Here is a 111,301-nt window from a genome sequence, read left to right as displayed (position 1 = left end):
TACCCAGCACATGATCGTCCTCGTCGACGCGGCCACCGGGAAAGACCACCGCCCCCGGCGCGAAACGCATTGCGGCCGAACGCTCGACGAACAGCAATTCGGGGTGGCCGCGATCATCGGGGCCGCCAAAGATGACAAGAGTCGCCGCGGGAATTCCGGACTTGCCCGAATCGACGGGGAACAGGCTTTCCGCCTCGGCAGGTACGCTGGGTTGCTTCATGGAGGCGTAATAGCGGGGATGCGGGTTGCTGTCATTTGTCGTGCGGGCAGCCTGCGCCCTGCTGTATTTCGATCCAGGTAACACCCTGCCTGTTGGGCTGGCTTGCCAGCTGAAGCCCCGAAGGGGCGAAGGCTGGTGGAGCCGAGGGGAATCGAACCCCTGACCTCGTCATTGCGAACGACGCGCTCTCCCAACTGAGCTACGGCCCCATTGCGCGTGGCTATAATCAGCGCCCGCACGGGTGGCAACGCTGTTTTCCCGGTCACTGCGGTTGATCGACAATGGCCTTTAGCTTTGGGCGAAGAGCGCCTAGGTTGCGTTTCGAAACTCACATTATGGAGACTTCTATGCCCCGCACCTGGCACCTCGCATCACGTCCCGACGGCATGCCGACCGCCGCCAATTTCGCGCTCAAGGACATCGCCGACCAGGCGCTCGGCGACAACCAGTTGCGCGTCGATAACCGCTGGCTGTCGGTCGATCCCTATATGCGCGGCCGGATGAACGACGTGAAAAGCTACGTCCCGCCGTTCCAGGTCGGCGAGCCGATGACGGGCGGCGCGATCGGCGAAGTCGTCGAGAGCAACCTGGCCGGATTCGAGGCCGGCGACCTCATCCTCCATATGGCGGGCTGGCGCGAAGGCGGCGTGATCGGTGCCGAATCGATGCCGCACAAGCTGCCCAAGCCGATGCTCGATGCCGGTATCAGCCCGCAGACCTTCCTCCACAATCTCGGCCTGACCGGCGCGACCGCGTGGTTCGGCCTGCTCAAGGTCGCCGAGGCCAAGGAAGGTGAAACGGTCTTCGTCTCGGCCGCTGGCGGCGCGGTGGGATCGGCGGTCGTCCAGATCGCCAAGGCCAAGGGCATGACCGTGATCGGTTCGGCCGGCGGCGCCGACAAATGCGCCTGGGTCAGGGAGATCGGTGCCGACGCCTGCGTCGATTACAAGGCCGGCAGCCTGCTCAAGCAACTGTCCGCCGCCGCGCCCAAGGGGATCGACGTCTATTTCGACAATGTCGGCGGCGACCATCTCGACGCGGCCTTCGCGCTCGCCCGCGATTATGCGCGTTTTGCGATCTGCGGCATGATCGACGTCTACAACAACGGCAAGCCGCAGGAGATGAAGTATCTCGTCCGGACGATCCCCGCGCGGATCCGCATGCAGGGCTTCATCTACACCGACTATCTGGCGCAGATGGACCAGTTCTACGCCGACATGGGCGAACTCATCGCGAGCGGCAAAGTCCAGGCCCGCGAAACCGTCCGCGAAGGGATCGAAGCAACGCCCGACGCGTTTCTCGGCCTATTTTCGGGCGAGAACACCGGCAAGATGCTGGTAAAGCTCTAAAGCACTGCCCGCCGTCGGGCCGCGATGAAGCGGCCTGGCGGCGGCATTGCCCGTTACCTATCGGTTGAGTTCGAAGCCGAGGAAGCTGGGCACCGGGCCGTTCCAGGCACCATCTTCGCTGGTACCGTCGGTCTGCGCGATCGGAGCGGGCTTGGCCGGACGATCATCGGACCGCATGCCAGCCTCGCGTGCAGGCTTGGCCGCGCGTTCGGGCTTCTCGGCAGGCTTATCGACCGCCTTTTCGTCACCCTTCTCGGTGCGCGGGGCTTCGGGTGCCTTGGGCTCGGCCTTTGCCTCGCGCCTGGCCTCGGGAGCCGACTTGGGCTGGCGCGCGGGCGCAGCAGCGCGAGCCTCGTCGCGTTTCGCGGGCGAATGCGGAGTCTTTTCAGGCTTTGCCTCGGCGGCTTGCGACTTCGCATCCTCAGCGCCTTCGACCGGCGCATTGCTGGTGCCGCCGTCGCCTTCGCCAAGATAGTCGACCTTGTAGCCGACCAGTTTCTGGATGTTGTCGATCGCCTCTTCGTCGGCGGGCGTCACGAAAGTGTAGGCAACGCCGCTCGCCCCTGCCCGGCCGGTCCGGCCGATGCGGTGGACGTAATCGTCGGGATGCCATGGCGCGTCATAGTTGAAGACGTGGCTGACACCCTTGATGTCGAGCCCGCGCGCGGCAACGTCGGAGGCGACAAGCAGGTTGATCGCGCCCGACTTGAACGCGTCGAGTTCGGCGACCCGCGTACTCTGGTCGATATCGCCGTGGATTTCGCCCGACTTGAAGCCCGACTGTTTCAGGCTCTTGTTGAGGTCACGGACGGTCGTCTTGCGATTGCAGAAGATGATCGCGGTCGAGACCTTTTCGGCCTTGAGCAATTTGATCAGCGTCTCGCGCTTGCCGCGCGCCGACGTCTTGATCAGCCGCTGGGTGATGTTGACGTTGGCCGTCGCAGGACGGGCGACCTCGATATATTTGGGATTGGTCAGGAACTTGTCGGCCAGCTTCTTGATCGGCGGCGGCATCGTTGCAGAGAACAACAGCGTCTGGCGATTGGCCGGCAACTTGGTGCAGATGCTTTCGATGTCGGGAATGAAGCCCATGTCGAGCATCCGGTCGGCCTCGTCGATGACGAGCAGGCTGCAGCCGTTGAGCATGATCTTGCCGCGCTCGAACAGGTCCATCAACCGGCCCGGCGTGGCGATCAGGACGTCGACGCCCTTTTCGAGCGCCTTGATCTGGTCGCCCATCGATACGCCGCCGATCAGCAGCGCCATCGAGAGCTTGTGATATTTGCCGTATTTCTCGAAATTCTCGGCGACCTGCGCGGCGAGTTCGCGCGTCGGCTCGAGGATCAGGCTGCGCGGCATGCGTGCGCGGCTGCGCCCTTCGGCGAGGATGTCGATCATCGGCAGAACGAACGAGGCGGTCTTACCCGTGCCCGTCTGGGCGATGCCGATAATGTCTTTCATCATCAGGACGGGAGAGATCGCCTGCTGCTGGATCGGGGTCGGCGTGTCGTAACCCGCCTCGGTTACGGCGCGGAGCGTCTCTGCAGACAGGCCAAGATCGGCGAATTTCATCGAGTTACATTGCTCTTTCGGAAATAGGAGGCGGGATCGCAGGCAAGGTTCAGCTATCTGACCGCCCGCCATACGGCGCGTATATTGGCCTTGTCGCCGCAGCGGCCGAATGTCAAGGAAAGCGGCCTTCGCGGCGGCGAGGCATCGCGTGCCGACCGGGCCGATTGGTCAGTCGCGCAGCGCCACCGGGACCATCAGGCGGAACTCGTCGATTTCGCAGCGCGCGCCTGATCGTGCCTGGATAACATCGCGATCGGCGCAGATCAGGCCGTCGGCGGTCCGCTCGACATAGAATCCCGAATAGAAATCGAGCGTCCGGCAATTCTCGTCGAGCCGTGCGCGCAGGCGTTGGCGTTCTTCGGTTAGCAGGTCGATCGAATCGTCGCGCGTGACCTGGACGCCCATCAGGCTGCTGATACGCAGGCATTTGGGCGCCTTGGCCTCGCGCCAGACGATCGTCGGCCCGGGCTGTGCTTGCTGTTCGTTGGGACTCGACGGCCGAAAGGTGCTGGCGCGCGACCGGGCGGGAATACGGATAATAACGCGTTGCTCGATAATGACCTGCTGCCATTCGGCGCGATCTTCGGGGAGCAACGCCTGCAATGCCGGCTGGGTTTCCACCGTTTCGGGAACCGGCCCTTCACTCCCTGCGGTCGCCGCCGCGGCAGGCGACAACAGCATCAGCGGCAAGGCAAGCAGGCTCGACAGAGACGATATCCCTTAGCTGAGGCTCCGGGACCGGAGCGATCGATCGGTGCCTAGGCAGAGGCTATTGAACCGCGCATGAACTCGCCAACGCCCGGCTTGGCGAACGGTCCATATGGCGCAGGCCTTGCGATCCGGTGCAAGCCCCAATAAAGCGGCTGGCTTTGGGGCCCCGCCTCGTTCCTTGCAATTATCCCAATACCGGAGTCAATGTCATGGCCGATGCGCCCAATTCCCAGCTGCCGATGCTTTATAACGACCTGCTGCCGCTTTCGAGCAAGGATCACGCGGACTGGAAGGTCCGTCCGGTCGAGGACGCAAAGTTCATCGTCAACCAGAACGCGATGCCGATCACGACCGACGAATTCATTCCCGCTTCGCGGTTCTACCCGATCGTCTTTTCGCAGGGCGACAACCCCGTGCCGCTGGCGCTGATGGGCCTCAACGAAGGCATCAACACCGCGGTCGACGATGACGGCAAGCTGCGCGCGCCGGTTTATGTCCCCGCCTATATCCGCCGCTACCCGTTCCTGTTCGCGCGCCTCAATCCCAATTCGGACGAGATGTCGTTGTGCTTCGATCCGACGTCAAAGGCGATCGGCAAGTTCAAGGACGGCGAAAAGCTGTTCGACAAGGGTGAGCAGTCCGAGGCGCTCAAGCAGATCATCACCTTCTGCCAGCAGTTCGAGGAATCGGGCGCGCGGACGCAGAACTTCATGAAGGAGCTGAAGGACCTCGACCTGCTGATGGAGGGCGAGGTTTCGATCCAGCAGCCGGGCAACGACCAGCCGTTCATCTATCGCGGCTTCCTGATGGTCGACGAAGAGAAATTGCGCGACATGCGCGGCGACGCGTTGCGCAAGATCTCGCAGAACGGCATCCTGCCGCTGCTTTACGCGCACCTCTTCTCGCTCCAGATGATGCGCGAGATCTTCGCACAGCAGGTTGCGCTGGGCAAAATGCCCCAGGTCTCCGAAGCTCCCATGCCAGCAGAAGGATAAGCATATATGGCGATCACCTATCGAAGCACTGAAACCGCCCGCTATGGCCGCGTTGCGATCTGGTTTCACTGGATCCTTGCAGCATTGGTGATCGCCAATATCGCCATCGTCGAACTGACCGAGGACGCGTCTCGCGCGGTGCGCGGCGAATGGATGGGCACGCACAAGTCGATCGGAATCGCCGTGCTCGCCGTGACGCTGGGACGTATCGCATGGCGGCTTGCGCACACGCCGCCACCGCAGCCGGCGACGATGAAGCGCTGGGAGGTCTTGTTCAGCAAGACGGTCCACGGCCTCTTCTATTTTCTCCTGCTGGCGCTTCCGCTGACCGGCTGGATCTTTGCCTCGACGAACGGCAAGCCGATCAACTTCTTCGGCCTGTTCGATATTTCCGCCTTGCCGGTCAGCAGCAGCAAGGATTTGCGCGAACAGTTCGAGAGCATTCACAAGTTGCTAGGCAACGCGATGCTTTACCTCGCGATCCTGCACATATTGGCGGCGCTCAAGCATCAGTTCATCGATCGCGACGGGTTGATCGGGCGGCTCAATCCGTTTGCGGCTCGCGGCTGAACGGCGCTTTTTTGGCGGCGCGGTAATCTCTTGAAGCGCAGGGGTTAATCCCTACATCGGAACGTGCGGCACCCGGTTCTCCCCCTTTTCCGGTCTGTCGCATGGATGCCCGTCGAAGCGGCTTGCCGCTGAGAGGGTTCTCCTCCCTGGACCCTGGCCACCTCGTACATGCAGTACGAGGTGGTTTTTTTGCGCTATTCGGCCGCCTCGAGCGATGCAGCGCCACCAGCTGCCGCGGCCAGCGCGCCGGCGATCTGCGCGATCAGGTCGGCGACCCGCTCGACCCCGGCGAGCACTGGGGCTCCATCACTGTCGAGATAGAGATCGCGCGCGACTTCGACCTGGATCGCGTGAACGTCTTTGGCGGGATTGCCATGGCGCAGCGTCGTGTATCCCCCGGCATAGGGCGTATTGCGGGCGCACGAGAGGCCCGCCGCCCCGATCAGGGCTTCGGCCTCGCGGACGAAGGCCTTGGCCGCGCTGGTCCCCGAGCGGTCACCGAGCACGATATCGGCCGAACGCGGCCAGCCCCGCCCCGCGCGACGGGGCATCGAATGCACGTCGAGCAACAGCGCAACACCATGGCGCGTGCGCGCGGCGCTCAGCGCGGCGGCGAGCGCAGCATGATAGGGTCGGTGGACCTGTGCGATGCGGGCATCGAGTTCGCCGGGATCGAACGGAGCACGCCAAAGATCGCCGACGCTCGGAACGCTGCGCGGAAAGACACCCATGCCCGCCGCGGCACGGCGTCCCGCCACGCGAGACGGTCCCCGGTCGTCGCGATCGTCGGGGTCGCGGTTGAGGTCGACCAGCGCGCGCGGCGCTGTCGCGACCAGCACCGGAAAGCCGTCCGCCACCGCGCGGGCGATAAGGCGATCGGCATAGCGATCCTCAAGCGCGCGCAAGGTCGCGACGGGTACGCGCGCCTGCGCGATCAGCGGCGCGGGATAGTCGCGCCCGGCATGCGGTACCGCCAGGACCACCGGCGAAAGCGCGGTCGGCCCGCCATGCCAGGCGAAATATCGCTGCTCCTCGATCATGTTACCCTTGTTAGCGAAATCGCCCCGAAATGGGAACGGCGCCCCGCAGCGCGATATCGCCACTGGCCCTCGAATCGCTAATCATGCATATCGACCCCGACACACGAAGGGACAGTCGCATGAACCGCATTCTGCTAGCCGAAGACGATGATGCCATGCGCGAGTATCTCGCGCGCGCGCTGACCAATGCGGGCTATCACGTCACCGACGTCGATCGCGGCAGCGCGGCAGCACCCTTGCTCGAATCGGGCACCTTCGACCTCCTGCTGACCGATATCGTCATGCCCGAGATGGACGGCATCGAACTCGCGCAGCATGCCGCCTCGGTCGCGCCGAACACGCGCATCATGTTCATTACCGGCTTTGCCGCCGTTTCCCTGAAGGCCGGCGAAGTGATGCCGCACGCAAAGCTCCTGTCGAAGCCGTTCCACCTCAAGGACCTGGTCGCCGAAGTGAACGCATTGTTCGGCCAGCAAAGCGCCAGCCGGACAAGCTAAACCACCGCATTTGACAGCGCCTGACGAATTGACCGTTTGGCGGTTGCATCGCCCGGACGATGCGACTAGTGACCCGCTCCAGAGTGGGCGTGTAGCTCAGTGGTAGAGCACTGTGTTGACATCGCAGGGGTCGCAAGTTCAATCCTTGCCACGCCCACCATAATTTCCCGCGATGTCAGCCCAATTTCCGAATTCTCGTAGAGCAGACTGAGCTCCGGGCGCGCGACGATCGCGCTTTGGTATCGGCCAGTCTGTCGCGCCCAGTCTGTTCGCGCCCGGTTTATTCCCGCCCAGTCTATCCCCTTCAGTCTAGTCCTGCGGACTTCCCGCTGCCGCCCTCGCGCCTGAACGCGCGCGCCTGGACTTCGGCACGCCCGGCCTCACTCCTCGCCGGACACAAAACACTTGCATCGCCGCGTTCCAGCGTTACAGCACGCTAATACATTACAACAACCGGTGCAAACATGGCCTCCCCATCCGAACCGCTATCCAGAGACCTTCTCCTCGAGCAACTGTCCGACGCGCTGCTCGTTCCGACCGACCACGCCGAGATGGCCGCGCTGCTCAGCGACCTGTGCACGCCCGCCGAGCTCCACAGCCTCGCCGAGCGCTGGCAGGTCGCCCGGTTGCTCGACACGACCGACAAATCGTATCGCGAAATCCACGACGATACCGGGGTCAGCACGACGACGATCGTGCGCGTCGCACGCTTTCTGAAACACGAGCCGCACCTCGGTTATCGCCGCACGCTCGATGCGGTGAAAAGCCGCCAGAACAAAGGAGCGCGCGATGTTCGCTGATACCGACCGGCTCCACATCGCGATCCAGAAGAACGGCCGCCTTGCCGATTACAGCCGCGACCTGCTGCGCGATGCAGGCATGCGCGTCGTCAAGGGCGTCAACGACCTCGCTGCACGCGTCGAGAACTTCCCGCTCGACCTGCTCTTCGTCCGCGATGACGACATCCCGACCTTCGTCGCCGACGGGGTGTGCGATTTCGGCATCGTCGGCGGCAATGTCCTGGAGGAGTTCGCGCTCGGCACGCCTGACGCGAAATTCGAGATCGTCAGCCGCCTCGGCTTCGGCCGCTGCACGCTCAAGATCGCGGGCAAGGACGGCGTGGAATACGCCTCACCCGCCAGTCTTTCGGGCAAGCGCATCGCAACATCGTATCCGTTGATCGTCAATCGCTTCCTCGCCGATGCGGGGGTCGAATCCTCGATCGTCACGATGAACGGCGCGGTCGAGCTCGCCCCGCGGCTCGGCATCGCCGATTTCATCTGCGACATTGTCTCGACCGGCGCGACGCTCGACGCCAACGGCCTTGTCGCGTTCGACACGGTGTATGAAAGCGAGGCGGTGCTGGTCCGCGCGCAACGTCCCGTCGATGCCGCCAAGGCCGCCGCGGCCGAGCAGATGCTCGGGCGTCTGGAAGGCGTGCTGGCAACCAAGGAGGCCAAGTACATCATGCTCAACGCCGGCAGCGAGAACCTGCCCGCGATCACCGCGCTGTTGCCCGGCGCGGGTGCGCCGACGGTCCTGCCACTGCACGGCCGCCCCGGCCAGTTCGCGGTCCACGCGGTGTGTCAGGAATCGGTTTTCTGGGAGACGTTGCAGAAGCTGAAAGCCGCAGGCGCTTCGGCGATCCTCGTCGTCCCGATTGAAAAGATGATGATGTGAAGACGCTGACCTGGTCCGAACTCGACGATAACGCGCGCGATGCGGCCCTCGCGCGTCCAGCGGCACGTGCCGACGCGGCACTGCGTGAGGGCGTGCGCACGATCATCGAGGACGTGCGCGATTCCGGCTGGGATGCGCTGTGCGCGCACGCCGAGCGGATCGACGGAACGCCCCCCAAACGCATCGCCGTCGCGCTCGCGGCCGAAGACGCGCGGCGCCGCCTGACAACCGAGCAGATGCGCGCCATGCAGCTGGCGCGTGCCAACATCGCGCGCTTCCACGACGCCGCACGACCCGCCGACCTCAGCATCGAAACGCTGCCGGGCCTCACTGTGCGCAAGCTGTGGCGACCGATCGACAGCGTCGGCATCTATGTGCCGGGGGGGACCGCGCCGCTGTTTTCGACGCTGATGATGCTCGCCATTCCAGCCAAGGCGGCGGGCGTGCCCAACATCGCCGTCGTCACCCCGCCGCGACCCGACGGCACGCTCGACCCCGCGATCGCGGTTGCCGCCGAGCTGGCCGGGATCGATGCGATCTGGAGCGTCGGCGGCGCGCAGGCGATCGCCGCGCTGGCCTTCGGTGCGGGCGATATTCCGCGCTGCGCCAAGATCTGCGGCCCCGGCAATGCCTGGGTGGCCGAAGCCAAGACGCAGGTCGCGGCGATGGCTGGCGGCCCCGCGATCGACCTGCCCGCCGGCCCGAGCGAGCTGATGGTCATCGCCGATGGCGATGCGTCACCCGAAATCGTCGCCGCCGACCTGCTTGGCCAGGCCGAACACGACGCCAGCGCGCAGGTCGTGCTGGTGACGACCGACGCCACTCTCGCCAAACGTGTCGCAGCCTTGCTCCCCGAGCTCGCCGCGTCGCTGCCACGCCGCGATATCGCGCTCGCCTCGCTCGACAATGCGCGGATCATCATCGCCGACAGCCTTGCGATCGCCGCCGATATCGCCAACCTCTATGCGCCCGAGCATCTCTCGCTCGCGATCTCCGATCCCGACGCGCTGCTGCCCGCGATCCGCAATGCCGGCGCGGTGTTCGCCGGCGCGCTCGCCGCCGAAACCTTCGGCGACTATCTCGCCGGGTCGAGCCATGTCCTGCCGACCGACGGCGGCGCCCGCGCCTGGGGCGGCGTCACCGTCCACACCTTCCTGAAGGCGATGACGGTGCAAAGCGTTACCCCCGCCGCGCTGCGCAAGATCGCAGCGCCTGCCGCGACGCTGGCGCGGATCGAAGGCCTCGAGGCGCACGCGCGCGCCGCCGAGGCCCGCCTCGTCACGCAAAACGCAGGAGCGACCGCATGACCAGCCTCGCCGAACGCCTCGCGCGCCCCGAAATCCTGGCGCTGCCGCACGTCGACATTGCTGCCAACCCGGCCAGCGCACGCGACATCGTCAAGCTCGATTCGAACGAGAACGGCTATCCGCCGCTCGTCACCGGGCCGCTTGCCGGCGACATCAACCGCTATCCCGATCCACAGGCGCTGCGGCTGACCGCGCGGATGGCAGCGCTTTATGGCGTTGCCCCCGACGAGATCGTCGTCACGCGCGGTGCCGATGATGCGATCGACGCGCTGGTGCGGGCCTTCTGCCGCGCGGGTGAGGACGCCGTCGCCTGCTGCCCGCCGACCTTCGGCCAATATGCGCAGGCCGCGCGGATCCAGGGCGCGCGCGTCGTCGAGGTGCCGCTAACCGCCGATTTCGCGCTCGACGAAGACGCGTTGATCGACGCAGTCCGGCGTGACGGTGCGGTCAAGCTCGTCTTCCTCTGCTCGCCCAACAACCCGACCGGCGATGTCATCGCGCCCGGGACGGTCCGCCGCGTGACTGCCGCGCTGCCCGACACGCTGATCGTTCTCGACGAAGCCTATATCGAGTTCGCCGATGTCGAGAGCATGGCGACCGAAGCGACGCGCGCCGACAATCTCGTCGTCCTGCGCACGCTGTCGAAAGCCTATGGCCTGGCCGGGGCGCGGATCGGTGCGCTGGTCGGCCCTTCTTCGCTGACCGCGATCGTCGGGCGCGTCCTGCCGCCCTATGCCCTGCCCTCGCCATCGCTTGCCGCCGCGCTCGACGCGCTCGCGCCGACGCTGATGCCGATCCACGCCGAGCGCATTGCCACGATTATCGCCGACCGCGCACGGCTTGCCGGACTGCTGCGCGATGCAGACGGCGTGACCTCGGTGCGCGAAGGCGGCGCCAATTTCCTCCTGCTCGACGTCGCCGATCCCGCCGCGCTCGCCCGGCGAGCCGAAGCGGCTGGCGTCCTGCTCCGTTTTCGCCCGCAGGTCGCGCCCGGCGCGGTCCGCGCGACAATCGGCACGCCTGCCGAAAACGCCGCCTTGCTCGCGCTGTTCGGCCAAACCGCCGGGCGCACCAACCGGACCGGCCAGGCGATCCGCCACACCAAGGAAACCCGTATCGCGGTCGCGATCGACCTCGACCGCGCCGAGCCGCGCAGCATCGCTACCGGTATTCCGTTTTACGACCACATGCTCGACCAGGTCGCGGCGCATGCGGGATTCTCGCTGATCCTGCAGTGCGAGGGCGACCTCGACATCGACGCGCACCACAGCATCGAGGATTGCGCGATCGCGTTCGGCAGCGCGCTGTCCGATGCGCTCGGCGCGCGGCGCGGCATCGGCCGCTTCGGATTTTCGCTGCCGATGGACGAAACGCAGGCCGAGGTGCTGATCGACCTGTCGGGCCGCCCGTTCGCCAGGTTCGACGGCGATTTCACCGCGAGCCATATCGGGGCCTATCCGACCGAGATGACACGCCATGTCTTTCGCAGCTTTGCCGACAGTCTCGGCGCCGCGCTCCATGTCCGCGTCACCGGCGACAACGACCATCACAAGACCGAGGCGTGCTACAAGGCATTCGGGCGCGCGCTGCGCCAAGCGGTGCGGACAGAGGGTGACAGCCTAAGCGTGCCGAGCACCAAGGGCGTGCTGTGAGCGTCAAGATGGGCGCATCCGCCCCCGACATGGCGATCCTCGACCTCGGCTATGGCAACATCGCCTCGATCGCGCTGGCGTTCGAGCGGCTCGGTTGCGATCCCGTGCGAACCGCCGATCCCGCCACGTTGCGCAGCGCGCGGCGCGTCGTCGTCCCCGGCGTCGGCGCGGCGGGCTTTGCGATGACGCGGATCGCCGCGCTCGGCCTGCGCGACGTGATTCCCGCGCTGACCCAGCCGGTGCTCGGCATCTGCCTCGGCATGCAGTTGCTGTTCGAGCACAGCGAAGAGGACGATGTCGCGATGCTCGGCATGATCCCCGGCCGTGTCCGCCGCATCGCCGCCGCGCCGGGGCGCCCGGTTCCGCACATGGGCTGGAGCCAGCTTACGCTGCGCACGCCATTCTCTGGGACTGGCGTCGCGGGCCTTGCCGATGGCGACTACGCCTATTTCGCGCACAGCTTTGCCTGCGACGACGGGCCCGCAAGCATCGCGGTCACTGATTATGGCAGTGCGATCCCGGCAGTCGTCGAACACGGCAATGTCATCGCCGCACAATTCCACCCCGAACGATCGGGCGCGGTTGGCGCGGCGTTCCTCACTTCGTTTCTCGCCCGCACATCGGAGCCCATGCCATGCTGATCTATCCCGCGATCGACCTGATGGACGGCGGCTGCGTGCGCCTGCGTCAGGGCGATTTCGACGCGCGCACCGATTATGCGCGCAATCCGCGCGACGCACTTAGCGACTATGCCGAAGCGGGCGCGCGCTGGAGCCATATCGTCGATCTCGACGGCGCACGCGCACGCGAACCGCGCCAGCACGCACTGATCGCTGAACTTGCGCGGGCATCATCGCTGCGGCTGCAGGTCGCGGGCGGTTTCCGCACCGCCGACCACGTCGCCGCGATGCTCCACGCCGGCGCGGCCCGCGTCGTAATCGGCAGCCTCGCGGTGACCGATCCCGACGCGGTATCGGCAATGATCGCCACGCACGGGCCCGATCGCATCGCGCTCGCGCTCGACATCAATTTGGAAGAAGGCGTGCCGATCTGCGCGCTGTCGGGCTGGCGAGAATCGTCGCGCGTGTCGCTGTGGGATGCCGCCGCGCGCATTCCCGCGGCGCGCCATATCCTCGTGACCGACATCGGCCGCGACGGGATGATGGCGGGGCCCAATAGCGCGCTCGTCCGCAGCCTCGTCGAACGCCTGCCCGAAATCGCGATCCAGGCATCGGGCGGCGTGTCGAACCTTGACGATGTCGCCGCGCTCGCCGCAACCGGCGCGGCATCGGCGATCGTCGGCAAAGCGCTGTGGGAAGAGCGGATCGATTTGCGAGAGGCGATTGCCCGTGCCCGCATTTAGGATCATTCCGTGTCTCGACGTGCGCGCCGGGCGCGTGGTCAAGGGTGTCCAGTTCGCCAACCATCGCGACGTCGGCGATATCGTCGAACACGCGCTCTATTATCGCGACCATGGCGCCGACGAGCTGGTCTTCTATGACATTACCGCGAGCGCAGAGCGGCGCGGGATCGACCTCGCCTGGGTCGAGCGCGTCGCGCGGGTGATCGATATCCCCTTCGCCGTCGCGGGCGGCATTGCGACACGCGATGCTGCTGCCGCCGTGCTCGACGCGGGGGCCGACAAGCTGTCGATCAATTCGCCCGCCCTCGCCGACCCCGACCTGATCGACGCACTCGCGCGCGATTTCGGCAGCCAGTGTGTCGTCCTGGGTCTCGACAGCTTCCGCGACGAGGACGGCACCTATCGCGTCAAACAATATACCGGCAGCGAAGCAACGAGCCGCGATGCCGGGCGTGAAAGCATCGCCTGGGCGCGCGAGGCGACCGAGCGCGGCGCGGGCGAGATTGTCCTCAACTGCATGAAACGCGACGGCATGCAGGGTGGCTATGACTGCGAGCATATTGCCGCCGTCGTCGCCGCGGTCGATGTCCCGGTCATCGCCTCTGGCGGCGCGGGCAAGGCCGGGCATTTCGCCGATGCGCACGCCGCGGGTGCGAGCGGCGGGCTGGCCGCCAGCATCTTCCACGATCGCCGCGTCGCGATTCCCGACCTCAAACAGGATCTCGCCGCGCGCGGGATAGAGATACGCCCCTATGACCGACCCTGAGCGCACCAATATCGCCCGATTCGACCCCGCCACGCTCGATTGGAACAAGACCGGCGGGTTGATCCCCGCGATCGTCCAGCACGCCGCGACGCGCCAGGTCCTGATGCTCGGCTATATGAACCGCGAAGCGCTCGACGCCAGCCTCGCCAGCGGCATGGCGACCTTCTTCAGTCGCTCGAGGCAGCGGCTATGGCAAAAGGGCGAGAGCAGCGGCAACAGCCTGACCATCGTCTCGATCGAGGCCGATTGCGACGGCGACACGCTGCTGGTGCTGGCAAACCCCGCGGGGCCGACCTGTCATCGCGGCACGATAAGCTGCTTCGGCACGGGCGATGCGCGATTCGCCTTTCCCGCCAGCCTGGAAAGCATCGTCGCCGAGCGCGCATTGGCCGATCCGGCGACGAGCTATACCGCCAGCCTGATGGCGCGCGGGATCAAGCGGATCGCGCAGAAGGTCGGCGAAGAGGGTGTCGAAACCGCGCTCGCCGCCGCGACCGGCGACACGCAAGAGTGCATCAGCGAAACCGCCGACCTCGCCTTTCACCTCACCGTCATGCTCAAGGCCATCGGGCGCGGCTGGGGCGACGTCGAGGCGGAACTCGCGACGCGTCATGCCGATGCCAAAAGGGATGATGGTGCTGCTGGAGAGGATTGAACTCTCGGCCTCACCCTTACCAAGGGTGTGCTCTACCACTGAGCTACAGCAGCACATATCCGAGGGGGTCCGCCTGAAGCGTTCGCCCCGCCCCATCGGGGCAGCGGCGCTCTTGCGGCAAGCCCCGTCAGGTGTCAACAGGCTGTCATGAGCCAGACCCCGCAAAAACCCGCACAAGCCGAAATAGAGGCCGAAAAGAAGCGCCGTCTCGCCGAGCAGCTGCGCGCCAACCTGCGCAAGCGCAAGAGCCAGGCGCGCGCGTTGAGCGACGAGGATTAGACGTTATTCTGTGGGCTTGACCCACGGATAAGCCTTCACCGGCACCGGAATGTTGCAGATATCGGCCCCGCCGGCTGGAACGATAAAGAACGGGTCGCGCCGGTTGGCGCGCGCGTCGGCATATTGGGCGAAGGCGTCGCTGTCGGTCGAGAGGTACGCGAAGCGCGGGCGCTCGGTGGCAGGAAGGTCGCTCGCCAGCCGGACCGAGACGATCGGCGTCGGGCTTTCGTCGTCATTATAGAAACCGAGCGTGCCGTGGCCGCGCGGCAGGCTGGAGAGATGCTCCATCCCGTCGATCACCCGCCCGACCAGCGCAATGTTGCGGTCGAGATGGCGCGGCGCATGGCCGATGACGGTGTAGAGCTCGGCGCCGGTGCCGGTGTTGGGCGACATATCGCGCCCGACGCCGACCATGCCGTAGCAATGGACGGGCCAGCCCCTCTCTTCCCGCGATCCGGCTAAAGGCCAGCCATTGGACCAAAAAGCCGTATAGGCATACGGATCGTTAGCTCCGATCGGGCGACCAAAAACCCGCTCGACGACGCCCGGTTTGGTAATCGGCGCGTAACGATTGGTGGAAAATGTATATTCGCTCTCTGGAACCACCGCCAAACCCTCGGGCAGCGGCTTCTTCTCGGTCGCGTCACCCCATTGCGCGACGTAATTGTCCTGGACGCGGTTTACGCTGGTGCCATCCCACCAGTGCGCCGCGGCGAGCTTGCGCATGTTGCCTATCCACCCCTGCGAGAAGGGCGGCGGCATCAGCTGGATGACGACGCGGCGTGGCTTGCCCTTGGCATCGGGCGCGAGCTCCATCACCATCAGGTCGCTCGCCGCGATCTCGACCCAGTCGCCGCCCGGCGCGGCATCGACGATGGCATTGGGTGACGGTGCCTCGGCGGGCGCGGCGGGCTTTGGCGGGTCGGCCTGGGCGAGCGCGGAGGTGACGGGAAGCGCGGCGCATCCGGCAAGCAGGACGGCGGCGATCGAGAGCGTGAAGGTGCGGGTCATGCGCGCACCCTGCCATATCGCGCGGCGAGGTCAATACACGCGCTTGCCCCGCCCCACGCATCACGATAGGAGCCGCGTTTCCAAGCATGCGGAGCGGTGGCCGAGTGGTCGAAGGCGCTCGCCTGGAAAGTGAGTATACGTCACAAGCGTATCGTGGGTTCGAATCCCACCCGCTCCGCCACATCATCGACTATCTCCGCCGTCGTCCTAACCGCCGCTTCATGTCTGCGCTCAATGGGTTTTGGCATTCGATGCGGTGCTCCCGCGCGCTTCGGAGAGCAGCGTGATCGACATGCGGCGGTTGCGCGGGTCGGCGGCATCGTCGGGACTGTAGGGCTGGCGATCGGCGACGCCCTCGATCTTGTCGAACTGCGCCTCGGTGAGCCCGCCCGAGATCAGCGCCTGCCGCGTGGCCTCGGCGCGCGCGGCCGACAACAGCCAGTTGTTCATCGTCTTGCCCGAGGCATAAGGCAGGCTGTCGGTGTGGCCGCGCACCGCGATGCCGTTGGTCAACGGCACGATCGATTCGGCCACTTCACGCAGCAAGAGCTGCGCGCGTGGCACCAGCTTGTCGCTCGACAGTTCGAACATCGCAAAATCGGCCGCGTCGACGACTTCGATCCGCAAGCCTTCGTCGCTGCGGAAAAAACGGATATTCTCGGCCAGGTTGCGGAGCTGTTCGCGCCTCTTGAGTCGCTCCCGAATCTTCTTTTCGATCTGCTTGAACGCCTCGTCTTCCTCTTCGGGTGTCGGCTTGTTGGCGCCGTCCTTGCTGCCCCAGGCGTCCTTCGGGACAGTGATGGCGCGCTCGCCGACCTGCGAGGCAGAATGGGCAAAATTGTCCTTCGAAATCATCGAATCGCCGCCGAACGGGCCGCTGTTCGACCCGGCGCTGCCGTCCTGCCGTATCTCGACAAGCGTCGGCGTGAAATAGTCGGCAATCGCCTTCTTGTCTTTTTCGTCGGTCGAACCGAGCAGCCACATCAGCAGGAAGAACGCCATCATCGCGGTCACGAAATCGGCATAGGCGACCTTCCACGCACCACCATGGTGCGCGCTATGGTCGTCGGCGATAATCTTCTTGATGATGATCGGTCGCTGGTTCGACCCCGAAGACTTGCTGGCCATGGGTCAGCGCGCCCTCAACCCGTCGAAGACGTCGGCAAAGCTGGGCTGGTTGGCATGGTCGAGCCCCGAACGCGCCGCCTCGATAACGAGCGGTTGCGGATGGCCGTGCAGGCTGGCGATGATGATCTGCTTGGCGACCTCGTAGATCTTGAGGTCTTCCTCGATGATCGCGCGGACGCGGTTGGCGATCGGCCCGACCATGCCGTACGCGAGGAGCACGCCGAGGAAGGTTCCGACCAGCGCCGAGCCGATCATTTCGCCGAGGATTTCGGGAGGCTGGTCGATCGCGCCCATCGTCTTGACGACGCCGAGCACGGCGGCGACGATGCCGAGTGCAGGAAGTGCGTCGGCGAGCCACTGGAGGTTGTCGGCAGGCCCGAGCGCGCTCTTGTGATGCGTCTTGAGATGCTGATCGACCACTTCCTCGACCGAATGCGGATCGAGGTCACCCGACGACACGACGACGAGGCGCAGGCTGTCGCAGATCAACGCGACGAGCGTCTTGTCCGCCATGAGGCGTGGAAATTCGGCGAAGATTGCGCTGTTCTGCGGATCCTCGACATGCGGTTCGAGTGCAACCGGCCCTTCGGCGCGGAGCATCTTCATCAACTTGCCGCACAGGAAGATGCAGTCGAGATAATCCTGGCGCTTGAATTTGGGGCCCTTGAAGACCTTCGCAAAACCGCCACCGAGCGCCTTGAGCTGGGTGCCGTTGTTGCCCGTCACGATCGCGGCCAACGCCGAACCGCCGATGATCATCATTTCCAACGGCAGCGCATGCAGGACCGCGCCCAGATCGCCGCCCGAAATTACGAAACCCCCGAATACCATGACCACCAGAATGACGAGACCGATAGCTGGCATCATGGGCGCAGTTCCTGTTCAATGGCCTTGGGCGGACGCCCGAAGGTGCAACCGGATACAAGACGTATCCACTTGAGATGTTTAACGGCTGCGCGGGCGCCAGCTTAAGGGCCCAAATCACCGCATTCGAATGCTAGCGAAGAAAATCGAGCAGCGACCGCTGGGTGATCCGGCCATAGACCGATTGCGCCGCCTGCAATGTGATATCGAGCTTCTTAAGGCGTGTGATTGCGTCGGTAACATCAACGCTTTCGATCTGCTGACGGCGTTCGGCAAGGACGATCTTGCTATCGATAAACTGGTTGCGAGCGCTTTCGAGACGTCCCCGCGCCACGCCCTGTTCGGTGAGCATGACCGAGACATGATTGGTCGCACTGTCGAGCGTGGTGAGCGCCGCGCTGCGCTGCGCACCGCTGCCGTTGCGGATCGCATCGATCGTGGTCAGCATCGCGTCCTTCAGCGTCGTCGTGCCTCCCGCGCCATCGTCAATCCCTCCGGACAGCTTGGCGAGTGACGGCGCCGCAATGACTGTCCGCGTTCCGCCGATCGGGACCTCGATCGCAGTATCGGCAAACAATTTTCCGCCATAGCTGTCGTCCTGGTTCAACAGGTCGGAGAAATTGGCGAGGATGCCCTCGAGCTCTTTCGCAATGCCTTCGCGATCGGCCGCGTTGAGCGTGCCGTTATTGGCTTGCACCGTCAGTTCCTTGGCGCGGGTAAGGCCCGTGGCAAGTTCGCTGATGCTCGATTCGGCCTGGACCGCGCGGGTTTCGGCGCGACCGATATTGGCCGTCCACGCCGCCTCGTTACCCTGTTGGCGCGCAACGAGCGACACTTCCAGCCAGCCTTGCGGATCATCCGACGGGACGTTGAGGCGCTTGCCGGTCGCGATCGCGTTCTGCTGCGCAGTGATCGCATGCGCCAGATCGATCTGGCTTTGGATAGCGTCTCTCGGGCGATTGCGATTGATTGATGACATCATGAGAAGGTCCTCACGCGGGGTTAAAAGATAGCCAGGATTGACTGGGTCAGTTCGCGCGCCACCTGGATGACGCGGCTGGCCGCCTCATAGGCTTGCTGCAGCCGGACCAGGTCGGCCGTTTCGTGGTCGAGATCGACGCGCGAGACCGCATCGCGACCGTTGCGCGCATTGCGATCGATCGCGCTGGCGGCCGCGCCCTCGTTCTTGGTGGCCAGCAGCAGGTTGGCGTGGGTCGAGACGAGCTGGGTCCAGTTCTTCTCGACACCGCCGCTGGTGCGCAGGCCGGCGAGTGCGAGCAGGTTGCCGTTCGGCTTTCCGCTGGCGTCGGCGACGGCAAGATCGCTCGCCGCGATCGCGATCATCGTCAGGCCGGCAGCACCGCCACCGCCGGTCACGAGCGGCGTGCCCGGATTGCCCGCATCGGTTCGCCCGGCGGCGTGCCAGTCGTTGACCTGCGTGGCGAATTTTTCTGCCATCTGGTCGAGCTGGGCGAGATCGCTCGTCGCGGCACTGCGCGACCGGCTGAGGCCGGCAAGCAAGCCATTGGCGGGCACCTTGCCCCCCTGCCCGTCGACCAGCACGCGAAAGCTGCCATCAGGATTGTCGGCCATGCTCAGCGTTGCGAAGGTGTCGACCCCGGCAATCGTTTCACCGCCATAGCGGATCGTCGCAACGCCATCGTTGCCAAGGCTGATATCGACATCGATGCGTTCGCTGACCACGGCGAGCGCAGCATCGCGCTGATCGAGCAATCCGGCAGCAGCCTGCGTACCGGCGGGCGTCTTGCGCAGCTCGACGTTGATCTTGGCGATGTTTTCGAGGACCTGGTTGAGCCCCAGCAGTTCGTTTCCGGCACGCTGTCCGATCTGATCGATCGACTGGCCGAGGTTGGCCGCCGTTCGCTGAAACGTGTCGGCGGTTGCGCCGATCTCGTTGATGAAGGTCGTGCGCAGCGAAGGATCGAACGGCGCCGCAGCCAGTTCGTCGGCGCGCGAATAGAAACTGGCGAGACGCGTTCCGACATCGTCGCCCGAATTGCTGAGACCGGTCTCGATCGTGCCGAGCCAGTTGGTCATCGTATCGGTGCGCACCAGCGAGGCACCGCTCAGGCGAACCGATGCTTCGAGGAATTCGTCGCCTGAACGCACGATCCCGTTGACCCGGACGCCGTTCAACCCGCTCTCAGCGGTGTAGAGCGGGTTCAGATAGCCGGTAACGGTCGAGTCGCCCAAATCGGTGCGGCGGCGCACGTAGTCGGCGTTTTCAACGTTGGCGATGTTCTGTGAAACGGTATCGAGCGCCGCGCTATAAGCGCGCAGGGCCGACCGTCCGATACTGAGCAGGCCCGTCATGATCCACCCTCGAACTGTTTGAGGAGAAGGTCGGCGATGCCGAACTTGCTGTTACCCGCCATGGCGTCGGCCATCTTGGCATCCTGCATGTCGCGAAACTGTTCGGTCGCCTGGTTGGAGAACATGTCTTCGGCGAGCGAGGCGCTGCGCATCGTCCCGATCATCTGGCGCAGGAAGATCGCCTCGAACGCCTTGGCCGCCGAGCGCAGGTCGTCCTTGCTCTGCGCCGGACCGGCCGAGCTGGCTGGCGCCGCGGCGCCGGCGTTTGCCGAGGCGATCGGCGTGCTCACAGGATCACCAGATCGGCAGTGAGCGCGCCGGCCTGTTTGAGGGCTTCGAGGATCGCCGCGAGGTCGCTGGGGCTCGCCCCGATCGCATTGATCGACTGGACGATTTCCGACAGCGATGCCCCGCGGGCGACGAACGCCGAAACGGGTTCCTGCTGGATCTCGATCGCGCTGCGTTCCTCGACCGCGGTCTGGCCCTTGCTGAATGGCGCAGGCTGAACGACAGTCGGCGCTTCCTGCACGCGCACCGTGAGCGATCCGTGACTGACCGCCGCAGGGCTGATACGGACCGCGCCGTTGATGACGACGGTGCCGGTGCGTGCATTGACGATGACCCGCGCTGGCGCTTCCGCCGGGGTGACCATCATATTCTCGATCGCGCCCATCAGGACGACGCGCTGGTTCACATCGCTTGGCGCGCGGATCAGGACCGACACGGCATCGCTCGCCGAGGCGATCTGCTGCCCGGTCTGCTGGTTGATCGCATCGGCGACGCGCAGCGCGGTGGTAAGATCGGCCTGTGCCAGGTTAAAGGTCAGATAGGGCGACTGCTCGAAGCCGGTGGCGACAAGCCGTTCGACCGAAGCGCCGCCGGCAATCCGGCCGACCGAAGGAATGTTGACCGTCGTCGTCGAGCCATCGCGGCCTTCGACACCGAGGCCGCCGACTGCGAGATTGCCCTGCGCCATCGCATAGATCTGACCATCGGCGCCGAGCAGCGGCATCATGATCAGCGTGCCGCCGCGCAGCGATTTGGCCTTGCCGATCGCCGAGACGGTGACGTCGATCCGCTGACCCGGCTTCGACATCGCGGGAAGGTCGGCGGTGACCAGCACCGCAGCGGCATTCTTGGTCGCCGGATTGATCCCCGGCGGCAAGGTCATGCCGAAGCGCGTGGCGACGCCCTTCATCGCGATTGTCGCATATTCGAGGCTGTCGTCGCCCGTGCCGGCAAGGCCAACGACGATGCCATAGCCCGTCAGCTGGTTGCTGCGCAGGCCCTGGAAGCCGCCGATATCCTTGATCCGTTCAGCCGAAGCCGCGCTCGGGAGCAACAGCGTCGCCGACAGGACGAGAACGAACTTGGCGAAGAAGGAAGCGATCCTGGTCATCAGAAGGGACTCACTATGTTGAAGAATCTCTGCAGCCAGCCCTGCTTGCTCGCCTGCGCGATCTCGCCGGCACCGCCGTAATCGATGTGCGCATCGGCGACGCGGCTCGACGCGACGATGTTTTCGGGGCCGATATCGGCGATCCGAACGAGACCGCTGAAGCGGACATATTCGTCGCCGCGATTGAGCCGGATCAGCTTTTCGCCGCGAACGAGCATCGTTCCGTTGGGAAAGACCTGCGCGACGGTCACGCTGATCTCGCCGCTCAGGGCGTTGCTCTGCTGAGCGCTGCCGCCGCCCTTGAAGTTGGTGCCGCCGCCGAACGAGACATCGCTCGGGTTGAACACCGACAACGGACCGGTGGTCGGCGGAGTGATGCCGAAACTGCCCGACTTGTCGACGTTCGCACTGTTCGATTTCACCGCCTGGGTGCGCTCGATCAAGGCGATCGTCAGCAGGTCGCCGACGCGCGCCGCGCGGGCGCCCGACGTCAGCGGGGCATAGCCCGCGCTGGCCTGGAAAATCGAACCGTCGGTCGCCGCGGGAGGCAGCTGCACCGGGGTGGGCGCCAGCGTGACCGCGTAAGCCGGGTCGGGTCGGGCCTGTTCGCTGGCCAGGCACCCGGCGAGAAGCGGGGTGACGGCGACGAGGAGAAAGGTTGTCTTCATGGTCAGGATCCTCATCACAATTGCTGGTTGGCGAACTGGAGCATTTCGTCGGTCGCCTTGATCATCTTCGAATTGACCTCGTAGGCCCGCTGGGTCTCGATCATGTCGACCAGCTCTTCGACGATATTGACGTTCGATCCTTCGAGCGCGCCCTGGCGCATGACGCCACGGCCTTCTTCGCCGCCGGCACCGATGATCGGTGCGCCGCTTGCGCCGGTTTCCTTGAGCAGGTTGTTGCCGATCGACTGGAGGCCGGCCGAATTGACGAAGTTCGCCAGCTCGATCTTGCCCAGCTCGCTTGGCTCGGACTGGCCGGGCAAGGTCGCCGAGACAGTGCCGTCGGCGCCGATCGTGACCGCAGTCGCACCCGACGGGATCTGGATCTGCGGCTGAAGCGGCAGGCCTTCGGAGGTCACCATGGAGCCGTCGGCGGTCATGTTGAAATTGCCCGAGCGGGTGTAGGCGTTGGTGCCATCGGGCATCGCGACCTGAAAATAGCCGGCGCCTTCGATCGCGAGGTCGAGCGCGTTGCCCGTCGTCTGCAGCGACCCTTGCGTATCAATCCGGGCGGTCCCCGATACGGCAACGCCGGTGCCAAGCGCGAGGCCGACGGCATATTTGTTCTGGCTGTCGGCAGCGGCGCCCTGCTGGACGACCTGCTGATAGGCCAGGGTTTCGAACTGCGCGCGGTCGCGCTTGAAACCGGTCGTGTTGACGTTCGCCAGGTTGTTGGCGATCACGCGCATCTTGGTGTTCTGTGCGTCGAGCCCGGTACGGGCGACTTGCAAGGCTGAATTGCTCATCTGTCAGTCTCCATTGGTGCCGCGGTCAGCGCGGCAGCTGCATGATGCTGGCGCCACCTTCGTCCAGCTCTTTGGCGGTTGTCAGAAGCTTGACCTGCGCCTCGTAGGCACGGCTGGTTTCGATCATGTCGACCAGTGATTGGGTCATGCTGACGTTCGATCCTTCCAGCGCACCGCTTTGCAGCCTTGCATCTGGGTCTGACGGCAAAGCGCCGCCGTTCTTAACTCGAAAGAGGGTATCCAAACCCTTCACCACGTCGCTGCCCTTGGGGCTGACGACGCGAAGCCGGTCGATCTGCTGCGGCTGGTTGGGATCGCCGCCCTTGGGGACGATCCACACACCGCCGTCCTCTGAGATGCGGATGCTGTCGGCAGCGGGGACCACGAGCGGGCCGCCTTCACCGAGGACGGGGTGTCCGTCACCAGTGGTCAGCAGCCCGCTCTGGCTCATCATCAAGTCGCCGCGACGGGTGTAACCCTCGTCGCCATCGGGGGCCTGGACAGCAAGCATGCTGTCACCGCCGAGCGCGATGTCGAGCGGTCGCCCGGTCTCCTTCACCGCGCCGGCGTCCATGTTCGCGCCCAGCACCGCTTCGGTGACATGGGCACGGCTTTGCAGCACCGGACCGCTGACGTATTTCGCCTGCGCGTTGACCACCTCGGCGCGAAAGCCGGTGGTGTCCGCGTTCGCCATGTTGTTGGCGATCGCGGTCTGGCGAGCCATGATGCCTTGCATCGCGCGCAGACTGATATGGGTCATCCGGTCCATGGGCTGTTCCTCGATGGTTTAGGTTAGGCCGAGGTCGATCAGACCTGCAGGTTGACGATCGTCTGCGTCATCTTGTTGGCCGTCTCGATCGCCTGGGCGTTGGCCTGGAAATTCCGTTGCGCCGCGATCAGCGAAACGAGTTCCTCGGTCATGTCGATATTGGCGGTTTCGAGCGAACCCGAGCGAACCGTGCCGAGCTGGCCGGTGCCCGCCTGGGCAAGTTCGGCCAGGCCCGATGCGCCGGTCGCCTGCCAATGCGCATCGCCGATCGGGCGAAGCCCCTCGACGGCGACGAAGCTGGCCATGGCGAGCGAACCGAGCGCCTGCTGGTTGCCGTTCGAATAGGTCGCGATGATGTTGCCGTTGTTCGCAACGCTGACGTTGGCGAGGACCGCATTGGGATCCGATGGATCGGTTTGCGGCAGGACCAGGTTGGTCATGTCGGCAGGATTGTTCGAGGACAGGTCGCCATTGGCATCGACCGGCAGCAGCTGGACGATGTTGCCGGTGCTATCGACGACTTCGCGGTTGTTGTTAACGCTGAACGCGCCGTTGCGGGTGTAGCTGATCGACCCCGTCGTGTTGGGGCTCTTGACGATGAAGAAGCCTTCGCCGGCGACCGCGAGGTCGAGCGTACGATCGGTCGATTCAAGCGTACCCTGGGTGAACTGCTGCTTGATTCCCTGCAGCTGGACGCCCTGGCCCGCGATCTTGGCTGTGTTCTGGGTCGGCGAGGCGGCGAACAGGTCGCCGAACTGTGCGCGGCTCTTCTTGAACCCGGTCGAGCTGCCGTTGGCGATGTTATTCGACACGACGGCAAGATCGGATTGTGCAGCCTTAAGTCCGCTGAGTGACGTTAGAAATGACATTTACTCTCTCCTTGGTAAAATCGGGGCACGAGATTCAGATTGGGTATGGCAGGCGATCAGCCGACGCCGCGGACGGCGGAAACCTCGATCGGACCTGCAGCGGTGGTGAGGACGGCGCCGGGCCCGGTGGCCGAGACGCCGACCGCGGTGACCGGGAGCCAGGTGGCGGTCGACGAGGCGACCCCGCCCGAGACACGGACCTTGAGCGGGCCGAAATCGAGCGGCTGGCCGTTGTCGTCGAGGCTCTGGAACGCAAACGGCACCTGGCCCGCTTCGACCGGGCCAGCGGTGGCCGAGCGGCGGACGTTGCCCGCCTGATCGACGAGTTCGATCGTCAGCGAATCGGTGGGACCAGCGAGCGTCAGCTCGCCGCGATAAAGGCCGTTGGCGTCCATCGCCGCGACATTGCCTTCAGCAAGCACTGACTTGCCGATGAACTGCGTCGCTTCGGACAGGCGGCTGCCGGCAAAGGCATCGGCGATGCCCTTGAGCGACTTGTTCATTTCGGTGATGCCGGCGACCGACGAGAACTGCGCCATCTGCGCAACCATCGCCTGGTTGTCGACCGGCTTGAACGGATCCTGGTATTTCAGCTGCGCTGTCATCAGGCGCAGGAAAGAATTCTGGTCGAGCGACCCACCGCCGGTGGCGTTGGTCGGCTGGGCCATTGTCAGTCCGGCCGGAAGGCTGTTTGGAATACTACTCATTTGCCCATCCTTACTGTGTCGAGGATCAGCGACTTGGCGGTCTGCAGAACCTGGACGTTGTTTTGATACTGGCGTGCGGTCTCGAGCATATCGATGAGCTCGGAGGCCTCATCGACGCCCGCGTCCCAGACATTGCCGTCGGCATCTGCGACGGGGTTGCTGGGATCGTGGCGCATCTTGGGTTCGACGTTCGACTGGACGATCTTCTGAACATCGACAGTCGCGATGCCGTCGCCGCCGCTAACCGACCGGAATACCGGTTTGAGCGCGCGATAGGCTTCCGCTGCGCTGCCATAGCTCGTTCGGGCGTTGGCGAGGTTCGATGCAGTGGTGTTCATGCGGGCGAGTTGCGCCGACATGGCACGGCCCGATATGTCGAAGATATTCATGGGTTATTCCCCTCTCAATGCGCGGGTGATCGTCATCACGCGCGCTTCCAGGAACGACAGCGTGGTCGAATAGCCGACAGCATTTTCGGCAAAGAGCGTCTGTTCGGTCGACATCTCGACGGTGTTGCCGTCGAGCGAGGACTGCAGCGGGACGCGGTAACCGGCGTTGCCCTTCATCGCGCTGGCCGCGTCGCCGCCGCCGCGCACTTCGCGCATCGCCTTGTCGAAATCGAGATCGCGGGCCTTGTATCCGGGCGTCGCGGCGTTCGCGATATTGGAGGCCAACATCGACAACCGCTGCGATCGCAGCTGCAGCGCGTCCCCGTGGATACCGAAAATTTTGTCTACCATAGTCGCTTCCTGCTTAATCCTGACCCGCCCTTGCCGTTGAAGACACTGAGCCGATGGGTCTGTCGAACGTAGATAAGCAAGGGGCGTGCCAAATCATGAATTCGCGAGCAAAAGCCGCACTTCCGGCGCGTCTGGAAGGCGAGGCCCCTTATGAACGGCAAGAATTTGCCGGGCGGCAAGATTTTGCCGCTGCTCCCGCCGTCGGCGCATGATGGCCATGGAAATCAGCCAATATTTCGATCCTGCGGCGCTTGCGCTGGTCGGCCTGGGCTGCCTCTTGATCGCGGCGATCCAGAACGGCGCAGGCGGGCTGGCGATCGGTTTTGCCAGCTTGCCGCGCCTGTTTCGTCGCCGCGGCGAGGGTGAGCAGGCCCGGCTCGCGACGCTGATCGTCGAAGATATCGTCAAGCGACGCGGCATCGGCTGCGCCGATCGCGGACCCCCGAGCTGCACCTTCACGCACGATGTCGGCGAGCTGATGTCGAACACCAAGGGATATGACGCGCTCGCCCGCGCGGTTGCACGGTTGCTCGACGCCCATGAGGCGAGGCGCGCACGCGCGATCCAGGTCTGGAACGACATCGCCGATGCCGCCCCTGCATTGGGGATGCTCGGCACCGTCGTCGGCCTCGTCCAGATTTTCGCGCGCATGGAAAGCGTTGCCGGAGTCGGCGCGGCGATGGCGCTGTGCCTGCTCACCAGTCTCTACGGCCTCGTCTTCGCGCACCTGATCGCCGGGCCGATCGCGCGGCGGCTCGCGCTGTTCGGCGCCCAGGACGCCGCATGGCAAAGCGACATCGGTGACCGCCTGCTCGAGGTGGCGCGCGACGAATATCGCGAAAGACCCGCCGATAACTCGACCAGCAATCCCGCCAGCAATCCCGATGACTCGGTCGTCTATGTGATGCCGCACGCGCACAGGGCGCACGCGCGATGAGCGCATCTCGCTCGATGTTCGGCTTTGTCGACCTGACACTGATCCTGCTCGGGTCGGTCGCGTTGATCGGCCAGCTCGATCAGCGCGAGGCCCGGGCCTCGGTGGCGATCAAGCCCAACGACCCCGAGGAATACCGCGAAGTCGTCTCGGTCGCGCTCGCCGAAATCTTCCCGCCCAACGAAGCGCGCGTCTCGACGCGCGGCAAGGTCTGGCTCAACGGTCTCGCCGAGCGGGCCAAAGAACGGCGCCTTGCGGTTGGCGTCGCGATCGACGCGCCGGGGCCAGGTGGACGAATGAACGGCTGGGAGCAGGCGGCCGCACGGACTGCGGCGATCATCTATGCGCTCGAAGCATCGGGCTACCCCGAGGACAAGATCGAGCCACAGCTGCCGCATGTGCGTGTCGGCGCCCCCGATATCGCGATTTCGATCGGAGAATGACGAGCTGGCACGACCTTTGCTTAGAATTGGACAGAACCATATCTGAATGAGGGTAGAAACCATGATCCGTTCCAGCATTTCCGGCAGTATTGCCGTGATCGCGCTGCTTGCTACCGGGCCCGCCTTCGCCGCCTCGTTCCAGGACCTGGCCGAACTCGACGTCGCAGTCGCAGCGAGCATGGGCGCCGAAATCGGCCAGCCCGGCGGTGCACGCGCGCCGATCGATCGCCGCCTCAAGTTAAAGCCATGTCCGACCGCCGCGACCGTATCGGGACCCGTCATGGGTGCCGCAGTCGTGCGCTGCGAAGCCGTCGGCTGGGCCATTCGCGTTCCGCTGCTGCTCGGCGCAAGCCAGCCAGGTTCTGGCGGGAACAATCAGACTGCCGCCGCCGACACTCCCGCGGTCACACGCGGCCAGGCCGTACGCCTGACCGTCGAGGGCGCGGGCTTTACCCTGTCGCGCACGATGATTGCCGACGCCACCGCCAAGGTCGGCGACATGGTCTCGGTGCGAGAGAACCGCTCGGCCAAGCCGATCCTGGCGAAAGTCACGGGCATCGGCGAAGTCACGGTGCCGGGCTTTTGACGACGGTCGGCAGCGCTTTAATGGCGTGCGAACAAAAAGATTTAAGATCGGTCGCGCCCTGCCGTTACCGGTAGCGACAAGATAAAAGAGGTAATCATGAAAATCGAGCGACCCAACAGCTATAGCCCGGCCTCCACCGCAGCTATTCGCAGCGGCAGCACCGGCGCCGTATCGGCCATCAGCCGAGTCCGCGCGAGCCATGACGAAACCGCGATCCGCCAGTCGGATGCGTCGGTCCTCGCAGGCGAAGGCGCGCCGATCGACCAAGCGAAGGTCGACAATATCCGCGCCGCCATCGCCGACGGGAGCTACCTCATCGATCCGCAGCAGCTGGCGCAGAAGATGATAGCCCTCGACCTCTTCGGCGAAGTCTGACGTGATGCGACTTGATCAGATCCATGCCGTCCAGGAACGTCTGATTTCGGCGCTCGACGACGGCGATGCCCAGGAAATCATGAGCGCGACGACCGCGCTCGCAGCGCTGCTTGAGGAGCTGCGCGACACGCCGGCGCTCTACGCCAGCCAGGAAAAGCGCGAAGCGCTCGAGCGGGTCGACAAATTGTCGCAAGCCGCCGCCTATCGCCTGCGCATCCTCACCGACAACACGCGTCGCAGGCTTGCCTTGCTCGGCTGCGAAAGCGAACAGCTCAGCTATGGCCCGCGCGTCGCGGTCGGCTGAACCAGCTCCCCAACTGCTCAAACTGGCACGAGTCTTGCTAATCTCCTGATGAAACCAGGAGACGGCACATGCCATCGCAACTCAATCCCTCCGCGAGCGGAGGCGTCGACCGAATTACCCGCGCCATCGCGCAGTCCGCCCAGCGGACGGGGATCGATTTCGATTATCTGATGGGTCAGGCACGCATTGAAAGCGGCCTCAACCCCAACGCCAAGGCGCCGACCAGCTCGGCGACCGGCCTTTACCAGTTCGTCAGCCAGAGCTGGCTCGCAGTTGTCGACCAGCATGGCGCCAACCACGGCATGGACTGGGCCGCAGGCGCGATCCAGCGCGATTCGCGCGGCCGCTACCAGGTTGCCGACCCCGAGATGCGCCGCGCGATCCTCGATCTGCGTCGCAATCCCGAGGCCGCCGCCGCGATGGCGGGCGAATTCGCCGCCGACAATCGCGACTATCTCGAACAGCGTCTCGATCGCCAGATGGCGCCGGTCGATCTCTACCTCGCCCATTTCCTAGGCGCCGGCGGCGCGCACAAGTTCCTCGCCGCTCACGCCGCCGACCCCGATGCGCCTGCCGCGCCGCTATTTGCCAAGGCGGCGCAGGCCAACCGCTCGATCTTCTATGCCCCCGGTGGCCGCGCACGCAGCTTCGACGAGATCCGCGATCGCTTCGCCGCCAAGCTTGGCGACGGCGCCGCATTGCCGTCGGGCGGCAAGGATCGGCCGGGCGGCAAGGACATGCCGTTCGTCCAGCCTGCCGATTACCTGCGGCTTGCCGCGCAGCGCAGCACGCCTGCCAACACCGACCTCAACAAGAACAACAACGCGCGGCTTGCCTACATGCTGCTCGCGTCGATGGGAGCCTGACCCTTATTATGACCACCCCCGCCGTCAAAGCGCCCAGCGCCATGTTCGATGTCCGTTCAGCGCTGTTGCCGCTCGCCACCCTGTTGCTCGTGGTGTTCCTCGTGCTGCCCGTCCCGGCGTTCATCCTCGATATCGGTTTCATCACCAATATCATGATCTCGCTCGCGGTGCTGATGGTCGCGTTGAACGCGTCCAAGCCGCTCGATTTTTCGAGCTTCCCGACGGTGTTGCTGTTCGCGACATTGTTGCGCCTCGGCCTCAACGTCGCCTCGACGCGCGTCGTGCTGGTCCAGGGCCATGAAGGCGGCGACGCGGCCGGCCACGTCATCGAAGCGTTCGGCAGCATGCTGATCGGCGGCGACTATGTCGTCGGCCTGTTCGTCTTTGCCATCCTGATGATCATCAACATGGTCGTCATCACCAAGGGCGCGGGGCGCGTGTCCGAAGTTTCGGCGCGCTTCACGCTCGACGCACTTCCCGGCAAGCAGATGGCGATCGACGCCGATCTCGGCGCCGGGCTGATCACCCCCGAAGAAGCCAAGCAGCGCCGCGTCGACGTCGCCACCGAAGCCGATTTCTACGGTTCGATGGACGGCGCCAGCAAGTTCGTCAAAGGCGACGCGATCGCCGGCGTTCTCATCCTCGTGATCAACATCTTCGGCGGTATCGTCCTCGGCGTCACCAGCCACGGCCTGTCAATCGGCGAAGCGGCATCGACCTATACGATGCTCGCCATCGGTGACGCGCTCGTCGCCCAGGTCCCTGCCCTGTTGCTCTCGATCGCCGCCGCGGCAATCGTCACCCGGGTCGCCTCGCCATTCGATCTGCCCGGCCAGATCGCATCGCAGTTCGGATCGGCCAAGGCCTGGATGCCCGTCGCGGTGATCCTCGCCATCCTCGGCGTGCTTCCGGGCATGCCGCACTTCATCATCCTGCCCGCCGCCGGCGTGGCGAGCTATTTCGCCTGGCGCTTCTCGCGCCCCGTCGCCGAAGTCGACGAGAGCGCCAACGAACCGCCAGTCAATCCCAGCGTCATCAACTGGCGCGACGTGTCCGACGAGGCCGTGCTCGGTGTCGAGGTCGGCTATGCGCTCACCCCGCTCGTCGACGAACGACGCGATGCGCCGCTGATGAAGCGCGTTACCGGCATTCGCAAACAGCTGTCGAAAGACCTCGGCTTTGTCATCCCGCTGGTCCGCATCAAGGACGACCTGGCGCTCGACCCCAATGCCTATCGCATCACGATCGGCGGTACGGTGATCGCCGAGGGGATCATCTGGCCCGAAGACATGCTTGCGATCGACAGTGGCGACATCGACGAACAGATTCCCGGTCGCGCCTGCAAGGATCCAACCTTTGGCATGGATGCGATCTGGATATCGCCCGACAAGCGGCCCGAAGCGATCGTATCGGGCTATACCGTGGTCGATGCCTCGACCGTACTGGCGACGCACCTCAACCACATGATCCGCCTCAATGCCGCGCAGCTGTTCGGCATGGACGAGACCAAGATGCTGCTCGATGCGCTCAAGGACCGTGCGCCCGAGCTGGTCGACGGCCTCACTCCCAAGCCGTTGTCGCTGTTCGCGGTCTCGGCAATCTGCCGCGCGCTGCTAATCGAAGGCGTGCCGCTGCGAGACTTCCGCCGACTTTGTTCGGCGATGGTCGAAGCCACCGGCGACGGCACCGGCGATATCCCGACGATTGTCGAACGCGTCCGCCAGCGGATCGGGTCGATCATCATCCAGGCGCTCGTCCCGGTCAGCATGCCGCTTCCCGTCGTCACGCTCGACCCCGAACTCGAAAGTCTGATCGGCCAGTCGATCAAGGTCGCGGGCGATGCAAGCTTCCCGATCGAGCCCGGCCTCGGCCAGCGCATCCTGACCGCGATTGAGGAATCGAGCCAGCGGCTGATGCTGCGCCAGCAGAACTTCGCGCTCGTCACCTCGCCAGCGGCTCGCAAGGCACTGTCCGACCTGCTGCGACCACGCTTCCCCGATACTCCGGTGCTGTCGTTCCGCGAACTGCCCGACGACAAGCCGGTCGAGGTCATCGCGACCGTAGGCGGCAAGGATACGCCGCCACCGGTGGCGCAGGCCCAGCACAACTTCACCCAGCTATGAAAGGAGCGCGGTCATGAACTTCCAAACCAGCCACGCCCTCACCTATGATCGCGTCCCGGCACGTCAGCGTCCGCAGCAGCTGATCGAGGATCATATCCCGCTGGTCCGCAAGATCGCCTGGCACGTCGCCGGCCGGTCGCCCGCGACGATCGAGGTCGAGGACTTGATCCAGATCGGCATGGTCGCCCTCATCGAGGCCGCGCGCCGCTACGAGGACCAGGGGCACCAGTTTTCGACCTATGCCGGCACGCGCATCCGCGGGGCGATGATCGACCAGCTGCGCGCGCACAGCAACATGTGCCGGTCGGCGCTCGATTTTCGCAAACAGCTGCGCAAGGCGCAGGACACGCTGATGAAACGTATCGGCCGCAACCCCACGCAGGCCGAACTCGCCGAAGAACTGGGCATGGAACAGGGCGACTTCCTCCACCGGCTCGACCAGGCCGCCGACGTCCAGATGGAATCGATGGACGAGGTTTATTCGGAACACAGCATCTGGTTCGCATCCGAAGTCGAAGGCGCCGACGTCGCGCTCGAACGGGAACAGCTCGCCGAGCTGGTTCAGGCCGGGATCGGCACGCTGAGCGAGCGCGAGCAGCTGGTACTGCAACTGTTCTTCGTCGAGGAGCTCAACCTCGAGGAGATCGGCGCGGTGCTGGGCGTGTCATCGGCACGCGTCTGCCAGATCAAGAAGGGCGCGCTCGATTCCATGCGCAAGAAGCTCGGCGGTCAGCACCACTAAACGCGGCCCGGCCGCTACGCCTGCTTTTCCCTGTCCATCAACGCAAAAACGCCCGCCGGAATTTTCCGGACGGGCGCTTCTGGTCGTTGGCACGATGGACACCGCCCATCGCGCCGGGGGGATTAACGCAGCAGGCTGAGAACGCCCTGCTGGCTCTGGTTGGCCTGCGCCAGCATCGCGGTCGATGCCTGGTTGAGGATCTGGAACTTCGCGAGCTGCGTCGATTCGGCCGAGAAGTCGGCGTCCTGGATGCGCGAACGTGATTCCGAGATGTTCGTGACGCGGTCGGTCAGGCTGCTGACGGTCGCCTGCAGACGGTTCTGCGAGGCACCGAGGTTGGCCTGCGCCGTCGTCACCGTGTTGAGCGCGGCATCGAGCGAAGACAGCGCGAGATCGGCGCCTGCCTTGGTGCTGATGTCGATTGCCGACACTGCAGTCGTCCCGTCGGTCAGTGCACTGGCCTGAACGTTAGCAAGCGTGATCGTCACGCTCTCGCCAGCCTTCGAACCGGTCTGGATCGCGACCGAAGCATTGGTGCCGTTGAGCAGCTTGACGCCGTTGAAATCGGTCCGGCCCGAAATATCGCCGATCTGACCGATCAGCTGCGTGACTTCGGCCTGCAGGTTGGTGCGATCACCAGACGAGAGCGTGCCGTTGGCCGACTGGACCGACAGTTCACGCATACGCTGAAGCATGTTGGTGATTTCGTTCATGCCGCCTTCGGCGGTCTGAGCGAGCGAGATGCCGTCATTGGCATTGCGCATCGCCATGTTGAGACCGCGGACTTCCGAGGTCATCCGGGTCGCGATGGCGAGGCCGGCGGCATCGTCGCTGGCCGAGTTGATGCGCTGACCGGTCGACAGGCGTTCGATCGCCTTCGACAGGCCCATTTCGGCGCGTGACGAAGCGGTCGACGCGCGCATGGCGGAGATGTTGGTTCCAATTACAGTCATGGCTAGGTCCTTCTTACTGTTGCGGCAGCTCAACTTTTCAGCCGCCTCGAAGGGATTAACGGCGGTACGATCGTTCGCTTAAGCGATTTGCATGCCACGCTTTAACATGTGTTAACCGATCCGCGTGTGCGCCGGACCGAACGCAAAAACGCCCGCCGGAGATATCCGGACGGGCGCTTCTGGTCGTTGGCACGATGGACACCGCCCATCGCGCCAGGGGGATTAACGCAGCAGGCTGAGAACGCCCTGCTGGCTCTGGTTGGCCTGCGCCAGCATCGCGGTCGATGCCTGGTTGAGGATCTGGAACTTCGCGAGCTGCGTCGATTCGGCCGAGAAGTCGGCGTCCTGGATGCGCGAACGCGATTCCGAGATGTTCGTGACGCGGTCGGTCAGGCTGCTGACGGTTGCCTGCAGACGGTTCTGCGAAGCACCGAGGTTGGCCTGGGCCGTCGTCACCGTGTTGAGTGCGGCGTCGAGAATGCCCAGGGCGGCCTGAGCGCCGACACCATAAGAGATGTTGATGTTGGAGACCTTGGCATCAACGTCGGTCGTAGTATCGGCAGCCTTGAAGGTCTCCTGGGTGACGCCGTCAACCTTGAACTGCTTCAGATCGGCAGCCGCAACGCTCGTCAGGGAAACGCTAACGCTCTCGCCAGCTTTCGAACCGGTCTGGATTGCGACCGAAGCATTGCTGCCGTTGAGCAGCTTGACGCCGTTGAAATCAGTCCGGCTCGAGATGTCGCCGATCTGACCGATCAGCTGCGTAACTTCGGCCTGCAGGTTGGTGCGATCGCCATCCGACAACGTGCCGTTGGCCGACTGAACAGCCAGTTCACGCATACGCTGAAGCATGTTGGTGACTTCGTTCATACCACCTTCTGCGGTCTGAGCGAGCGAGATGCCGTCATTGGCATTGCGCATCGCCATATTGAGGCCGCGGACTTCCGAAGTCATCCGGGTCGCGATGGCAAGGCCGGCAGCATCGTCGCTGGCCGAGTTGATGCGCTGACCGGTCGACAGGCGTTCGATCGCTTTCGATAGGCCCATTTCCGCGCGTGACGAAGCGGTCGACGCGCGCATGGCGGAAACATTGGTTCCAATTACAGTCATGAGTAGGTCCTTCTTACTGTTGCGGCGGCTCAGTATTCTAGCAGCCTCGAACCCGCTAACGGTTGCAACGGGAAACACTTAAGAACGAAATCGCAACTATTTCTGTAGCTTACAAAGGTCGCAGGACGCAAAAGGGCGCCCGTCGGACGAGGTCCGACGGGCGCCAGTCATACCCGGGAGAACGAAGCTGGTCCGTCCTGGTCCGGGGATCAGCGCAGCAGGCTGAGAACGCCCTGCTGGCTCTGATTGGCCTGGGCTAGCATCGCGGTCGATGCCTGGTTGAGGATCTGGAACTTCGCCAGCTGGCTCGATTCCGCCGAGAAATCGGCGTCCTGGATACGTGAACGTGATTCAGACAGGTTGGTCACGCGATCAGTAAGGCTGCTGATCGACGCCTGCAGACGGTTCTGCGATGCACCGAGGTTGGCCTGGGCCGTGGTCACCGTGTTGAGCGCAGAGTCGAGCGAAGACAAAGCGAGATCGGCGCCTGCCTTGGTGCTGATGTCGATCGCCGACACTGCAGTCGTACCGTCGGTCAGTGCACTGGCCTGAACGTTAGCAAGCGTGATCGTAACCTGGTCACCGGCCTGTGAACCGGTCTGGATCGAGATCGAGGCGTTGCTGCCGTCGAGCAGCTTGACGCCGTTGAAATCGGTCCGGCCCGAAATATCGCCGATCTGTCCGATCAGCTGCGTGACTTCGGCCTGAAGGTTGGTGCGATCGCCAGACGAGAGCGTGCCGTTGGCCGACTGGACCGACAGTTCACGCAGACGCTGGAGCATGTTGGTGATCTCGTTAAGGCCGCCCTCGGCGGTCTGAGCGAGCGAGATGCCGTCGTTGGCATTGCGGACGGCCATGTTGAGGCCGCGGACTTCCGAAGTCATGCGGGTCGAGATGGCAAGGCCCGCAGCGTCGTCGCTGGCAGAATTGATACGGCGGCCCGTCGACAGGCGCTCGATAGCTTTTGAAAGTCCCATTTCTGCGCGGTTGGAAGCAGCCGACGAGCGCATCGCGGAGATGTTGGTTCCGATAACAGTCATGTTGAATTCCTTTAGCAGTGATCCCAGTCCGGCTTGTTTGTTCGCCGGTACAGCCACAGTGACGGCAGGTCGGCGGATTGGTTAAATCAAAAAAACCATCTCGGCCCGGCGAGCGGCGCGATGGCTCCTTTATAGGGGAGCGCCAATTTCTTGACGCTCCCCCGTTGGTAAGTTGACGCTTCTCCCCCAGCCGACGATGTACCGACACCCGCACCCCGCAAAACGCGCCACTCCAGAAATTGGCACGGTCCTTGCTTATTCGTAGCTGAGGACATCGGTGGATCGACCACCACGTCATCGGGGGATACGGGAATGAAGATCACCAAGAGCGCAATCAGCGACGACGCCGCAGCCATGCTGCCGACCCTGGCGGCGTATCTCAATGCTATCTTGATCGAGACCACGCGGCTCGACGGCGACGAAGGTTCGCCGCGGACGCGCCCCGTACGTATTCTTACCGAACGCGAAATGGCTCAGGCCTGTCACCGCGACATCATCGTCGATTTCCGCGACGGACCGCCGAGCCTGACGCAGGCTACCAAGGGTCAGCCGCTCCACATCGCCTTCGGCCCCGCCGACATGAAACTGGGCCACGCGTTGATCGGCGAAGCCGTTCGTGGTGCCGGCCCCGCGATCGGCGAACCCGCCAGCGCCAAACTGATGCGGTATGCCGCCAAGATCGCCGCCAGCGAAGCCGCCGTCCTGATCCAGGGCGATACCGGCGTTGGCAAGGAAGGCATGGCGCGCTTCGTTCACAACCAGAGCTCACGTGCCGAAGGCCCGTTCATTGCGGTCAATTGCGCCGCGCTTCCCGCGACGATGATCGAAGCCATGCTGTTCGGTCACAAGCGTGGTGCCTTCACCGGCGCCAGCGGCGAGAGCGAAGGCCTGTTCCGCGCTGCCGACGGCGGCACGCTGTTCCTCGACGAGATCACCGAGCTGCCGCTCGAGCTGCAGGCCAAGCTCCTGCGCGCGCTGCAGGAAGGCGAAGTTCTTCCGGTCGGCGAGACCAACGCGATCAAGGTCGACATTCGCATCGTCGCCGCCGCCAACCGCAACTTCACCGCCGAGGTTGCTGCCGGACGTTTCCGCGAGGACCTCTACTGGCGTCTCAACGTCATGCCGATCGAGATCGCGCCGCTGCACGAACGTCGCCAGGACGTCTGCGCGATCGCTGCGACGATGCTGCTTGCCTTGCAGGCCGACCAGGACACTTTCGCCTGGATCGAAGCCGATGCGCTGCAGGCGCTCATGGCGCACGACTTTCCCGGCAATGTCCGCGAGCTGTGCAACATGCTCCAGCGCGCGCTGGTCCTGCATGATGGCGAAGCAATCACCGTTGCCGATTTCGATCTGCGCAGCGCGCCTGTCGCACCAGCTGCGGCGCCGATCGCACCAGCCGCGAAGACCGTCGCTGCCCCGCGTCCCGATCCGATCGGCAACGCCAGCCGCGTCCTGTCGGGTCGCGACCTGCAGACCCGCGCGCGGATGGCCGAGTTCGAGGCGATCCACAGCACTCTCGAAGAAACCGACGGCAATCGCCGCCGGGCCGCCGAATTGCTCGGCATTTCCGAACGCACGCTCCGTTACCGGCTCGCCGACATGCGCGACCTGGCCGAAGCGGCCTGAAGGAGGACTGAAACATGCAACCGATGGCCAACAGTCTGCTCGCGGCGCGCAATGCGATCCTGCAGCAAAACAAGGTTTTCCAGAACGTCGTCGACGCTCCGAAGGGCGGCAGCGCCCCGATCGGCGGCGATACCGCCAGCACCGAGATGCCGTTCGCGACGACGATGCGCGACGCTCTCCAGCAGGTGAACGAAAGCCAGACCGTGGCGGCAAATGCGGCCTCGGCCTACGACGCCGGTGAAACCACCGACATCGCCGCGGTCATGCTCGCCAAACAAAGGGCTTCGGTTGGATTTGAGGCCACGTTGCAAGTCCGCAACAAGCTGCTCTCGGCTTACGAGAACATCATGAACATGCCGGTGTAATATGAACCAGATGACCATTTCCCAGCCGGGTGATGCCGGCAACACGGCGACCAACCTCACCCCGCAACGGCTGAAACCGATCGGTGGCGGTGCCAATATGGCAGCCGGCCTGATCGATCGCGCGCGCGAATTCATCGCCCAGCCCGCGGTTGCCAAGTCGCTTCCGCTGCTTGGCTTCATTGCCGTAGTCGCCATGGCTGCGCTCGCCTGGATGGCGTTGCAGTCGCCGCCACAGCGCGACCTGTTCCGCGGCCTGCCTGAAAATGACAAGGCCGCCGTCGCCTCCGCGCTCGGCACCTCGAACATCGCCTACCAGATCGACGATGTAACCGGCGCCCTTACCGTCAACGAAGACGATTACCACGCCGCCAAGATGATGCTCGCCGCCGAAGGCCTGCCCAAAAGCGCCCCCGACGGCGACAGCATGATTTCCAACATGCCGATGGGTGCCAGCCGTGCGGTCGAGACCGAAAAACTCCGCGGGGCCCGCGAAGCCGACCTGGCACGCTCGATCGAGGCGCTCGACAGCGTCATTTCGGCGCGCGTCCACCTTGCCGTCGATCCGCCCAGCGTGTTCATCCGCGAACGTAACGAGCCCGCCGCCTCGGTTATCCTGAACCTCGGCTCGGGCTCCACCCTGGGCAGCGAGCAGGTCCAGGCCATCACTCACCTCGTCGCCAGCTCGGTTTCGGGTCTCAACGCCGAGCGCGTTTCGGTGGTCGACCAGAACGGTCACTTGCTGTCGCAAAGCGCTGGCGCAGGTCCGATGGGCGAAGCCGGCCAGCAGCTGCTTGTCCGCGAACAGATCGAGGACCGTTATCGGCGTTCGCTGACTGCGCTTCTGACCCCGATCCTTGGCGCTAACAATTTTGCCGCCGAAGTCTCGGCCGACCTGGATTTCTCGCAGCGCCAGGCGACCAGCGAAACCTACCCCAAGGACGAAGCCATGATCCGCAGCGAACAGCGCAGCTGGACGTCCGAAGGCGACGGCGCTGGCGGTTCGGTCGGCGGAATTCCCGGCGCGGTATCCGACCAGCCCCCCGCCAATGCGACGGTCCAGGACCAGATGGGCGATCCAGCGACCTCGGCCACCGACATGAAAACCCGGCAGGAACAGGTCAACCGCAGCTTCGAGCTCGGCCGTTCGGTATCGGTCGTCCGTGAAGCAACCGGCGACGTCAGCCGCCTCTCGGTCGCCGTGGCAGTTGCCAATGCGCCCGGCGGGAAACCGCGCAGCGCCGCCGAAATCGCTTCGATCGAAAAGCTCGTCAAAGGCGCCATCGGCTTCAACGAGGCGCGCGGCGACCAGGTCGCAGTATCATCGCGCTCGTTCCAGCCGATCGTCGAAACCTCGGAAGCCTGGTACGAAGCAAGCTGGCTCGCGATGCTGATCCGCAACCTGTCGGCGACGCTCGTCGCGCTGGCGATCATCTTCTTCATCGGTCGTCCGCTGCTCAAGCGGCGCAAGGAAATGAAGGCGATCACCGGGAGCTCTGGCACGCCGTCCTATGGGAGCCAGCGCGCGCCCGAAGCGAACAGCCTGCCCGTAACGCTCGACATGATCACCGCCGCGCACAGCTATCAGGAACGCGCGCTGCTGATCCAGAATTTCGTAAAACAGAATCCGGAGCACGCGACGCTGGTCGTTCGCGATCTCCTGCAATCGGCGAAGAGCCCTAAGGAGGCCGTCAATGGCTGAGGTCCTGGAACAAGAAGACACCGCCGTCGAAGCGGTCACAACGCCGGTCGTCGAGACCCCTGCCCCGCCGGTCATTGACGACCAGCAGGCCGCGGCGATCCTTCTCCTGCTCTTCTCCGAAGAGGAAGCCGCCGGCATCCTGTCGCGCCTCGAGCCCGACGAAGTCCAGCAGCTGAGCAGCGTGATGTATTCGGTCGCCAATGTCGGCGCCGACGAGATCAATCGCGTACTCGACCGGTTCGTCGATCGCGCCCGCCACCGGACGACGGTCGGCTATCGCGCCGATGTCCAGATCCAGGCGATGCTGACCACCGCACTGGGTGAACAGCGCGCCGAGGCGATGATCAGCCGCACGGCTCCCAAGAAAGCCGCGCCAAGCCTCGATGCCCTCAAGTGGATGGCACCAAAGGAAATTGTCGCGATGATCGAGGAGGAACATCCTCAGATCGTGGCGTTGGTATTGTCCTTCCTGTCGCCCGACAATGCTGCCGCGGTGCTCAAGCTGCTGCCGGCGGAGAACCAGGAAGACATCATCTACCGCCTCGCCACGCTCGGCCAGGTCAGCCCCGATGCGATCGAAACGATCGAACAATTGCTGTCGGCGCATCATTCCCCCAAGGGATCGGCCCCGGTCGATACCGGCGGCGGAACCGCATCCGATGTCGCGGCGATCATGAACCTGGTCGGCAAGCGCAACAGCAACCGCATGATCAAGGCGCTGGCCAAGCGCGACAAGACGCTGGCGGGCGAGATTCAGGACCAGATGTTCACCTTTGCCGACCTCATCACGATCGACGCCAAGGATCTCGGCACCGTCATGCGCAGCGTCGACAACGAACTGCTCATTCCCGCCCTCAAGGGTGCCGACGCGAAGCTCAAGGCGAAAATCCTGGGCGCCATGTCGACCCGCGCGGCGCAGACGCTCGAAGACGAGATGGGCGAACGCGGACCGATGCCGATGAGCGAAGTGGTCGAAGCGCAGAAGGCGGTCGTCGCCCAGGCCCGCAAGCTGGCCGATGCCGGCGATATCACGATCGGGGGCCAGAGCGATGATTACGTCTGAATCCTTTGCTGCCCACAAGATGGGCAATGCCGCCGCGATTTTCCGTCCCGTCTGGCAAGCGACGCCCAGCCCATTCAGCACGTCGGGCGGTCGCGACGACCAGGGCGACCGGTCGATCGATCGCGACGAGGATGCGGCAACGCTGTTCCGCCAGCAGCTCGACGACACCTATCGCAAGGGATATGAAGACGGCCAGGTCGCAATGGCCGAACTGAATGCCGAGTTGATCGCGGCCTCGGACCGCCTTGCGGAATCGGTCGAAACGCTCAAGCCCCAGCCCAGCGATGCCCTGTGCGAGACGCTGCTCCGCACGATCCGCACGCTGCTGCAGAACACCGCGGGTTTCGCCGCCCCCGATGCCGATACGCTGAAACAGCATTGTGCATCGCTCGCGGCGCTTGCCGAAAAGGACTGTTCGAACGCGGTCCTCCATATCCATCCGCAGGACCGGATGCTGCTCGGCGACGCCACTTATGGCCTCACGCTCGAAGACGATCTCACGCTGACACGCGGCACGCTGTCGCTGGCACATGCCGACGGCTGGATCGAACAGGGCACCGACCCCGTCCTCAACGAACTGGAATCGATGATCGAAGCGATCAAGGCGGCACGATGATCGCCGCCCAGGAACGCGCTGTTGCCGGGCTCGCCGAGAGGATCGGCGCGATCGGCTGCGGCCCGCGCCGGATCGGTCGGCTCGTCGCGCACGATGCCGGCATGATGGAAGTCACCGGCTTCGACTATCCGATCGGCTTTGGCGGTACGATCCGCACTGCCGACGGCCGCTCGATGAAGGCCGAGATCGCCGGTTTCCGCGGTTCGCGCGCACTGATGATCCCGCTCGACAGCGATGGCGCGGTGCGCAACGGCGCGCGCGTCGAACCCGATATGCAATCGAGCCAGGCGCAGGTCGGCGACGGCCTGCTCGGCCGCGTCATCGGCCCGATGGGCGAACCGCTCGACGGCGGCGGCCCGATTATCTCCGACGCTTACTGGCCGCTGGCGGGCAAGCGTTCGAACGTGCTCAACCGTGGCCGCGTGACCCAGCCGATCGACCTCGGCGTGCGCGCGATCAACGGCCTGCTGACCGCTGGATACGGCCAGCGAATCGCGATCGCGGCAGGTTCGGGCGTCGGCAAGTCGGTCCTCATCGGACAGATCATCGCCAATGCCGATGTCGACATCGCGGTCATCGGCCTGATCGGCGAACGCGGCCGCGAGGTCAGCGATTTCGTCGAAACCAAGCTTGCCGGCCCGATGAAGGGTCGCACCGTGACCGTCGCGGTCCCGGCCGACTATTCCCCCGTCCTGCGGCTCCGCGCCGCCGCGCGCGCGACCGCCATCGCCGAATATTTCCGCAGCCTGGGTAAGCGCGTCCTGTTGATCATCGACAGCCTGACCCGCATCGCCCACGCGCAGCGCGAAATCGGCCTGTCGCTCGGCGAGCCGCCGACGATGAAGGGCTATCCGCCGTCATCGCTCGCGCTGATTCCGCGCCTGATCGAACGCGCCGGCAACGACCGCGCCAGCGGCGGATCGATAACCGCCATCTATACCGTGCTCGCCGATGGCGGCGACATGGAGGATCCCGTCGTCGATACCGCACGCGCGATCGTCGATGGCCATATCATCCTGTCGCGCCTGCTGTCCGAACAGGGCGTGTTTCCAGCGATCGACGTCGGCAAATCGCTCAGCCGCGTGGCGACCGACATCATTCCCGACGCACATCGCGCGGCCCAGGCCAATTTCCGCCGACTCTGGTCGGCCTATGAGGAAAACCGCGACCTCCTCTTGATGGGGGCCTATCGCGAGGGCAGCGACCCGATCATCGACGAAGCCGTCGAACGGCGCGAAGAGCTGCTCGACTATATCCGTCAGGATGCCGACACATCGGTGTCGCTCGATGACAGCGTCGCGACGCTCGAAATGGGCTTCACCACATGAAGAAGCTGCTCGCCAGTCGTCGTCGCATCCTCGGTATGCGCGACACCCAGCTGCGCATCGCGACGGGCGACAGCGCGCTCGCCCGTGGTGCCGAAGACACGCTCCATCAGCGCCGCCGGCAATTGAAATCGATCGCCGCCCACATGCACGAAGCGGGCAATGCGTGTCGCGAAGGCCGCGCGCTCCACGCCCAGCTCGAGCTGGTCGATCGCCTGCGCCACGCAGATGACGGCATGGCGCAGACGATCGACGAGGCACGGCAAAGAACTGCCGAAATGGAGCGGCAACGCGTTGCCGCCTTCCAGAAACGCGAGATTGCCGACCGGCTTGCCGGTCGCGCCGCCGCCAATGTCGAACTCGAGATCGATCGCAAGATCGCCAACCAACCGCGCGCAATGCCGCGCAGATCGATGGAATCGCGCCCATGATGAACCTTTCAACCAGCTTCGGTAAAGGCGGCACGGCTAACGCCAACCCAACTGGCACGCTTTCTGCAAGGTCGGAAACGATGACCGGTAACACCCTTCCTTTCCGCCGCCAGCTCGAGGCCAAGACGGCGCCGCACCTGGCGCCCACGACCGCTTCGTCGCTTCCGGGACACGCGAAATTTGCGGTCGCTTCGCCGGTCGGCGAAGACACCAATCCGCTCGCGGTCGAAACCGGCGCAGCGGACAAGGCCGATGCGGCCAAGTCCGATGACAAGCGCGATACCGATGCCAATCCCAATGTGATGGCGCCGATGATCGTGCTTCCCGGTGTCGCCACCCCGCAAGTCCTTGCCGCAGTCCCCGCCACCGGCGCTGCGCTTACGCAGACCACCGGCGCCGCAGGCGATAGCCTGCAAAGCGGATCGCATGGCGCAGCTCGCACCGCGCCCGGCGTCGTCGCGCGCGGAACGATTGACCTGCCCGCACCCGCCTCGGACGTGGCAAAAGCCGCTACCGCTGCTGCAGCGTCGGCAAATTCAACTCCCGCTACGCCCGCTGGTCCCGCGACTGTGGCCAGCACCGCCGCCCCTGTTACCCCCGCTCCTACGCCGTCGGCGATCCAATCGTCGGCGGCGGCCCGGAGCGAGCAGGCAACGTCGGCCCAATTGCAAAACGACCAGGCAGCGCGGACCGCGGTCACTCAAACCCTCCCGACGGCCGCATCGGCAGTCGGCGCCGCACAGTTCATCCAGGCCGGCGGCATTGCTGGCCGGGCCGGCGCGACACCAACGCGTGAGGCGCAGGGCTCCAAGGCCAGCGCCGCCAAGATCGGCGACTCAGAGACGTCGGCGACCAGTCGTGCACCCGCAACGAACCTCGCGGCGGCACTGCAGCGGTCGATCGGCGACAAGCCCGCCCCGGCGCATTCAAACGCCCCTGTCGCAGCGGCCCCCGCGCCAGTGCTCGCTGCCGACACGTCGGCCCAGCCGGTTCAGAATTTCACCCAGGTCGTCGCGCAGCAGACCGCTCCCGCGCAGGCCGGCACCCCGACACCTCAAAACCTTCCGACCGCCGCAACGGTGCCGTTCGACCACAATTTCGGACAGCGCATCGGTGGCGCGATCAGCGCCGCGATGTCGGCAATGTCGATCAAGAACGGCGCGATCCTCTTGCAGATTACCCCCGAAGGGTTCGGCAAGCTCGAGATCGCGCTCGATCACAAGATGGAACGCCTGCAGATCACGACCGAAAACGAAGCCGTGCGCGGCGCGATCGCGCAGGCGCATGGCCGCATCGAACACGAACTGCGCCAGGCCGGACAGCGGATCACGACGATCGATGTCGCGACGCGCGACGCAGCCGCCCGCCATGATGGCAGCGGATCCGAACAGCGTAGCGGCCAGAGCGCCGGTCACAGCACCGGGCACGACGGTCGCGGCAGCAATGCCCAGCAATCGGCCAGCACCCGCCACGACCAGCGCGGTTTTTCGGCCAATCACGGTATCCCGGCGCGCCCAGAGAGCGGGCTGTCAAACCCGGCTTCCAACGTATTTTACGCCTGATTTTCCGGCACACTAAGACCCATTCGGAGTTCAAACATGTCGACTGAAAAGCAACCCAAGAAACGCAGCAAAAAGAAAAAGATGCTGCTGTCGGCGATTGCTGTGTTGGTGATCGGCGGCGCCTGTGGCGGCGGCGGTTACGTCTATGCCCACTCGATCAGCGGCCCGCCCGCCGAAGAAAAACCCGATCTGCCCAAGCTTGTCCTCAAGGACGGCGACGAGGTCGAGGCGCCAGCCAACGGCAAGCTGACCCACACCGAAAAGTACAAGGTGACCTATCACCCGATCGACAAGACCTTCACCACCAACCTGCGTGGCGACAGCGGCTTTGCCCAGGTCGATTTGGCGGTTTCGACCTTCTATGACGAGACCGTCATCGAGGCGCTGACCGATCACGACATCGCGATTCGCAATGCGATCGTCCTCGAACTTGCCAATACCGACGGGCTCGAGCTCGAAACCGTCGCCGGGAAAGAGGCGCTTGCCGTCCGACTGCGCGACCGGATCAACGCGACGCTCAAGGAAAAAACGGGCTTTGGCGGCATCGCCGAAGTCTATTTCACCAAGCTGGTGCTGCAGTAAGACCATGGCGACCCAGGCTCCCATATCACCAGCTCCGGCCGCCGACGCGCTGCAGGGTGCGGCGCACAGCTTTCCGCGGCGCGACAGCAGCGAAGCCGACGTCATGCCGATCGCACGGCGGACCGCCAAGCTGCTCGCCGGCGGCCTGCGCACTGCGCTCCAGCCACTCGCCAGCGAACGCCTGACGGTCACGCCCGAACAGGCGATCATCGACACGCACGACAGCTGGCTAGCGGCGCAGGGCCAATCGATGGGCCTCGCCTTCTACCAGCTGCCGCCAATGAAGGGCCGGCTTGCGCTGCGCCTTGGCCACGACCTCATCGCCGCGCTTGTCGACGCCTTTTTCGGTGGTTCGATCTCCCGCGCGAAAACGCAGAAGACCGAATATTCCCCCGCCGACCTGCGCCTGATGCATCGCATTGCCGACTCGCTGGCGATGCCGATCGGTGCCGCGTGGGGCGAGTTCGGATCGTTCCGCTGCCTCGCCGCCGGCCTGACCGACGATCCCGAGGAAGCCAAGATCGCCAAGGGCGACGCGGCGCTGATGATCCAGCCGTTCACGCTGACCTTTGCCGGCACGACCAGCTTCACCATCGACATCGTTTACCCGATCGCGATGATCCAGTCGGCGCGCGAAGAATGGAGCCCCAGCCAGGGCCCCGAAGCGGTTACCGCCGACCCGGCATGGCGGCTCGAAATGGGTGGCGCGATGGCCGAGGTCTTCGTCCCCGTCCGCTCGATCCTGGCGCGTCCGACGATGACGCTGCCCGAGCTCGCCAACCTCAAGCCCGGCGACATCATTCCCATTCCGCCGGCCCAGAACATCCCGCTGATCATCGGCGATCGCACCTTCGCACGCGGCAGTCTCGGCGAGCAAAACGGCCTCGCCGCCTTCCGCATCGACCATATCGAGAAAGGATAAGTTATGAACGACATGACCGAAGCCCCCACGCTTCCCCCGCAGGGCGGCAACGAAACGGCAAATTCTTGCCGCGACACCGCGGCAGCTTTTGCCGACGAGAGCGCCAACCATTATCGCTTCCTTGCCGATATCCCCGTCCGGCTTTCGGTCGAGGTCGGCAACGTTTCGCTAAAACTTAGTGAAATCATGGCCTTGAACGAAGGCTCGGTGGTTGAACTCGGCCGCCAGGCGAGCGACCTGCTCGACATCAACGTAAATGGCACGCTGGTTGCAAGGGGGGAAGTTGTAACGGTCGACGGTCGTTTCGGCATCCGCGTTGCGGAAGTTGTCACGAAGAACGTCGGCAGTGCGAAGGTCGAAAGGCGTGCTTAGTGACGTATTACATACTCAAGCTGGTGATCATGCTGCCGCTCATGGCAGGCATGATCGTGGGAGCGTTATGGCTCTATCGTAAATACCAGCCGGGCCTCGCTCCCGGCGTGAAGCAGCGCGACATGCGCCTCGTCGAAACGCTTTCGATGGGCACGTCGGGCCGGCTCGCGGTCATCGAATTCGGAAGCCAGCGGATCTTGCTATCGGCAACACGCGGCAAGATCGAACAGATCGCCACCCGCGAGATGACGCAAGCCGAACGCGAAGCGCACACCGCGCCGGTGCCCGTGACAGACGACACGCCCGACGCCGGGCTCGGCGAACCCGCCAATCCCTTCCGCACGATCATGAACAAGGCGCTCGCACTTCGCGCCGCCGCCCGCCCGGGCCAGGAATAAGCCGATGCGCGCGTCGCTTCGCCTCCCCGCCCCCGCCACACTTCTCCGCCTCGGCCTCGCCGGCCTGCTGCTGGCCGTCCCTGCCCAGCTGTCGGCGCAGACGCCGGGCGCTTCCGAAGCGCTGACCCGCGCACTTGGCGACGTATCGGGCAACGGTGCGCCGTTGACGCTGTCGCTCCAGATTCTCGTGATGATGGGTCTGCTGACGATCCTGCCGTCGCTGATCCTGATGATGACCAGCTTCACCCGCATCATCATCGTCCTGTCGATCCTGCGCCAGGCGCTCGGCCTTCAGCAGACCCCGCCCAACCAGGTCCTGATCGGCCTGTCGCTGTTCCTTTCGCTGTTCGTGATGGCGCCGTCGATCGAGCAGATCAACGCCCGCGCGATCCAGCCCTATGGCGCCGACCAGGTGACGCTCGAACAGGCGGTCGCGACCTCGGGCGACATCTTCCACAGCTTCATGGTCAAACAGACGCGTCAGACCGATCTCAAGCTGTTCATGGACATCGCCAAGAAGCCGAGCTTCGAAAGCGCCGAAGCGATCCCGTTTTCGATCCTGCTGCCAGCCTTCGTGACGAGCGAGCTCAAAACCGCATTCCAGATCGGCTTCATGATCTTCCTGCCCTTCCTGATCATCGATCTGGTCGTGGCATCGACGCTGATGGCGCTCGGCATGATGATGCTGTCGCCGACAATCATCTCGATGCCTTTCAAGCTGCTCCTATTCGTCCTGGTCGATGGCTGGGCCCTGACGATGGGCTCGCTCGCCGGTTCGTTCGTAACCTGAGGCCCGGACCATGGAACAGACCGACTTCTTCATTGGCATCGCGCAGCAGACCCTGTGGATCACCGCGCTCGCCGCCGCCCCGCTCCTCGTCCCCGCGCTCGTCGTCGGCATCCTGCTCGGCATGGTCCAGGCGGCGACGTCGATCAACGAGGCGACGCTGAGCTTCGTGCCGAAACTGATCGTCGTGGGCCTGATGCTCGCGCTGTTCGGCGGCTCGATTCTCTACCTGATCGCCGACTTCACGATCGACATGTTCAACCGGATTCCGGAGCTTCTCGTATGATCGCCCCGGCTTTCGCAGGCGCCGAAGACCAACTGTGGCAATGGGCGATGGCGATGATTCGGCCCGGGGCCGCGCTGATCGCTGCGCCGATTTTCGGTGCCGCACAGGTGCCGCTGCAGGTCCGCATCATCCTGGCGATGATGATCGGGATTGCCGCGACCGGCGCGGGCGGCGCGATCATGCCCGCCGACACGCTGGTCAGCTTTACCGGGTTCATCTTCATCGCCGGTGAGATCGTCGTCGGCATCTCGATCGGTTTTGCGCTGCAGATCGGCTATTCGGCGGCGTTCGTTGCCGGCGAGACGCTGAGCAACGCGATGGGACTCGGCTTCGCGTCGCTCAACGATCCGCAGTCGGGCGCGTCGACCCCGGTCATCGGCCAGTTCCTGTCGATTGTCGCAACGCTGTTGCTGCTCGCGATGGACGGCCACCTGATGCTCATCTCGATCATCGTCGACAGCTATCACACCCTCCCGCCGGGCCACGCCTTTCCCGGCTTTGCCGCGATCCGCGACCTGGTCGATTTCGGCGCCTCGCTGTTTGCCATGGGATTGCTGATCGCGATGCCCGTCGGCGCCGCGCTGATTCTGATCCAGCTCGTCATGGCGATGCTTGCCCGTTCGGCCCCAGCGATGAACCTGTTCGCGGTCGGCCTGCCCGTCGCCTTGCTCTCGGGCCTCGTCCTGCTGGCGATGGCCGCACCGGTCATGGCCAATGCGGTAATGCACGCGATGTCCGATGGTCTCGAACAGTCGCAAATCGTCGTGAGGGGCTGACGCTATGGCCGATTCACCATCCGGCGGCGGCGAGAAAACCGAAGATCCAACCCAAAAACGGTTGAAGGACAGCGCCAAGAAGGGCGACGTCCTCCAGTCGAAGGAGCTTGGCGTCGCGCTCGTCATGATCGGCGGCGCGACGATGTTCGCACTGTTCGGCACCCATCTCGTCGATGCCACTTCGGCGGTGGTCCGATCGGGCCTCAGTTTCGCGCCCGCCGACATCGAAGATTTCAACATGGGCGAACGCACGTTGCGGCTGGTCGCTCCGTTGGCGATCCCGTTCGGCGCCCTGTTCGCGCTGTTGATGCTGACAACGATCGCGACTCCGGCAATGCTCGGTTCGCTCGGCTTCCGCTGGTCGGCGCTCGAGCCAAAGGCATCAAAGATGAACCCGGCTTCGGGCCTGAAGCGCATGTTCGGCATGCATGCGCTGATCGAACTGTCGAAGGCGCTCGCCAAGGTCAGCCTGATGGGCGTGGTCGGAACCGTGCTGATCTATTCGTCGATCAAGGACATGGTCCAGCTCGGTCTCGGCGATATCCGCAACAGCATCGACGCCTTTGGCGGCATGTTCGTCTTCACGCTGATCGCGATGGCGGGCTGCCTCGTCGTCATCGCGCTGATCGACGTCCCCGCGCAGATGTTCCAGCGCAGCAAGAAGCTGAGCATGACCAAGCAGGAGGTCAAGGACGAGCACAAGGAAAGCGAAGGCTCACCCGAGGTCAAACAGGCGATCCGCCAGCGGCAGCAGGAAATGATGAGCGGATCGGCGCGCAAGGCGATCGAGGATGCGACCGTGCTGCTCGTCAACCCGACGCATTTCGCAGTCGCGCTGCGCTACGACCAGACGCGCGACGCCGCGCCGATCGTGCTGGCGCGCGGACGCGGCGAACTGGCGCTGATCATGCGCAGCCTGGCCGACGAGAACAAGGTGCCGATCCTGCATTATCCCGAGCTGACGCGTGCGATCTATTACACGTCGAAACCCAATCACATCGTCGACGAGCGGCTCTACATGGCGGTCGCCTCGCTGCTCGCCTTCATTTTCCGTCTGGATGCCGAGATGGCCGACAAGCACGACCGCCCCGACATCATCGTTCCCGACGACCTGCGCTTCGATGCCGACGGTCGTCCCGAAAGCTAAATCTTTTCCGCCGCCTGCCGTTAAAGCTTCCAGAAAGGGGCACACATGCTCTCCAGTATTTCCAACCTGATCAGCGGCCAGTCCGGAATCAACTCGGGTCAGCTCGTGGCCGACCTCGTCGCTGCGACGCGCCAGCCGCGCGAGGCGACGATCCAGCAGAAGCAGCAGCTCAACAGCGCGCGCATCTCTGCACTCGCTTCGGCATCATCGTCGCTCAACACCTTTGCCGACGCGCTCAGCGGGATCCTCGACGGGCGGCGCTTTGCCGGCGACCTGGTATCGAGCAACGGCGGCGTCGCCACCGCGAGCTTTATCGACGGCCAAAAGCCCCAGGGGCTACCAGTCTCGCTCGAGGTGAAGCAACTCGCCGCCGAACAGCGGATCATTTCGCGCAATTTCACCGGACCTGACGCGGCGGTCGGAACCGGCACGCTGACGCTGACGACCAGCACCGGCGCATTCGACATCATCATCGATGCAACCAACGATAGCCTTGCCGGGCTGCGCGATGCGATCAACACCGCCGATGCTGGCGTCACTGCCAAGATCGTCAGCGACAACCGCGGCACGCGGCTCGTCGTATCGGGCAAGCAAGGCGCGAACGAGAGTTTCTCGATCGCCGCCCCGGGTCCCGATCCGATCACCGGCGCGCCGAGCCCGCTCACCGATTTTGCCTATGCATCTGGCAGCACGACCGGAATGGCGAAAGTTTCCGACGCCGCCGACAGCATTGTCATGATGGACGGCATCGAGCTGGTCAATTCGAGCAACGTCATCGAAAATGCGATCGTGGGCGTCCGCCTCAACCTGTTGTCAGCGGCCCCGGGCGCTGCGATCACGATTTCGGGCGACAAGCCCGTGGCGACGACGCGCGACCTGGTGAGCGAATTCATCGACGCGTACAACACGCTCAAGCGCGGCCTCAACACCGCGACCGCACCGGGAACCGACAGCGCCTCGGGCGGTCCGCTCGCCGGCAACCGCGCGATCCGCGACATGACAACGCGGCTTGGCCGGATGAGCTCGGCGATCCTGTCGACCGACGGGCCGTTTCGCACGCTTGCCGATATCGGCGTGCGCACCGCGCGCGACGGCACGCTCGAGCTCGATAGTCCGACCTTCGATCGCGCAATGGCGGCGGATCCGACCGCGGTCGCCCAGATGCTCGACCCGGTTACGCCCGACGCCAACCATCCGGGCCTCGCCGGCACGCTCGATGCGGTTCGCACCGCCTTGCAGGATGCCAACAGCCCGTTGACGCTCGCCAAGGCGCGCTTTGCCCAGGTCAACAAGCAACTTGACGACCTTCGGACCAAACTCGACGACGACATCAATCGCTATCAGGCGAACCTGCAACAGACATTCTCGAACATGGACCGCCAGCTCGCGATCCTGCGCCAGACGCAACAATATGTCGACCAGCAGGCCTCGATCTGGAACGGCAGCAATAAGAACTAGAATCGATAAGGAATTCGACGATGTATTATGCGGGCAATCGCAGCGTGGCGCAGAGCTATGGCGCCCTTGATGCAACCAGCAGGGTTGCGGCCGCTTCGCCGCACGAGCTGGTCGCGATCCTGTTCGAACAGCTGTTGCTGCGCATCGACCGCGCCGCGCGGTGCATCGATCGCGGCGACATCGCGGCGATGCTGCAATCGCGCGCCAAGGCGTCGGACATCCTCAATGCGCTCGAAGAAAGCCTCGATTTCGAACGCGGCGGCGATATCTCTACCGCGCTCGCGATCGTCTATCGCGAAGCGTCGAACTGTCTCAACGACGCACGCGGCGAAGAGGCAGCCGCAAAATTGCAGGCCGCCCGCGATATCATTTCAGAAGTGGCGGATGCCTGGACCGAGATCGGCAAGCGCTAGGACCCGAAAGGTCCGCGCCGCAATCGATCAGGCGACCTGGCGTTCGTCGCGCGAGATGTTGTGGCGCCGCATCTTTTCGACAAAGGTCGTGCGCTGGACATCGACGAGGCGCGCCGCCTGGGCGATCACGCCGCCGCATTCGACGAGCGCATCGACCAACAGCCGGCGTTCTTCGGCCTGCAAATGGTCCTGAAGCGAGAAACCTTTGGCGAATTCGACATTGGCGACCATTGCCTCGGGGCGATCGGCGGTATGGAGGAACATCGGCACGACCGACGTTTCGGCGAGGAGAAGTTCGACCTCTTCGCGGCCGATCGTCTGGCCCGGAAAGAAAATCCCGGCGCGTTCGACGACATTGCGCAGTTCGCGCACGTTACCCGGCCATTTGTAGGCGGCTAGGCGTTCGATCGCCGCTTCGCTCAGCACCGGGCGTTCTTCGCCGGGTTCAATCAGGCTGATGAAATGCGCGACGAGCGGGCCGACATCCTCGGGACGCGCGGCCAACGACGGAATCTTGATGGGAATGACGCACAGGCGGTAGAACAGGTCCTCGCGGAAGCCGCCGTTGGCGATTTCCTGCTGCAGGTCGCGATTGGTCGCGGCAATGATGCGGACGTCGACCGGGATCTGCTTGGTCCCGCCGACGCGGCGGATCGAGCGTTCCTCGATGACGCGCAGCAGCTTGACCTGGAGCGAAAGCGGCATCTCGCCGATCTCGTCAAGGAACAGCGTGCCGCCATTGGCCTGTTCGAACAGTCCTACATGGCGGCCGGTCGCGCCGGTGAAGCTGCCGCTTTCATGGCCGAACAGCTCGGATTCGATAAGGTCGGCGGCGATTGCGCCGCTATTGACTGCAATGAAGGGCTGTTCGTTGCGCGGCGAGGCGCGATGGATGGCCTGGGCGACGACTTCCTTGCCGCAACCCGAAGGTCCGGTGATCATGACGCTCGCCCGGGCATTGATCGAAAAGCGGATCATCGTGCGGACTGACGAAATTGCTTCGCTGTCGCCAATCACGAGTTCGGATATCATCTTATGTGGCACCGGCATCCCCCATCAGTCTTCTTGTTCTTATCGGGAACCGGGCGGGCTGTTTGAGTGGCCCTGCGATCCGCTGAGACCGAAGTAGCGAGATAATGGTTAACGAAACCTTTAACCGGTGCCTAAGTGCGGAAAAAACTTGCCTATTTGCGGCAACATCTTGCCGAAACGCGCGGAAATCCGTCAATTGCGCTCAGAATGTCGGCGGCAGCGAATTGCCGTCGACCAGAGCTTCTGGCGAATTATCCAAAGCCGCGATCACTTTGATTCGGGAGGCGGGCGCAAAAACTAGGTATTTTATTCACTTGGGCACGATTCTTCCCAAGCGATCGCGGTTGCTCGCCTTTACCATCGGGTGTTTAGACTGTTTTAATCGTACCGGCATAAGGTGACGGGATGAAACGAGAAATCCCTATCGACCAGCTCCAGATTGGCATGTTTGTCGACTCCGTCGGCGGATCGTGGTTTTCTAACCCCTTCTGGCGCAGCCGGCTCAAGATCAAGACGAGCGAGCAGATCACAGCATTCGTCGAGAGCGGGATCGAGAGTCTCGTCATCGACACCGACCTCGGCATCGACGTCGCTGACGATAGCGCAACACCCGACGTCCAGCCCGTTGCCCCTCCAACACCTGCGCCACGCGCATCCCAGGCTCGCTTCGCATCGCCCAAGGCGCCGCGAACGTTCGGCAAGCGCGAACGCGCCGCAGAGACGATCGACACGTCTAAGCGCCTGGTGAAAACCCTGTTCGACCAGGTCCAGTCGGGTGCCGCGGTCGATCTTTCGCTCGCCGACACGGTCGCCGAAGACATTTGCAACGCCGTCGTCCAGGACTCGGTGACGCTGATCAACATGCTGCGACTGAAGAACAAGGATGAATACACCTATCTCCATTCGGTCGCGGTCTGCACGCTGATGATCAAGCTGGCGCGGCAACAGCGCCTTGCCCAGGATCACGTCGTCCGCCTGGGTGTCGCCGGATTGCTCCACGACATCGGCAAGATCGGCGTCCCGCTCGATATTCTCAATAAGCCGGATGAGTTGACCGAGAGCGAGTTCGCGATCGTCAAGGAACATGCCGTGAAGGGCGCCGCCCTCTTGCGCGAATTGCCCGGCGTTTCCGATTGCGCGATCGAAGTGTGTCTCCACCATCACGAACGGATGGACGGCAAGGGCTATCCCGAGGGGCTGTTGGGACCGAAAATCAGCCTGCCTGCGCGGATGGGCGCGATCTGCGACGTATACGATGCGCTGACCTCCGAGCGCTCGTACAAGGAGGCGTGGTCGCCGCAACGTGCGGTCGGCGAAATGCAGAACTGGGACGGATGTTTCGATCCCGACCTGCTCTTCACCTTCTTCCAGGCGATCCGCGTCTTCCCGCTGGCATCGGTGGTCAAGCTCGATACCGGCCAGCTCGCGGTGGTCATGCCCGCCAAGACCGACAATTCACCGCCTCTCGTGCGGACGTTCTACGACACGCTGCGCGACACGATCGAGCAGCCCGAGGACCTAGTCCTGGGTCTTCGCGCCAACCATGCGCACATCGTCGCGAACGAAGATCCGCGGACCTGGCGCGCCGAAGACCCGGCCTCGCTGATCGAATATGTCATGCAGCCGGTCGGCACGATCAATCGCACCGTCCTGCAGCACATGTGGAACGGACCCGTTGTGGTTCCGCCAATCATTGCGTCGGAAGAAGACGAGACATCACCGCAAGCGTTCACTTGGAAAGCCGCCTAGCAGCCAACTAGACCGAAGGCACGATCGCGCGCTCGCCGAAGCCGGCGGGCGCTGCGTTGACGACCACCCAGCGCAATCCCATCAGCAGGGCGAACCAGAGCGTGTCGTTGAGCCCGATCGTCGCGACGATGTTGGGCGCAAACGTGTCGATTCCGCCGGCGAACTGCGCCAACGCGAACAGCGAGCCTTCATAGACGCCAAATGCCGCGACAAAGCCCGCGGCCATTGCAGCGACATCGTTCGTCGTGTCGCCAACCCACTGCGTGATCGCGCTGCGCACGAAGCGCGCTGCGACCAGCGCGGCGACGCTGGCGCCGAGCAATGCGGCACCCCAGCCGATCGAATATTGCGTCACCGGATAGTTCATCAGGCCATAGCCGATCGCCTGATTGAGCAGCCAGACGAGGCCGATCGCGGCCAGTGCGCGGCGGATGTCGAGCGTGAACGCGGCGACCGCGGCGGTCGCGGCAAAAGGCAGCACGCAGGCGGCGGCGGGCGCGCCGGCGACGGTCGCCACCGCGAGGACACCGGTCCACAACAGCGCCTGGTTCGATTTGGTCATCGTCATCTCTTCACTCCTTGATGCCGGTCAGAACCGGGCCTTGATGCCTATATACGCGCTGCGACCGGGCGTCGCATAGCTAAAGACGTCTTCATAGTCTGCAGAAAGCAGGTTTTCGATCCGCGCGAACAGCGTGACGCGCGCGTCGAGGTCGTATCGCGCGCTCGCATTGATCAGCAGATAGTCGTCGAGCGTCACCGTGCGCGGCACGTAGGACGGATCGGTGAAGGCGACGTCGCGCTGGCGCCCGGTATAGCGCGCGACGAGCGTCGCAGCGAAACGGCTGGCCGCTGGCGTCCAATCGACCGCCAGGCTTGCGCTGTGCGCCGGACGCCGGACCTCCTCGACGCCGTTCTCTCGCGCGTGCAGCCAGGTATAGGCCCCGTCGATCCGCCAGGCCGGACTCAATTGCGCCTTCGCATAAGCTTCGACGCCGCGCTGGCGCGACACCTCGGCGCGATTTCCCGGCGTCGGCACAAAGCTTGGCGGCGGGTAGGTGATGAAGATCTCGTCGGTCAGGCGGCTCTGGAACCAGGTCGCGCCGATCGTCACGCGATCCGCGGCGAAGCGTTGCTCGATCCCCGCTTCCCAGCCGGTCGTGCGTTCGGGCTTCAGCCCAGGGTTGCCGATGAAGCGCCCGTCGAAATAGCCGTAGAGCTCGTAAAAACCGGGATTCTTGACGCCGGTGCCGAACGCCGCGTGGACCCGCGTATCGGCGGCGATGCGAACCGATCCGTTGAAGCGATATGTCGTGACGTCGGCAAAGCGGTTGTTGACGTCGTGTCGGACCGCCGCGCCGAACGCGAACGCCTGACCCATCGTCAGCGCATATTCGCCGACGAGCCCGAGATTGTCGAAATCGCGCTGCCCGGTAAACGCCATGCCGGTCGGGTCGGTATTGCGCGCGGTTTCGCGCTCGGCATCGATCGCCAGCGTGACGCGATGCGCGACGGAGCCCGCGGCGAAGTGGAGCGTGCTTTCATACGATCCCTTGTAGCGCCGACCCTCGCTGCCCGAACTGCGGACATCGCTGCGATAGGTGTCGCGCACGCTGTCGGCGACCTGCGCGCTCACGACCTGTTTCCACTTGCCGTCGGCAAGATCGATCTCGCCGCGCAGCAACGCGTAGCGCGCCGAGTTGACGAAGCGCAGCCCCGGCGTATCGACGATCAGGCCGAAATCGGGGCTGGCGGGATCGCTTCCGACATCGTTGAAGTCGCCCGCGTTGCGCGCATAGCGCAATACAGCGGTCAGGCGCGCGTTGGGAGCGACGGCGAGGTTCGATTTGAACGCCAGGCCGCGGCTCTCGCTGCCGAGATTGCGGCTGCCGCCGCGCGCGCCCGGGCTGCCGTCGCTCGTCGTGTAGCTGCCCGTCAGCGCATAATCGAACGCGCCCGAATCCCCTGCCCCGCGCGCGGCTGCGCCGAACGAGCCGAACGTTCCCGCCTCGGCGCGCGCGCTCAGTCCGGGTGCATCGCGTCCCGACGCAGTGATATACTGGACGACGCCGCCGATCGCGTCGGAGCCATAGAGTGCGCTTTGCTGGCCGCGCAGCACCTCGATCCGAGCGCCCGGTTCGGCGGTCAGGCCGGCAAAGTCGAATTCACCCGCGAACGGATCGGACACCTCGATCCCGTCGATCAGCACGAGGACGTGGTTCGCCTCGCTGCCACGTAGGCGCAGCTGCGTCTGGCCGGGGGTCGCGCCGACCGCAACGCCGGGCACGTCGCGCAGCAGTTCGGCAACGCTGCGCCCCTCGCGATGGTCGATCGCGGTGGCATCGATGACGGTCACCGAATTTCCGCTGCGGTCGATCGGCTCAACCTCGCTCGACCGCGTCGCGGTGACGACGATTTGTGTGTCGGAGGCGGTATCGTCGGGCGCGATGGCCTGCGCCCAGCCGGGCGCGGCCTGCGCCAGCACCGCTGCCGTTGCCAGATACTGTAGCGATTTCATGCGTCGTTTCCTCTCGCGTTGTCGATCCGGACGACACAGCGCCTTCCGGACATCGCTCACGCGAGGAAAACCCTCGTCCGCCCGGCACACCCGTCCGCGCGAAGGAACGACGCGATGGGCAGGTCTCCTGGCTCTCGGGTCGCCGCCCGCGTCGCGCCTCGCCTTCCCGGATGTCTCCAGTGGCAAAGAGGCGCTTGGGCTCTCCGATGACAGTTGCGGGAGCAGCGCCGGATTGGGTCTGGTGACCGCACCGGCTTCCCTTTTGCTTCCCCCGGCTAAAGGGGAACCCATCACATGCGTACGATTTTAGGCCGCTTGGGCGCTCTCACGCAAGAGCGGATTGTCCCGACAGCGTTCAGGCTGAGCCCGTCGAAGCCCCCGCGAGCCGCTTCGACGAACTCAGGGTGAGCGCAAGTCGATAATTATTTCGCGCGCGTCAGCCGCACGATGAAGAAGCCGTCGGCGCCGCCCTCTTCGGCGAGCATCGGCGGCGCAATCCTGAGCCAGCCCTCGGGCGCGATGGTCATCCCCGGCGCAACTTCGTCGGCCGCGATCGCGTCGATCGACCAACCGTCATGCGCGGCAACAAAGGTCCTCGTCTGCGCCTCGCCTTCGGCGGGCTCAAGCGAGCAGGTCGCGTAGATCAGGCTGCCGCCCGGCTTCACCCATTGCGCAGCGCGCGCGAGCGTCGCGGTCTGCAGTTCGGCCAGCGCGGCGATATCGTCGTCGCGGACGCGGTAGAGGACATCGGGATGGCGGCGGAAAATGCCCGTCGCGCTGCACGGCGCATCGAGCAACACCGCGTCGGCTTGTCGCTCGGGCTGCCATTCGAGGATATCGGCGGCGGTCGTGGCGACCGTCAGGCCCGAGCGCGCGATATTTTCTGCCATGCGTTCGAGCCGCTTGGCCGACTTGTCGACCGCAACCACATTCCATCCGGCGGCGGCGAGTTGCAGGCTCTTGCCGCCCGGCGCGGCGCACAGGTCGAGCACGGTCTTGCCAGCGCCGCTCCCGAGCAAGCGCGCGGGGATCGCAGCGGCGATATCCTGGACCCACCAGGCGCCCGCGTCATAGCCGTCGAGCGCGGCGATCGATCCGGGCGTATCAAGCCGGACATGTCCGGGCATCAGGCTCGTCCCGCCGAGCGTCTGCGTCCATTGTGCAGTCCCGCCCGCGTCGCGCAGCGTCAGGTCGATCGGCGGCTGGTGGCCGAACGCCTCACTCGCCGCGGCGACCATCGCATCGCCCCATGCTGCCTGCCAGCGTTCGACGACGGGCTGCGGCAATTCGGCGATCTCGGGCAGCCTTGCTTCCGAGCGGAAGATCGTGCCGAGGACGCCGTGCGCCAGCCGGCGGGGGCCGCCCTCGAGCAGCGGCAGCGCGGTCGCGAGGATCGCGTGCGGCGGGGTCGCCATCTTGAAATGCTGGACGAGCGCGAGGCGCATGACCGATCGCACCTTGACGTTGCTGTCGACCGGATTGCGCATCGCGCCGTCGATCAGCGCGTCGAGCGCGGGCAAATGGCGCAGCACCTCGATCGCGATGGCGATGGCGAGCGCACGGTCGGCCTGCGCCGGCATGCCCTGCGTTGCGCCGTTGGCGACGCGGTCGAGCGACTCGCCGCGATGGAGCACCGCGTCGATGATCTTCAATGCCGCGCGGCGTGCGGGAAGGCCCGGCACCTCGCGCGTTTCGGTCTCGCGCTTGGGGCGCGGCCGTTTCGGCCCACGCCAGGCCTGCGATTGATCGGGACGGTTCTGTCGGGGAGGATGCGCCATCGCGCCGCCCTAGGCCAGCGCGAGCGGCGCGCCAAGCATTTGCGCGCATGCGCGGCCTTTCGCCAAGTGGGCGCAACGCCTATATCGATGCCATGACCGACGATCCCCTGACCGACGATGCCACTTCCCGCCCTCGCGCCACCAAACGCCCCGATACGGTGCAACCGCCGGCGCGTTGGACCAACACGCCGCCGCCCAAGCCGGCGCGCGTAGATCTCGACAACGATCCGCTCGGCACCAACCCGGTTCGCTATGGCGACTGGGAACGCAACGGCATCGCGATCGATTTCTAGCGCCGGCTCAGGCTGACGCTCGGTGTACGGTCAAGCCGGGCGCAAGATTGCGGGTAACGCCTGCTTGCCGTAAATCTCGGCAAAGCGCGCACAGGCGAAGCGATCGGTCATGCCCGCGATATAATCGGCGATATGACGCGCGCGGCCGGGCTGCGCGCTCGGCAGGCGATCGAACCAGTCGGCGTCGATCAGCTGCGGATCGTGCGCATAGGCATCGTACAGCCCCGCGATCACCGTTTCGGCGGCATCGGCGGCGGCGAGTTGCGCATCGTGATGGTAGAGATTGGCGTACATGAACGATTTGAGCGCGCGTTCGTCGCGCGCCATCTGCGACGAAAAACCTGCGATCGTCCGGCCGGCATTGCGCACGTCGTCGACGCTCGCGGGGTTGGTCTCGGCAATCGTCGCCCTGGTCTGTTCGATGACGTCGTTGACCATCGCGCCGATTTGCGAGCGGACCAGTTCGCGCGCGCGCAATTCTTCGGACACATCGGGATAGGCCGCGCTGACACGTTCCCACGTCGCGGCGATGAATGGCTCCTCGGCGAGCAGCCGGTCGAGCGTCAGCAGGCCCGCGCGCAGACCGTCGTCGATATCGTGATTGTCATAGGCGATGTCGTCGGCGACCGCGGCGACCTGCGCCTCGAGCGAGGCATGAGTGCCAAGGTCAAGCGGAAATGCGGCGTCGGCTTCGGCCAGCGCCCAGCCCGGCGCGGTCACCGGACCATTATGCTTGGCGAGGCCTTCGAGCGTTTCCCAGCTGAGGTTGAGCCCGGCAAAGCGCGGATAGGGGCTGTCGAGCAGCGTCACCATACGCAGCGTCTGGCCGTTGTGATCGAACCCGCCATGATCGGCGAGTGCAGCCTTGAGCGCCTTTTCGCCGGCATGGCCGAACGGCGGGTGGCCGATGTCGTGCGCCAGGCAGAGCGCTTCGGTCAGGTCCTCGTTGAGGCCGAGCGCGCGTGCAATCGTGCGCCCGATCTGCGCGACTTCGAGGCTGTGGGTCAGGCGGACGCGATCATGATCGCCGTCGGGCGAAATGAACACCTGCGTCTTGTGGCGCAGGCGGCGAAACCCGGTCGAATGGATGATGCGGTCGCGGTCACGCTGAAAGACGTCGCGTGGGCCGCGCTGCTCGCCCGAAGGACCCGGTTGGGCATGCTGCCGGCCCCGGCTGTCGGCGGGGTTAGAGGCATAGGGCGAGCGGGTCTGGAGGTCGGTCACGCCGACCCGCCTATCACTTGCCCGGAAGCTTTTCGACCTCCAAACCGTCGGTGCTCGACCAGGTGAACGAATCGCCGCCCGCCTTGCGATAACCGGCGTCCCAGGCCTTCGCTTCCTTCAGGCTGTCGAACGGTCCGACGACGAGGCGGCGCGTCTGGCCCCATTGCGACGTCCAGCCGTCCTGTCCCTTGAACTGTTCGGGATATTTCTTGGCGAGGCGACGGAAATCGAACGCCAGCGCCTTCGCTTCGCCGCCGGTTGCGACCTGGACCCAGAAGCGCGCCGGATTGGCCGCCTTGGCCAGTTTCTCGGCCTTCTTCGCATCGGCTTCGGCCTTCGCCTTGGCGTCGGCCTCCTGCTTGGCTTTCGCCGCTGCCTGCGCCTTGGCCTTCTCGACCGCCGCGCGCTTTTCCTCGGCCGCTTGCTCGGCGAGCGTCTCCTGCTTGATCCGCTCGAGTTCGGCGGCACTTAGCGCCGCCGTCGGCGGACGCTCCGAAGCTGGAGCCACGTCGATCGCGTTGACGATATCGAACAGCGACTTTTCAGGTGCTGGGGCGATCGCGGTCGGGCTCGTTGGGCCATAGACCGACGTTGGCGTAGCGGTCGGCGCGCTTGGCATCGTGCGCGGCGCAATCGTGATTTCCTGCGCCGGCGGCAGCGACGGCGTTGCGCTGGCGCTCGCGTTACCGCTGAAGCCCGGCTGGACCACCGACGACGGCGGCAATTGCGTCGAGCGGATCGGCTCGGCGCGCTGGGCAATCTCAGGCATGGCCGGCGGCGGGCTCGGCGTGGGTGTCGGTGTCGGAGGAACGATCCGCGGACTGGCGGAGGCGACGACGGTCGGCTGACTGCGCGCCACGGTCGCAGTACGGACCGGCGGCGGAAGCGCCCTCGCCGCACTTTCTCGCTGGGCCTTTTCGCGCTGGGCCTGGTCGCGCGCGGCACGGCGCGCGGCGTCGCGCTCGGCCCGCGTCGGCTTGCGGGTCGAGGTCGGCGCTGGAACGCGCGTGTCGGCCGACGCGAGGCGAACGTCCGAAGGCGCCAGCGGCCCGGTGGGAAATCTGCCCAGATGCACCGCGGCGGCCTTTTGCACCGGGGTCAGATTGTCCATTCGCGCAAGATAGGGTTTGATCCCGCGCGCCAGGTCGACCGGCATCATCGCATCGACGGTTTTTGCGGCTTCGTCGGTCTGGCCGTTCATCGCGAGGATAAAGGCTTGCGCACGCCAGGCGGCGCGATCCTGGCTCGCCAGCAGCGGGTTGAGGATTGCCAGCGCCGCCTTGCTGTTGCCGGCAATGCCCATCGACAGCGCGTAATTGCGCGTCAGCGTCGGATCGCCCGGCTTGATCGCGAGCGCGGCGCGATAATCGCGCTGTGCCGCGGCCCCATCGCCGCTGAGTTCATAGGCCAGCGCGCGCTCGCCGAGATAGGTCCGTTCGCGTGCGCCGAGGCTTTCCGCTTCGCCGAAATAGCGCAGCGCCTGGTCGTCCTTGCCGATCCCCATCATCGCCGCGCCGAGCGCCGATTTGACCCGCGCCTCGCGCGGCATGGCATGTTCGGCCCGCGCTAGAAAACCGAGAGCCGCCTGCGGGTCGTTGAGAGCGATTGCCGCCTCGCCCGCATCGAGCAGCGCGTAGCCGTTGTTGCCGTCCTGCGCGATCCGCGACAGCGCACCGGCGAGCTTCTTCTGCGCATCGGCGCGTTCCTGGAACGCTGCGCGTTCGGCGGGCGTGGCGACGTGGGCTGGCTGCACCTGGGCGCTGGCGGGCACAGCGATCGCCACTGTCACCAGCGCAAGCGCGGGGAAGCGGAACAGGGGATGGAGAAGCGAAGTCACCCGATCACTATACCGTCGCAGGCTGAATAGCGCGCAACACAGCCCGCAGCCGGTCGCGAAAGCGGCACCATCCATCCTGTCGCACCCGTCATGCCGCCGACCGGCACCAGCCTATTGATTGTTCTGCCGATTAAGGAAGCGCGGGATTTCGAGGGCATCGCCATCGTCGTCGCCGCCGTCGCTTTCGGCATCGCTCTTGGGGGCGCCGCGCGAAAGCCGCGACATCCGTTCGAACAGCGTCCCGCCACCCTTGGCACTCGATGCTGCAGGAGCTGGCGTCGTCGGGCTGTCGAGGACCAATTCGTCGTCGGCCGGCGCGGGGCCTTGCTGCCCGTCATCCTGGCTCTGGCGCAGTCGATCGCGGATCGACAGGCCCGGAATCGGTTCGGGCGCAGTGTCGTCGTAGGTCGGGATCGCCTGGCGTTTGGGCGTAGCGGCCGGCCGGAACGGCGGGACATCGTCGGACGATGAGCTGTCCACCTCGTCGGAAAGCTCGAGCGGTTCGGCATCTGCGTCGGCGCTTGAGCCATGATCGGCTCCAGATCCGGTGTCGTCGTACGATGGCGTTGCTTCTGGCTGGTGCGGCGCGGCAGGCGCAAAGCCCTGGCGCGGCGGCGGCGCATCGTAGGAAACGCCCGTGTCTTCGTCGGCGCCATCGTCGAAGCCGTGATCGCTGGCAAAGCCGGTCGCCTGATCGGCGCTGCCATCGGCGGAATCGCTTGCGGTGACGGCGTCGTCATCGGCAGGCGCTTCGTCGATGCTCGTCGGCGCAGTTTCGGCGGGAGCTTCCGGTGCCTGCTTGCGCGGCGGGAACGAGAAGGCGCGGCTGACCGGCGCGCGATCGGCATCGGCGTCGGCATCGATGCCGGTCGCGACGACCGAGACGCGGATCTTGCCTTCGAGGCTGTCGTTGAACGCCGAACCCCAGATGATGTTGGCTTCGGGATCGACCAGCTCGCGAATGTGGTTGGCGGCTTCGTCGACTTCCATCAGGCGCATGTCTTCGCCGCCGGTGATCGAGATGATGACCCCCTTGGCGCCGCGCATCGATACGCCGTCGAGCAGCGGATTGGCGATCGCCTTTTCGGCGGCTTCGAGCGCACGGCCGTCGCCTTCGGCTTCGCCGGTACCCATCATTGCCTTGCCCATTTCGTGCATGACCGAGCGGACGTCGGCGAAATCGAGGTTGATCAGGCCCGGCATGACCATCAGGTCGGTGATGCCGCGAACGCCCTGCTGGAGCACTTCGTCGGCCATCTGGAACGCTTCCTTGAAGGTCGTGTTCGGATTGGCGACGAGGAACAGGTTCTGGTTGGGAATGACGATCAGCGTGTCGACATTGGCCTGCAGTTCCTCGATCCCGGCATCGGCCGAACGCATCCGGCGCGAACCTTCGAAGGTGAACGGCTTGGTGACGACGCCGACGGTCAGGATGCCGCGGTCGCGCGCGGCCTTGGCGATGACCGGAGCAGCACCGGTACCGGTGCCGCCGCCCATGCCCGCGGCGATGAAGCACATATGCGCGCCCTCGAGCGCCTGCTCGACCGAAAGGATCGTTTCCTCGGCGGCGGCGCGGCCGATTTCGGGCCGCGAACCGGCGCCAAGTCCCTGGGTGATATCGGGGCCGAGCTGAATACGGCTTTCGGCGGCCGACGCGTTGAGCGCCTGGGCGTCAGTGTTGGCGACGATGAAATCGACGCCTTCGACGTTCGCCGCGATCATGTTGGCGATCGCGTTGCCGCCCGCCCCACCGACGCCGATAACGGCGATCCGTGGCCTCAGTTCATCGACTTCGGGCGGTCCGATGTTGATACCCATGGCCTGAATTCTCCCCTCGCCCGCCGGTCTGGCCGGGACTGTTCACTTGTGCATCGCGCGCGCCGCGCAACGGTTGCAGAATCAATGCACTAAACGAGGGCCGGAATCACCATAAAAATTAACCTTATTGCATCGTTTGGCCTAAAAATTCCGCCGGAACGCCTTCATCAGCCGCGCGAGAACCGGACCACTGCCGCCAGCGGTCTCGTCGATATTGCGCGTTCCGATCCGGCGCAGGTCGATCGGGTCCTTCGCCGCGTAGAGCACGAGCCCCGCCATCGTCGCAAAAGCCGGGCCGCTATGCGCCTCGGGCAGCGACGACAGGCCACGCGGGCGACCGATCCGCACCGACCGGCCGAGCGCGCCCTGCACATAGTCGGCCATGCCTTTCATGTCGGCGCCGCCGCCGGCAAGGACGACCTGGCGCCCGACCGGGCCACTATAGCCCATCTCCTTGAGACACTTGCCGATTTCGCCGATCATGTGGTCGAGCCGTTCGCGAATGACCGTGATCAGCTGTGCACGCGTGATCTGGCGGCGCGGCTGGCCGCTGTCGCCCGCCTCGATATCGACCATGTCGTTGTTGTCGCGCGGGCTCGGCATCGCCGATCCGTAAAAGCATTTCATCCGCTCGGCCTGGCTGCGGCGAATGCCGAAGGCGCTGGCGATATCGTCGGTGATCTCCCCCGCGCCGAACGGCAGCGACGACAAGGCGACGAGCATGCCCCCGGCGAACAGCGAGATATTGGTCACCGCCGCACCGATCTCGACGAGCGCGACGCCCAGGTCGCGTTCCTCTTCGGACAGGCAGGCAAGCCCCGTCGCGACGGGCGCTGCAACGATCGATTTGACGTCGAGATGCGCCGCGCGGACGCACATTTCCAGATTGCGGACGGGCGGACCGTCGGCGAGCACGATATGGATATCGACACCGAGCTTGTCGGCGTGGAGACCGATCGGGCTGCTGACGCCTGCGAGATCGTCGAGCGTGTAGAGCGCGGGTTCGGCATGAAGGATCATCCGCCCCTCGGGATCGATCGAAGCACGCCCCGCCGCGAACAGCGCATCGACATCCTCCTGTTCGACGCGATGGCCCGACAGTTCGACCTCGGCGCGCGCGGTGTCGCTCGACAGGCTGCCCGCCGAAAAGCCTACCCAGACATGCTCGATATTGATGCCCGCAATCCGTTCGGCCTGCTCGATCGCCTCGCGCACCGCCTGTTCGGCCTTGTCGCGATCGACGACGTAGCCGCGCTTGATCCCCTGGCTCTGGCGCTGGCCGGTGCCGAGCACGGTCAGCCGGCCGCTTTCGTCCTCGCCCGCGATCAGTGCGCAGACCTTGGCCGATCCGATGTCGATCCCGGTAAACAGGCGTTCGTAGCGCGTAGCGGCCATGGCTTATTCCTCGCCGCTGTCGGCGGCGGGTTTGTCCACGGGCTTGGCCGCGACACGCTCGCCGGGCAGGAAGACGAACTTGTCGGGATCGCGCATGTCGAAGCGGACGATACCGCGGCCGAGCAGGCGATTGGCGCCGTCCATCCGGGCAAAGTCGATCAGCGCCGCCTTGGCCTCGCCATCGCCTTCGGGCAGCGCGAGCGTTTCGCCCGACTGGAAGCGCAGGTCCCAGCGCCGGTTACCGACCCAGGTCGCACCCGCGACCAGCGGCCGCAGCGCGGGGACTTCATCGAGCAGCTTGTCGAGCTGCTTGGTCTGGCGGTTGGCATTGGGACCGATGACGAGCGGCAGGTCGGGCGCGTTGCGCGCATTGACGCGCTCGAGCACGACGCCGTTCTTGTCGATCAACGCAAGTTTCCGGTTGTTCTGCCACACCGCCGAGGGCGTGCGCTCGACGATATCGACGACGAGAGTATCGGGTAGCCGGCGCGATACGCGCGCATCGGCGATCCAGCCATATTGCATGAGATCGCGGCGGACCTCGTCGAGATCAACCGCCGCCATCGAACGATTGCGCTGGTTGAGCGCGATTTCATAGACCTTGGCCTGGTCGATCCGGTCGACTCCGACGACCTCGACCCGGCGCACTTCGAACCCGGCGCGACCGACCGCCTTTTCGGCCTCTTCGGCGATCTTCGCCGATACGCCGCTGACATTGGCGGCAACGACGACGAGGACGACGAGCAGCGACAGTATCACCAGCGTCGCGATGCGTTGCAGCGTCGCCCGGCTCACCGGCAGCGCGCCCAGCACCGCATCGACGCGCGACCCCTGCGTCTTGCGCCGCGCGGGCTTGCGCCGCGGCGCGGGTTTGGCCCGCTTGCCGCGTTTGATCTTCGCGGTCGTCATCGCGCCTCGGCGCCGGCCAGCGCCTCCTCGACGATCCGTTCGACCAGCTCGGCATAATCGATCCCGGCATATTTCGCCTGTTCGGGAACGAGGCTCAGCGGCGTCATGCCCGGCTGGGTGTTGGTTTCGAGCAGGAAGATGCCGTCTTTGCCCTGCGTTTCATCCCAGCGGAAATCAGAGCGCGACGGTCCCTTGCAGCCGAGCAGTTCGTGCGCGCGCATCGCCAGCTCCATCATATAGTCGGCGATCTCAGGGTCGATCTCGGCGGGGCAGACATGCTGCGTCAGGCCGTCGGTATATTTGGCGTCGTAATCGTAAAAGCCCTGTGTCGGCTTGAGTTCGGTCACCGCGAGCGCCTTGCCGCCGACGACCGCGACGGTAAGCTCATGCCCCGCGACGAACGGCTCGGCGAGCAGTTCGGGAAATTCCTGCCACGGACCCTTGGCGTCACGCGCGATGGGATTGCCATAATTGCTCGCATCGGTGACGATCGCGACGCCGACCGACGAGCCCTCGTTGACGGGTTTCAGGACATAGGGGCGCGGCAAGGGATCGCCTTCGTACAGGCTGTCCGACGCGACGATCCGACCCTTGGGCATCGGAATGCCGTGCGGCACGAGCCGCTGCTTGGTCAGTTCCTTGTCGATCGCGATGACCGAGGTGACGAGCCCCGAATGCGTATAGGGCACGCCCATCAGGTCGAGCATCCCCTGGACGGAGCCGTCTTCGCCGGGAACGCCGTGCAGTGCATTGAACACGCAATCGGGTCGCGCCCCCGTGATCGTCGCGGCGACGTTGCGGTCCATGTCGATCCGCGTGACACGATGGCCACGGCTTTCGAGCGCGTCGGCGACGCCCGTGCCACTCATCAGCGACACCTCGCGCTCATGGCTCCAGCCGCCCATCAGGACCGCGACATGCCAAGGCCCGCGGCTCATGCCCGGTCCCCCACGCGCTGGATTTCCCAATGCAGCTCAACCCCAGCCTTGTCCTTCACGCGCCGTCTTACCTCTTCGCCCAGGGCCTCGATCTCCGTCGACGACGCATCGCCGGTGTTGATCAGGAAATTGCAGTGTTTCTCGCTGACCTGTGCGCCGCCGATCGTCAATCCGCGACAGCCGGCATCGTCGACCAGCCGCCACGCCTTGTCGCCATCGGGATTCTTGAAGGTCGATCCGCCGGTCTTGGTGCGCAGCGGCTGCGTCGCCTCGCGCGCTTCGGCGATGCGGTCCATTTCGGCCTGGATCGCTGTTTTGTCTCCCGGAGTTCCGCGCAGAGTTGCAGCAACAACGATCGCCTGTTCGGGCAGCTCGCTGTGGCGATAGCTGTAGCCAAGCTCTGAACAGGCCAGCGTGCGCCGCTCGCCCGAGCGCAGGACGATCTCCGCCGACACCAGCACATCGGCGACCTCGCGGCCATAAGCGCCGCCGTTCATGCGGACGAAGCCGCCGACGGTACCGGGAATGCCGCGCAGGAACTCGAGCCCCGCGATGCCCGCATCGCGCGCCGCAGACGAGACCGCGATCCCCGACGCACCGCCGCCGCAGCGCAAGGTCGTCTCGTCGATCGCTTCGATTGCGCCCATGGGCTTGGCAAGCCGAACGACAACTCCGCGCACGCCGCCGTCGCGAACGATCAGGTTCGACCCCAGGCCGAGGCCCATGACGGGCATGGCGGGATCGAGCGCGCGCAGGAATTCGGCGAGGTCGTCGGCGTCCTTGGGTTCGAACAGCCAGTCGGCGCGCCCACCCGCCTTGAACCAGACGAGCGGCGCCAGCGGTGCGTCGGGCGTGAGCTTGCCGCGGACTCCCGGCATTTCGGCCAGATCAGCCATCATCGCGTCTTCACCGCGTGGATCGCATCGGCGAGCCCGGCAGCGGTCCTGGTAATGTCACCCGCGCCGAGGCAGACGACGAAATCGCCCGCCTTGACCTCGTCGGAGAGACGCTCGGCGAGGTCCTCGGGCGAGGCAACGGCGTACGCGGCGTGGTGACCGCGATCGCGCAGCCCCGCGACCAGCGCTTCGGAATTGATCCCTTCAATCGGATCCTCGCCCGCCGCGTAGACGGGCAGCGCATAGACCGCATCGGCATCGTTGAACGCCTGGCGGAACTCGTCCATCAGATCGCCGAGCCGCGAAAACCGGTGCGGCTGGACGACCGCGATAACGCGCCCGCCCGGCTGGCCGACGAGTCCTTCGCGCGCCGCCGACAGGACCGCACGAATCTCGACCGGGTGGTGGGCATAATCGTCGATAACGAGCGCGCAGCCGTCGCCGCAGGCGATCTGTCCGACCTTGGTAAAGCGCCGTTTGACGCCGTCGAAGTTGGCAAAGCCGTTGCACACGACATCATCCGAACAGCCCATGTGGAGCGCGACCGCAATCGCCGCGAGCGCGTTCTGCACGTTGTGTCGACCCGACATCGGTAACGACACGCCCTCGATCGTGCGTTCGCCGCCGTCGCGATCGCGCACGACGACGTCGAAGCGATTGCCGCCGAGCGCCGGCTGGATGTTGACCCCGCGAACATCGGCCTGCGCCGAAAAGCCGTAGGTGACGATCCGCCGATCGCGGATGCGCGGAATGATCGCCTGGACCTCGGGATGGTCGAGACACAGGATCGCAGCGCCATAGAACGGCACGTTCTCGATGAATTCGATATAGGCCTCCTTGGCCTTGTCGAAGTCGCCATAGTGATCGAGATGCTCGGGATCGATGTTGGTGACGACCGCGATCGTCCCGTCGAGCCTCAGGAAACTGCCATCGCTCTCGTCGGCCTCGACGACCATCCAGTCGCTCGCACCGAGCCGCGCGTTCGAGCCGTAGCTGTTGATGATGCCGCCGTTGATCACCGTCGGGTCGATCCCGCCCGCGTCGAGGATCGCCGCGACCATCGATGTCGTCGTCGTCTTGCCGTGCGTGCCGGCGATCGCGACGGTCGATTTGAGGCGCATCAGCTCGGCGAGCATTTCTGCGCGGCGAACGATCGGGATGCGCCGCGCGAGCGCCGCCTCGACCTCGGGATTGCCGCGCCGCACCGCAGTCGAGGTGACGACCACTGCCGCCTCGCCAAGGTTTTCGGGATCGTGGCCAATCGCGATGGCGATGCCTTTGGCGCGCAGGCCTTCGGTGACATAGCTGTCGGCGATGTCACTGCCCTGCACGGCATAGCCGAGATTGTGCATCACCTCGGCGATGCCCGACATGCCGATGCCGCCAATGCCGATGAAATGGATCATCCCGATGTCGGTACCAACAGCCTTCATGTCGCAAGTGCTCCGCTGGCCGAAGGCGTGCCGCGCTCGATCCGGATGACGTCCATCAACGGTTCGCCTCCGGCATTTTCGACGAGGTCGGCAAGGTCGCGCGTAGCGTTCGGGCGACCGCATTCGAGCGAACGCATCGCTGCGTTGGCGAGCGCGGAGGGCGACAGCGCGAGTTTCTGCACCTGCTTGGCGAGCTCCTTGGCGGTAAAGGCGCGTTGCGGGATCGCCCGCGCGGCGCCAGCGGCAACCATTTCGCGCGCGTTGACGCTCTGGTGATCGTCGGTCGCGCCCAGCAGCGGCACGAGCACCGCGGGCCGTCCGGCAGCGGTCAGCTCGGCCAGCGTCGATGCGCCAGCGCGGGCGATGACGAGATGCGACCAGCCTAGCCGCTCGGGCAAATCCTCGAGATAGGTGGCAAGGTCGGCGGCGATGCCGAAGGCAGCATAGCGTTCGCGCACCGCATCGATATCTTCGGCGCGGCACTGCTGCGTGACCTGCAAGCGCGAGCGCAAACCCTCGGGAAGCAGCGCCAGGCCGTCGGGAACGACTTCGGACAGGATGCTCGCGCCCTGGCTGCCGCCGGTCACGAGGATCCGCAGCACGCCGTGTTCGTCATAGGCCGGAAATCCCTTTCCCCTCAGCGCGACGACGCTCTCGCGCACCGGATTGCCGACGAGGTGGACCTTGCTGCGCGCCTTGGCGGGGACCCGCTCGACGCTCTCGAACGAGGTCGCGATGGCATCGACCTGCTTGGCGACGAGGCGATTGACCCGGCCCAGCACGGCGTTCTGTTCGTGGACCAGCGTCGCCACCCCCGCCTTGCGCGCAGCGAGCAGCGCGGGCAGCGCAGGATAGCCGCCAAAGCCGATCACCGCGGTCGGCTGAAAGGTGTCATAAAGGCGCAGCGCCATGTCGCGCCCGCGCTTGATACCGATCAGCGCCTTGAGCCAGCCGATCGGACCGCCCGCGAACCGTCCGGCGGGCAGCATGTGGACCTGACCCTTTTCGAACGCGCCGGGAATCTTCGCACCGCGCTCGTCGGTGATCAGCGCGACGTGATGGCCCCGCGCGATCAGCTCTTCGCCGAGCGCGTAGGCGGGGATCATGTGCCCCCCGGTACCGCCCGCGGCGAGAACATAATGGCGGCTGACACTCATTGCGGATTCCAGTCGTTGTCGAGGGTGGAACGCGACAGATAGGGATTGCGGCGGGTCAGTGACAACAGCAAACCCATGCCGAGCCCGAGCGCGATCAATGACGAACCGCCATAGCTGATAAACGGCAAGGTCATCCCCTTCGACGGAAACAGCTGCGTATTGACCGCCATGTTGATGATCGCCTGCCCGCCGAATTGCGTCACGAGGCCCGCGACCGCGAGGATCGTGAACTGGTCTTCCTCGTCGAGCAGGCGCAGCAAAACGCGGATGATGATCGCAAGATAGAGGCAGGCGATCGCGACGCAGGCGATCAGGCCGAATTCCTCGCCGATTACCGAAAAGATATAGTCGGTATGCGCCTCGGGCAGCGCAAACTTGGCAATTCCCGCGCCCGGCCCGGTACCGATCAACCCGCCGCCGGTCAGCGCCGCATGCGCCTTTTCGACCTGGAAGCTGTCGCCCTCGCCGAACAGCCAGATGTCGATCCGCGTCGTCGCGACGGGATAGAAGAAATAGGCCGAAACGAGCCCGGCGAGCCCGGCGCCGATCAATCCGCCGACGATCCGGAACGACATGCCGGCAACGACCATCAGGACCAGCCAGCTCGAACAGAAGATGATCGTCTGGCCGAGATCGGGCTGGTTGAGTAGCAGCAGCGCGATGACGGTGGTCAGCGCGAACGACAGCGGCACGACCGGCAGGCTATCATCCTCGACCTTGAGCGACAGCGTCCAGGCGAGCGTGACGACAAAGAACGGCTTGAGGAATTCGGACGGCTGGAGGCGGAACACGCCGCTGCCGATCCAGCGCGCGGCACCGTTGACCGTCGTCCCGAGGATCGGGACGAGGAACAGCAGCGCGAGGAATACGAGTGTCGCATAAATGGCGAGCCGGCGGGCCTGCGCGCGCGGCAGCATCGACACAACCAGCATCGCCGGAACCGCGAGGAGCACCCACAATATCTGCCGATAGAGATAATAAAGCGGCGCGATCGTCGTCGCCGCGGTCGACTGCTTGGCCGCCGCGACGGGCGAAGCGGCAGCTACCGCGACGAGGCCGATCGCGATCAGGATCGTCAGCAACAACAGCAGGACGCGGTCGATTTCCCAGAACCAGATGCCCAGCGCACTGCGGTCGGCGCGGCTGAGGCGCGGCCCGCTATGCGGCTTGGCCCCGCCGAACAGAGGCGCGGCAACAGGCGCAACGCGGCGGCGCGGTTGCGGGCGATCGTCGCTCATCGCGGCGCCACCGGGCGCGCACCGGGCGCAAGCGAGACGGTCAGCGCGCGAAACGCATCGCCGCGCGCTTCGTAATCCTTGAACTGGTCGAACGATGCGCAGGCGGGCGAGAGCAGGACGACATCGCCGGGCCTGGCGCGATCGATCGCGTGCTTGACCGCGGTGCCGAGCATTTCGCATTCCTCGACCGCGACGCGCCCGTTGAGCGCGGCGGCGAACATCGCGCCCGATTCGCCGATCGTATAGGCGCGCGCGACATGGCCGATCCAGTCGCCGCACTCGCCCAGCCCGTCTTCCTTGGCGATGCCGCCGACGATCCAGTGGATGCGCGGATTGGGCATCGGCGGCCAGGCGGCGAGCGCGGGTGCGGCGCTCGCGGCGTTGGTCGCCTTGCTGTCATTGACGAACAGGACGCCGCTCGCCTCGCCGACCAGCTCCATCCGGTGCGGCAGGCCGGCAAAGCTGGCGAGCGCGGCCTCGGCCGAGCTGCGCCGGATGCCGAGCGCGTCGGCGATCGCCAGCGCGACCGCGATGTTCTGGGCATTATGCGGGCCCTGCAGCGCGGGCCAGTGCGACTGGTCGCCGGTCTCGGCAGCGCGGACGCGGCGGACGCCGTCGATCGTGTCGGCAAGCCGCGTCGTTTCGGGCCCGTCGACCGCGATGATCCTGGCATGGCCGCTCGACTGCATCGCGAACAATCGCGCCTTCGACGCGATATAGGCGGCAAAGCCCGAATAGCGGTCGAGATGGTCGGGCGACAGGTTGAGCAGGGCGGCGATATCGCAATCGAGGCTGCGCGTCAGGTCGATCTGGTAGCTCGACAACTCGAGGACATAAACGCCGCCGGGGCCAAGCGGATTCTGCCCCATGATCGGCAGGCCGATATTGCCCGCCATGCGCACCGGGCGACCGGCATTGCGGACGATGTGCGCGACCAGCGCGGTGGTTGTCGATTTGCCGTTGGTGCCGGTAATGCCGACGACCTTGTGGACGGGAAGGTCCGGCCGGGCGAGCGCGAACAGTTCGATGTCGCCGATGATGGGAACACCCGCGGCTGCGGCGCGCCCGGTGATCGGATGGCGGTTGAGCGGCACGCCGGGCGAGACGACGATGCCGTCGAAACCGGCGAGGTTGATCTCGGTCGGATCGGCGATCGTGGCGAGATGACGCACCGCGGCGCGCGCATCCTCGCGCGTGTCCCATGCGGTAATCTTTGCGCCGCTCGCGCTCAGCGCCTCGACCGTGGCGAGGCCCGAGCGCGCGAGGCCGAGCACGGCATAATGCTTACCGGCAAAGGCCGGGCTGACGATCACCGCAGCTTCAGCGTGGCGAGACCCGCCAGCGCCAGCACGATGCTGAAGATCCAGAAGCGGATGACGACCTTCGATTCGGGCCAGCCAAGCTGCTCGAAATGGTGGTGGATCGGCGCCATGCGAAAGACACGTCGCCCGGTGCGTTTGTAGACGAGCACCTGGATGATCACCGACAGCGCCTCGATGACGAACAACCCGCCGACGATACCGAGGACGATTTCATGACGCGATGCGACCGCGATCGTCCCGAGTGCGCCGCCCAAGGCGAGGCTGCCGGTATCGCCCATGAAGACCGAGGCGGGTGGCGAATTGAACCAGAGAAAAGCGAGCCCCGCACCGATGATCGCGCCGCACACGATCGCCAGTTCGCCCGCGCCGGGGACATGCGGAATACCGAGATAGGTCGCGAATTTGCTGCTGCCGACGAGATAGACGATGACCATGAAGGTCACGCTGGCGATCACCACCGGCATCGTCGCGAGGCCGTCGAGCCCGTCGGTCAGATTGACCGCATTGCCGAAGGCGACGATCGTGAAAGCGGCAAAGACGAAATAGAACGGCCCGAGATCGATGCCGGCGTTGCTGATGAAGGGCAGATAGAGCAGATGCGGCGCGTCGCGCAGGATGATCCACGCGGCCGCGCCGGCGATCGCGAATTCAAGCAGAAGGCGCAGTTTTGCAGGGATCCCGCGATGGCTCGCCTTGGCGACCTTGTCGTAATCGTCGATGAAACCGATCGCGGCAAAGCCAAGGGTGACGAGCACCGTCGCCCACACAAGGTGGCTCTTCAAATCCATCCAGAGCAGCAGCGACACCGCAATCGCGATCAGCATCAACAGCCCGCCCATCGTCGGCGTGCCCTGTTTGACGAGGTGCGTCTGCGGGCCGTCGCTGCGGATCGGCTGTCCCCTGCCCTGCTTGCGGCGCAGCAAGCGGATCAGCCACGGGCCGATCAAAAGGCCGATCAGCATCGCGGTCGCGACCGCCGCGCCCGAGCGAAAGGTGAGGTAGCGGATGAGGTTCAAAACACCAGGGAAGCCGAGTGTTTCGGCCAGCCAATACAACATGTTCTAACTCCCGCGCGTCAATGTGGCGACGACCTTGCCGAGACCGACGGCGTTCGAACCCTTGATGAGGACGGCATCGCCCGCCGCCAGATTGTCCGACAGCCAGGCCAGTGCCGCGTCGCCGTCGGGCAGATGCGCGATTGCGCATGAATCCTCAAGCCTTTTGGCGAGCGGCGTCATCTCGTCGCCGACAAGCACCGCAATGTCCACCGCAGCGGCGAGCAAGGGATCGGCAATGGCGGCATGATAGGCCGCGCTTTCGCTGCCGAGTTCCTTCATCGCGCCGAGCACCGCGATCCGCCGCGTCGCCGGTTCGCGGCCGAGCTGGGCCAAAGTCGCCGCCATCGATGCCGGGTTGGCATTATAGCTTTCGTCGATGAGAAGCGCCTCGCCCGCACCAACCGGCACGACATGGCGCGCGCCGCGTCCGGCAAGGCCGGGCAGTTCGGCAAGCGCGAGGCCCGCCGCGCCCAAATCGGCCCCCGCCGCCTCGACCGCGGCAAGCACCGCCATCGCGTTGGCGACCCAGTGATCGCCCGGAGCCGAGATGGTGAAGCACAGCTCGCCGCCGGGCAGCTTTGCCGTGATCAGCGATCCGCCCTCGGGCACATCGACCCATTCGCAAGCCTGGACATCGGCGCCATCACGCGTGCCGAAGCTCACCACGCTCGCCGCATGATGCGCCGCCGCGGCGGTGAGCCGCGCGCCGTGTGGATTGTCGAACGGGACAATTGCGACACCACCGTCCTCGAGCCCCTCGAAGATCTCGGCCTTGGCATCGGCGATCGCCTCGACGCTGGCGAAAAATTCCTGATGCGCCGGGGCGACCGTCGTGACGATCGCGATATGCGGCCGCACGAATTGCGTCAGCGCGGCCAGTTCGCGGGGATGGTTCATCCCCATTTCGAAAATGCCAAAGCGCGTGTCGCGCGGCATCCGCGCAAGGCTCAGCGGCACGCCGGTATGGTTGTTGTAACTCTTGACCGACCGATGCACCGAACCGCGCGCCGCGCGATCGAGCGCGTGAAACAGCGCCTCCTTGGTTCCCGTCTTGCCCGCCGATCCGGTCACACCGATAATCGTCGCAGCGCCTGCCCGCGCCCGCGCCGCGCGACCCAGCGCTTCGAGCGCCGCCATCGAATCGGCGACGATGACATAGGATTGGCCTTCAAGCGCATCGGTCGTCCGCTCGACAACCGCCCCGCTCGCTCCGTTGGCGAATGCCTTGGCGAGATAATCGTGCCCATCGGCCTCCTCGCCGCGCATCGCGATGAACAGGTCGCCGCCCGCTTCGCGCACCTCGATCTCGCGCGAATCGAAAGCGACGCCGAAGGCCTCGAAATCGTCGCCGTGCAGTGTCCCCCCGGTCGCCGCGGCGATCTCGCTGCCGGTCCACAACGCGCCCGTCATGCCGCGCACTCGCGCGCGACCGCAACGTCGTCGAAGGGCAGGATGCGCAGGCTGTCGCCCGCGCCGATGATCTGCCCGACCTCATGCCCCTTGCCAGCTAGGCAGATGATGTCGTCATGCTCGGCGATGGCGATGGCGTGCGCGATCGCCGCGTGCCGGTCGCCGATCTCTATGCCGTCGGGCAGCGCGGTCAGGATCTCGGCGCGGATGGCGGCGGGATCTTCGGAGCGCGGATTGTCGTCGGTGACGATGGCGACATCGGCGAGCCGCGCGGCGACAGCACCCATTTCGGCGCGCTTGCCGACATCACGATCGCCGCCTGCGCCAAAGACGAGGATGAGCTTGCCCGTCGCATGCGGACGCAGCGCAGCAAGCGCCGCCTCGAGTGCATCGGGGGTGTGCGCGTAATCGACATAGACCGGCGCGCCTTCGCGGGTGATCGTCGCGCGTTCGAGCCGTCCGCGCACCGGCTGCAACCGCGCGAGGTTGGCGAGCGTCGTCGCCGGATCGCCGCCGGTCGCGATGACCAGACCTGCCGCAACCAACGCGTTGGCTGCCTGATAGGCACCGATCAGCGACAGCATGACGATGTGCGTCCCATAGCCGCCGTCGATCGTCAGGCGTTGGCCGAGCGGGGTGGGTTCGCGCGCCGCCAGGCGCAGCGCTTCGCCGTCGCGGCCCACCGTCAGGACCGTCAGGCCACGCTCGGCAGCACATTTGGCAACCTCGGCTGATTTCGGGTCGTCGGCCCAGATCACCGCGCTCCCGCCCGGCGCGACGACATCGTCGAACAGGCGCATCTTGGCGGCGAAATAGCTCGCCATGTCGCCATGATAATCGAGATGGTCGCGGGTAAAGTTGGTGAACGCTCCAGCGACGACGTCGAGCCCCTCGCAGCGATGCTGGTCGAGACCGTGGCTCGATGCCTCATAGGCGACATGCCCGACGCCTTCCTGCGCCAGCCCAGCCATGTTGGCGAGGAATGTCGCGACATCGGGTGTCGTCAGGCCGGTCTTGACCTGTTCGTCGGCGGTGGTGATGCCAAGCGTACCGATCGAGGCCGCCTGGTGGCCCGCCATCATCCACAGCTGGCGCGTCATCTCGACGGTCGAAGTCTTGCCGTTGGTCCCGGTGACCGCGACGACGGTGGCGGGAAACCGGTGATAATACCGCGCCGCGATCTCGGCAAAGCGGCGACGCGGATTGGCATCGGCGATGTGAAGCGCGCCCGCGACGGTGGCCTCGGGCCGCGCGACGACAGCGATCGCACCAAGCCTGATCGCCTCGGCGATATAGTCTTCGCCGTTTACGGTCGAACCGGGAAAGGCGCCGAACACATTGCCCGGCGCGACTTTGCGGTGATCGATGGCAAAACCGGTGACCGTGCAGTCGCCGAGACCGGCAGAAGTGGCTCCGACCAGCGCGTCGAGCCGCATCAATTCTCCCCTTTCGGTTTCCACAACAGGGGTTCGAGATCGCTCAAGTCGACATCGCGGTTCTGGTCGGGGATGATGCCGAGCATCGGGCCGATCCGCATAACGACGTTCCTTACTACCGGCGCGGCAGTCCATCCCGCCGTGCGCTGACCCGAGCTATAGGCATTGCCCTTCGGTTCGTCGATCATCGCGAGGACGACATAGCGCGGATTGTCCATCGGGAACGCTGCAACGAAGGTCGAAACGAGCGAATGGTGGGCATAACCGCCTGCGCTCGGCTTTTCTGCCGAACCCGTCTTGCCACCGACGCGAAAGCCCGGCGCGTCGGCCTTGGTACCGGTGCCATCGACGACGATCATGCGCAGCAACTGGCGCATCCGCGCGCTGGTCGCTTCGGAAAAAACACGCTTGCCCGCCGGTTGGCGTCCACGCTCGGTCTTGAGCAAGGTCGCGGGATAGAATGTGCCGCCGTTGACCAGCGCGCCATAGGCGCTGGCAAGGTGGAGCGGCGTCACCGCGATGCCATGGCCATAGCTCGTCGTCATCGTCGTCAGTCGGCCCCAGCTGCGCGGCCACAGCGGAAAGGCCCGCTCCTTGAGCTCGATCTGCGGCCGGTTGTCGAAACCGAGACTGCGGAACAGTTGTTCAAGCGGCGCCTGGCCCATCTCGTCGGCGATCTGCGCGGTCACGACGTTCGACGAATGGATCAATGTTTCGGGGACGTTGAGCCAGCGGCCCATATTATGGCTGTCATGGATGGCGAACCGCCCGACCTTGAGCGGCTTGGTCGCATCGTAGCGCCGCGACATGCTGGTCACGACGCCGATGTCCATCGCTTTGCCGATGGTCAGCGGCTTGAAGGTCGAGCCAAGCTCATAGAGATTGTAGGTGACCGCGTTCTTGCGCGCCGCGTTCGACCCGCTGACGATCTTGTTGGGGTTAAACACCGGCAACGATGCCATGCCGAGCACTTCGCCGCTCGATACGTCGAGGACGATGCCCGCCGCGCCCTGCGCCTCGAGATTGACCATCGCGGTATAGAGTTCGCTTTCGAGCGTCGCCTGCACCCTGCTGTCGATCGACAGCACCAGCGGCTCGCCGCGTAATGCGGGATCGGACAATCGCTCGTCAAAGGCCTTTTCGACGCCGATCACACCGCGATGATCGGCCCCGGTAAAGCCGAGAACGTGCGCAGCGAGGGTGTGCTGCGGATAGAGGCGTTCCTTGACTCGCGGATATTCGAAACCGACCTCGCCCAGTGCGTTGACCGCTGCGACCTCTTCGGGGAGCGCCCGGCGGCGCAGCAGCGTCGGGTTCTTGCCGGTAATCTTGGCGTAAAAGGTATCGGCGCTGGTGTCAGGGAATATCGCGGCGAGGTCGGCGGCGAGGCGACGCGGATCGTTCATCAGGCGCGAGGGCACGACGCGAAGCGAATAGGCGTCGATCGTCCGCGCGAGCGGTACGCCGTTGCGATCGACGATGTCGGCGCGCGCCGGGATCATCGCCGAACCGCCGCGCCCGCTGCCATGCGCGTCGTCGATAAAGGCGAATGCCAGCGTCCGGCCACCGATGACGATGATCGCGACGATGAACAGCAGCATCAGGATCATCAGACGCTGGTGCGCGGTCATCATCGCGCGCTGCCGTTGACCGGCCAGCCGGACCCGGTCCGGACGCGCGACCAGGGTCGTCATTGGGCGCGGCCCGCACCCGCCTCCGCACGCGCGGCGCTGTCGATCGCGTTGAGCGCGGCGGGCGTCAGCAACTGCTGATCGAGCATCGCGAGGCGGCGATCCTGCTTGGCGGCCTGGCCAGACGCCGCGGGCGCAACCTTAGCGGTGGCGGGTTTGGTCGTGGCGGTCGGCGTCTTGGCCGCCACCGCCGCTGGTGCCTTTGCGCCGACCGGTCTGGCGGGCTTGTCGGCGACCTGCGGACGAACCGGCTCGCGTGCCTGGGCCGACGGGATCGACGCGTCGATGATCATCTGCGTTGCCGATCGCGGCGCTACCGGCGGCACTTCGGCCACCGCCAGCAAGGCGCGGTCGGCGCGTGGTCCGGCGACGGGCTGCAGGCTGTCGAGCTGGGCCAGCGCACGTTCGCCCGACAGGAACTGCGCCGCCTCGGGGGCGGCATAGCCGAGCGACTCGGCGTTCCAGCGCTCGAGCTGGCGCAGGCTCGAACGCGCGCTGAATTCGGTTTCGAGATAGCGGATGTTGAGCCGCGTCTGCAGCACGTCATATTCGACCTGGGCCAGCTCGCTGCGCGTTGCCGCGACGCGCAGCGACACCGGATAGAGCGTCATCGCGAACATCAGGACGAACAGGACAAGACCGATACCCTGCAATTTGCGCGCTGCCATCAACATGCCGCGGACTCCCGATCAAATGTTTCATCCCAGGCCGGCGCGGCGCTGCGGATCCCGGCGCGCAACGTCGCTGATCGCGCGCGCGGATTGCGGGCTATTTCCGCGTCCGATGCGCGAACCGCTTTGGCGAGCGAAGAGAAAGTGGGAGCCGGCGCGTCGGGGTGGGTGGGTGGGTGGTGACGCGACCCGGCTCCCAACGCCCCGCTCCGGCGTTTGAGAAACCTTTTGACGATGCGATCCTCGAGGCTGTGAAAGCTGACGACGGCAAGACGGCCGCCTGGCCTCAGCACCCGCTCGGCGGCGGCGAGACCGCGTTCGAGCTCCTCGAGTTCGGCATTGATGAATATCCGAATGGCCTGGAACGCCCGCGTCGCGGGGTCCTTCTTGTCGTGCGGCTTGTGGCCGACCGCCTTGCGGACGATGCGGGCGAGCTCGCCGGTCGTCGTCAGCGGGCGCGCCGCGACGATGGCATGCGCGATCCGGCGCGAACGGCGCTCCTCGCCATAGCGATAGATAACGTCGGCGATGTCGGCCTCGTCGGCGCTGTTGAGCCATTCGGCGGCGGTCATCCCCGCCTGGCTCATGCGCATGTCGAGCGGACCGTCGGCCTGGAACGAAAAGCCGCGTGTCCCCTGGTCGAACTGCATCGACGACACGCCGATGTCGAAGGTGACGCCGTCGACCTGATCGATGTCGCGCTCCGCGAGCTGGCTGGCGAGATCGGAGAACAGACCCGCGATCATCGTGAAATCGGCATTTTCAGCTTCGAGCTCGCGGCCCGTTGCTACCGCATCGGGGTCGCGGTCGATGCCAACGACGCGTGCGCCCGCAGCGAGCAAGGCGCGCGAATAGCCGCCCGCACCGAAGGTGCCGTCGACATGCGTCTCGGTCGGCTGCGGTGCCAGCGCGGCAATCACCTCGTCGCGCAGGACGGGGACATGCGGAGCGCTGTCGGACTGGGTCACGGGCGCGCTCACTTCTTCTTGCCCGCATTGTCGCGGTAGAAGCGGCAGGCCTGCTTGAGCGGCTCGTAGCTGTCGTCGCGCGCGAGCAGGACCTCGGGATCCCACAGTTCGAAATATTCGCCGGCGCCGTGGAAGAAGACCTGGCGGTCGAGCTTGCCGACGTCCTTGAGGAAGGGCGGCACGATGAACCGGCCGCTGCCGTCGAGCGTCACGGTCTCTACGAGGCCGAACTTGCGGCGATTTGCGGCGTCGCGGTCGTAATCCTCGCCGCGGGCAAGGGCGACCTGCTCTTCGCGCTCGATCGCATCCTGCATCTTGCGGAGGCGGTCGGGGCCAAAAGCGATCAGGCAGTCGGAGCGTTCGTGGCGGGTGATGCACAGCGTGCGGCCGCCCTTGGCGTCGCTCGGGCTGTCGGCGTCGGCGGGGATCGAATTGCGCAGGTTGGCAGGCACGGCGAGACGACCCTTGTCGTCAATCGCGGAAATCGCGGGTCCGGAAAAGAGCCCTGGGACTGCCACTGTTCACCCCTCGATACCAAGCCGCCCGAGCGGGACACAGCCGTCTCCGACGGGCCGCGCGCATGATCGGCGGTCCGGGAATTAGCGCAGCACGGAAAAGTGCCCCTCTCTCACAAGGGTGTACCAGTGACGGGCGCGGGTGAAAAGGGGATATTACGGGAAAATTAGGGATACTTCGCCAATAGGCGGTTTTCTGCGGGTTTTCGCCGGTGTGGTTGCATCATCGATCGTCCGGGTTCCCGCCTTGTTCCTGTGACTTACCGGCCGGGCTTGCCGACTCGCCACGACCGGGCTGCACCGTTTTCCACGATGGAGTCGCCAGCGCGGCACGTTGCGAACCAGCCAGTTGGTCGATCTGTCCGATGATCCAGTCGAGATTACCCTCGCGCCAGCGCGCCGCGCTATCGCCGCCGCCCGACCACAAAAGGGGGTTGAGCAAGTCAACGTCGGCGATCAGCACCGCCCTCCCCTTGCCCAAGCTGCAATCGGCGCTGCGACCGGCAAGGGCGATCGAGCAATCGCGACCGTTTGTGCGAAACCTGCCGGTACTCAGCGCGTGGACCCGGTAGTCGCCCGCCATGAAGACATCGTCGCCGTCGCTGGCGGGCGGTTCGAGCGCAAGACCCCAATGGCCAAGCACCGGCGTCAGCAGGCTGGTAATCGGCGGATTGCGCCGGTCGCCGATCGGATAATCGGGCGGCCATGACAGCAGCGGATCGGTAAGGATCAGCGCATGGCCGCCCTCGCGGACCCAGCGATCGATCGCGACGAACTCGGCAGGCTGCAACGCGCGCGGATGGGCCAGCAACAGGACATCCACGCCTCTGAGCCGCGCCGCATCGACGATATCGGGCCGGACAACCGAAAATCGCTCGGCCAACGCCGGCAGGAGCGGTGATCGCTGCGCGCTGTTGTCAAGGATCGCCATCATGTCGGCAGGACCGCTCCACTCGACCGGCACCCCCGATACGATTGCCAGCCTTGGCGCAGGATCGCCTGTCGTCGGCACATACAGCGCGGGCGTCAGCCAGCCAGCGGCGATCGCAAGCAGCGCCGCACCTGCTGCGAGAGCGGTAAAAACGATGCCCGACGATCGCCCGCCAAGCCGGATTATGAAGAATTGCGTCGCTGCCCATGCAGCGGCCTGCACGACCACTGCGAAAATCGCCTGCGGCCAGGCAAAACGCGACGCCAGCACCGTACCGAGCACCGCGTCGAAGACGAAGCTCGAGGCGAGCATGACCAGCGCGGCGGCAAATGCTTCGTCGCGGGGGCGGCGGCGCATGACCAGCGCCAGTCCCGCAGCAACCACGATCCGCCCGGGCAAGGAAAACAGCGGGTCGAGCCGGCCGAGCGTGAGGCCGCCGCCAAGGGTCAATCCCCAGCCGATTGCCACCAGCGCTGCGAAACCGCCCGCGGCAATGGCATAGCGGCTTGCACCACGTGCTTGCATCACTGGTTCTGGCGCTTCGCTCTTTCGAGTTCGGGGTCGGGCCTGAGATCGGGAACGACCTGCGGCGCGCTATTGGGCTGCGTCGCTGGCGGCGGCACCGGCGTGACGTCGTTCTGCGTGCCCGTCTCCTTGAGCGGCGGCTGGACGCCGAGGTCGACGAGCGGTTCGTTCGACGCGGTCATGTCGAGCCCGTTGGCGGCGTCGGTCGGGTCGGTCGGACGATCGACGCCATCGCGCTCACCCATCAGGCCGGCAATGCTGATCATCAACAGGACGACGAACAGTCCCAGGCCGCCCATCTGCAGGCGACGGGTCGTTTCCTGTGTCTCGGTTTCCTGTCTCTCAAGGGCCATCAACGGCCTCCCTACGCTTTGCCATAAAGCCTATTTGGCGCTTTTTCGCGATATAGCCAGACTGGTCGTGATCGCCACGCGCCTGATGCGGTCGAAACCCCACGAAAATCCACCATTTTCGTGCCTCGACAAAAAAGTTAAATAAGTCGGGAACCCCTATCGTCCTGCGCCGTTATGATAGTCGGATAGCGAATATATTGCCCCCCCGCTCTCGCTATCCCACGATACGGGCCCGGTCGCGCACTCCCTCCCCCCCGAGGCGCCACCGGGCCCGGTTTTCGTTTCGGACCCCCCGCTTTTCAACGTGCCTTTGGTTTCAGGATGCCTCTGACATCGGTCCGGTCGTTAACGCGTGAAGGGAACCCGCAACCCCGTCGCGGGTTTATAGTGCGTCATCCAATGGGTACCGGCATGCTCCGGTCTCCAGACAAGGAGAATGATTATGGTTCGCAAGGTTCTGATTGGTCTCGCCGCTTCGAGCATGCTGTTCATTTCGGCGTGCAACACGATTCACGGCATGGGCAAGGATGTTGAATCGGTTGGCGATACAGTTGCCGACGCTGCCGATTGATACGCCTACCCCGAATGGCGAAAGGGCGACTCAGTCTGACGGCTGAGCCGCCCTTTTTCTTTGCGTGATGCGGATCGCGATCAACGAGATTTCGTACAGCAGCACGATTGGCAGCGCGAGCATGAACTGGCTCAGCACGTCGGGAGGGGTGAATATCGCGGCGACGAGAAACGCCGCAACGATCGCATAACGCCTGGCCGATTTCAGCTGGTCATAGCTGACGACGCCCGCACGCTCGAGCAACATCAGCAGGATCGGCAGCTGGAACGCGATGCCGAACGCCATGATGAACTGCATGATGAAATCGAGGTAGTTGCCGACCGCGGGCAGTGCCTCCTGCGTGATCCCGCCATAATCGCCCTGATAGCCGAGCAGGAACTTGAGCGCGACCGGCACCGCGCCGTAATAGGCAAGACTCGCACCGGCGACGAAGAGCACCGGGGTGGCGAGCAGGAAGGGCAGCAACGCCCGCTTTTCCTTACCGTAAAGACCCGGCGCGACGAACTTCCACAGCTGGTTGGCGATCACCGGAAAGGCGATCATCATCGCCGCGAACAACGCCACCTTGATCTCGACGAAGAACGCTTCGAACAGCTGGGTATAGATGATCTTGCCCTGCCCCGCCGCAACCAGCGGCTGGACGAGGAACGCAAAGATGTCGCGCGCGAAATAGAGGCAGCCGAAAAAAGCGACGACGATCGCCGCAAGCGACCACAAGAGCCGCGAGCGCAATTCGATCAGATGCTCGAGCAACGGCGCCTTGCTGGCGTCGATCTCGCCGGCCTCGGGCGGGGCGTCCTGATCGGTCACTGCGCCGATCCCCGTTCGTCGGTGCCGGGCGATGCATCGTCAGGCGAAGCCTTGCTCTCGTCGATCCCGGGCAGCAACGGTTCATCAGCCGTTGTCGCAGCAGGCGGCGCCAGCGGCTGCATTTCTACCGTATCGCCGGTCGAGGGAAATTCACGCATGATCCGGGCGTTTTCCTCAGCCCATTTCTTTTCGAGTTCGGCGAGCTCGCTCTCGCGCACGATGTCGTCGAAGCCCGCGCGCATCTGGCGCGCAAAGCCCCGCGCCTTGCCGACCCAATGGCCGACGACACGCATCGCCTTGGGCAGGTCCTTGGGTCCGATGACGACCAAGGCCACCACCGCGACCATCAGCAATTCGGTCGATCCGATATCGAACATAGGATTGGCGGCCCCGCGGCCCCTTTTCAGTCGGGCCTAGCCCTGGCGGCCGTCGCCGGGTTCGGATGGCGCAGGCGCGACATGCGGCTGTTCGGCCGGTGGCGGCGATGCCGACAGGTCGCGAGGCGGCTGGACTTCGATCCGGCCATGTGCGGTCGGCGAGCCATCGGGCTTGGCGTCGTCTTCGCTCATGCCCTGCTTGAAGCTTTTGATGCCTTTGGCGACATCGCCCATCATGTCCGAAAACCGCCCCTTGCCGAACAACAGCAGGACGATGACGCCCAATACGAGCCAGTGCCAGATGCTGAAACCACCCATCGAAATACTCCGTAAATCCCGCCTTGAATACCAGAGTGCGATCCTACTCGGTCTCGCCATCCTTTACCAGTTCGGCCCGCGTTAATTCGTCATTGCCGATCGCATCTTCAAGAGCGTCCTCGAGCGCATCATCGACCGGATCGAGCAATCCCGCGGCCTTGAGATCGTCGATCCCCGGCAGATCCTTGCGGCTCTCGAGGCCGAAGTGCGTCAGGAAGTCGGGCGTCGTGCGATAAATGATCGGCCGTCCGGGCACGTCGCGGCGGCCGGCGGGACGGATCCAACCCGCCTCCATCAGCACGTCGAGCGTCCCTCGGGCGGTCTGGACGCCGCGGATTGATTCGATCTCGGCGCGGCTGACCGGCTCGTGATAGGCAATGATCGCCAGCACCTCGAGCCCGGCGCGCGTCAGCTTGCGCGGTTCGTCACGCTCGCGGCGGAGCAGGTGCGCGAGGTCGGCGGCGGTCTGGAAATGCCAGCGCCCGCCCCGTTCGACGAGCTCGATACCATGGCCGGCGTGGCGCTGCGCAATCGCCGCGAGCGCATCTCCGACCGGCCCGTCGCCGACATAGGCAGCAATCTCGGCGGGGCTCATCGGCGCGTCGGCGGCGAACACCGCCGCCTCGACCGCGCGTTCGAAATCGTCGGGAGCGTCGCCAGCGGAAGCGCTCATGCCGAACCGCCTTTCAGATATAGCGGTGCGAACGCGCCATCCTGGCGCAGCGTGACCTTGCCCTGCCGCGCAAGTTCGAGCGCGGCGAGAAAGCTCGACGCCAGCGCCGACTTGCGCAGCGACCCGGCATAACTTTCGGGCAGGAACGCCTCGATCCGGGTCCAGTCGATCGTGGCGCCAACCAGCCGCGCGACGCGCTCGAGCGCGGCATCGAGCGTCATCACCTGGCGATTGGCGACCATGTGGGTGACTGGCGCGGTGCGCGCCTGGACGCGGCCGTAGGAGACGAGCAGATCGTAGAGTGACGCGGTCCATTGCCGCTTCTTGACCGTCCGCAGCCCCTCGGGCGCGGCGCGCACGAAGACGTCGCGCCCGGTGCGGTCGCGCGCCATCAGCCGTGCCGCCGCCTCGCGCATCGCATGGAGCCGCTGAAGCCTGAGCTGGAGGCGCAGCGCCAGCGTCTCGGGCGACGGGTCGAGATCGGGATCACCGGGCAGCAACAGGCCCGATTTGAGATAGGCGAGCCACGCCGCCATGACGAGATAGTCGGCCGCGATCTCGAGCTTCATGTCGGTCGCCTCGGCGATGAAACCGAGATATTGCTCGACCAGATCGAGGATCGAGATCGCCTTGAGATCGACCTTCTGGCGCCGCGCCAGCGTCAGCAGCAGGTCGAGTGGCCCCTCCCAGTTGTCGAGTTCGACCGTAAAGACATCCTCGCCGACCGGGGCGGCCGCGGTCACCGGCAACTCGAAACTGTCGGCGCCGGGATCGCCCTGCGCCATGATCAGGCCGCCGCCGCGGCGATCAGTGCATCGCGCTGCGCCGCCAGCTCGGCATAGGGGCGTTCGTCGCGCGGGCCCGCAATGCGCGCCATCGCACCGTCAAGTCGCGCTTTTGCCGCGTGAGTGATGGCGGGCAAGGCGTCGGCGATACCGACCATGTCGTCCATCTTGGCCCAGCAGTTAAGCGCGAGGTCGCAGCCAGCGGCGATCGCGCGGCTGGCGCGTTCGGGAACGGTGCCGCTCAGCGCCTCCATGTCGAGATCATCGCTCATCAGCAGCCCATCGAAACCGATCCGGCCGCGAATGATATCGTCGATGACGATCCTTGATTGCGTGGCCGGATGCTCGGCGTCCCAGGCTTCGTAAACAATGTGCGCGGTCATCGCCATCGGCGCCTCGTTGAGCGCGATGAACGGGGCGAGGTCGCTGGCGAGTTCGGCATCGCTCGCGCTGACGCGCGGCAATGCCTTGTGGCTGTCGCACAGCGCGCGGCCATGGCCGGGGATATGCTTGACGACGCCGACCACGCCGCCACCGCGCAGTCCGTCGATGATCGCCCGGCCGAGCGCGGCGACGCGCATCGGATCGGACCCGAGTGCGCGATCACCGATGATGTCGTCGGCGCCCGGCTGGCGGACGTCGAGCAGCGGCAGGCAATCGACCGTGATGCCAAGCGCGTGGAGCACGTCGGCGAGCGCCAGTGCGTTGATCCGCGCCGCCTCGATCGCGGTGGCAGGGGCGATGTCGTACAGGCGGTCGAATGTTTCGCCGGTGGGGAATTCGGGCCAGGTGGGCGACTTGAGCCGCGCGACGCGGCCACCTTCCTGGTCGATCAGGATCGCCAGATCGTCGCGCCCGTGCAGGCTGCGCAGTTCGTCGGTCAGCGCGCGGACCTGATCGGGGGTTTCGATGTTGCGCCCGAACAGGATGTAGCCCGCCGGGTCGGCATCCTTGAAAAAACCGGTTTCGTCGCGTGTCAGCGCGGTCGCCGACATGCCGAAGATAGCGGGAGTCACAGCGCGTCTCGAAGCGTCGCCATCACCCGACGACGAGGCAATTTTCGCCCTTGGCGCGAACCGCCTCGCACAGTCTGGCCGCAGCGGTTTTCGACTTGGCGGTGGTGCGCAGGCGATAGACCGTGCCGCCGCCGACGCTGGCCGACGAGATTGCCGGCGCATAGCCGGTCAACGCGGGAATGCGTTTGGTGAGCGAGGTCCAGGCGGTATCGGCGCCCTTGCGGCTGGCGAACGCGCCGAGCTGAAGCGTCACGCTGCCGGTCGCCACAGGAGCCGAAGCAGTGGCCTCTTCGACCGGCTTGGCGGGCGTGGTCGTCGGCGTAGCGGTCTTGGCCGGAGCATTATTCGCCGCTGCGCCAATCGCGGGCGCCTCGGGCGCGAGCGACTGGTCGATCTTGCCGTCGGGCTCGTTGCCCTCGCTGGCAGCATAGCTCGTGTCGCCTTCGCCTTCGAAGGTGCGCGCTTCGGTATTGCTGGCGGGGACCTTGTAATCGTCCTGCTCGGCGACGATCAGCTCGCCCTCGCCGCCGCGCGGATTGCTTTGAACCCAGAAGACGGCGAACACCGCGAGCGCGATGACCGCGAGACCCGCGATAACGACCAGTGCCAGCTTGACAGGCGAGCTGCCGGGTTCGCTATCGTAATCGTCGACCGGCTCGAGCCACGGAAGGCTGTCGTCCTGTTCGAGATCCAGACCGCTACGCTCGTCGTCCATCAGTTCAGCTCCTCGGCGGCCTCGACCCCCATGAGCGCGAGACCGTTGCGAATAACCTGCCCGATTTGATCGGCCATGAAAAGCCTCGTCGAGGTCAGCATCGGATCGGCGGCGACGATCATGCGCCGCGCGGGATCGTCGTTGCCGACGTTCCACAACGCGTGGAACGCCGCGGCGAGGTCACCGAGATAAAAGGCGATGCGGTGCGGCTCGCGCGCCGCCGCCGCCGCTTCGACGATCCGAGGGAATTGCGCTGCCAGGCGAACCACGGCGAGTTCATCCTCGACCAGCCGCGACAGGTCGGGAGCGGTCAGCGCAATGCCGAGCTCGGCGATCTTGCGATGCAGCGAAGCGATCCGGGCGTGCGCGTACTGGACGTACCAGACGGGGTTGTCGCGGCTCGCCTCGACGACCTTGGCGAAATCGAAATCCATCTGCGCATCGGCCTTGCGCGTCAGCATCGTGAAACGGACGACATCCTTGCCGACTTCGCCGACGACATCGGCGAGGGTGACGAAATTGCCCGAGCGTTTGCTCATCTTGATCGGTTCGCCCGCACGCAGCAGCCGGACCATCTGGACCAGCTTGACGTCGAAACGCGTCTTTTCCTCGGTCAGCGCAGCCACCGCCGCCTTGATCCGCTTGACCGTACCGGCATGGTCGGCGCCCCAGATATCGATCAGCTCGTCGGAACTTTGCGCCTTCTGGTAATGATAAGCGAGATCGGCGCCGAAATAGGTCCAGCTGCCGTTCGACTTCTTGATCGGGCGGTCCTGGTCGTCGCCGAACCTGGTCGAGCGGAACAGGGGCAGCTCAACCGGCTCCCAGTCATCGGGCGTTTCGCCCTTGGGCGCTTCGAGGACGCCGTCATAAACGAGGTCGCGTGCGCGCAGCCATGCTTCGGCATCGTCGGGCTTGCCCGCCGCCTGCAGTTCGGCTTCCGATGCGAAAACGTCGTGGCGGATGCCGAGCAGCGCGAGATCGGCGCGGATCATGTCCATCATCGCAGCGACGGTGCGCGTGCGGAACTCGGCGAGCCAATCGGCTTCGGGGGCGGCGACAAAGCGGTCACCATAGGTCTCGGCGAGCAGCGTGCCGACCGGGATCAGATAATCGCCGGGATAGAGGCCTTCGGGAATCTCGCCGATATCCTCGCCAAGCGCCTCGCGATAACGCAGGTGCGCCGAGCGCGCGAGCGTATCGACCTGGCCGCCGGCGTCGTTGACGTAATATTCGCGGGTTACCGTGTTGCCCGCAAATTCGAGCAGGTCGGCGAGCGCGTCGCCGACCACCGCGCCGCGGCAATGGCCCATGTGCATCGGCCCGGTCGGGTTGGCCGAGACATATTCGATATTGACGCTCACGCCTGCGCCCGCGTCGGAGCGGCCATAGTCGCCGCCCTCTTCCGCAATCGTGCGCAGTTCGTCGGACCATATGTTGGGCACCAGCCGCAGGTTGATGAAGCCCGGACCCGCGACATCGACTTTGGCGACCTCGTCGATCAGGCGCAGCTGCTCGGCAATCGCTTCGGCCAGCGCACGCGGATTGGTGGCGGCAGGCTTGGCGAGGACCATCGCGGCGTTGGTGGCAAGATCGCCGTGCGCCGGGTCGCGCGGCGGTTCGACGGTCACCGCGCCCCGCGCCAGCCCCTCAGGCAGCGTGCCGGCGGCGACGAGCGCATCGAGCGCCGCGTCGAGTTGCTTACGGAAACGGGTATAAAGGGTCACAAGCGAATATCCGGTGGCTGGTCATGGGGAAAACGCCGGGGCCGCGGCGTATTGCCCCTGCCCCGCCGGCAGCGCGCCGGGCGTCTAGCGCGTGACGTTGTATTTGAACTGGTCCTGGGTCAGCTGGAAGCCGATCAGCAGTTCGAAGGTCGCGCGCTGGACGGCGGCCTTGACCTCGGGAATGGCGAGCGGATCGATCGCCGCGTCGGCCTCGCCCGGCTTGCGCTCACGCGTGATCTGGCGCTGGATATCGTCGGGCAGCGACGCCGCGGCGCGGTCGATATAGGCGGCCGCCTGGGCCTGCGTGCTGGCGCGGTATTCACCCGCGGCAAAGCGCAGCGTGACCGAACCGAGGCGTTTTGACACGACGTTGCGGCCGCCCTGAACGACGGTCGAATAATAGGGCAAGGTCACTTCGCGTGCCTGGCTGTAGTCGCGGCGGCTGGCGCGCACGTCGAACGTCGCGACGGCATAGACCTGCTCGCCCTGTTCGTTGCACTGGCTGCGGACGTTGGTGATGACCGCAGTCACGTCGATCGCGGTAGCGTCGCGGCTGCTGGCCGGATCGAACACGGTGATGTCGCCGGTGTAATCGGGCACGCCGATCGCCGGACATGCGGTCCGCTCCTGGGTGATTCCGACGCCCGAAGTAAGGTCGATGTCGCCCGAGCTCTTGCAGCCGCCGAGCAGCATCGCAGTGCCGATCGCGACGACGGGCAGCGTGCGCCGCAGGATACGTCCGGCAGTATCGCGCGGCGAGGCGGAAGAGAGCGGCGAATGGGGGCTGGGCAAGGTCGATATCCTCGAAATTACGGTCTGGATGCGGCGCGCCGGCACACCATGGCACGGTCATATGCGTCCTTATCCGCGCGTTCGCAGCCACGCAACCGCTACGAAGCGCCTTTACGCACCCTCGCCTGCTTCTATATGCTGCAAGCCATGACAGCTTCTCCCCCTCCCCGCCTGCCGCTGCTCGTCCTCGTCGCCGCGCCGCGCGGATTCTGCGCCGGTGTCGATCGCGCGATCCGGATCGTCGAGTTGGCGATCGAACAATATGGCGCGCCGGTCTATGTCCGCCACGAAATCGTCCACAACGCGCACGTCGTTGCGACGCTGCGCGACAAGGGGGCGGTGTTCGTCGAAACGCTCGATCACGTTCCCGATGGCGTGCCCGTCGTGTTCAGCGCGCACGGCGTGCCCAAGGCGGTGCCGCACAAGGCGGCGCAGCGCGGCCTCCATTTCGTCGATGCGACCTGCCCTTTGGTATCGAAGGTTCATCGCCAGGCCGAACGCCACGCTGCCGCCGACCGCCATATCATTTTTGTCGGCCATCGCGGCCATCCCGAGGTGATCGGCACGCTCGGCCAGGTCGCCGAAGGATCGATGACGCTGGTCGAGACGCTCGACGATGTCGCCGCGCTCGAGATCGAGGACCCCGACAACCTCGCCTTCCTGACGCAAACGACGCTCTCGGTGAGCGATACCGCGGCGATCGTCGCGGCGCTGCGCGCGCGCTTCCCCGCCATCGTCGGCCCGCGCGGCGAGGACATCTGCTACGCGACCTCGAACCGGCAAGAAGCGACACTGGCGATCGCATCGCAGTGCGACGCGGTCATCGTCATCGGCGCGCCCAACAGCTCTAACTCGCTGCGCCTCGTCGAGGTTGCCGAACGCGACGGCGTGCCCGCGCGGCTCGTCGAAGGTCCCCACGGCGTCGATTTCGACTGGCTTGAAGGCGTGGCGACGCTCGGCATCACCGCCGGGGCCTCGGCACCCGAAATCCTCGTCCGCGGCGTCATTGACCGGCTCGCGACGCGCTATGACATCACCGAACAGACGGTCGAGACCGCGCGCGAGAACATGGTGTTCAAGCTGCCCAAGGAGCTGCAGCAGACCGCCGACGACAAATCTGCGCAGCAGGCGGCCGAGGCGGGCACCCGCGCCGCCTGATGGCGGTCCACACCAAGGTCGCGTTCGCCGACGCCGCGACGCTGGTCGCCGGCTATCGGCTGGGTACACTCAATGTGCTCACCGGCATCGACCAGGGGATCGAGAACACCAACTACCGACTCGATACGAGCGGCGGCCCGGTCCTGCTGACGCTGTTCGAACGCCGCACGAACGGCGACGACCTGCCGTGGCTGATCGCGCTGCACGATCATCTTGCCAGCCGCGGCATCGCGGTTCCGCCAGTGCTTCGCGCAGACGACGGCGCGGCGCTCTCCACCATTGCGGGAAAACCCGCCGCGCTGTTCGGCTGGCTCGAAGGCGCGGCGATCGACGATCCCACGCTGGGCCAGTGCGCCGGTGCGGGCGAGGCGCTCGGGCGAATGCACCGCGCGCTCGCCGCCTTCGCGCTGGCCCGGCGCAATCCGCAGGGGCGCGATGCATGGCATGATCTCGCCGGGCGTTATGGCGAGCGCCTCGACGAGCTTCAACCCGGGCTCAAGGCAATCGTCGATACCGCGCTGGCACGGATCGAGGCCGAATGGCCCGCAGAACTGCCACACGCGACGATCCACGCCGACCTGTTTCCCGACAACGTCATGGCGGTGGGCGATAGCATCACCGGCCTGATCGACTTCGCCTTCGCCTGCCACGAGGTGCGCGCTTATGACCTCGCGGTAACGCATGCGGCCTGGTGCTTCGATGCCGACGGGACGTGCCTGCTCGCCGATCGTTCTGCGGCGCTGGTCGACGGATATGAACGCGCACACGGCCTCTTGCCCGAAGAGCGCGCCGCGCTGCCGCTGCTCGGCATGGCCGCGTCGCTGCGTTTCCTGCTGACGCGGGCCGAGGACTGGTTTGCGTGGCGCGACGATATCGGCGTCACGCGCAAGGACCCGCTTGCCTTTGCCCGCCGCCTGCGCTTCTACGCCGCGGCAAGCAGCGAAGACCTGATGGGACCGACACCGCAATGACCGAACAGACGCCAGTCCGCATCGCCACCGATGGCGCGTGCAAGGGCAATCCCGGCACCGGCGGCTGGGGCGCGGTGATCCGCTGGGGCGACCGCGAACTCCTGCTTTCCGGCGGCGAGGATCCGACGACCAACAACCGCATGGAGCTGATGGCCGCGATCGAGGCGCTCGACGCGCTCAAACGCCCCTGCCGCGTCGATCTCAGCACCGATTCGACCTATGTCCGCGACGGCATCACCAAATGGATCCACGGCTGGAAGAAGAACGGCTGGCGCACCGCGGCGCGAAAGCCCGTCGCCAATGCCGACCTGTGGCAGGCGCTCGAAGTCGCCGCCGCCCGGCACGACGTGGCCTGGCACTGGGTCAAGGGCCATTCGGGTCACCCCGACAACGACATCGCCGATCAGCTCGCCAGCGACGCCGCCAAGGCGCGCCAGATCAAGTAACGGCGAAGCGCGCGGGATCGTAGCGCTCGGGATCGACCCCGGGCATTTCGGGGTCGCGGCGCGTAATCAGCGCCGCCGCCAGTGCCGATGCCGCCGGCGCGGTCTGGATACCGACCCCGCCCTGCCCCGCGAGCCAGAAAAAGCCCGGCACGTCCGCAGCGAAACCGATCACCGGCAGCCGGTCGGAAGCAAAGCTGCGCAGACCCGCCCATTTGCGCTCGACCGCCGCGACGCGCCAGTCGGTGACCCGCTCGAACTGGTAGATCGCGGTCGCGACGTCGATCTCCTCGGGCGCGACGTCGTGCGGCTCGACCGGCGTCTCGTCGTGCGGACACAGCCACAGACGCTGCGCATCGACCGGACGGAAATAATAGCGCCCGGCGATATCCATCACCAGCGGCAGGTCGGCGGGAACGTCGGCGCTATCGACGCGCACCTGGACCATCGTGCGCCGCTTGGGAACGATGCCGAGAGGCGCCACGCCTGCCATCCGCGCGATCGCATCGGCCCAGGCGCCCGCCGCATCGACGAGGATGTCGGCGGCGAAAACGCGTCCCCCCGCCTCGACCCGCCAACGTCCATCCTCGCGTGCGATCCGATCGACCCGCGCGCCGGTGACAAGGCTCGCGCCGTTGCGCCGCGCCAGCCCCAGCGCCGCGGCGTGGACCGCAGCAACGTCGATATCGGCGCCGTCGACCTCGACCAGCCCGCCGACAAGCACCGGCGCCGCGCGCGGCACGAGTGCGAGCAGCCCCGCGCGATCGACGCGATCGAGCCTGACTCCCGTCCCGGCAAACTGCCTCTCGAGCGTATCGAGCTTCGCGAGGTCGTCGGCCTCGGCGACCTCGAACGATTTGCGCGGTGTCAGGAACCCGCCCGCATCGAGCGCACCATAGGATGCGCGGGTCAGCGCGCGGACGTGCGGCCCGCCGAGCGTTTCATGCCAGAACGCCGCCGAACGGCCGGTCGCGTGATAGCCCGGCGTGTCTTCTGCCTCGAGCAATGTAACGCGCAGCTCGGCTGGCAGCGCGGCGGCAAGCCCCGCGCCCGCCATGCCGGCACCGATGATCAGGACATCGCAGGCAGTCACCGCGTCGTCGTTCACGCCTCGGTTGACGCCCCAACCGTCGCGCTCGGCACCGTCTCGTCGAGCAGTGTATCGATCGCCGCGAGCGCGGAGTCGCGAACGGCATCGGTCTCGCGCAGCAGCTCGTGCGCCGCATCGTCGCCGAACTCGACCAGCCGCGCATGCGGGAGGCGCGCAGCCATTGCGCGGGTCGCGGGCGGACTGACGAGACCGTCGGCGCTTGCCGAAAGGATCAGCACGGGCGTCTTGATCGCCTCGATCCGCCCGGGCTTCGCCAGCCAGGCGAACGAATCATACGCCGCCGCGATCCAGCCCCAGCTCGCCGGGCCAAGCTTGAGTTCGGGCCTCGTGTCCCAGAAATATTGCTCGTCGGCATAGCGTTCGCGCGAATGCGTCAGCAGGCCCATGCGCTTGTCGAGCGGCGAAAACGGCTTTTCGCTGACCTTCCACATCCGCTGTTCGGTGCCGACAATCTTCGCCGCTATGTGCGCGACGACCCGGCCCATCCATTGTGGCAGCGAGTCGGCGAAGCCGAGCATCGGCGCGACGAGGACCGCGGCAGCGACGGGTAGCGCGCCTTCGGCCAGCGCGCGCAGGACGAGGTGCCCGCCCATCGAGTGGCCGATCACGACGATCGGGCCGGGCGCGCGCGCCTTCAGCTCGGTGGCATAATCGGCAAGATCGCGCGTCCAGTCGGCAAAGCGCGTCGTGTGGCCGACGTCGCTGCGCGCGCCGAGCCGTCCCGAACCGCCCTGCCCGCGCCAGTCTAGGCTTTCGACCCGCCAGCCGAGCCGGTGGAAATGGGCGAACGTCTCGAGGTATTTTTCAAAGAAATCGCCGCGCCCGCCCATGAACAGGACGGTGCCGCGCGCCGTCCCCGCCACCGGCCAGCGAAAACTGCGCAGGTTCCAGCCGTCGCCAGCGGTCCAGCGGGTGATCGTGGCGTCATCGGGGATGCGTCGGCGGTCGAATGTGGAGTCGGTCATGACCAACATGGTTACGGTTTGGTAAGCCCTCTCGTCTAGCGCATTTGCGTATGAACAGCATCGCGCCCGATCTGATCTATCCGACATTGCTGGTCGGGCTGTTGGCGGTCCTGCTGTTCGCCGCGGCGATCAGCGACCTGCGATCGCGCAGCATATCCAACTGGCTCAACGGGGCGATCGCGCTTGGCGCGATTCCGTTCTGGTTCGCGATCGGCCTCGATCCGTGGCCGATGATGGCGATCCAGCTCGGCCTGGCGCTCGCCACCTTCGCATTGTTCGCAATTTTCTTCGCGCTCGGCGCGATGGGCGGCGGCGATGTCAAGATGATCGCCGCGCTCGCCTTGTGGCTTCCCGCCGGCCTGCTCCTCAACGTGCTGATGATCATGGCGGTCGCGGGCGGCCTGCTGACCGTGATCGTCTGGCTCTGGCACAAGGTGCGCCGCACGCCGCTGAGCGAAGGCGTGCCTTATGGCGTGGCCATCGCAATCGCCGGAATCTGGGCCATTAACCAACAATATATTAACCAATTTGCCTGATTAGAGGCGCAGGGGACGGCCCGAAGCGGGCTGCTTAGGAGCGAGTTTCATCATGGATGGCAAGAAAATATTCCTCATCGTCGGGGCGCTGATTGTAGCGCTGGGCGCCGCTTTCGGAGTGAATTCGCTGATGCGCGGTTCGGCGACGCCGACATCGAACGCTGCCTCGGTCGCTCCGCAGGGTCCCCAGATTCTCGTCGCCACGCGGCCCTTGCCCGTCGGCACGATCATCACCCCCGATGCGCTGCGCTACCAGGCCTGGCCGCAGCAGCTCGTCGACGGCAAGAATTATTTCCTCAAGGAAAGCACCGCCGACGGTAGCCTTGTCGGCACCGTCGTCCGCAACGCGATCACCGCCGGTGAGCCGTTGACCCAGGGCGCGCTCGTCCATCCGGGCGACCGCGGTTTCCTTGCTGCCGCTCTCGGCCCGGGCATGCGTGCCATCACTGTTTCGGTTTCGGCCGAAAGCGGTGTCGCCGGCTTCGTCTTCCCGGGTGACCGAGTCGATCTCGCGCTGACCCAGACGATCGACGGCGACGACGGCGGCCCCGCGCTCTATGTCACCGACACGATCGTTCGTAACCTGCGCGTGCTCGCCACCGATCAGCGCACGTCGAGCAAGAACGCCGACGGCAAGGACGAGGTTCTCGCCTTCGCCTCGGTGACGCTCGAAGTCACCCCGCGCATCGCGGAAAAGATCACCGTGGCTCAGGTCATGGGCAAGCTCAGCCTCGCATTGCGCCCGCTCGCCGACGACTCGGCCGAGCTCGAACGCGCAATCGCTGCTGGCGAAGTCTCGGTTCCCGAGGATGCCGCGGGCGAAAAACGCCTGCTGCTCGAAATCAAGTCGCGGCCGGTCGACACCGATATTACGTCGACCACTGGCGGTGAGGTGTCACGCTATGCGCGGCGCACCAAGCCGGCCTTCAGCAGCAATAATGGCAATCTGGGCGCTCCGGCCGTGATCGGAAGCTCGGTTCCTGCCGGCTCGGGTCAGGCGCCGGCCTATCAGGGTCCCAGCGTCCGCGTCTCGCGCGGCGGTGAAGTCAGCGTAGTTCCGGTTGGGGGTAAATAAGATGAAATTGGCACACTATCTCGCGCAGGCATCGATTGCGGCCGCGATTGCCGCCGCCGCGACCTTCGCCACGACGGCAAGCGTTCCCGCCGCGGCCCAGACGGTCCAGAGCGCGGGCAACGACGTCCTTCTGTCGGTCGGCCGCGGACGTCTCGTCTCGCTGCCGAGCGCGATGAGCGACATCTTCATCGCCGACGACAAGATCGCCGATGTCCAGGTCCGCTCGTCGCGCCAGCTCTATATCTTCGGCAAGACGCCGGGCGAAACCAGCGTCTATGCGACCGATTCCTCTGGCAAGGTCGTCTATTCGGCGACCATCCGCGTCGGCAACAACATCGAAACGATCGACCAGATGCTGGCGCTCGCGATGCCCGAAGCGCACATCATCGTCACGCCGATGAACGGGTTCGTCCTGCTCACCGGCACCGTCGCCGCGCCGCAGGATGCCGCCGAGGCTGACCGCCTGGTCCAGGCCTTTGTCGGCGAGGGCCAGCAGGTCCTCTCGCGCTTGCAGACGGCGACGCCGTTGCAGGTCAATCTCCAGGTCCGCATTGCCGAGGTCAACCGCTCGCTGGTCAAGGACATCGGCGCAAATCTGGCGACGACCGATACCACTGGCGGCTTCGTATTCGGCGTATCGCGCGGATCAGGTGGGATCGTCAATCCAGCCACCGGCGCAGTTGCCAACCAGACCTCGTCCACGACGGTCGGAGGCATCGTCAAGAATTTGCTTGGCCTCAATCTTAACGCGTCGTTCGACCTTGCCGAACGTGCCGGCCTTGTCACCACACTCGCACAGCCCAACTTGACCGCTTTGTCGGGCGAGACGGCCGACTTCCTTGCCGGCGGCGAATTTCCCATTCCGGTCTCACAAGCGGGCGCTAGCGGAAATTCGATTACCGTAGAGTTTCGGAAATACGGTGTGAGCCTGGCCTATACGCCGACAGTGCTGTCGAACGGTCGCATTTCGATGCGGGTACGTCCCGAAGTGTCCGAGCTTTCGAGCGAAGGCGCCGTGACCATCGGCGGTTTCCAAGTGCCCGCGCTGACCATCCGTCGCACCGAAACGACAGTCGAGATGGGCTCGGGCGAAAGCATGATGATCGCCGGCCTACTCAACAACCGGTCGACGAGCTCAATCGAGAAAACCCCGGGTGTTGGCGACATTCCGATCCTTGGCGCCTTGTTCAAGTCGGACAATTATCGCCGTGGCGAGACCGAACTGGTGATCGTTGTCACGCCCTATCTGGTCAAACCGGTTACCGCGAGCCGCATCTCGCTGCCGACCGATGGCTATGAAACGACCAGCGATCTCGACCGCGTCTTCATGGGCAAGACGTCGGGCGCTTCGGACGGGACCCGGCCGATGCCGCGTTCCGATACCGCGCCTACGCCCGACCCCCGGATCATCGGTGCGGTACCGCCCGCCGCCGACAAGGATCGCCGTGTCGCCACCAAGTCGAAGGACGCCGCCGCCAGTGCGCCCGGTTTCAGTTTCTGATCGCTCGGCGATCGAGGAGAATGACGATGATTAAAGCCAAACTGCTTGTTCCCGCCGCGGTCGCCCTGGCGCTCGGCGCCTGTAACACCGGCACAGCGGTTTCCAACCGTGGGCTCGAATCGGTCCACCAGCCGGTCGTCGGCCAACAGGCCTATTCGCTCGACCTGCAGCTGGCAGGCGGCGAACTGCCCCCGTCCGAACAGGGCCGTCTCGCCGGCTGGCTCGAGGCCCTCGACGTCGGTTATGGCGACCGCGTCGCGATTGACGATGGAACCAGCTACGATGCCGCCTCGGCCCGCGCCACGATCGGCCGGATGCTCGGTGTTCGCGGATTACTGATGGCAGCCGGTGCGCCAGTAACGCCTGGCGTCGTCGCTCCCGGCAGCATTCGCGTCGTCGTCCTGCGCTCGACCGCTTGGGTGCCCAATTGCCCCGATACGGCAACGACCTATGCGAGCAACCCCACCAACAGCACCTCGTCCAATTACGGTTGCGCAATCAACAGCAATCTCGCCGCGATGGTCGCCGATCCGCAGGACCTGATCAAAGGCCAGGCGGGCGCACTGACCGATCCCAAGACCGCGACCAAGGCTATTGGTGTCTATCGTGACGCCGTGCCTACCGGGTCCAAGGGACTCACAGAGACGTCTACTAGCGATGGAGGGGGCAAGTAATGAACGCACCGTTTAAACCGCATGCGGGTACCCGCGACGCGTTCAACGCCTATGTTTGCGACGACGACACGCTCGAGATGCTGACGCCGATCGCCAGCGAGCTCGGCTGGCCGCCCGAAAAATGCTGCAAGGGCGGGTTGCGCAACGCGATCCAGCAACTGTCGGTATCGGCGAGCCCGAACATCCTGTTCGTCGATCTCAGCGAATCGGGCGACCCGCTCAACGACATCAACGCGCTCGCCGAAGTGTGCGAGCCCGGCACCGTCGTCATCGCGATGGGCCAGGTCAACGACGTGCGTCTCTATCGCGACCTGCTCGCCAGCGGGATCCACGATTACCTGCTCAAGCCGTTCGTCCCCGACCAGCTGCGCGAAACGCTGGTCAATGCGCAGGCGTTCTTCAACACGCCGCGCCAGGCCGCCGATGCGAGCGAGGAACGCCTCCACCTGCTCAGCGCCGTGATCGGCGCACGCGGCGGCGTCGGTGCCTCGACCGTGGCGACCTCGATCGCCTGGCTGATCAGCGACACTATGCACCGGCCGACCGCATTGCTCGACCTCGATGTCCATTTCGGAACGGGCGCGCTCGCGCTCGACCTCGAACCGGGCCGCGGTCTGACCGACGCGATCGACAATCCCAGCCGGATCGACGGGCTGTTCATCGAACGGGCAATGGTCCGGGCGAGCGAGAATCTCGCGCTGCTGTCGGCCGAAGCGCCGATCCATCAGCCGATCCTGACCGACGGTTCCGCCTTCCACATGCTCCAGGAAGAGCTGCGCAACGCCTTCGACGTTACCGTGCTCGACCTGCCGCGCCACATGCTCGTTGCACATCCGCATCTGCTCAATGATGTCGCGGTGACGGTCATCGTCACCGAACTGACGCTGGCCGCTGCACGCGACATGATCCGGCTCAAGTCGTTCCTCAAGCAGAACGCGCCCAACACGCGCCTCGTCGTCGTCGCCAACAAGGTGAAGAGCGGCGCAGGCGAAATCAGTCGCAAGGATTTCGAGGAAACGATCGAAGGCCCGATTGACTTCATGATCGCCGACGATCCGAAGATGGCGGCGCAGGCGGCCAAGCTCGGCCGTGCCTATGGCGACATCGTGCGCGGTACCAAGGCTGGCCAGCCTTATGCCAAGCTCGTCCAGCACATCCTCGACGTCTCCGAAGAGGAGGTCGAAGAGGTCGGCAAGAAGGGCAAGGCCAAGGGCTCGCTCCTCGGCAAGATGAACCTCACCGCGATGTTCACCAAATCGGACGCAAAATGATGGTGTGCGGCGGACCGGCCCGATCGGCTTGCCGCCGCCTTCCCTCGCCTAGCGGAAAGCCATTATGAGCCTGTCGATCCTCCTCCTCCTGACCCTGGCGCTGTTTGCGCCGATGGTGATGGTCGTCTTCGCCTTTGGCGGTCCTTCGGCGGGCAAGGCGCAGTCGCGCCGCCTGCTGGCGATCCGCGAACGTCATGTCGGCGGCTCGGAAGAGATGCTTGCGGTCCAGATGCGCAAGACGATCAACAAGCGGACCAACCAGAAGAATTCCCGCATCGCCAACTACATGCCCAACCGCAAGCTGCTGGAAAACCGGCTCAAGCGAACCGGCAAGAACTGGCAGATCGGCAAGTTCATGTGGACCAATGTCGGCATCGTGACGATGCTGACGCTGCTCCTTGCGGTGCAGGGCATGCCGCTGTTCTTCAGCCTTGCCGTCGGCTCGCTGATCGGCATCGGCCTGCCGCACATGGCGGTCAATTTCCTCATCGCCAAGCGGACGCGCAAGTTCACCGAAACCTTCCCCGACGCGATCGACCTGATGGTCCGCGGCCTCAAATCGGGCCTGCCGATTTCAGAGACGCTCGGCATCGTAGCCAAGGAAGTCGACGGTCCGGTAGGCGAAGAGTTCAAATCGGTCAACGAACGGATCCGCATCGGCAAGACGATGGACGCCGCGCTTCAGGAAACCGCCGACAAGATCGGCACACCCGAATTCCAGTTCTTCGTCATCACGCTGGCGATCCAGCGCGAGACGGGTGGCAATCTTGCCGAAACGCTCGGCAACCTCAGCGAAGTGCTACGCAAGCGTGCGCAGATGAAGCTCAAGATCAAGGCGATGTCGTCCGAAGCCAAGGCATCTGCCTATATCGTCGGCGCGCTGCCGTTCTTCGTCTTCGGCATCGTCTACATGACCAACCCCGCTTATCTCGCGGGCTTTTTCCACGAGGAACGCCTGATCATCACCGGGCTCGGCGGTCTGGTGTGGATGGGCATAGGCATATTCATCATGAAAAAGATGATCAGCTTCAAGATCTAACGGGGGTTTCGAACGACTGAAATGGACAGCACAGTAGCAACCGGTCCCACGCTCATGGGCGTCGACGTGATCCTGGTCGCCAGCATATTGGCGGCACTCGGGGCGGTCGCCGTGCTGCTAGCCATCTATGTTGCCGCCACGGTGCGCGACCCGATGGCCAAGCGCGTCAAAGCGCTCGCCGAGCGCCGTGAACAGCTCAAGGCGGGTATTACCGCCTCGACCGCGAAGAAACGTGCCAAGCTCGTCCGCAAGAACGAGACGACCGATCTGATGCGCAAATTCCTCGGCTCGCTCAAGGTGCTGCAGGACGACCAGATCAAGGCCGCGCAACAGAACCTGGCCCAGGCCGGCATTCGATCGAAGGACGCCGCGATCGCGGTCATCTTCGGCCGGCTCGTCGCGCCGATCACGCTTGGTGCTTTCGCAGCCTTTATGATCTACGGGATCGACTATTTTCCCGACTGGTCGCCGATCAAACAGTCGGGCGCCGTGATGGCGGCGCTCATTCTCGGCTACAAGGGCCCCGATCTATGGGTCAACAACCGCAAGAACAAGCGCACCGACGCAATCCGCAAGGGGTTGCCCGATGCGCTCGACCTGCTCGTCATCTGCGCCGAGGCCGGCCTCACCGTTGATGCCGGTTTCCATCGCGTCGCGCGCGAGCTGGGCAAGGCCTATCCCGAACTGGGCGAGGAATTTGCCTTGACCGCGATCGAACTGGGCTTCCTTACCGAGCGTCGGCAGGCGTTCGAGAACCTGACCTATCGCGTCAATCTCGAAGCGATCAAAGGCGTCACCACCACGATGATCCAGACCGAGAAATACGGCACGCCGCTGGCCAGCGCGCTGCGCGTCCTGTCGGCGGAATTCCGCAACGAACGCATGATGCGCGCCGAGGAAAAGGCCGCGCGCCTTCCGGCCATCATGACGGTGCCGCTAATCCTATTCATCCTGCCCGTCCTGTTCATCGTCATCCTCGGGCCCGCGGCCTGTTCGATCAAGGACGCGCTGGTCAAGTAAGCGAACCGGCCACCTCCAGACAGAAAAAGGGCGCCTCGCGAGGCGCCCTTTTCGTATCGACGATGTAAACCGGCCAGACCGAGTCAGGCCACGCTCTGTTCGATCGTGCCGAAGATCGGGTGGTGATGCTCGTCCATCATGACGATCTTGACGCTGTCGCCCTTCTTCAGGAACTCGGTGCTCGGCTTGCCGTCCTCGATCGTCTCGACCATCCGCACTTCGGCGATGCAGCTATAACCGAGGCCGCCCTTGGCGATCGGCTGGCCCGGGCCGCCATCCTTGTCGCGGTTCGATACCGTGCCCGATCCGATGATCGTGCCCGCGCCGAGCGGCCGCGTCTTGGCCGCATGCGCGATCAGCGTGCCGAAATCGAAGGTCATGTCGTCGCCGGCGTCGGCCTTGCCGAATGGCTCGCCGTTCAGTTCGACGAGCACTTCGCCCTTCAGCTTGCCGTCCTGCCAGGCACCGCCCAGTTCGTCGGGAGTGACGAAAACCGGCGAAAAGCTCGATGGCGGCTTCGACTGGAAGAAACCGAAGCCCTTGCCGAGCTCGCCGGGGATCAGGTTGCGGAGCGACACGTCGTTGGTCAGCCCGACGAGCAGGATATGGTCGAGCGCATCGGTCGCCGATACGCCCTGCGGCACGTCACCGGTTACGACGACCACCTCGGCCTCGAGATCGCAGCCCCAGGCTTCATCGGCGAGCGGGATGTCGTCGCGCGGGCCGATAAAGGCGTCGCTGCCGCCCTGGTACATCAGCGGATCGTGCCAGAAGCTGTCAGGCATCTCGGCGCCGCGTGCCTGGCGGACCAGCGCGACGTGGTTCACATAGGCGCTGCCATCGGCCCATTGATAGGCGCGCGGCAACGGCGATGCGGCATCGCGCTCGTGAAAGCGTTCGCGGGGAATGACATTGTGTTCCAGATCGGTCGCGAGGTTCTGCAGCAGCGGGGCATGGGTCGACCAGTCGTCGAGCGCGCCCTGCAACGTCGGGACGATGTGCGATGCATCGGCATACCAGGCGAGGTCGGGACTGACGACGACGAGCTTGCCGTCGCGGCCGTGTTTGAGCGATCCGAGTTTCATAAGGTTTCCCATCTTCCTGTCGTGATTGCCAAGAGCGCAGCGGCGCGGCCGCCTATCATGGCCTCACGATAGATTGCTTCGCCGCGCTCGCAATGACCGATTGAAATAAATGTGGCGCGATCGACCTATTCGACCAGCGAGCCCGGGTCGACGTGCAGCCACTGAGCATGCTGCGGCGCCTTCTTGGTCTCGCTCCATTCCTCGAGCATCGGCCGCGCGACGCGTTCGAGTTCGGCATATTGTTCGGGCGTGCCGATATTGCACGCGAGCTCGAGCCGGTGGCCGTTGGGATCGAAGAAATAGATCGAGCGGAAGATGCCGTGATAGGTCGGGCCGAGCACGTCGATCCCCAGCCCCTCGATATGCGCCTTGGCGGCTTCGAGTTCTTCGAGGGTCGAAACCTCGAATGCGAGATGCTGGACCCAGGCGGGGGTGTTGGGATCGCTGCCCATTTCGGGCTGCTCGGGCAGCTCGAAAAAGGCGATGACGTTGCCCCCCCCGCAATCGAGGAAAACATGCATATAGGGGTCGTAGGCGCCGGTCGACGGGACATGGTCCTCGGCAAAGGCGTTGGTGTAGGCAAAGCCGAGCACGCGCCCGTACCAGTCGACCGTCTCCTTGGCGTCCTTGCAGCGATAGGCGACGTGGTGGATGCGTTGCACCGCAAACGGCGGCGCGGGGGACGTACTGACGCCGCCCTTCGCGGCCAGGTTGGTTTCGCCGCTCACTCTGCGTCTCCATCCTTGGTCGCCGGGATCACGCCACGGCGCATCTGGTCAAGTTCGATGCTTTCGAACAGCGCCTTGAAGTTGCCCTCGCCGAACCCCTGGTTGCCCTTGCGCTGGATGATCTCGAAGAAGATCGGCCCAACCATGTTCTCGGTGAAGATCTGAAGCAACAGCCCCTCGCCGGTCTCGGGCGAGCCGTCGATCAGGATCTTGCGCTTGTGCATTTCCTTCACGTCGTGGCCGTGGCCCGGCAGGCGGCTATCGAGCATCTCGTAATAGGTGTCGGGCGAATCCTGGAACTTGACGCCGTTGGCGCGCAGCTTGTCGACGGTATCGAAAATGTCGTCGGTGCTGAGCGCAATATGCTGGATCCCCTCGCCCTTGTACTCGCGGATGAACTCCTCGATCTGGCTGTGGTCGTCCTGGCTCTCGTTCAACGGAATGCGGATCTTCTCGTCGGGCGCGGTCATCGCCTTGGAAAACAGGCCGGTCGATTTGCCCGCAATGTCGAAATAGCGGATCTCGCGGAAGTTGAAGATGTTCTCGTAATAGTCGGCCCAGACATCCATGTTGCCGCGCTTGAGGTTGTGCGTCAGATGGTCGAGCGTGTGCAGCCCGACGCTATTGTCGTCCTTGCCCTTGCCGGTCGGTTCGAAATCATGGTCGTAGATTTCCTCGGCGCCGTATTTGTCGACGAACATGACGTGCGCGCCGCCGATACCCTCGATCGCCGGAATGTCGAGTTCGCCCGGCCCGCATGCGCGCTTGGCCGGGGTGGCACCGCGTTCGACCGCGAGCTTGAGCGCGGCATCGGCATCGGCGACGCGAAAGCCCATCGCACAGGCCGACGGTCCGCGCGTCTCGCGAAACATCGCCGGCTGGCCGCCGGTTTCCATGTTGAGGAGGAAGTTGATGTCGCCCTGCGCATAGCGACGGATCGGTTTGGCGCGGTGCGTCGCGACGTGCGTGAAGCCGAGCTTTTCAAACAGGTCGGCCATCACCTCGGGGTCGGGATGGGTGAACTCGACAAACTCGAAACCGTCCAAGCCCATCTCGTTACTCGCTTGATCCGATTTACCTTTATCCGCAATTGCGCTGTCCATATTCAACCCTTCCCGGTGTTCGTTTCAAATGAAACTATATCGCAAACGCGACCGGAAAACAAGGCAACTGCGCGCGTCTAGTCGTGTTTTTCGATCAGTCGGTCGGCGCTGCCGCGGAGCCGTTCGAGCAGGTGCCAGAGCTGTTCGCGCTCGGTCCGGCTGAGCGGCTTGAGGACCTGGCGTTCGATATCGAGCGCGTGCGGCACGACGTCTTCATAGAGCGCCCGGCCCGCCTTGGTCAGCGCAAGGCGATGCGAACGCCCGTCGCCCGGATTGGGCACGCGGTCGAGCAATTCGCGCTCGACGAGGCGGCGGACCGCGCGGTTGACGCTGACCTTGTCCATCCGCGTCAGCGTGACGAGATCGCGCTGGGCCAATGCCTCGCGATCGCCGATCACCGCGATGACGCGCCATTCCTGGACGCGCAGACCGAAGCGCGCGGCATATTCGGTCGCGATCAGCTGGCTGACCGCGTTCGACGCGATCGACAGCTGGTACGGCAGGAAGCGCGGCAGGTTGAGCTTGGTCGATGGCATCGGAGCACTATTGCGGGCGCGGCCAGGCAAGTCCAGTCGCTCGCCCGGGCTGCGGGATCAATCGGCCGGTTTGACCGCATCGGGATGCGCCGCCGCGATCGCATCGATCGCCTGCAGCGCGGCATCGATCCGCACCAGCCGGGGAAAGGCGTCGAGCGGCGTCGCGAACCGGCGCGCATTATACATCTGCGGCACCAGGCAGATATCGGCCAGGTTGGGCGTATCCCCCCCGAACAGGCCCTCGCGCGGGGCCAGCTGTTCGAGCGCGTCGAAGCCTTCGATGATCCAGTGACGATACCAGTCGTCGACCGTCGTCTGGTCGTGGCCGAGCGTGTTCTTGAGATATTTGAGCACGCGCAGATTGTCGACCGGATGGATATCGGCGGCGATCACCAGCGCGGCGGCGAGGACCTTGGCGCGTGCCAGCGGGTCCGACGGCACCATGGGCGGATCGGGATAGGTCGCGTCGAGCCAGTCGATAATCGCCAGGCTCTGCGTCAGATCGGTGTCGCCGACGCTCAGCATCGGCACGAAGCCCTGCGGATTGCGCGCGACATAGGCCGCCGCTTTATTTTCGCCTTCGAGCAGGCTCGTCGGCACCGAACGATAGGCCACGCGTTTGAGCTTGAGCACGATGCGCACGCGGTACGATGCCGAGCTGCGGAAATAATCGTGGAGGACGATCTCGGGCTGGTCTGGACTGGTCATAACGGCGACCTTGCCGCGCGGCGAGAACGCTGGCAAGCATGGCGCCACGATAAAGGACAAGGCAATGGGATTACGGGTTTTTCTGACCGGCGTTGCGATCGCGACCGCTGCCATTCCGGCCGCCGCGGCGGCTCCGAACGCTTCGATCGAGGGCCGCTGGCAGACCGAGGCGCGCGATGCCGTCGTCGAGATCGCGCCGTGCGGCCAAAGCCTGTGCGGTCGTATCGTCAGGTTCCTCAAACCGCCGCCGGGCGGCATCGACCAGCGCGACGTCAAAAATCCCGACGCGAAACTGCGCGGCCGCAGGCTGCTTGGCCTTTCGGTCCTGACCGGCTTCGCGCGGGACGGCGACGAATGGCGCGGCCGGATCTACGATCCCAAGAGCGGCAAGGACTATCGCTCGGTCCTCGAAACGCATGGCAGCAGGCTCACCGTCAAGGGATGCATCGGTCCGTTCTGCAAGAGCCAGAGCTGGACCCGGGCGGGCTGAACCCACGCTCGACTAGCGCATCCGCGCGATCCACGCCGCGACTGCGGCGACGCCCTCGTCATGGACCGTTGCGCGCCCCAGCTCGGGCATCGCGACGCCCGGTTCGAGCCTTTTCATCCGGTGAACCAAAATCGAATGCGCCGGATCGCCCGGCGCGACATCGAAATCGAGGTCGCCCGATCCCCGCCCCGCCGCGGTCGGCCGCTTGCCGATCCCGAGCGCAACGCTATCGGCGACCTCCCAGCCAAGGCTCAGCCCCGAATTGCTCGCCGATCCTTCGGCCCGGTGGCAATGTGCACAATTGGCGTCGAGATAGGCGCGCGCCACCGCCTCAACGGGGGCATTGGCGCGATCCTCCCAGACCGGCAGCCGCTGCGCGACCTTGGGTTCGGCATCGAGCTTGCCCGCCGCAACCAGCTGCGCCAGGAACGCGGCGTCCATGTTGCGCGCCTTGGGCCCGATCGGCGTCACGACGCCGTTCACCGCATGACATTCCTTGCACTGGTTCTTGTTGGGCACGGCATAGCTGATGCTGCGCGTCGCGCCCGACGGATCGATGAAGGTCACCGGCACGCGTGACCCGCCCAGCTTGAGCATCGCCGCGTCCTGCGCATCGTTCCAGACATAGGGCAGCGCCAGCCAGCCGTCGGCGCGATGCAGCAGCACGCGCGTCTCGATCAGCCTGAGATTGCCGTCGTGTTCGTAGCCGAAGCTCTTGATGATCGCGCTGCCGACCGGAAGCGCGATCAGCCCCTCGCCGTTCGCCTTCGCCTGCCTACCATCGGGAATGTAGAGATAGCGCAGTTTCTCGGCATAATCGGAAAACAGCGGCGTATTGAGCCGATAGGGAATGACGCCCTCGGCCGGATCGCGTGCCTTGGCATCACCGAAGAACCGATAATCGGACAGTTGCGCGGGAAAGCCTGCCGCGGTGATTGCGGCATCGTCGACCTTGGCAACAGGTACGGTCGCGCCAAGCACCAATGTGGTCGCGATGCCGATCGCTGCCAGGCTCACGCCACGGATCATTGTTGCGCGCGAATCTCGATTGCATCGGGCAGCGTGACCGGCGCGAGCGGCGCGAGCCTGAGGTCCTTGCCGACGCCCGCCGCCGGGGCGGGATGCGCCTGCGACACGTCGGTGCCTTGCGCGGCCAGGCCGAGCGAGAGCGCGGCAATCCCATTCGCCACGACAAGCGCGTTTTTGCCCAGGCCGTCCCAGATGACCGGCGGCAATGCTCCGCCAAAGGCCGCCGCCATCTGCGCGCCACCTTCATATTGCGGATCGCGTCCGTTGCGGACGAAGCTGTTGCTGTCGTCGATCAGGACATTGCGCGGATAAGGGTTATATTTCGCGTCGCCGAACGACAACGGATACGCGACGACCAGCACGCCGGCGGTGCCGTTGTCGGCAATGACGTTGTCGGCAACCTCGACATTCTCGTTAGCCATGACCATCACGCCGGTGCCCTTGCGCACGCTTGCGACGATATTGCCCTTGGGCGCGAAATTGGGCGTGTCGTTGGCGATGATCAGATTGTGATCGACGCGCACATTGCCGCCAAAATTGCCCGCGTTCACGAGATTGGGAAGATTGGGCAGGTCGAAAACGAGGATGCCGCCGGTATTGCGGCTGACGTAATTGCCCGTGACGCGCGCATCACGACTATTCTCGATCTCGATCCCTGCGACATTGTACATCGCGACAGAGTTGCGCACGATGATCTGCTTGCTCTGGCCGACATAGATGCCCGCGTCCGACGCGCCCTTTACGATCACTCCGTCGATCAGCACGCCGACGCTCTCGACCGGATAGACGCCGTAGGATCCGTTGGTCTCCTTTGGCCCGCCGGTCCATTCGACGCGCAGGCGGGCATAGACGATATTGTCGGCGCCCTTCGACTTGATCCCGTCGCCCTTGCTGTTCTCGACCGCGAAATCGCGCAGCGTGACATTGTCCGATGTCACCAGAAGCCCCTCGCCCGCCGCCAGCTGACCGGTGAAATCGAGCACGCTGGCATCCTGCCCCGCGCCCCTGACCGTCACCCCGTCGACGTCGAGCGACAGGCCATCGGTCAGGACGAACCGCCCCGCGCCGAGCTCGACCGTGTCGCCCGGCTGCGCGACGATCAGCGCCTCCTGCAATCGTTCCTGCGCGCCTTCGCCTGGCGCGACCGAAATCGTATCGGCGAGCGCGGGTGACGAGAGCGAAATGGCGGCGAGCGCCGCACCGAACATGATTTTCTTCATATACGGATCATGCGCGGATCGCCGCCGCTGTCAATCCTGGGCTTTTTCTAGCCTTTGTGCAGGACCCACTCGGCGCCCATCGCGATATGCAGCTCGGTGCTGTCATAGATCGGCAGGACATTCGCCTTGGGATCGACGATCATCCTGAGTTCGGTCGAGGCAAGGACGACGGCATCGACGTCCTCCTGGTCGTAATTTGTCAGGTAGGTTTTCATCGTCCGCTCGGAATCGCGCGTCGCCTTGCCGTGCATCAGCTCTTCGTAAATGATCCGCTCGATCTCCTCGACGCGATCATCGCGCGGTTCGACGAGCTTGATGCCGTAACGTGTCAGGCGGCGGCGGTACCAGCCCTCGGCCATGACGTTGGCGGTCCCGACGATCGCGACGCAGCCGACCTTGTCGGCCTTAAGCGCCTTGCCGACCGCTTCGGCGATGTGGAGCAACGGGACGCCAATTGCCGCCTCGACCTCGCGCGCGACGCGGTGCATCGAATTGGCCGCGATCATGATCGCGCCAGCACCCGCCGCTTCGAGCCTCTGTGCCGATGCGATCAGGATCTGCGCGACACGGGCCCAGTCGTCATCGCTGCGCGCACGGGCGATATCGGCGAAATCGAGGCTTTCGATCAGCAGCGGCGCGCTCGACAGACCACCCTTGGCCTTGTTCACGCTCTTGTTGAGATGGCGGTAATAAAGCTCGGTCGACGCCCAGCTCATCCCGCCGATCAGGCCCAATTTGCGCATCAATCGAGCGCCTTCACGATACCGTCGACCATCTTCTTCGCATCGGCCAGCAGCATCATCGTGTTGTCGCGGAAGAACAGCTCGTTCTCGACCCCGGCATAGCCCGCGCCGCCCATCGACCGCTTGAGGAACAGCACGGTCTTCGCCTTGTCGACGTCGAGCACGGGCATGCCATAGATCGGGCTGGTCTTGTCGGTTTTCGCCGCCGGGTTGGTGACATCGTTGGCGCCGATGACGAAGGCGATATCGGCCTGCGCAAATTCGGAATTGATGTCTTCCAGTTCGAACACCTCGTCATAGGGCACGTTGGCTTCTGCCAGCAGGACGTTCATGTGCCCCGGCATCCGGCCCGCGACCGGATGGATCGCGTATTTGACGCTGACGCCGTGTTCTTTCAACTTGTCGGCCATTTCCCTCAGCGCGTGCTGCGCCTGCGCCACCGCCATGCCATAGCCCGGGACGATGATGACGCTTTCGGCCTGTTTCATCAGGAACGCGGCATCCTCTGCGCTGCCCGCCTTCCATGGCCGGTCGATCTTGACCGCGCCGCCTTCGGGTCCTGCAACCGCGCCGAAGCCGCCCGCGATCACCGAAATGAAGCTGCGGTTCATCGCCTTGCACATGATGTAGGACAGGATCGCGCCCGACGACCCGACCAGCGCGCCGGTGACGATCATCGCGGTATTGTGCAGCGTAAAGCCCATCGCGGCGGCGGCCCAGCCCGAGTAACTGTTGAGCATCGACACGACGACCGGCATGTCGGCACCGCCGATCGGGATGATCAGCAGGAACCCGATCGCAAAGGCGAGCGCGACGAGGATCCAGAACAGCGGGCTCTCGCCCGGACCGCCCGCGCCCGACATCGCGAACAATGCGGTCAGCACGATGATTCCGCCGAGCACCGCAAGGTTGATGACGTGGCGAGCGGGCAGCAGGATCGGCGCGCCCGACATGCTGCCGTTGAGCTTCAGGAAGGCGATGACCGACCCCGAAAATGTGATCGCGCCGATCGCGGCACCGAGCGCCATCTCGATCCGGCTGACGGCCAGGATGTTGCCGTCGCCGCCGAGGATTCCGAACGCTTCGGGGTTGAGGAACGCGGCGACGCCGACAAGGACAGCGGCCAGGCCGACGAGGCTATGGAATGCGGCGACGAGCTGCGGCATGGCGGTCATTGCGATGCGCCGTGCGGTGACGAGACCGATCGTGCCGCCGATCGCGATTGCGATCAGGATTTCGACGATCCCTGCTATTTCGTGCGTCACCAGCGTGGTGACAACCGCGATGGCCATGCCCGCCATGCCGAAGCGGTTGCCCTTGCGGCTGCTCTCGGGATTCGACAGGCCGCGCAGTGCGAAAATGAAGCATATGCCCGCGACGAGATAGGCCAGCGCGACCCATGGATTGACCGCGTGGACCGTCGTTTCGACAATGCCCATGTCGGGGATCACTGCGGCGCTCACTTGCCCGCCTCCGGCGCGGCGGGCTTAACTGGCCGTTCCTTCTTCTTGTACATCGCGAGCATCCGTTCGGTCACCGCGAAGCCGCCGAAGATGTTGATGCTGGCAAGCACCACCGCGGCGAGGCCGAGCCATTTGGCGCCCGGCACGGCGGCCGCGGCGCTGGCGATCAGTGCGCCGACGATAATCACCGAAGAGATCGCGTTGGTCACCGCCATCAGCGGCGTGTGCAGCGCCGGGGTCACCGACCAGACGACGTAATAGCCGACGAAACACGCCAGCACGAAAATCGACAAGATGC

118 protein-coding genes, 4 tRNA genes, 1 pseudogene and 1 riboswitch (2 of these 124 running past the window's edge) are annotated in these 111,301 nt (G+C 65.1%); of the genes and pseudogenes, 55 read left to right on the top strand and 68 right to left on the bottom strand.

Annotated elements, in window-relative coordinates; translation table 11 throughout:
- Both FSZ31_RS07450 and FSZ31_RS07445 read right to left on the bottom strand, forming a co-directional pair.
- Positions 1-220, bottom strand: partial view of an NUDIX hydrolase gene (locus FSZ31_RS07450; protein WP_147122753.1) — the beginning only. The gene continues 596 nt to the left of window position 1, outside the view; only the first 220 of its 816 coding nucleotides appear in the window; its start codon is at positions 218-220; the stop codon falls past the left edge of the window.
- 133 nt (positions 221-353) lie between these two features.
- A tRNA-Ala gene (locus FSZ31_RS07445) sits at positions 354-429 on the bottom strand.
- A 138-nt stretch (positions 430-567) separates the two neighbouring features.
- Here FSZ31_RS07445 and FSZ31_RS07440 point away from each other — a divergent pair.
- Positions 568-1,569: an NADP-dependent oxidoreductase gene (locus FSZ31_RS07440; RefSeq protein ID WP_147122752.1), complete on the top strand. Its 1,002-nt coding sequence runs from the start codon at positions 568-570 to the stop codon at positions 1,567-1,569.
- 57 nt (positions 1,570-1,626) lie between these two features.
- Here the strand turns inward: FSZ31_RS07440 and FSZ31_RS07435 are convergent, their stop codons facing one another.
- Both FSZ31_RS07435 and FSZ31_RS07430 read right to left on the bottom strand, forming a co-directional pair.
- Positions 1,627-3,141, bottom strand: a complete 1,515-nt coding sequence (locus FSZ31_RS07435; RefSeq protein WP_147122751.1) for a DEAD/DEAH box helicase — start codon at positions 3,139-3,141, stop codon at positions 1,627-1,629.
- A 168-nt stretch (positions 3,142-3,309) separates the two neighbouring features.
- A complete protein-coding gene (locus FSZ31_RS07430; protein WP_147122750.1) occupies positions 3,310-3,822 on the bottom strand; it encodes a hypothetical protein in 513 nt (170 codons plus the stop codon).
- 239 nt (positions 3,823-4,061) lie between these two features.
- Between FSZ31_RS07430 and FSZ31_RS07425 the strand changes: the two genes are divergently transcribed.
- Together FSZ31_RS07425 and FSZ31_RS07420 are read left to right on the top strand one after the other, a co-directional pair.
- Positions 4,062-4,847 carry a SapC family protein gene (locus FSZ31_RS07425; protein WP_147122749.1) on the top strand — a complete coding sequence of 262 codons (786 nt, stop codon included), beginning with the start codon at positions 4,062-4,064 and terminating at the stop codon, positions 4,845-4,847.
- Between the two features lie 6 nt (positions 4,848-4,853).
- Entirely contained in the window at positions 4,854-5,417 is a 564-nt protein-coding gene (locus FSZ31_RS07420) for a cytochrome b (protein ID WP_147122748.1), read from the top strand.
- Positions 5,418-5,611: 194 nt separating this feature from the next.
- On the opposite strand, the gene FSZ31_RS07415 is transcribed toward FSZ31_RS07420, so the two are convergent.
- Positions 5,612-6,457, bottom strand: coding sequence for an N-formylglutamate amidohydrolase (locus tag FSZ31_RS07415; RefSeq protein ID WP_147122747.1), 846 nt, complete (start codon positions 6,455-6,457; stop codon positions 5,612-5,614).
- Positions 6,458-6,576: 119 nt separating this feature from the next.
- Here FSZ31_RS07415 and cpdR point away from each other — a divergent pair, with 119 nt between their 5' ends.
- The 10 genes from cpdR (at position 6,577) to hisIE (ending at position 14,377) form a co-directional block, all read left to right on the top strand.
- Positions 6,577-6,954: a cell cycle two-component system response regulator CpdR gene (gene cpdR, locus FSZ31_RS07410; protein ID WP_147122746.1), complete on the top strand. Its 378-nt coding sequence runs from the start codon at positions 6,577-6,579 to the stop codon at positions 6,952-6,954.
- Positions 6,955-7,039: 85 nt separating this feature from the next.
- A tRNA-Val gene (locus FSZ31_RS07405) sits at positions 7,040-7,114 on the top strand.
- A 304-nt stretch (positions 7,115-7,418) separates the two neighbouring features.
- The gene (locus tag FSZ31_RS07400) at positions 7,419-7,754 is read left to right on the top strand and encodes a YerC/YecD family TrpR-related protein (RefSeq protein ID WP_147122745.1); all 336 of its coding nucleotides are present in this window, start codon (positions 7,419-7,421) and stop codon (positions 7,752-7,754) included.
- A complete protein-coding gene (gene hisG, locus FSZ31_RS07395) occupies positions 7,744-8,634 on the top strand; it encodes an ATP phosphoribosyltransferase (protein ID WP_147122744.1) in 891 nt (296 codons plus the stop codon). Before FSZ31_RS07400 ends, hisG begins: the two co-directional genes overlap by 11 nt.
- Complete coding sequence (gene hisD / locus FSZ31_RS07390; protein WP_147122743.1) at positions 8,631-9,941, top strand: histidinol dehydrogenase; 1,311 nt, start codon at positions 8,631-8,633, stop codon at positions 9,939-9,941. Before hisG ends, hisD begins: the two co-directional genes overlap by 4 nt.
- The gene (hisC, locus tag FSZ31_RS07385; protein ID WP_147122742.1) at positions 9,938-11,593 is read left to right on the top strand and encodes a histidinol-phosphate transaminase; all 1,656 of its coding nucleotides are present in this window, start codon (positions 9,938-9,940) and stop codon (positions 11,591-11,593) included. The genes hisD and hisC overlap by 4 nt, the downstream gene beginning before the upstream one ends.
- Complete coding sequence (hisH, locus tag FSZ31_RS07380) at positions 11,590-12,234, top strand: imidazole glycerol phosphate synthase subunit HisH (RefSeq protein WP_201739142.1); 645 nt, start codon at positions 11,590-11,592, stop codon at positions 12,232-12,234. Before hisC ends, hisH begins: the two co-directional genes overlap by 4 nt.
- Positions 12,228-12,956, top strand: coding sequence for a 1-(5-phosphoribosyl)-5-[(5-phosphoribosylamino)methylideneamino]imidazole-4-carboxamide isomerase (locus FSZ31_RS07375; protein WP_147122741.1), 729 nt, complete (start codon positions 12,228-12,230; stop codon positions 12,954-12,956). The genes hisH and FSZ31_RS07375 overlap by 7 nt, the downstream gene beginning before the upstream one ends.
- A complete protein-coding gene (gene hisF / locus FSZ31_RS07370; RefSeq protein WP_147122740.1) occupies positions 12,943-13,722 on the top strand; it encodes an imidazole glycerol phosphate synthase subunit HisF in 780 nt (259 codons plus the stop codon). The genes FSZ31_RS07375 and hisF overlap by 14 nt, the downstream gene beginning before the upstream one ends.
- A complete protein-coding gene (hisIE, locus tag FSZ31_RS07365) occupies positions 13,709-14,377 on the top strand; it encodes a bifunctional phosphoribosyl-AMP cyclohydrolase/phosphoribosyl-ATP diphosphatase HisIE (protein ID WP_147122739.1) in 669 nt (222 codons plus the stop codon). Before hisF ends, hisIE begins: the two co-directional genes overlap by 14 nt.
- On the opposite strand, the gene FSZ31_RS07360 is transcribed toward hisIE, so the two are convergent.
- Positions 14,356-14,430 (bottom strand) — tRNA-Thr (locus FSZ31_RS07360). The genes hisIE and FSZ31_RS07360 overlap by 22 nt on opposite strands.
- A gap of 94 nt (positions 14,431-14,524) precedes the next feature.
- Here FSZ31_RS07360 and FSZ31_RS13035 point away from each other — a divergent pair.
- On the top strand, positions 14,525-14,656 hold the full coding sequence (locus FSZ31_RS13035) for a hypothetical protein (RefSeq protein WP_268934265.1): 132 nt from the start codon (positions 14,525-14,527) through the stop codon (positions 14,654-14,656).
- Positions 14,657-14,659: 3 nt separating this feature from the next.
- Here FSZ31_RS13035 and FSZ31_RS07355 read toward each other — a convergent pair whose 3' ends face one another.
- On the bottom strand, positions 14,660-15,667 hold the full coding sequence (locus tag FSZ31_RS07355; RefSeq protein WP_147122738.1) for a peptidylprolyl isomerase: 1,008 nt from the start codon (positions 15,665-15,667) through the stop codon (positions 14,660-14,662).
- Between the two features lie 90 nt (positions 15,668-15,757).
- On the opposite strand from FSZ31_RS07355, the gene FSZ31_RS07350 reads away from it, so the two are divergent.
- Positions 15,758-15,848, top strand: a tRNA-Ser gene (locus FSZ31_RS07350).
- 50 nt (positions 15,849-15,898) lie between these two features.
- Here FSZ31_RS07350 and FSZ31_RS07345 read toward each other — a convergent pair.
- The 13 genes from FSZ31_RS07345 to flgB form a co-directional block, all read right to left on the bottom strand.
- A complete protein-coding gene (locus FSZ31_RS07345; protein ID WP_147122737.1) occupies positions 15,899-16,795 on the bottom strand; it encodes a flagellar motor protein MotB in 897 nt (298 codons plus the stop codon).
- A 3-nt stretch (positions 16,796-16,798) separates the two neighbouring features.
- Entirely contained in the window at positions 16,799-17,662 is an 864-nt protein-coding gene (motA, locus tag FSZ31_RS07340) for a flagellar motor stator protein MotA (RefSeq protein ID WP_147122736.1), read from the bottom strand.
- Positions 17,663-17,792: 130 nt separating this feature from the next.
- Positions 17,793-18,641 carry a flagellin gene (locus tag FSZ31_RS07335; RefSeq protein ID WP_147122735.1) on the bottom strand — a complete coding sequence of 283 codons (849 nt, stop codon included), beginning with the start codon at positions 18,639-18,641 and terminating at the stop codon, positions 17,793-17,795.
- Positions 18,642-18,661: 20 nt separating this feature from the next.
- A complete protein-coding gene (flgK, locus tag FSZ31_RS07330; RefSeq protein WP_147122734.1) occupies positions 18,662-19,993 on the bottom strand; it encodes a flagellar hook-associated protein FlgK in 1,332 nt (443 codons plus the stop codon).
- Entirely contained in the window at positions 19,990-20,283 is a 294-nt protein-coding gene (locus FSZ31_RS12995; RefSeq protein ID WP_236643718.1) for a rod-binding protein, read from the bottom strand. Before FSZ31_RS12995 ends, flgK begins: the two co-directional genes overlap by 4 nt.
- Complete coding sequence (locus FSZ31_RS07320) at positions 20,280-21,392, bottom strand: flagellar basal body P-ring protein FlgI (RefSeq protein WP_147122733.1); 1,113 nt, start codon at positions 21,390-21,392, stop codon at positions 20,280-20,282. The genes FSZ31_RS12995 and FSZ31_RS07320 overlap by 4 nt, the downstream gene beginning before the upstream one ends.
- Positions 21,392-22,060, bottom strand: coding sequence for a flagellar basal body L-ring protein FlgH (locus FSZ31_RS07315; RefSeq protein ID WP_147122732.1), 669 nt, complete (start codon positions 22,058-22,060; stop codon positions 21,392-21,394). Before FSZ31_RS07315 ends, FSZ31_RS07320 begins: the two co-directional genes overlap by 1 nt.
- Positions 22,061-22,074: 14 nt before the next feature.
- On the bottom strand, positions 22,075-22,863 hold the full coding sequence (gene flgG, locus FSZ31_RS07310) for a flagellar basal-body rod protein FlgG (RefSeq protein WP_147122731.1): 789 nt from the start codon (positions 22,861-22,863) through the stop codon (positions 22,075-22,077).
- A gap of 25 nt (positions 22,864-22,888) precedes the next feature.
- Positions 22,889-23,632, bottom strand: coding sequence for a flagellar basal body rod protein FlgF (locus tag FSZ31_RS07305; protein WP_147122730.1), 744 nt, complete (start codon positions 23,630-23,632; stop codon positions 22,889-22,891).
- Positions 23,633-23,670: 38 nt separating this feature from the next.
- Complete coding sequence (locus FSZ31_RS07300) at positions 23,671-24,501, bottom strand: flagellar hook-basal body complex protein (protein WP_147122729.1); 831 nt, start codon at positions 24,499-24,501, stop codon at positions 23,671-23,673.
- Positions 24,502-24,557: 56 nt separating this feature from the next.
- Positions 24,558-25,208: a flagellar hook assembly protein FlgD gene (locus FSZ31_RS12825; protein WP_161595983.1), complete on the bottom strand. Its 651-nt coding sequence runs from the start codon at positions 25,206-25,208 to the stop codon at positions 24,558-24,560.
- A complete protein-coding gene (gene flgC / locus FSZ31_RS07290; protein ID WP_147122728.1) occupies positions 25,205-25,597 on the bottom strand; it encodes a flagellar basal body rod protein FlgC in 393 nt (130 codons plus the stop codon). The genes FSZ31_RS12825 and flgC overlap by 4 nt, the downstream gene beginning before the upstream one ends.
- A 3-nt stretch (positions 25,598-25,600) precedes the next feature.
- Positions 25,601-25,948: a flagellar basal body rod protein FlgB gene (gene flgB, locus FSZ31_RS07285; RefSeq protein ID WP_147122727.1), complete on the bottom strand. Its 348-nt coding sequence runs from the start codon at positions 25,946-25,948 to the stop codon at positions 25,601-25,603.
- A gap of 217 nt (positions 25,949-26,165) precedes the next feature.
- Here flgB and FSZ31_RS07280 point away from each other — a divergent pair, with 217 nt between their 5' ends.
- The 8 genes from FSZ31_RS07280 to FSZ31_RS07245 all read left to right on the top strand — a co-directional run bounded on the left by FSZ31_RS07280 (position 26,166) and on the right by FSZ31_RS07245 (position 32,321).
- On the top strand, positions 26,166-26,885 hold the full coding sequence (locus FSZ31_RS07280) for a MotA/TolQ/ExbB proton channel family protein (RefSeq protein WP_161595982.1): 720 nt from the start codon (positions 26,166-26,168) through the stop codon (positions 26,883-26,885).
- Positions 26,882-27,325 (top strand): hypothetical protein, encoded by a 444-nt coding sequence (locus tag FSZ31_RS07275; RefSeq protein WP_147122725.1) that lies wholly within the window; start codon positions 26,882-26,884, stop codon positions 27,323-27,325. Before FSZ31_RS07280 ends, FSZ31_RS07275 begins: the two co-directional genes overlap by 4 nt.
- 61 nt (positions 27,326-27,386) lie before the next feature.
- Complete coding sequence (locus FSZ31_RS07270; RefSeq protein WP_147122724.1) at positions 27,387-27,911, top strand: flagella basal body P-ring formation protein FlgA; 525 nt, start codon at positions 27,387-27,389, stop codon at positions 27,909-27,911.
- 96 nt (positions 27,912-28,007) lie between these two features.
- Positions 28,008-28,286, top strand: coding sequence for a flagellar biosynthesis anti-sigma factor FlgM (gene flgM / locus FSZ31_RS07265; protein WP_147122723.1), 279 nt, complete (start codon positions 28,008-28,010; stop codon positions 28,284-28,286).
- Positions 28,287-28,290: 4 nt separating this feature from the next.
- Positions 28,291-28,590, top strand: coding sequence for a hypothetical protein (locus FSZ31_RS07260; RefSeq protein ID WP_147122722.1), 300 nt, complete (start codon positions 28,291-28,293; stop codon positions 28,588-28,590).
- Positions 28,591-28,658: 68 nt separating this feature from the next.
- On the top strand, positions 28,659-29,456 hold the full coding sequence (locus FSZ31_RS07255) for a transglycosylase SLT domain-containing protein (protein WP_147122721.1): 798 nt from the start codon (positions 28,659-28,661) through the stop codon (positions 29,454-29,456).
- Between the two features lie 8 nt (positions 29,457-29,464).
- Complete coding sequence (gene flhA / locus FSZ31_RS07250; protein ID WP_147122720.1) at positions 29,465-31,579, top strand: flagellar biosynthesis protein FlhA; 2,115 nt, start codon at positions 29,465-29,467, stop codon at positions 31,577-31,579.
- Positions 31,580-31,592: 13 nt separating this feature from the next.
- The gene (locus tag FSZ31_RS07245; RefSeq protein ID WP_147122719.1) at positions 31,593-32,321 is read left to right on the top strand and encodes a sigma-70 family RNA polymerase sigma factor; all 729 of its coding nucleotides are present in this window, start codon (positions 31,593-31,595) and stop codon (positions 32,319-32,321) included.
- Between the two features lie 122 nt (positions 32,322-32,443).
- Here FSZ31_RS07245 and FSZ31_RS07240 read toward each other — a convergent pair whose 3' ends face one another.
- The 3 genes from FSZ31_RS07240 to FSZ31_RS07230 all read right to left on the bottom strand — a co-directional run bounded on the left by FSZ31_RS07240 (position 32,444) and on the right by FSZ31_RS07230 (position 35,424).
- A complete protein-coding gene (locus tag FSZ31_RS07240) occupies positions 32,444-33,274 on the bottom strand; it encodes a flagellin N-terminal helical domain-containing protein (RefSeq protein ID WP_147122718.1) in 831 nt (276 codons plus the stop codon).
- Positions 33,275-33,496: 222 nt separating this feature from the next.
- Entirely contained in the window at positions 33,497-34,384 is an 888-nt protein-coding gene (locus tag FSZ31_RS07235) for a flagellin N-terminal helical domain-containing protein (RefSeq protein ID WP_147122717.1), read from the bottom strand.
- A 209-nt stretch (positions 34,385-34,593) separates the two neighbouring features.
- Entirely contained in the window at positions 34,594-35,424 is an 831-nt protein-coding gene (locus FSZ31_RS07230; protein WP_147122716.1) for a flagellin N-terminal helical domain-containing protein, read from the bottom strand.
- Positions 35,425-35,742: 318 nt separating this feature from the next.
- Here FSZ31_RS07230 and FSZ31_RS07225 point away from each other — a divergent pair, with 318 nt between their 5' ends.
- The 18 genes from FSZ31_RS07225 to fliS all read left to right on the top strand — a co-directional run bounded on the left by FSZ31_RS07225 (position 35,743) and on the right by fliS (position 51,255).
- Entirely contained in the window at positions 35,743-37,053 is a 1,311-nt protein-coding gene (locus FSZ31_RS07225; RefSeq protein ID WP_408021653.1) for a sigma 54-interacting transcriptional regulator, read from the top strand.
- A gap of 14 nt (positions 37,054-37,067) precedes the next feature.
- Positions 37,068-37,418, top strand: a complete 351-nt coding sequence (fliE, locus tag FSZ31_RS07220; RefSeq protein ID WP_147122715.1) for a flagellar hook-basal body complex protein FliE — start codon at positions 37,068-37,070, stop codon at positions 37,416-37,418.
- A 1-nt stretch (position 37,419) separates the two neighbouring features.
- Positions 37,420-39,117, top strand: a complete 1,698-nt coding sequence (gene fliF / locus FSZ31_RS07215; RefSeq protein WP_236643716.1) for a flagellar basal-body MS-ring/collar protein FliF — start codon at positions 37,420-37,422, stop codon at positions 39,115-39,117.
- Positions 39,110-40,180 (top strand): flagellar motor switch protein FliG, encoded by a 1,071-nt coding sequence (gene fliG, locus FSZ31_RS07210; protein ID WP_147122714.1) that lies wholly within the window; start codon positions 39,110-39,112, stop codon positions 40,178-40,180. The genes fliF and fliG overlap by 8 nt, the downstream gene beginning before the upstream one ends.
- Positions 40,167-40,796, top strand: coding sequence for a hypothetical protein (locus tag FSZ31_RS07205; RefSeq protein WP_147122713.1), 630 nt, complete (start codon positions 40,167-40,169; stop codon positions 40,794-40,796). Before fliG ends, FSZ31_RS07205 begins: the two co-directional genes overlap by 14 nt.
- Entirely contained in the window at positions 40,793-42,124 is a 1,332-nt protein-coding gene (locus FSZ31_RS07200) for a FliI/YscN family ATPase (protein WP_147122712.1), read from the top strand. Before FSZ31_RS07205 ends, FSZ31_RS07200 begins: the two co-directional genes overlap by 4 nt.
- Entirely contained in the window at positions 42,121-42,552 is a 432-nt protein-coding gene (locus tag FSZ31_RS07195) for a hypothetical protein (protein WP_147122711.1), read from the top strand. The genes FSZ31_RS07200 and FSZ31_RS07195 overlap by 4 nt, the downstream gene beginning before the upstream one ends.
- An 80-nt stretch (positions 42,553-42,632) precedes the next feature.
- Entirely contained in the window at positions 42,633-44,114 is a 1,482-nt protein-coding gene (locus tag FSZ31_RS07190) for a flagellar hook-length control protein FliK (protein ID WP_161595981.1), read from the top strand.
- 36 nt (positions 44,115-44,150) lie between these two features.
- A complete protein-coding gene (locus tag FSZ31_RS07185) occupies positions 44,151-44,696 on the top strand; it encodes a flagellar basal body-associated FliL family protein (protein ID WP_147122709.1) in 546 nt (181 codons plus the stop codon).
- A gap of 4 nt (positions 44,697-44,700) precedes the next feature.
- Positions 44,701-45,618, top strand: coding sequence for a FliM/FliN family flagellar motor switch protein (locus tag FSZ31_RS07180; RefSeq protein ID WP_147122708.1), 918 nt, complete (start codon positions 44,701-44,703; stop codon positions 45,616-45,618).
- A 3-nt stretch (positions 45,619-45,621) separates the two neighbouring features.
- Complete coding sequence (gene fliN, locus FSZ31_RS07175) at positions 45,622-45,990, top strand: flagellar motor switch protein FliN (protein ID WP_147122707.1); 369 nt, start codon at positions 45,622-45,624, stop codon at positions 45,988-45,990.
- Positions 45,990-46,388, top strand: coding sequence for a FliO/MopB family protein (locus FSZ31_RS07170; RefSeq protein ID WP_147122706.1), 399 nt, complete (start codon positions 45,990-45,992; stop codon positions 46,386-46,388). Before fliN ends, FSZ31_RS07170 begins: the two co-directional genes overlap by 1 nt.
- 4 nt (positions 46,389-46,392) lie before the next feature.
- A complete protein-coding gene (gene fliP, locus FSZ31_RS07165) occupies positions 46,393-47,178 on the top strand; it encodes a flagellar type III secretion system pore protein FliP (protein WP_147122705.1) in 786 nt (261 codons plus the stop codon).
- 10 nt (positions 47,179-47,188) lie between these two features.
- The gene (locus FSZ31_RS07160) at positions 47,189-47,461 is read left to right on the top strand and encodes a flagellar biosynthetic protein FliQ (protein ID WP_147122704.1); all 273 of its coding nucleotides are present in this window, start codon (positions 47,189-47,191) and stop codon (positions 47,459-47,461) included.
- Positions 47,458-48,237: a flagellar biosynthetic protein FliR gene (gene fliR, locus FSZ31_RS07155; RefSeq protein ID WP_147122703.1), complete on the top strand. Its 780-nt coding sequence runs from the start codon at positions 47,458-47,460 to the stop codon at positions 48,235-48,237. The genes FSZ31_RS07160 and fliR overlap by 4 nt, the downstream gene beginning before the upstream one ends.
- A 4-nt stretch (positions 48,238-48,241) precedes the next feature.
- Positions 48,242-49,384 (top strand): EscU/YscU/HrcU family type III secretion system export apparatus switch protein, encoded by a 1,143-nt coding sequence (locus FSZ31_RS07150; protein WP_147122702.1) that lies wholly within the window; start codon positions 48,242-48,244, stop codon positions 49,382-49,384.
- Between the two features lie 45 nt (positions 49,385-49,429).
- The gene (gene fliD / locus FSZ31_RS07145; RefSeq protein WP_147122701.1) at positions 49,430-50,842 is read left to right on the top strand and encodes a flagellar filament capping protein FliD; all 1,413 of its coding nucleotides are present in this window, start codon (positions 49,430-49,432) and stop codon (positions 50,840-50,842) included.
- A 20-nt stretch (positions 50,843-50,862) separates the two neighbouring features.
- A complete protein-coding gene (gene fliS / locus FSZ31_RS07140) occupies positions 50,863-51,255 on the top strand; it encodes a flagellar export chaperone FliS (RefSeq protein WP_147122700.1) in 393 nt (130 codons plus the stop codon).
- A 27-nt stretch (positions 51,256-51,282) separates the two neighbouring features.
- Here fliS and FSZ31_RS07135 read toward each other — a convergent pair whose 3' ends face one another.
- A complete protein-coding gene (locus FSZ31_RS07135; RefSeq protein WP_236643715.1) occupies positions 51,283-52,287 on the bottom strand; it encodes a sigma-54 interaction domain-containing protein in 1,005 nt (334 codons plus the stop codon).
- 405 nt (positions 52,288-52,692) lie between these two features.
- Between FSZ31_RS07135 and FSZ31_RS07130 the strand changes: the two genes are divergently transcribed.
- Entirely contained in the window at positions 52,693-54,036 is a 1,344-nt protein-coding gene (locus FSZ31_RS07130; protein WP_147122698.1) for an HD-GYP domain-containing protein, read from the top strand.
- A 7-nt stretch (positions 54,037-54,043) separates the two neighbouring features.
- On the opposite strand, the gene FSZ31_RS07125 is transcribed toward FSZ31_RS07130, so the two are convergent.
- The 3 genes from FSZ31_RS07125 to FSZ31_RS07115 all read right to left on the bottom strand — a co-directional run bounded on the left by FSZ31_RS07125 (position 54,044) and on the right by FSZ31_RS07115 (position 58,332).
- Positions 54,044-54,604, bottom strand: a complete 561-nt coding sequence (locus tag FSZ31_RS07125; RefSeq protein ID WP_147122697.1) for a hypothetical protein — start codon at positions 54,602-54,604, stop codon at positions 54,044-54,046.
- A gap of 21 nt (positions 54,605-54,625) precedes the next feature.
- Positions 54,626-56,554, bottom strand: coding sequence for a TonB-dependent receptor plug domain-containing protein (locus FSZ31_RS07120; RefSeq protein ID WP_147122696.1), 1,929 nt, complete (start codon positions 56,552-56,554; stop codon positions 54,626-54,628).
- Positions 56,555-56,654: 100 nt separating this feature from the next.
- Positions 56,655-56,860: riboswitch (cobalamin riboswitch) on the bottom strand.
- 116 nt (positions 56,861-56,976) lie between these two features.
- Positions 56,977-58,332: an RsmB/NOP family class I SAM-dependent RNA methyltransferase gene (locus FSZ31_RS07115; RefSeq protein WP_147122695.1), complete on the bottom strand. Its 1,356-nt coding sequence runs from the start codon at positions 58,330-58,332 to the stop codon at positions 56,977-56,979.
- 92 nt (positions 58,333-58,424) lie between these two features.
- Between FSZ31_RS07115 and FSZ31_RS07110 the strand changes: the two genes are divergently transcribed.
- Entirely contained in the window at positions 58,425-58,625 is a 201-nt protein-coding gene (locus FSZ31_RS07110; RefSeq protein ID WP_147122694.1) for a DUF1674 domain-containing protein, read from the top strand.
- Positions 58,626-58,655: 30 nt separating this feature from the next.
- Here FSZ31_RS07110 and FSZ31_RS07105 read toward each other — a convergent pair whose 3' ends face one another.
- From FSZ31_RS07105 to FSZ31_RS07010, 20 genes and pseudogenes are all read right to left on the bottom strand, one after another.
- Positions 58,656-59,849 carry a deoxyguanosinetriphosphate triphosphohydrolase gene (locus FSZ31_RS07105; protein WP_147122693.1) on the bottom strand — a complete coding sequence of 398 codons (1,194 nt, stop codon included), beginning with the start codon at positions 59,847-59,849 and terminating at the stop codon, positions 58,656-58,658.
- A gap of 13 nt (positions 59,850-59,862) precedes the next feature.
- A complete protein-coding gene (locus FSZ31_RS07100; RefSeq protein WP_147122692.1) occupies positions 59,863-61,686 on the bottom strand; it encodes an SPOR domain-containing protein in 1,824 nt (607 codons plus the stop codon).
- A gap of 765 nt (positions 61,687-62,451) precedes the next feature.
- Positions 62,452-63,504, bottom strand: a pseudogene (gene ftsZ, locus FSZ31_RS13135) (cell division protein FtsZ); the annotation flags it as partial.
- 141 nt (positions 63,505-63,645) lie between these two features.
- A complete protein-coding gene (gene ftsA / locus FSZ31_RS07090; RefSeq protein ID WP_147122690.1) occupies positions 63,646-64,899 on the bottom strand; it encodes a cell division protein FtsA in 1,254 nt (417 codons plus the stop codon).
- Positions 64,900-64,902: 3 nt separating this feature from the next.
- Complete coding sequence (locus FSZ31_RS07085) at positions 64,903-65,808, bottom strand: cell division protein FtsQ/DivIB (protein WP_147122689.1); 906 nt, start codon at positions 65,806-65,808, stop codon at positions 64,903-64,905.
- Complete coding sequence (locus FSZ31_RS07080; protein WP_147122688.1) at positions 65,805-66,746, bottom strand: D-alanine--D-alanine ligase; 942 nt, start codon at positions 66,744-66,746, stop codon at positions 65,805-65,807. Before FSZ31_RS07080 ends, FSZ31_RS07085 begins: the two co-directional genes overlap by 4 nt.
- Positions 66,743-67,642, bottom strand: a complete 900-nt coding sequence (gene murB / locus FSZ31_RS07075) for a UDP-N-acetylmuramate dehydrogenase (RefSeq protein WP_147122687.1) — start codon at positions 67,640-67,642, stop codon at positions 66,743-66,745. The genes FSZ31_RS07080 and murB overlap by 4 nt, the downstream gene beginning before the upstream one ends.
- Entirely contained in the window at positions 67,642-69,075 is a 1,434-nt protein-coding gene (gene murC, locus FSZ31_RS07070; protein ID WP_147122686.1) for a UDP-N-acetylmuramate--L-alanine ligase, read from the bottom strand. Before murC ends, murB begins: the two co-directional genes overlap by 1 nt.
- The gene (murG, locus tag FSZ31_RS07065) at positions 69,072-70,232 is read right to left on the bottom strand and encodes an undecaprenyldiphospho-muramoylpentapeptide beta-N-acetylglucosaminyltransferase (RefSeq protein ID WP_147122685.1); all 1,161 of its coding nucleotides are present in this window, start codon (positions 70,230-70,232) and stop codon (positions 69,072-69,074) included. The genes murC and murG overlap by 4 nt, the downstream gene beginning before the upstream one ends.
- Positions 70,229-71,470: an FtsW/RodA/SpoVE family cell cycle protein gene (locus tag FSZ31_RS07060; RefSeq protein WP_147122684.1), complete on the bottom strand. Its 1,242-nt coding sequence runs from the start codon at positions 71,468-71,470 to the stop codon at positions 70,229-70,231. Before FSZ31_RS07060 ends, murG begins: the two co-directional genes overlap by 4 nt.
- Positions 71,467-72,783 carry a UDP-N-acetylmuramoyl-L-alanine--D-glutamate ligase gene (murD, locus tag FSZ31_RS07055; RefSeq protein WP_147122683.1) on the bottom strand — a complete coding sequence of 439 codons (1,317 nt, stop codon included), beginning with the start codon at positions 72,781-72,783 and terminating at the stop codon, positions 71,467-71,469. Before murD ends, FSZ31_RS07060 begins: the two co-directional genes overlap by 4 nt.
- Entirely contained in the window at positions 72,780-73,850 is a 1,071-nt protein-coding gene (gene mraY / locus FSZ31_RS07050) for a phospho-N-acetylmuramoyl-pentapeptide-transferase (RefSeq protein WP_147122682.1), read from the bottom strand. Before mraY ends, murD begins: the two co-directional genes overlap by 4 nt.
- A gap of 3 nt (positions 73,851-73,853) precedes the next feature.
- Positions 73,854-75,260 carry a UDP-N-acetylmuramoyl-tripeptide--D-alanyl-D-alanine ligase gene (locus FSZ31_RS07045; protein ID WP_147122681.1) on the bottom strand — a complete coding sequence of 469 codons (1,407 nt, stop codon included), beginning with the start codon at positions 75,258-75,260 and terminating at the stop codon, positions 73,854-73,856.
- Complete coding sequence (locus FSZ31_RS07040; protein ID WP_147122680.1) at positions 75,257-76,696, bottom strand: UDP-N-acetylmuramoyl-L-alanyl-D-glutamate--2,6-diaminopimelate ligase; 1,440 nt, start codon at positions 76,694-76,696, stop codon at positions 75,257-75,259. Before FSZ31_RS07040 ends, FSZ31_RS07045 begins: the two co-directional genes overlap by 4 nt.
- The gene (locus FSZ31_RS07035) at positions 76,696-78,390 is read right to left on the bottom strand and encodes a peptidoglycan D,D-transpeptidase FtsI family protein (protein ID WP_147122679.1); all 1,695 of its coding nucleotides are present in this window, start codon (positions 78,388-78,390) and stop codon (positions 76,696-76,698) included. Before FSZ31_RS07035 ends, FSZ31_RS07040 begins: the two co-directional genes overlap by 1 nt.
- Positions 78,387-79,061 (bottom strand): hypothetical protein, encoded by a 675-nt coding sequence (locus FSZ31_RS07030; protein WP_147122678.1) that lies wholly within the window; start codon positions 79,059-79,061, stop codon positions 78,387-78,389. The genes FSZ31_RS07035 and FSZ31_RS07030 overlap by 4 nt, the downstream gene beginning before the upstream one ends.
- On the bottom strand, positions 79,055-80,026 hold the full coding sequence (gene rsmH, locus FSZ31_RS07025; RefSeq protein ID WP_147122677.1) for a 16S rRNA (cytosine(1402)-N(4))-methyltransferase RsmH: 972 nt from the start codon (positions 80,024-80,026) through the stop codon (positions 79,055-79,057). The genes FSZ31_RS07030 and rsmH overlap by 7 nt, the downstream gene beginning before the upstream one ends.
- A gap of 8 nt (positions 80,027-80,034) precedes the next feature.
- Positions 80,035-80,544, bottom strand: a complete 510-nt coding sequence (locus FSZ31_RS07020; protein WP_147122676.1) for a division/cell wall cluster transcriptional repressor MraZ — start codon at positions 80,542-80,544, stop codon at positions 80,035-80,037.
- Between the two features lie 220 nt (positions 80,545-80,764).
- Positions 80,765-81,997, bottom strand: a complete 1,233-nt coding sequence (locus tag FSZ31_RS07015; protein WP_147122675.1) for a Gldg family protein — start codon at positions 81,995-81,997, stop codon at positions 80,765-80,767.
- The gene (locus FSZ31_RS07010) at positions 81,997-82,350 is read right to left on the bottom strand and encodes a hypothetical protein (protein ID WP_147122674.1); all 354 of its coding nucleotides are present in this window, start codon (positions 82,348-82,350) and stop codon (positions 81,997-81,999) included. The genes FSZ31_RS07015 and FSZ31_RS07010 overlap by 1 nt, the downstream gene beginning before the upstream one ends.
- Positions 82,351-82,792: 442 nt before the next feature.
- On the opposite strand from FSZ31_RS07010, the gene FSZ31_RS07005 reads away from it, so the two are divergent.
- Positions 82,793-82,921, top strand: coding sequence for an entericidin A/B family lipoprotein (locus FSZ31_RS07005; protein WP_147122673.1), 129 nt, complete (start codon positions 82,793-82,795; stop codon positions 82,919-82,921).
- Positions 82,922-82,951: 30 nt separating this feature from the next.
- Here the strand turns inward: FSZ31_RS07005 and tatC are convergent, their stop codons facing one another.
- From tatC to FSZ31_RS06960, 9 genes are all read right to left on the bottom strand, one after another.
- Entirely contained in the window at positions 82,952-83,731 is a 780-nt protein-coding gene (tatC, locus tag FSZ31_RS07000; protein ID WP_147122672.1) for a twin-arginine translocase subunit TatC, read from the bottom strand.
- The gene (gene tatB / locus FSZ31_RS06995; protein ID WP_147122671.1) at positions 83,728-84,108 is read right to left on the bottom strand and encodes a Sec-independent protein translocase protein TatB; all 381 of its coding nucleotides are present in this window, start codon (positions 84,106-84,108) and stop codon (positions 83,728-83,730) included. The genes tatC and tatB overlap by 4 nt, the downstream gene beginning before the upstream one ends.
- Positions 84,109-84,144: 36 nt before the next feature.
- Positions 84,145-84,426, bottom strand: a complete 282-nt coding sequence (locus FSZ31_RS06990; protein WP_147122670.1) for a twin-arginine translocase TatA/TatE family subunit — start codon at positions 84,424-84,426, stop codon at positions 84,145-84,147.
- Positions 84,427-84,469: 43 nt separating this feature from the next.
- A complete protein-coding gene (gene scpB, locus FSZ31_RS06985; protein WP_147122669.1) occupies positions 84,470-85,099 on the bottom strand; it encodes an SMC-Scp complex subunit ScpB in 630 nt (209 codons plus the stop codon).
- The gene (locus FSZ31_RS06980) at positions 85,096-85,884 is read right to left on the bottom strand and encodes a segregation and condensation protein A (RefSeq protein WP_147122668.1); all 789 of its coding nucleotides are present in this window, start codon (positions 85,882-85,884) and stop codon (positions 85,096-85,098) included. Before FSZ31_RS06980 ends, scpB begins: the two co-directional genes overlap by 4 nt.
- A 2-nt stretch (positions 85,885-85,886) precedes the next feature.
- Positions 85,887-86,900, bottom strand: a complete 1,014-nt coding sequence (nagZ, locus tag FSZ31_RS06975; protein ID WP_147122667.1) for a beta-N-acetylhexosaminidase — start codon at positions 86,898-86,900, stop codon at positions 85,887-85,889.
- Between the two features lie 22 nt (positions 86,901-86,922).
- Positions 86,923-87,615, bottom strand: a complete 693-nt coding sequence (locus FSZ31_RS06970; RefSeq protein WP_147122666.1) for an SPOR domain-containing protein — start codon at positions 87,613-87,615, stop codon at positions 86,923-86,925.
- Positions 87,615-89,342, bottom strand: a complete 1,728-nt coding sequence (gene argS, locus FSZ31_RS06965) for an arginine--tRNA ligase (protein ID WP_147122665.1) — start codon at positions 89,340-89,342, stop codon at positions 87,615-87,617. The genes FSZ31_RS06970 and argS overlap by 1 nt, the downstream gene beginning before the upstream one ends.
- Positions 89,343-89,426: 84 nt before the next feature.
- Complete coding sequence (locus FSZ31_RS06960) at positions 89,427-90,035, bottom strand: hypothetical protein (protein WP_147123234.1); 609 nt, start codon at positions 90,033-90,035, stop codon at positions 89,427-89,429.
- A 246-nt stretch (positions 90,036-90,281) separates the two neighbouring features.
- Here FSZ31_RS06960 and ispH point away from each other — a divergent pair, with 246 nt between their 5' ends.
- Genes ispH through rnhA form a run of 3 tightly spaced genes read left to right on the top strand, consistent with a single transcriptional unit; the run spans position 90,282 to position 92,709 of the window.
- Entirely contained in the window at positions 90,282-91,292 is a 1,011-nt protein-coding gene (gene ispH / locus FSZ31_RS06955) for a 4-hydroxy-3-methylbut-2-enyl diphosphate reductase (RefSeq protein WP_147122664.1), read from the top strand.
- On the top strand, positions 91,292-92,263 hold the full coding sequence (gene thrB / locus FSZ31_RS06950) for a homoserine kinase (protein ID WP_147122663.1): 972 nt from the start codon (positions 91,292-91,294) through the stop codon (positions 92,261-92,263). The genes ispH and thrB overlap by 1 nt, the downstream gene beginning before the upstream one ends.
- A complete protein-coding gene (rnhA, locus tag FSZ31_RS06945; protein WP_147122662.1) occupies positions 92,260-92,709 on the top strand; it encodes a ribonuclease HI in 450 nt (149 codons plus the stop codon). Before thrB ends, rnhA begins: the two co-directional genes overlap by 4 nt.
- Here rnhA and FSZ31_RS06940 read toward each other — a convergent pair.
- Positions 92,702-93,814, bottom strand: a complete 1,113-nt coding sequence (locus FSZ31_RS06940; protein WP_236643714.1) for an NAD(P)/FAD-dependent oxidoreductase — start codon at positions 93,812-93,814, stop codon at positions 92,702-92,704. The genes rnhA and FSZ31_RS06940 overlap by 8 nt on opposite strands.
- Positions 93,811-94,782: an alpha/beta fold hydrolase gene (locus tag FSZ31_RS06935; RefSeq protein ID WP_147122661.1), complete on the bottom strand. Its 972-nt coding sequence runs from the start codon at positions 94,780-94,782 to the stop codon at positions 93,811-93,813. The genes FSZ31_RS06940 and FSZ31_RS06935 overlap by 4 nt, the downstream gene beginning before the upstream one ends.
- A 50-nt stretch (positions 94,783-94,832) precedes the next feature.
- On the opposite strand from FSZ31_RS06935, the gene FSZ31_RS06930 reads away from it, so the two are divergent.
- From FSZ31_RS06930 to FSZ31_RS06900, 7 genes are all read left to right on the top strand, one after another.
- Positions 94,833-95,318, top strand: coding sequence for an A24 family peptidase (locus FSZ31_RS06930; RefSeq protein WP_147122660.1), 486 nt, complete (start codon positions 94,833-94,835; stop codon positions 95,316-95,318).
- A 52-nt stretch (positions 95,319-95,370) separates the two neighbouring features.
- Entirely contained in the window at positions 95,371-96,393 is a 1,023-nt protein-coding gene (gene cpaB / locus FSZ31_RS06925) for a Flp pilus assembly protein CpaB (protein WP_147122659.1), read from the top strand.
- Between the two features lies 1 nt (position 96,394).
- Positions 96,395-97,894 (top strand): type II and III secretion system protein family protein, encoded by a 1,500-nt coding sequence (locus tag FSZ31_RS06920; RefSeq protein ID WP_147122658.1) that lies wholly within the window; start codon positions 96,395-96,397, stop codon positions 97,892-97,894.
- A 26-nt stretch (positions 97,895-97,920) separates the two neighbouring features.
- A complete protein-coding gene (locus FSZ31_RS06915; protein ID WP_147122657.1) occupies positions 97,921-98,568 on the top strand; it encodes a CpaD family pilus assembly protein in 648 nt (215 codons plus the stop codon).
- Positions 98,568-99,839 carry a pilus assembly protein CpaE gene (locus tag FSZ31_RS06910; RefSeq protein WP_147122656.1) on the top strand — a complete coding sequence of 424 codons (1,272 nt, stop codon included), beginning with the start codon at positions 98,568-98,570 and terminating at the stop codon, positions 99,837-99,839. Before FSZ31_RS06915 ends, FSZ31_RS06910 begins: the two co-directional genes overlap by 1 nt.
- Before the next feature lie 64 nt (positions 99,840-99,903).
- Positions 99,904-100,878: a type II secretion system F family protein gene (locus FSZ31_RS06905; protein ID WP_147122655.1), complete on the top strand. Its 975-nt coding sequence runs from the start codon at positions 99,904-99,906 to the stop codon at positions 100,876-100,878.
- 21 nt (positions 100,879-100,899) lie between these two features.
- A complete protein-coding gene (locus tag FSZ31_RS06900; protein ID WP_201739141.1) occupies positions 100,900-101,898 on the top strand; it encodes a type II secretion system F family protein in 999 nt (332 codons plus the stop codon).
- An 83-nt stretch (positions 101,899-101,981) separates the two neighbouring features.
- Here the strand turns inward: FSZ31_RS06900 and FSZ31_RS06895 are convergent, their stop codons facing one another.
- From FSZ31_RS06895 to maiA, 5 genes are all read right to left on the bottom strand, one after another.
- Positions 101,982-102,983 (bottom strand): fumarylacetoacetate hydrolase family protein, encoded by a 1,002-nt coding sequence (locus FSZ31_RS06895; RefSeq protein WP_147122654.1) that lies wholly within the window; start codon positions 102,981-102,983, stop codon positions 101,982-101,984.
- 125 nt (positions 102,984-103,108) lie between these two features.
- Positions 103,109-103,645, bottom strand: coding sequence for a VOC family protein (locus FSZ31_RS06890; RefSeq protein WP_147123231.1), 537 nt, complete (start codon positions 103,643-103,645; stop codon positions 103,109-103,111).
- Positions 103,646-103,707: 62 nt separating this feature from the next.
- Entirely contained in the window at positions 103,708-104,763 is a 1,056-nt protein-coding gene (hppD, locus tag FSZ31_RS06885) for a 4-hydroxyphenylpyruvate dioxygenase (protein WP_147122653.1), read from the bottom strand.
- Positions 104,764-104,891: 128 nt separating this feature from the next.
- Positions 104,892-105,350: a MarR family winged helix-turn-helix transcriptional regulator gene (locus FSZ31_RS06880; RefSeq protein WP_147122652.1), complete on the bottom strand. Its 459-nt coding sequence runs from the start codon at positions 105,348-105,350 to the stop codon at positions 104,892-104,894.
- Positions 105,351-105,407: 57 nt separating this feature from the next.
- Positions 105,408-106,058: a maleylacetoacetate isomerase gene (maiA, locus tag FSZ31_RS06875; RefSeq protein ID WP_147122651.1), complete on the bottom strand. Its 651-nt coding sequence runs from the start codon at positions 106,056-106,058 to the stop codon at positions 105,408-105,410.
- Between the two features lie 64 nt (positions 106,059-106,122).
- On the opposite strand from maiA, the gene FSZ31_RS06870 reads away from it, so the two are divergent.
- Positions 106,123-106,548, top strand: coding sequence for a DUF2147 domain-containing protein (locus tag FSZ31_RS06870; protein ID WP_147122650.1), 426 nt, complete (start codon positions 106,123-106,125; stop codon positions 106,546-106,548).
- 12 nt (positions 106,549-106,560) lie between these two features.
- Here the strand turns inward: FSZ31_RS06870 and FSZ31_RS06865 are convergent, their stop codons facing one another.
- The 5 genes in view from FSZ31_RS06865 to FSZ31_RS06845 are tightly spaced (at most 47 nt apart) and all read right to left on the bottom strand, a layout consistent with a single transcriptional unit that may run on beyond the window.
- On the bottom strand, positions 106,561-107,565 hold the full coding sequence (locus FSZ31_RS06865) for an SO2930 family diheme c-type cytochrome (protein ID WP_236643713.1): 1,005 nt from the start codon (positions 107,563-107,565) through the stop codon (positions 106,561-106,563).
- 8 nt (positions 107,566-107,573) lie between these two features.
- Complete coding sequence (locus FSZ31_RS06860) at positions 107,574-108,797, bottom strand: parallel beta-helix domain-containing protein (RefSeq protein ID WP_147122648.1); 1,224 nt, start codon at positions 108,795-108,797, stop codon at positions 107,574-107,576.
- Between the two features lie 47 nt (positions 108,798-108,844).
- Positions 108,845-109,540, bottom strand: a complete 696-nt coding sequence (locus FSZ31_RS06855) for an aspartate/glutamate racemase family protein (RefSeq protein WP_147122647.1) — start codon at positions 109,538-109,540, stop codon at positions 108,845-108,847.
- Entirely contained in the window at positions 109,540-110,979 is a 1,440-nt protein-coding gene (locus FSZ31_RS06850; protein WP_147123230.1) for an NAD(P)(+) transhydrogenase (Re/Si-specific) subunit beta, read from the bottom strand. The genes FSZ31_RS06855 and FSZ31_RS06850 overlap by 1 nt, the downstream gene beginning before the upstream one ends.
- A gap of 20 nt (positions 110,980-110,999) precedes the next feature.
- A protein-coding gene (locus tag FSZ31_RS06845) for an NAD(P) transhydrogenase subunit alpha (protein WP_147122646.1) crosses the window boundary here: on the bottom strand, positions 111,000-111,301 show its 3' portion. Its footprint extends 13 nt past the window's final position; only the last 302 of its 315 coding nucleotides appear in the window; its start codon lies beyond the right edge, outside the window; it ends in the stop codon at positions 111,000-111,002.

The sequence above is a fragment of the Flavisphingopyxis soli genome, from assembly GCF_007995095.1.
GTDB classification, from domain to species: Bacteria; Pseudomonadota; Alphaproteobacteria; order Sphingomonadales; family Sphingomonadaceae; genus Flavisphingopyxis; species Flavisphingopyxis soli.
This window is presented reverse-complemented; position numbering and strand designations above follow the sequence as displayed.

Bases quoted from the DNA above. Each gene is read 5' to 3' on its own strand.
- ispH (WP_147122664.1), top strand. From the start codon at position 90,282: ATGACAGCTTCTCCCCCTCCCCGCCTGCCGCTGCTCGTCCTCGTCGCC.
- FSZ31_RS07415 (WP_147122747.1), bottom strand. From the start codon at position 6,457: ATGATCGAGGAGCAGCGATATTTCGCCTGGCATGGCGGGCCGACCGCG.
- FSZ31_RS07120 (WP_147122696.1), bottom strand. From the start codon at position 56,554: ATGAAATCGCTACAGTATCTGGCAACGGCAGCGGTGCTGGCGCAGGCC.
- fliS (WP_147122700.1), top strand. From the start codon at position 50,863: ATGTATTATGCGGGCAATCGCAGCGTGGCGCAGAGCTATGGCGCCCTT.
- FSZ31_RS07005 (WP_147122673.1), top strand. From the start codon at position 82,793: ATGGTTCGCAAGGTTCTGATTGGTCTCGCCGCTTCGAGCATGCTGTTC.
- FSZ31_RS07200 (WP_147122712.1), top strand. From the start codon at position 40,793: ATGATCGCCGCCCAGGAACGCGCTGTTGCCGGGCTCGCCGAGAGGATC.
- FSZ31_RS07135 (WP_236643715.1), bottom strand. From the start codon at position 52,287: ATGATATCCGAACTCGTGATTGGCGACAGCGAAGCAATTTCGTCAGTC.
- FSZ31_RS06915 (WP_147122657.1), top strand. From the start codon at position 97,921: ATGATTAAAGCCAAACTGCTTGTTCCCGCCGCGGTCGCCCTGGCGCTC.
- FSZ31_RS06870 (WP_147122650.1), top strand. From the start codon at position 106,123: ATGGGATTACGGGTTTTTCTGACCGGCGTTGCGATCGCGACCGCTGCC.
- FSZ31_RS07240 (WP_147122718.1), bottom strand. From the start codon at position 33,274: ATGACTGTAATTGGAACCAACATCTCCGCCATGCGCGCGTCGACCGCT.
- FSZ31_RS07115 (WP_147122695.1), bottom strand. From the start codon at position 58,332: ATGGCGCATCCTCCCCGACAGAACCGTCCCGATCAATCGCAGGCCTGG.
- FSZ31_RS07420 (WP_147122748.1), top strand. From the start codon at position 4,854: ATGGCGATCACCTATCGAAGCACTGAAACCGCCCGCTATGGCCGCGTT.
- FSZ31_RS07320 (WP_147122733.1), bottom strand. From the start codon at position 21,392: ATGACCAGGATCGCTTCCTTCTTCGCCAAGTTCGTTCTCGTCCTGTCG.
- flhA (WP_147122720.1), top strand. From the start codon at position 29,465: ATGACCACCCCCGCCGTCAAAGCGCCCAGCGCCATGTTCGATGTCCGT.
- flgC (WP_147122728.1), bottom strand. From the start codon at position 25,597: ATGAATATCTTCGACATATCGGGCCGTGCCATGTCGGCGCAACTCGCC.
- fliG (WP_147122714.1), top strand. From the start codon at position 39,110: ATGGCTGAGGTCCTGGAACAAGAAGACACCGCCGTCGAAGCGGTCACA.
- FSZ31_RS07375 (WP_147122741.1), top strand. From the start codon at position 12,228: ATGCTGATCTATCCCGCGATCGACCTGATGGACGGCGGCTGCGTGCGC.
- thrB (WP_147122663.1), top strand. From the start codon at position 91,292: ATGGCGGTCCACACCAAGGTCGCGTTCGCCGACGCCGCGACGCTGGTC.
- FSZ31_RS07255 (WP_147122721.1), top strand. From the start codon at position 28,659: ATGCCATCGCAACTCAATCCCTCCGCGAGCGGAGGCGTCGACCGAATT.
- FSZ31_RS07425 (WP_147122749.1), top strand. From the start codon at position 4,062: ATGGCCGATGCGCCCAATTCCCAGCTGCCGATGCTTTATAACGACCTG.
- FSZ31_RS07305 (WP_147122730.1), bottom strand. From the start codon at position 23,632: ATGGACCGGATGACCCATATCAGTCTGCGCGCGATGCAAGGCATCATG.
- FSZ31_RS07125 (WP_147122697.1), bottom strand. From the start codon at position 54,604: ATGACGATGACCAAATCGAACCAGGCGCTGTTGTGGACCGGTGTCCTC.
- FSZ31_RS07275 (WP_147122725.1), top strand. From the start codon at position 26,882: ATGAGCGCATCTCGCTCGATGTTCGGCTTTGTCGACCTGACACTGATC.
- FSZ31_RS07035 (WP_147122679.1), bottom strand. From the start codon at position 78,390: ATGACGACCCTGGTCGCGCGTCCGGACCGGGTCCGGCTGGCCGGTCAA.
- cpaB (WP_147122659.1), top strand. From the start codon at position 95,371: ATGGATGGCAAGAAAATATTCCTCATCGTCGGGGCGCTGATTGTAGCG.
- motA (WP_147122736.1), bottom strand. From the start codon at position 17,662: ATGATGCCAGCTATCGGTCTCGTCATTCTGGTGGTCATGGTATTCGGG.
- FSZ31_RS07030 (WP_147122678.1), bottom strand. From the start codon at position 79,061: ATGTTGATGGCAGCGCGCAAATTGCAGGGTATCGGTCTTGTCCTGTTC.
- FSZ31_RS06855 (WP_147122647.1), bottom strand. From the start codon at position 109,540: ATGCGCAAATTGGGCCTGATCGGCGGGATGAGCTGGGCGTCGACCGAG.
- murG (WP_147122685.1), bottom strand. From the start codon at position 70,232: ATGAGTGTCAGCCGCCATTATGTTCTCGCCGCGGGCGGTACCGGGGGG.
- FSZ31_RS07345 (WP_147122737.1), bottom strand. From the start codon at position 16,795: ATGGCCAGCAAGTCTTCGGGGTCGAACCAGCGACCGATCATCATCAAG.
- flgG (WP_147122731.1), bottom strand. From the start codon at position 22,863: ATGAGCAATTCAGCCTTGCAAGTCGCCCGTACCGGGCTCGACGCACAG.
- FSZ31_RS07400 (WP_147122745.1), top strand. From the start codon at position 7,419: ATGGCCTCCCCATCCGAACCGCTATCCAGAGACCTTCTCCTCGAGCAA.
- murC (WP_147122686.1), bottom strand. From the start codon at position 69,075: ATGAAGGCTGTTGGTACCGACATCGGGATGATCCATTTCATCGGCATT.
- FSZ31_RS06935 (WP_147122661.1), bottom strand. From the start codon at position 94,782: ATGACCGACTCCACATTCGACCGCCGACGCATCCCCGATGACGCCACG.
- flgM (WP_147122723.1), top strand. From the start codon at position 28,008: ATGAAAATCGAGCGACCCAACAGCTATAGCCCGGCCTCCACCGCAGCT.
- FSZ31_RS07260 (WP_147122722.1), top strand. From the start codon at position 28,291: ATGCGACTTGATCAGATCCATGCCGTCCAGGAACGTCTGATTTCGGCG.
- hppD (WP_147122653.1), bottom strand. From the start codon at position 104,763: ATGGGCTTGGACGGTTTCGAGTTTGTCGAGTTCACCCATCCCGACCCC.
- FSZ31_RS07430 (WP_147122750.1), bottom strand. From the start codon at position 3,822: ATGCTGTTGTCGCCTGCCGCGGCGGCGACCGCAGGGAGTGAAGGGCCG.
- FSZ31_RS07085 (WP_147122689.1), bottom strand. From the start codon at position 65,808: ATGACGACCGCGAAGATCAAACGCGGCAAGCGGGCCAAACCCGCGCCG.
- FSZ31_RS06850 (WP_147123230.1), bottom strand. From the start codon at position 110,979: ATGGGCATTGTCGAAACGACGGTCCACGCGGTCAATCCATGGGTCGCG.
- FSZ31_RS07235 (WP_147122717.1), bottom strand. From the start codon at position 34,384: ATGACTGTAATTGGAACCAATGTTTCCGCCATGCGCGCGTCGACCGCT.
- fliF (WP_236643716.1), top strand. From the start codon at position 37,420: ATGAACCAGATGACCATTTCCCAGCCGGGTGATGCCGGCAACACGGCG.
- FSZ31_RS07080 (WP_147122688.1), bottom strand. From the start codon at position 66,746: ATGAGCCGCGGGCCTTGGCATGTCGCGGTCCTGATGGGCGGCTGGAGC.
- ftsA (WP_147122690.1), bottom strand. From the start codon at position 64,899: ATGGCCGCTACGCGCTACGAACGCCTGTTTACCGGGATCGACATCGGA.
- FSZ31_RS07045 (WP_147122681.1), bottom strand. From the start codon at position 75,260: ATGACGGGCGCGTTGTGGACCGGCAGCGAGATCGCCGCGGCGACCGGG.
- fliD (WP_147122701.1), top strand. From the start codon at position 49,430: ATGCTCTCCAGTATTTCCAACCTGATCAGCGGCCAGTCCGGAATCAAC.
- FSZ31_RS07190 (WP_161595981.1), top strand. From the start codon at position 42,633: ATGACCGGTAACACCCTTCCTTTCCGCCGCCAGCTCGAGGCCAAGACG.
- FSZ31_RS07245 (WP_147122719.1), top strand. From the start codon at position 31,593: ATGAACTTCCAAACCAGCCACGCCCTCACCTATGATCGCGTCCCGGCA.
- FSZ31_RS06920 (WP_147122658.1), top strand. From the start codon at position 96,395: ATGAAATTGGCACACTATCTCGCGCAGGCATCGATTGCGGCCGCGATT.
- FSZ31_RS07300 (WP_147122729.1), bottom strand. From the start codon at position 24,501: ATGTCATTTCTAACGTCACTCAGCGGACTTAAGGCTGCACAATCCGAT.
- FSZ31_RS06980 (WP_147122668.1), bottom strand. From the start codon at position 85,884: ATGGCGCAGGGCGATCCCGGCGCCGACAGTTTCGAGTTGCCGGTGACC.
- FSZ31_RS12825 (WP_161595983.1), bottom strand. From the start codon at position 25,208: ATGAGTAGTATTCCAAACAGCCTTCCGGCCGGACTGACAATGGCCCAG.
- FSZ31_RS07435 (WP_147122751.1), bottom strand. From the start codon at position 3,141: ATGAAATTCGCCGATCTTGGCCTGTCTGCAGAGACGCTCCGCGCCGTA.
- hisIE (WP_147122739.1), top strand. From the start codon at position 13,709: ATGACCGACCCTGAGCGCACCAATATCGCCCGATTCGACCCCGCCACG.
- FSZ31_RS06970 (WP_147122666.1), bottom strand. From the start codon at position 87,615: ATGGACGACGAGCGTAGCGGTCTGGATCTCGAACAGGACGACAGCCTT.
- flgB (WP_147122727.1), bottom strand. From the start codon at position 25,948: ATGGTAGACAAAATTTTCGGTATCCACGGGGACGCGCTGCAGCTGCGA.
- FSZ31_RS07150 (WP_147122702.1), top strand. From the start codon at position 48,242: ATGGCCGATTCACCATCCGGCGGCGGCGAGAAAACCGAAGATCCAACC.
- cpdR (WP_147122746.1), top strand. From the start codon at position 6,577: ATGAACCGCATTCTGCTAGCCGAAGACGATGATGCCATGCGCGAGTAT.
- FSZ31_RS06880 (WP_147122652.1), bottom strand. From the start codon at position 105,350: ATGCCATCGACCAAGCTCAACCTGCCGCGCTTCCTGCCGTACCAGCTG.
- FSZ31_RS07230 (WP_147122716.1), bottom strand. From the start codon at position 35,424: ATGACTGTTATCGGAACCAACATCTCCGCGATGCGCTCGTCGGCTGCT.
- FSZ31_RS07195 (WP_147122711.1), top strand. From the start codon at position 42,121: ATGAAGAAGCTGCTCGCCAGTCGTCGTCGCATCCTCGGTATGCGCGAC.
- FSZ31_RS07110 (WP_147122694.1), top strand. From the start codon at position 58,425: ATGACCGACGATCCCCTGACCGACGATGCCACTTCCCGCCCTCGCGCC.
- FSZ31_RS07315 (WP_147122732.1), bottom strand. From the start codon at position 22,060: ATGAAGACAACCTTTCTCCTCGTCGCCGTCACCCCGCTTCTCGCCGGG.
- FSZ31_RS07160 (WP_147122704.1), top strand. From the start codon at position 47,189: ATGGAACAGACCGACTTCTTCATTGGCATCGCGCAGCAGACCCTGTGG.
- hisC (WP_147122742.1), top strand. From the start codon at position 9,938: ATGACCAGCCTCGCCGAACGCCTCGCGCGCCCCGAAATCCTGGCGCTG.
- fliE (WP_147122715.1), top strand. From the start codon at position 37,068: ATGCAACCGATGGCCAACAGTCTGCTCGCGGCGCGCAATGCGATCCTG.
- FSZ31_RS07270 (WP_147122724.1), top strand. From the start codon at position 27,387: ATGATCCGTTCCAGCATTTCCGGCAGTATTGCCGTGATCGCGCTGCTT.
- fliR (WP_147122703.1), top strand. From the start codon at position 47,458: ATGATCGCCCCGGCTTTCGCAGGCGCCGAAGACCAACTGTGGCAATGG.
- FSZ31_RS07180 (WP_147122708.1), top strand. From the start codon at position 44,701: ATGGCGACCCAGGCTCCCATATCACCAGCTCCGGCCGCCGACGCGCTG.
- FSZ31_RS07010 (WP_147122674.1), bottom strand. From the start codon at position 82,350: ATGGCCCTTGAGAGACAGGAAACCGAGACACAGGAAACGACCCGTCGC.
- hisG (WP_147122744.1), top strand. From the start codon at position 7,744: ATGTTCGCTGATACCGACCGGCTCCACATCGCGATCCAGAAGAACGGC.
- FSZ31_RS06895 (WP_147122654.1), bottom strand. From the start codon at position 102,983: ATGAAACTCGGATCGCTCAAACACGGCCGCGACGGCAAGCTCGTCGTC.
- FSZ31_RS07335 (WP_147122735.1), bottom strand. From the start codon at position 18,641: ATGATGTCATCAATCAATCGCAATCGCCCGAGAGACGCTATCCAAAGC.
- rnhA (WP_147122662.1), top strand. From the start codon at position 92,260: ATGACCGAACAGACGCCAGTCCGCATCGCCACCGATGGCGCGTGCAAG.
- FSZ31_RS13035 (WP_268934265.1), top strand. From the start codon at position 14,525: ATGAGCCAGACCCCGCAAAAACCCGCACAAGCCGAAATAGAGGCCGAA.
- FSZ31_RS06960 (WP_147123234.1), bottom strand. From the start codon at position 90,035: ATGCTGCTCGGCGGCTGCAAGAGCTCGGGCGACATCGACCTTACTTCG.
- FSZ31_RS06905 (WP_147122655.1), top strand. From the start codon at position 99,904: ATGAGCCTGTCGATCCTCCTCCTCCTGACCCTGGCGCTGTTTGCGCCG.
- FSZ31_RS06860 (WP_147122648.1), bottom strand. From the start codon at position 108,797: ATGAAGAAAATCATGTTCGGTGCGGCGCTCGCCGCCATTTCGCTCTCG.
- murB (WP_147122687.1), bottom strand. From the start codon at position 67,642: ATGGCTGATCTGGCCGAAATGCCGGGAGTCCGCGGCAAGCTCACGCCC.
- flgK (WP_147122734.1), bottom strand. From the start codon at position 19,993: ATGACGGGCCTGCTCAGTATCGGACGGTCGGCCCTGCGCGCTTATAGC.
- FSZ31_RS06930 (WP_147122660.1), top strand. From the start codon at position 94,833: ATGAACAGCATCGCGCCCGATCTGATCTATCCGACATTGCTGGTCGGG.
- FSZ31_RS06910 (WP_147122656.1), top strand. From the start codon at position 98,568: ATGAACGCACCGTTTAAACCGCATGCGGGTACCCGCGACGCGTTCAAC.
- tatB (WP_147122671.1), bottom strand. From the start codon at position 84,108: ATGTTCGATATCGGATCGACCGAATTGCTGATGGTCGCGGTGGTGGCC.
- FSZ31_RS06990 (WP_147122670.1), bottom strand. From the start codon at position 84,426: ATGGGTGGTTTCAGCATCTGGCACTGGCTCGTATTGGGCGTCATCGTC.
- FSZ31_RS06900 (WP_201739141.1), top strand. From the start codon at position 100,900: ATGGACAGCACAGTAGCAACCGGTCCCACGCTCATGGGCGTCGACGTG.
- FSZ31_RS07355 (WP_147122738.1), bottom strand. From the start codon at position 15,667: ATGACCCGCACCTTCACGCTCTCGATCGCCGCCGTCCTGCTTGCCGGA.
- FSZ31_RS07060 (WP_147122684.1), bottom strand. From the start codon at position 71,470: ATGAGCGACGATCGCCCGCAACCGCGCCGCCGCGTTGCGCCTGTTGCC.
- mraY (WP_147122682.1), bottom strand. From the start codon at position 73,850: ATGTTGTATTGGCTGGCCGAAACACTCGGCTTCCCTGGTGTTTTGAAC.
- FSZ31_RS07440 (WP_147122752.1), top strand. From the start codon at position 568: ATGCCCCGCACCTGGCACCTCGCATCACGTCCCGACGGCATGCCGACC.
- FSZ31_RS07130 (WP_147122698.1), top strand. From the start codon at position 52,693: ATGAAACGAGAAATCCCTATCGACCAGCTCCAGATTGGCATGTTTGTC.
- FSZ31_RS07040 (WP_147122680.1), bottom strand. From the start codon at position 76,696: ATGCGGCTCGACGCGCTGGTCGGAGCCACTTCTGCCGGTCTCGGCGAC.
- scpB (WP_147122669.1), bottom strand. From the start codon at position 85,099: ATGAGCGCTTCCGCTGGCGACGCTCCCGACGATTTCGAACGCGCGGTC.
- FSZ31_RS07280 (WP_161595982.1), top strand. From the start codon at position 26,166: ATGGAAATCAGCCAATATTTCGATCCTGCGGCGCTTGCGCTGGTCGGC.
- FSZ31_RS07015 (WP_147122675.1), bottom strand. From the start codon at position 81,997: ATGCAAGCACGTGGTGCAAGCCGCTATGCCATTGCCGCGGGCGGTTTC.
- FSZ31_RS07185 (WP_147122709.1), top strand. From the start codon at position 44,151: ATGTCGACTGAAAAGCAACCCAAGAAACGCAGCAAAAAGAAAAAGATG.
- fliP (WP_147122705.1), top strand. From the start codon at position 46,393: ATGCGCGCGTCGCTTCGCCTCCCCGCCCCCGCCACACTTCTCCGCCTC.
- maiA (WP_147122651.1), bottom strand. From the start codon at position 106,058: ATGACCAGTCCAGACCAGCCCGAGATCGTCCTCCACGATTATTTCCGC.
- FSZ31_RS07205 (WP_147122713.1), top strand. From the start codon at position 40,167: ATGATTACGTCTGAATCCTTTGCTGCCCACAAGATGGGCAATGCCGCC.
- fliN (WP_147122707.1), top strand. From the start codon at position 45,622: ATGAACGACATGACCGAAGCCCCCACGCTTCCCCCGCAGGGCGGCAAC.